A 115343-nucleotide genomic window follows, 5' to 3' on the forward strand; every position below is an offset into this window, starting at 1 on the left:
AGCCGTTGTCGACGACGATCGGCCGCCAGCCGGACGGGATGCGGGCCAGCACCCAGGGCAGGGCCTCGGCCTCGTCGAGGCAGGGAAGGACGACATCAACGGTCATGGGGATCACGCGTCTCACCGTAGGGATCACGCGACGGACGGGGGCCGCGGAACTCCTTACGAAACGCGGACGTCGACCGTCGTACGCCCGACTGGCCGTGGCCGCCCGGGCACCCGGATGCGACGCTGTGCGGCATGAACGAGCGCAGCGCCCCGGACCGCACCGCCCGGATCCTGGTGGTGGACGACGACCCGACGGTGGCCGAGGTGGTCACCGGCTACCTCCAGGGAGCGGGATTCGCCGTCGACTGGGCGGCCGACGGCCCCGAGGCGCTGCGGCGGTCCGAGGCCCGCCGCCCGGACCTGGTCGTCCTCGACCTCATGCTGCCCGGCCTGGACGGGCTCGAGGTCTGCCGAAGACTGCGGGCCGCCGGGCCGGTGCCGGTGATCATGCTCACCGCGCGCGGCGACGAGGAGGACCGGATCACCGGCCTGGAGGTCGGTGCCGACGACTACGTCACCAAGCCGTTCAGCCCCCGGGAACTCGTCCTGCGCGTCACGTCCGTCCTGCGCCGCACCCGGGCGAGGGACACGGCGCCGGACACGTCACCACGGCCGGTGCTGTGCGCCGGCGCTCTCACGGTCGACCCCACCACCCGCCGGGCCACCCGGCGAGGCGCCGAACTCGCGCTCACGCTGAGGGAGTTCGATCTGCTCACCTACTTCCTCGAACACCCGGCCACGGCACACACCCGGGAGGAGCTGATGCGCCGTGTGTGGGGGTGGGACTTCGGCGACCTGTCCACCGTCACCGTCCATGTGAGGCGCCTGCGCGCCAAGATCGAGGACGACCCGGCACGGCCACGGCACATCCGGACGGTGTGGGGCGTCGGCTACCGCTTCGAGGCCGAGGAGACCGCCGACTCCGAGGAGGGCGCGGCGTGAAGGACGTCCTGCTCATCGCGGTGTTCGCACTCGCGGGTGCCGCCTGCGCCGGAGTCGCCGGTGCCGTCGTCCTGCGCCTCGTGCGCCACCGCTCCGTCGCCCTCTCGCTGACCGTCGTCGCCGCCGTCACGGTCACCGCGATGCTCGCCGGCACGCTGGCCGTCGCACAGGCGATGTTCCTGTCCTCCCACGACCTGTGGGTGGTCACGGTCGTCGTCGCGATGGCCGCGCTCGTCTCCCTCGGCACGGCCCTCGTGCTGGGACGCTGGGTCGTGGCCCGCAGCCGGGCCCTGGCCCGAGCCGCACGGGACTTCGGCGAAGGCGGCGGCTTCTCCGCGCCCGACGGCGTCGCCACCGCCGAACTCGCCGCGCTCACCCGCGAACTGGCCGCCACCAGCGCCAGACTCGATGCCTCCCGCGAGCGCGAACGCGCGCTGGAGGCGTCGCGGCGGGAACTCGTCGCCTGGATCTCCCACGACCTGCGCACCCCGCTGGCGGGCCTGCGGGTGATGGCCGAGGCGCTGGAGGACGGCATGGCCACCGACCCCGCCCGCTATCACCGGCAGATCCGAACCGAGGTCGAACGCCTCACCACCATGGTCACCGACCTCTTCGAACTGTCCCGCATCCACGCCGGCACGCTGGGACTCAGCTTGAGCCGCGTCTGCGTGTACGACCTGGTCGGCGACGCACTCAGCGGCGCCGACCCGCTCGCCCGTGAGCACGGCGTGCGGCTGGTGGGGGAGCGGGTGGAGCCCGTCCCCGTGGAGGTGGACGGCAAGGAGATGACCCGGGTCCTGGCGAACCTCCTCGTCAACGCGATCCGTCACACGCCCGCCGACGGGACGGTGGCGGTCGCGGCCGAACTCAAGGAGGACGCCGTCGTCCTGTCGGTCACCGACGGCTGCGGCGGCATCCCCGACGAGAATCTGCCCCGGGTCTTCGACACCGGCTGGCGCGGCACCGAGGCACGCACCCCGCCCGCCGGCGCCGGGCTCGGCCTGGCCATCGTCCGCGGCATCGTCGAGGCCCACGCGGGCAGCGCCGAGGTGCGCAACGTCCCCGGCGGCTGCCGCTTCGAGGTGACCCTGCCGACGGCGTGAGGACGGTGCGCGGCAGGCCGGACGACGTGCGCCCGGGCACCTCGCGGCCGGCGGGCGGCGTCAGCCCCGGACCGCCGCGGAGGCCCGCTGCCCCGACCGGGCGAAGTCGGCCACCCCCTCCGCGAAACCGATCGCGGGACGCCAGCCCAGTTCCCGGCGCAGCCGGCCCGAGTCCGCCGTGACGTGCCGGACGTCGCCCAGCCGGAACTCCCCCGTCACCATCGGATCCGGCCCGCCGTACGCCCGTGCCAGAGCCGAAGCCATCTCGCCCACCGTGTGCGGCTCCCCGCTGCCGGTGTTGTACGTGGTGAGGGCGCCGGTCGGCAGGGTATGGGCCGCCTCCACCGCCAGCACGGCCGCCGCAGCGACGTCCCGCACGTGGACGAAGTCCCGTCGCTGCCCGCCGTCCTCGAAGACCCGGGGCGCCTCGCCGCGGCCGAGGGCCGAGCGGAAGAAGGACGCCACGCCGGCGTAAGGGGTGTCGCGGGGCATCCCCGGACCGTAGACGTTGTGGTAGCGCAGGCAGACCGCGGTCGCGTGCACGGCCCGCGCCCACGCCGCCGCCAGGTGCTCCTGGGCGAGCTTGGTCGCGGCGTACACGTTCCGGGGGTCGGCAGGCGCGTCCTCGGCCACCAGCCCGGGGTCGAGCGCGGCGCCGCAGGCCGGACAGCGGGGCTCGAAGCGGCCGGCCGCCAGGTCCTCGGCGCGGCGCGCTTCGGCGCGGACGGGTCCGTGCCGACGGCAGGTGTAGCGGCCCTCCCCGTACACGACCATGGACCCGGCGAGGACGAGCGCGCGTACCCCCTCCTCGGCCATCGTCGCGAGCAGCACGGCCGTGCCCAGGTCGTTGCAGCCCACGTACGCCGGGGCGTCGGAGAAGTCCTTGCCGAGGCCGACCATGGCGGCCTGGTGGCACACCGCGTCGACCCCGCGCAGGGCCGCGCGGACGCGCGCCGCGTCCCTGACGTCGGCGTGCAGGAACTCCACGGCCGGCGGCTCCGGAGCGGTGGGATGGGCGCTGGGCAGCAGGGCGTCCAGGACGACCGGCTCGTGGCCGGCCTCCCGCAGCGCCGTGACGATGTGCGAGCCGATGAAGCCGGCTCCTCCTGTGACGAGTACACGCATGTCCGGGACGCTACGGACCGGCGGCCCGCCGCGGAGGTGTCCACGCCGCGGACGTAAGGGTTTCGTCATCAGGCCGGACCTCCCGCCGCGGCCACCGCTCGTCTTGGATGGTCGGAGCGGACGCCGAGGACGAGGAGGTGCGCCGTGGGGCGCGTGCGGAGGACGTGGTGGCGGGGCGGGGCGGCGGTGCTGCTCCTGGCGGCGATCGCCGGGCTCGTGTGGTTCGAACCCTGGGCGCTGTGGGTGGACGAGACCGTGCGCGAGGCGCCGCCCTCGGCGGCCGCGCCCACGGCACGCCCGCGGGCGGACAGGCCCCCGCCCGCGCCGGCGGCCGAACCCGTCACCGTCGCCCGGGGCACCTTCGTCGGCCACGAGCACCCGACGACGGGCACGGCGCGGATCGTGCGCCTCGCGGACGGTACCGCCGTGCTCCGCGTCGAGGGACTCGACACGAGCAGCGGACCGGACGTACGGGTGTGGTTGAGCGACGCTCCGGTGCGGGAGGGGAAGGACGGCTGGCACGTCTTCGACGACGGCCGCCATGTGAGCCTCGGCAAGCTCAAGGGGAACAAGGGGGACCAGAACTACCCGCTGCCCGCGGGCGTCGACTGGGAGGAGTACGCGAGCGTCAGCATCTGGTGCGACCGTTTCGACGTGTCGTTCGGCGCCGCGAGCCTCGTACGGACCTGAGGCGCCCGGCGGCGCCCGGGAGCGGGGCGGTGCGGGGACGGCCGCGCCCTCAGCGACCGGCACGGGGGCTGGGGCGGCCCGATCCCGGGTTGAGGCGGACCAGGGCACCGTTGAGGGCCGTCGCGAAGAGGCACCAGGTCGCGTACGGGAGCAGGGCGCGGCCCGCCGGGCGATCCGCTCGCGAGACGCGCAGCAGCAGCTCCGCGTTGCTCAGATCGAGCAGCACGGTCCCGGCGAGTCCCGCCCGTGGGCTGCGGCGTCCGAAGAACAGGGCGTTCCAGCCGGCGTTCAGGACGAGGTTCAGGCCGAGGCTGCCGAGGAGCCGTGTGCGTTCGCCGCCTCGGGTCGTGGCGAGCGCGCGGCCCCCGGCCCAGGCGAGGGAGCCGTACAGCGGTGTCCAGACCGCTCCGAAGGCCCATGACGGCGGCTGCCAGGACGGCTTGCGCAGGGCGCGGTACCAGGTGCCGGCGGGGTCGACGAAGCGGCCGCCGGCGACGGCGGTGGCCGTCACCGCCGCGGCCGCGCCGACGTACCAGGGCCAGGCGGGAGGCCGGCGGTCGGCCGGTGCGGGGGACGAGGACATGCAGGAGCTGTACCCGTTCCGCCGAGGCTCAGCGCTCGCAGTCGTGGCAGGCGCCCCTCGGGAATCCCCTCCCGCCGCTCAGGCCGCACGCTCCGGCGGCACCGCGGCGAGCGGCGGTTCCGGGGCGGGGGCGGGCGGGGGATCCGGCACGAGGCGCAGACGGCGCGCGTGGCGGGGAGCGCGGGTGGTGGCCCTCATGTAGTCCTCGTACCGGTCGAGCGCGAAGACGAGCCCGAGGAGGAGGGGCGGCAGCAGCAGGGCGAAGGCGATCACCGGGACCTCCGTGGGGTGGACAGCCGGATGCCGTTCGGGTGCCCGGGATGTGCCGGGTCATCACCGCCCCTTGTGAGGATCGTGTGACATCGCCGCCTGCCCGTCCGCGCGATCGGAGAGACCATGGAGGGGTCGCATGCGGTGCGCGCGAGCGGGTACGCGCGGTGGCAGAGGCCGGTACGCCGGTCCCGCGGCCCACCCCGTGCCGTCTCCGCCGCAGGGCGGGACGGTCGCCCGGGCCGTCGGCGTACCGGCGGCACGTTCCCGCAGCAACCTTCGGGAGGAACAGCGCATGGACAGGTCACCGGGCCCGCCGCCCTTTCGTCAGGACGAGCCGGTGGGGGAGCTGGTCAAGCAGGCGTCCGACCAGTTCTCCAGACTGATGAGCGAGGAACTGGCTCTGGCCCGGGCGGAGATGACGGAGAAGGGCCGGCGGTTGGGGCGGGGCGGAGGACTGTTCGGCGGCGCCGGCCTGTCGGCCGCGCTGGCGGCGCAGGCGCTCGTGGCCACCGCGGTCATCGCCCTCGGCCTGGTGTGGCCCCTGTGGCTGTCCGCGCTGGTCGTCACGGTGGCGCTGTTCGCGCTCGCCGGGGTCCTCGCGGCCGTCGGAAGGAAGCAGGTCGGCCGGGCCGCCCCGGTCACCCCCGAACAGACTGTCGACAGCGTCAAGGCCGACATCACCACGATCAAGGAGAGTGCACACCGATGACCGACCAGACCGGCAACGGACGGCAGACTCCCACGGCCGAGGAGCTCCGCGCACAGGTCGAGGGGACCCGCGAGGAGCTCGGACGGACCGTCGAGGCCCTCGCCGCGAAGACGGACATCAAGGCCCAGGTCCAGCAGAGGACCACCGCCGTCAAGGAGAAGGCGGCGGAGGTGGGCCATCGCGCTCAGGACAAGGCCGCGCATGCCAAGGACAGGGCGGCCGAGGTCGGCCATCGCGCTCAGGACAAGGCGACGCACGCCAAGGACAGGGCGGCCGAGGTCGGCCATCGCGCTCAGGACAAGGCGACGCACGCCAAGGACAGGGCGGCCGAGGTCGGCCACCGCGCTCAGGACAAGGCGACGCACGCGCTGGAGACGGCTCGCGACAAGACGCCCGAGCCGCTGCGCGAGAAGACGACGGAGGCCGCCTCGGCGGTGAACCGGCACCGTGGCCTCGTGCTCGGCGGGGCCGCCGCACTCACCCTGGCGTTCGTCCTGTGGCGGGGGACGACGAAGCGCTGAAGGGAGGTCACGCCGTGAGTGACGTCGACATCTGGGGCTACCACCCGAGCACCGGCCACCGCCGGGGCACCGACCTCATCGGCTACCGGGTCGAGGCCGTCGACGGGAACATCGGCAAGATCGACCGGCACACCGAGGACGTCGGCTCCTCCTACCTGGTGGTCGACACCGGAGTGTGGATCTTCGGCCGGAAGGTCCTCCTCCCGGCCGGCACCGTCGAGCGGATCGACACCGCCGAACGGAAGGTCCACGTCGACCGGACCAAGGACCAGATCGAACACGCCCCGGCGTACGACGAGGACAAGTGGGCGGGCGATCCCGAGGACCTGGAACGGTTCGGCCTGTACTACGGCAAACCGCACATGTAGAAGGCGGGCGCGCATCGGCGGCCGACCGGATGTGCCGTACCCCGGTGGGGGCGGCGCATCCGGTCGGTCGCGTGCGTCCCGCCCTGCCGGCACGCGTCGTTCGCCCGGCCGGGGCGTGCCGCCGCTCCGTCGGTGTGTGCCGCCGCGGCCCCGGGGAGAGGGCATCCATGAACGACAGCGAAGACGGTCCCGACCGGGACCACACGCGGCCCCCTGGAGTGAGCGACACGACCGTGGAGGCGCTGGGCGCGTTGAGCAAGGCCCTGGAGACCACCGAGCGGGCGCGCGGCCACCTGTACTCCTTCCACCAGCTGACCGGCAGTGCCGACCTGGAACTGGACCGTGCGGTGGACCTGTTGCGCCGGGCCGGTCACGGACAGTGGGCCGCCGAGGTGCTCCGCGAGATCCTCGGCCGCAACGTCATCCCGGGCCACTGGACGTACCAGATCGTCGAGGCCTACGACCGCACCTACTACGAGCCGTTCCGGGATCTCGAACGCCGGGTCCGCGGCGAGCTGGCGGAGGGCCGCGACCACCTGTACGAGGCGGAGCTCAAGGAAGCGCGCCGCACGGACGGCCACCCCGACCACACCGCCCTGCCGGACTCCGGACCGCCGTCCGCGGGCTGACCCCGCCCACCCGCACGGATGCCCGGGGCCACGGGCGGCGCGTGCCGTCTCCGGCCGTGGGCGGCCTCCGCGTTCACGGGCGAGCTGCGGGCCGGTTGCCGATGGCCGACCATGGAGACAGGCGCCGGCCGGGTTCGGCGGCCGCCTGACCACGGGGGCACAGCGCGATGGCGCGCCGAGGACCGAGCCCGGAGGGAGTCTCATGGACCCACCCGCCGACTCCGGTCCGCAGGGGCCCAGGCCCCGGGAGCCGAGCCGCCCGCTGGACGCATCGGAGCGCGCGGAGTACGAGCACCTCCGCCGGCACGCCCACCTCCGGCACCGCCGGCTGCGGATCTCCGTCGCGTCCGTACTCCTCGCCCTGGCGGTGCTGCTGGCACCCGTCGGGGTGGTGGCGGCGTGGGCGAGCTCGCAGATCAACGACGTGGACCGCTACGAGCAGACCGTCGCGCCGCTGGCCCGTGATCCCGCCGTCCAGGACGTGCTCGTCGACCGTGTCACCGACGGCGTCGTCGCACGCGTCGACGTCCGCAAGGTCAGCGACGCCCTCGCCGACATCCTGGCCGACCGCGACGCGCCCCGCTTCCTCGTCGACGCGGCCAGATCCCTGGACGACCAGCTCAAGAGCGGTCTCACGACCGCCGTGCGCTACGTGGTGAAGAAGGTGGTCACCAGCGATGCCTTCGCCGAGGCCTGGGACAACGTCAACCGCGGTGCCCACACCGCCGCGATGAACGTCCTCACGGGGGAGGGCGGAGGCTCGATCGAGGTCAAGGGCGATGCCCTCACGCTGAACGTCGGCGTCGTGGTCGAGGAGATGCAGGAACAGCTCGTCGGCACGACGCTCGTCGACGCGGACTCGATCCCGGGAGCCGACACCTCGATCGTGCTGCTCCGGAGCGAACGGCTCGACGAGGTCAGGGACGCGGCCCGCTGGCTCGGCGTCCTCGGACCCTGGCTCCCGGCGGCCGTCGTCGTCATCGCCGGCCTCGGTGTCTGGGCGGCGCCTTCGCGCCGGACGGCGGTGATGTGCGCGGGCATCGGCATCGGCGTGATGATGTGCGGGCTGCTCGTCGGGCTCTCCCTGGTGCGGCAGGGCTACCTGGACGCGGTGGCCCCGGTGGCGCAGTCGCAGGAGGCCGCGGCGGCCGTCTACGACACGCTGGTGAGGTTCCTCCGGCAGGCGGCGCTGACGGTGCTCGTGATCTCCCTGATCGCCACATCGGCGGCCTATCTGTACGGGCCCGGCCGCGGTGCCGGCGCGGTCCGCGCGGCCACCGGCCGGGGCGTCGGCGCCGTCGGTCACGCCCTGGTCCGCAAGGGGTGGGACACCGGTGCCGTCGGCGACTGGCTGCGCACGCACCGCCCGCTGACCACGGGCACCGTGGTCGCGGCGGGGGCTCTCACCCTCCTCCTGTGGAGCTATCCCACGCCCGCGGTCGTGGCCCTCGTGCTCCTGTGCGCCGTGGTCGTCCTGTCGGTCCTCGGCGTTCTCGCGGCGTCCACGGACGGCGCGGGGCGCCGCTGACCGCGTGCCGGGAGAAATCTCCTTGTCCCCCCGATGATCACGGGTTAATGTCCCCGGGCACGAATCGGGGGATCACGGCAGGTGGGGGGATATGGCACACGACATCGACGCGCTTCCGAAGGGCGCCGGCGCATGGGGGCAGGCGGTGACGGCGGTGGTGATGATCGCCGTGCTGGCGGGGGGCCTGTGGGCGTACGGGGAGGTGGTGTCCCAGTCCGCCGGGAGCAAGCCGTACACGCCCTCGTGCGAGGACGACGGGAAGCCCGGAGCGACTCCGCCCGAGCCGGGCAAGACCCGGCAGCTCACGGGGCAGCGGCTGTGCGAGGCGCTCTTCCGCCCTGATCTCGCCGCCCTGCTGGGCACGCCGGGGGAGGAGCCGAGCTCGGTCACCGGCAGCGACGGGTCGCACCGGTTCGGTTCGGACGAGGAGGTCGCCACACCGTCGGCGGAGGTCGAGTTCCCGACCTACACCGTGACCCTGACGGCCTCCTACGACGGGGTGCCCATGGCCGACACCGCCGAGTACCTGAGAGGCGCCCAGGAGCAGAAGATCCTGGGCCGCCCGGCGGTGGTGTACTCGGACCGCACGATCAGCATCAGCTTCCGGCTCGACGGCAGCGACGCCCGGAGCGGCCCCGGCGTTCCGGCACGCACGCTGGCGGTGGCCCAGGACGCCCGGGACAGCGGCGGCTCCTACGACGTGACCCTGTGGCGCACCGACGGGGCGACCCCCGACGACGCGACGCTGCGCCGCGTCGCCGAGAAGGTCCTGCCGGCACTTCCGGGGTGGCAGACCGCACGGTGACGGGTGGGGGAGGGGCTCCAGGAGACGGCCACCGCAGGGCAGGACGGCCCGGTCCGGTGGCCGCACAACGAAAGTGACGCTCTGTCAGATGCGTGTGTGCGCCCGGCCCCGGCCGAGGCGCACTGCAACAAACTGTTTCGGACGTCTATCGCGAGGGCGCTGATCACTGCTACAAGAGTGACGCTTCAACAACTCCTGGTCCCCACATCCCCCCAAGGAGTAAATTGTCATGCACACGTCTAGATGGGCGTGGATCGCTCCTTCCTTGCTGGCCGTGATCGCCACCGTCGTCGGTCTGGCCCAGCCGGCCTCCGCCGCCACGACGGCCGGGGAGCGCTACGTCGCTCTCGGCGACTCCTACTCCTCGGGAGTGGGCGCCGGCAGCTACCTGTCCGACAGCGGCAGCTGCCAGCGCAGCAGCAAGGCCTATCCGTCCCTGTGGGCGGCGGCCAACGCCCCCGCCTCCTTCTCCTTCACCGCCTGCTCCGGAGCCACCACCGGCACCGTCAAGAACGGCCAGCTGTCCCCGCTCACCAGCTCCACGACCTTGGTCAGCGTCACGGCCGGCGGCAACGACATCGGCTTCGCCGACGTCATGCAGACCTGCGTGCTGCAGAGCGAGGCGACCTGCGTCAACGCGGTGAACAACGCCGTCGCGCAGGTGAACAACACCCTGCCCGCCAACCTCACCTCCCTGTACGGCGCCATCCGCAGCCGGGCCCCGCAGGCGCGCGTCGTCGTGCTGGGATACCCGCGCTTCTACCAGCTCAACGGCGGCTGCATCGCCGGGCTGAGCGAGACCGAGCGAGCGGCGATCAACCGGGGCGGCGACGCCCTCAACAGCATGCTCGCGAAGCAGGCCGCCAACGCCGGATTCAGCTACTCCAGCGTGGTCGACGAGTTCACCGGCCACGAGATCTGCTCGGGCAACGCCTGGCTGCACAGCGTCACCGTGCCCGTGTCCAACAGCTACCACCCCACGGCCACCGGCCACTCCGGCGGCTACCTCCCGGCCTTCCGCTCCGCGGCCTGAACCGCGCCCGAACCGTCCCCGGGGATCACTCATGTCGTGAATCAACGCGTGTAGACCCCGGGGTGCGGACCTACCGCACCGCATCCCCGTCACCCCGTCAGCCACACCGTCTCCCAGGAGGAACCACCTCGTGAAGTCCCCCCAGACCCCGGACGTCTCCCCCGCGCACCCCGGTCGCCCGGCCGGCAGCCGCGTCCGCGCCGTCCTCACCGCCCTGGCCCTCGTCCTCGGCGCGCTCTTCGCGCCCGGGGTCGGAGTCCTCGGCGGCGCCACGGAGGCCCACGCGGTCACCAAGATCAGCCACGCCACGGCGACGTCGATGTTCCGCAGCTCCGGAATCACCTGGTCCTCGTCCGGCGGCTGCTCGAACCGCAACAACGCGACCTGCACGTCCTTCGAGCAGCTCAACCTCGCCACCGCCCAGGGCGCCCAGACCCTCAAGAGCGCCAGCGGCTGCGCCCTGAACATCACCGGCGGCACCGAGACCGGCCACGCGTCGGGCACGTACTCGCACTGGAACGGCTACAAGCTCGACTTCGGCAAGGCCACCTGCGTCACCAACTACGTCAAGAACACGTTCACCTACATCGGGGTCCGCGGCGACGGCGCCCCGCAGTGGAAGTCGGGCGCCGGAAACGTCTACGCCGACGAGGGCAACCACTGGGACGTGACCTTCTACAACTGCGGCGGCTGCTGACCAGGCTCCCGCCCCGCGGCGGCGAGCGCCGTCCGCCCGAGATCCTTCCCGGGCGGACGGTCCCGTCGCAGCGATCGGCGCCGCCGCCCCGGAACGGCCGGGAGTGGGGCGGTGGCGCCCCGGGAGAACGGATCCCCTCAGGGAATGGTGACCTTCACCGGTTCCGTCCCCGCCGCGCTGTGGCTGCCCGCCCACGTCTCCAGGGCGGTACGGCAGGCGTGGTCCAGGTGGTGGAGGCCGGCGAGGTCCAGTTCGACCGGGCGGTCCTGCGGGAGCGCCTCCAGGCTGTCGAGTATCTTCGGCAGTCGCAGGAAGGTGGCGTTCCCCGACAGGTACACCCGGACCGGTCCCGCTCCCTTGTCCGTCACCTCCATCTTCAACTGCGAGGCGTCCCAGGCCGTCTTGACGACCGACAGGGCCAGGCCGATCAGGACGCCCTCGAACATGTTCACCAGCACGATCGACACGGCGGTGGCGACCAGGATCAACGCCTCGCCCCGGTGGCCGCGCCAGAGGTCGAGGGTCTGCCGGACGGGGATGAGCTTCCAGCCGGCGTGGATGAGGACACCGGCGAGGGCGGGCAGGGGGATCAGCTCCAGCGTGGCCGGGAGCAGCGCCGCGAACAGCAGCAGCCAGACCCCGTGGAGCACCCGGGACGCCCTGGTCCGGGCGCCCGCCTGGACGTTGGCGGAACTGCGCACGATGACAGCGGTCAGAGGCAGCGCACCCAGCAGCCCGGACACGGTGTTGCCCGCGCCCTGCGCCATCAACTCCTTGTCGTACCGGGTGCGGGGGCCGTCGTGGAGCCGGTCGACCGCGGCGGCGCTGAAGAGACTCTCCGCGGAGGCGATCAGGGTGAAGGCCAGCACCGTGCCGATCACGGACAGGGTCGCCAGGTCGCCGAAGGCGTCGAGCCCGGGGATCCGGACGGCTCCGAGGAGCCCCGTCACCTCGACGGTCGCCACCGGCAGGTCGAGCAGGAAGGTGGCCAGGGCGGCCAGCAGCACCGCGCCGAGCGCGCCCGGGACCATCCGCGCCTTGGGCGGCAACCGCCGCCACAGGACGATCACCAGGATGGTGCCGACGCCTATCGCCGTGGAGACCAGGGCGGCGGGGTCGGTCAGGGCGTGGGCGGCGGCGCCCGGCAGTCCGGAGAGCTTGCCCGGTCCGGAGACGGGAGCGGCCGCCCCGGCCGCCGCGTAGAGCTGGCCGGCGATGATCATCAGGCCGATGCCGGCGAGCATGCCCTCGACGACCGAGAGCGAGATCGCGCGGAACCAGCGCCCGAGCCGGAGCGCCCCCATCGCGATCTGGAGGAGCCCGGCGACGAGGACGATCACGCCGAGCGTGCTGAGACCGTGGTGACGGACGGCCTCGAACACGAGGACGGTCAGGCCGGCCGCCGGCCCGGACACCTGGAGGCTGCTGCCGGGGAGGAACCCGACGACGAGGCCGCCCACGATGCCGGTGACCAGGCCGAGTTCGGCCGGCACGCCGGACGCGACGGCGACCCCCAGGCAGAGCGGGAGGGCGACCAGGAACACGACGAGCGAGGCGGCGAGGTCCTGCCGAAGATGGGGGAACGCGGGCGGAGTGCTCGCGGGCGCGCTCACAGGGCCTCGAAGGTGTCGCTCGCCGTGCGGTGCTCGAGCACGGAGCCGGTGTGGACCTCGTAGTACCAGGCGTGCAGGCGCAGTTGCCCGCTGCGCAGCCTCCGTTCCACGCAGGGGTACGACCGCAGACGCAGTACCTGGGCGAGGACGTGGTGCTGCACGGCCGCCGCGACGGCGGGGTCGGCGGGGTCGGCGGAGTCCGGGGTGGCGGGGGCGTCGGCGGCGTGCGCGAGCCAGTCCCGCACGGCCGGCACGGACGAGAGGTCGTCGCCGCGGACGAGGGCCCCGACGGCGCCGCAGTGCGAGTGGCCGCAGACCACGACGTCCCGGACGCCGAGGACCTCCAGCGCGTACTCGATGGTGGCCGCCTCGCTGTTGGGACCTCCGGAACCGTACGGCGGCACGATGTTGCCGGCGGTGCGCAGTTCGAAGAGTTCGCCGGGGCGGGCTCCCGTGATCAGCGCCGGGACGACGCGCGAGTCGGAGCACGTGATGAACAGGACCTGGGGGGACTGGCCTTCGGCCAGCCTGGCGAACTCCTCGGGGCGCTGTCCGAAGGATCGGGCGTGGGCGATGAGGGGCTGCATGTCGTGACTCCTCCTGGCGCGCCACGTGGCGCGCCGGACGTACGAGAGGTGTGGGGGAGTGCCGGAGGTGGGTCCGCCGGGGCGGACCGGGAGTTCCGGGCAAGGGGGCGGTCGCGGGCGCCCGTCGAACTAAAGGGTCGTCAAGGGGTGGTCAACAGCCGGTCAAGCGCGACTTTACCTTGCTTTGCCTTGGGGAAAGCGAACGCGGAGTTTCAGTCGTGGCGAGTGACTGAAATGCGGCAGGGATATGACGCGATGCGCTCGCTCTGGAGTTCCCGGTGAAGGGAGGAGCGCCGATGCTCCGATGGCGGGGTCGTCGCCGGCATCGGGCGTGCTCGCCCCGTGCGGAGGCGTCGCCGCTGGTCGAGGCGTGGTGCCGGGGTGTGGACCAGGGGTCGGCGTCATCGTCGCGTGGCGTGCGGGAATGCAATCAAGTCGGCCGAAAATGTGCGGCGTTGCCCTGGACGCTTCTTTTCGGCGAATCCCGTACGTGAGAATCGCGCCGACGGAATGCGGCCCGCGGAATAGGTGGAAGGGTTATCGGACGTGACGGTCCGGCGATATCCGCACAGACGTTCTTTCGTGCTCCGGTGCGAGGGCTCCTTTGCGCCGTCGAGGCGGCGGGCGGGAGATCCGGTGACGACGGACGGGCCGGGCGCGTCGCGGCCGTGGCCGCACGTCCGCCCTGACCGCGGACCGCGGCACCCGGCGCTCAGGACAGCAGGTTCTGCTCGGCCCAGACGACCTTGCCGGTGACGGTGCGGCACGAACCCCACCTGCGGCACAGCATGTTGATGAGCTGAAGACCCCGGCCGCCCTCGTCACTGAGTTCCGCGTGCTGGATCTGGGGCAGGTCGGGTCCCGTGTCGGAGACCTCCACGATCAGGCGCTCGCCCCGCATCAGCCGCAGCTCGCCCGGACCGTTCCCGTAGCGCAGGGCGTTGCCCACGAGTTCGGAGACGACGAGTTCGCAGACGTCGGCGAGCTCCGCGAGCCCCCACGTCGCGAGCTGGCCGGTGACGAGACCGCGGGCGACGGAGGCGGCCCGTCCGTCCTTCGGCAGCTCCCACACCCGCAGGTCGCCGGACGGGGACGGGGCGCCCTCCGTGACGAGGAGCACCGCCTCGTCGAACCGGGCCGCGCCCGCCGGCGCGCGCTCCAGCAGACCGCCCGCCTCCAGCGCGCCGGGGGCGAGCCCGAGGGCCGCCGTCCGCAACCGCTCCAGCTGGGTGTCCAGGGCCTCGGTCCGGGACTTGATGAGCCCATCCGTGTACATGACCAGATGACTGCCGTCGGGGACCCGTAGCCGCAGCGGGTCGTACGGGATGACCCCGGCCCCCAGCGGCGCGCCGATCGGCACCTCCAGGAAGTCGGCCGAGCCCGGCCCGTCGACCAGCAGCGGCGGCAGATGTCCGGCGCTGGCCAGCGTGTAGGTGGAGTCGGCCGGATCGTAGACCGCGCAGAGGCACGTGGCGACCTGCTCGTCCTCCAGGTCACGGGTCGCCAGGTCCAGCCGCGCCAGGACCCGCTCCGGGGCCATGTCCAGGGTCATCAGGGTTCGCGCCACCGTCCGCAGGCGCCCCATGGTGGCCGCGGCGGGCAGGCCGTGCCCCATCACGTCGCCGACCACGAGGGCCGTGCGCCCGCCGGGCAGGGTCATCACGTCGTACCAGTCGCCGCCCACGCCGTGGTGGGCGGTGGCCGGTGCGTACTCGGCGTGCACCTTCAGGCCCGGCGTCAGCGGAGTCGCCCGCGGCAGCAGGCTGCGCTGCAGGGAGACGACGTGCTCGCGCTCGCGCCCGTACAGCCGGGCGTTGTCGATGAAGACCGCGGCCTTGGAGGCGAGCTGCTCCGCCAGCGCCAGGTCCGTCGAGGAGAACGGCGGCGTTCCGGCGGCGCGCACGAAGTCGGCGCTGCCGAGGAGCAGTCCGCGGGCGATCAGGGGCACGGCGAGGTAGCTGTGCACGCCGGCGGCGCGCATCTTCGCCGCCGCGCTCGCCGTCGGCGCGACCCGGGCGAAGTCGTGGTCCCTCATCCGGCTCAGCAGGACCGGCTTGCCCTGCCGCAGGCAGTACCGGTGCAGGAGCGTCTCGTGCTGCTTCTCGGCGTGGACGAACGTCTCTCCCACCGGCGTCGGCTCCAGCGAGGAGAGCTCCTCGATGGCGCACAGGGCCGTGGCCCGCAGCGCGGGAATGCCCGAACCGGTCCAGCGGGCGCCCTCGTCCCCGCGCAGGACGCTCTCCAGGATGTCGACCGCGGCCCCGTCGGCGAAACGGGGCACGGTGAACTCGGCCAGTTCCCGCGCGGTGCGCTCCAGATCCAGTGTGGTGCCGATCCGGGAGGTGGCGGAGTTCAGCCAGGCGAGCTGACCGCGGGTGGTGAACCGGTCCGGCGGCAGATGCCCCCTGCTGCGGCGGAAACGCGGGCTCGCTCTGCCCGAGCGGTCGGTCGACGCGCCGCTCCCCGCCGAGCCCCGGCCGGCCAGGCGCCGTTTGCGGCTGCCGCCGTTCACTGTTTCGGCCTCCCGCCACGTTCCGACGCCCCTTGGTGCACAGTGTGCCCCGGCAGGGGCCGCCCCGCTTGCCGAATGCGGCGACGGAAAGAAAATGGCCAAGCCCCGGGGCCGGGACGACCCCGGTACCCGCGCGCGCCGCCTTTTCCGCCGGCCGTCGCGCCCGCCGGCCGGGGCGTCGGCTCACTCCCCGCCGAGGCCGTCGCCGCCGCTGCCCGCCCCGCTCCCGCCCCCGGTCGCGCCGGCGGCCCTCCGCGTACGGGCGAGGGTGGCCGCGGCGTTGTCCAGCAGCATGTCCAGAGCGACCGGGTAGGCGCTGTCGTTCATGTGGGCGACCAGCAGCGGGGCCGTGGCCGCGATGTGCGGATGGGTCTCGGCGGGGAGCCGCGCGTACGTGGCCTGCCAGACGGCCTCGTCGGCGGCGCGCGCCGAGTGGGGGAGCGCCAGACCGGCCGCGTCGAGCGCGGCGAAGGCGAGCGTCTGGTCGATGAACGCGTGGTAGACCCGCACCACCTCGGGGTCGGGCAGCCCGGCGGAGCGCAGCACGCCGAGGATCGCCTCGTCGGCGGCGATCTCGTGCGCCCGGCCGCTGACCCGGCTGGCGGTGAGGACCGCCGCCTGCGGGTGGGCGAGGTACGCCGAGTAGATCCGTACCCCCAGCTCGCGCAGATCGGAACGCCAGTCGCCGGTACCCCGCCAGCCCCGCATGGCGCGACCGATCAGCGCGTCGGCGATCGCCAGGGTGAGGTCGTCGGCGCCCCGGAAGTAGCGGTACAGGCTGCTCGGGTCGGCGCCGAGGGCCGCGCCGAGCCGCCGCACCGTGAGGCCCTCGCGGCTGGGCTGCTGCAGCAGCCGCAGCGCTGTCTCGACGATGAGCTGCTCCGACAGGACCACGCCAAGCTTCGTTGGTTTTCTGCGCCTGCGTGCCGCCTCCGGCACCACTTTCTTCGGCATGGCAGCCCCTTTCTCTGCTCTTTCCCAGGTTATGCCAACAGCATTGACGCATGTGCGGCCCCAGGATTTCCATGGGCGGACCGAAGGCCTCGGCCTTGCCGTACGAGAAAGGCAGCCCTGTCATGCGAGTACTGCTTGTGGGAGCGGGTGGCGTGGGCACGGCGATCACGCGGATCGCGGCCCGTCGTTCCTTCTTCGACCACGTCGTCGTCGCCGACTACGACCTCTCCCGCGCCGAAGCCGCGGTGGCAGCGCTGGGCGACGCCGGCACCCGGTTCAGCGCCGCCCGCGTCGACGCCTCCGACCAGGCGGCGGTCGAGGCCCTGCTCGCCGGGGAGCGGTGCGACGTCCTGCTCAACGCCACCGACCCGCGCTTCGTGCTGCCCCTCTTCGAGGCCGCGCTGGCGGCAGGCGCGGACTACCTCGACATGGCGATGTCGCTGTCCTACCCGCACCCGCAGCGACCGTTCGAGGAGTGCGGGGTCAAGCTGGGCGACGCACAGTTCGAGCGCGCCACGGACTGGGAGAAGGCCGGCCGCCTCGCCCTGGTCGGCGTCGGCGTGGAGCCCGGCCTCTCCGACGTCTTCGCCCGCTACGCCGCCGAGGAGCTCTTCGACGAGATCGAGGAGATCGGCGTCCGCGACGGTGCGAACCTGACCGTCGACGGCTACGACTTCGCCCCGTCCTTCTCCATCTGGACGACCATCGAGGAGTGCCTGAACCCGCCCGTGATCTGGGAGAAGGACCGCGGCTGGTTCACCACGGCACCCTTCAGCGAGCCGGAGGTCTTCGACTTCCCGGAGGGCATCGGCCCGGTCGAGTGCGTCAACGTCGAGCACGAGGAGGTGCTGCTCATCCCGCGCTGGGTGGACGCCCGGCGGGTCACCTTCAAGTACGGCCTCGGCGACGAGTTCATCGAGACCCTCAAAACCCTGCACAAGCTCGGCCTGGACCGTACGGAGAAGGTGACCGTCCCCGGCGGTGCGGAGGTCTCCCCGCGCGACGTCGTGGCCGCCTGCCTGCCCGACCCGGCCACACTCGGCGACCGGATGCACGGCAAGACCTGCGCGGGCACCTGGGTGAAGGGTGTCAAGGACGGCAAGCCGCGCGAGGTGTACCTGTACCACGTCGTCGACAACCAGTGGTCGATGCGCGAGTACGGCTCCCAGGCCGTCGTCTGGCAGACCGCCATCAACCCGGTCGTCGCGCTGGAGCTGATGGCCGCCGGTACCTGGAAGGGCTCCGGGGTCCTCGGCGCCGAGGCCTTCGATCCCCGGCCGTTCCTGGACCTGCTGACCGAGTACGGCTCCCCCTGGGGCCTGCGCGAACAGTAGGGACCCCGCGCCGAGGCGGACCGTCGGCCCGGCCCGCCCGGCGGTGTCCTCAGCCGCGGATCATCGACATCAGCTGCCGGTGGGTGTCGGCGTCGGCGGCCACGACGAGTCCGCGGCCGGCCGGCCCGAGCGGGGCGCCGTCGACACCGGTGACCACGCAACCGGCGGCCCGGCACAGCGCGATCCCCGCGGCGAAGTGCACGCTCCCGGACAGGTCGCCGCCGTCGGTGACGTACGCGGCGCGCCTTCCGGCGGCGACCCACGCCAGCGCCAGCGTCGTGGACACGACCCGGGGCCGGAAGCTCTCCACGAAGTCGGCACGGGCCAGCAGTTCGACGGCCCGGAAGCCGGGCGCGCTCGGGAAGGGCGGGTCCAGGTTGACGTCCACGAGGCGGGTGGCGGCCGTCGGCGCCAGCGGGGTGTCGCGGTCGTCGCGGCGGACCCAGGCACTTCTGCCATCGGTGCCGAAGACCTCGCCGGCGAACGGGTCGGCGACCGCCGCCGCGCCCCCGCGCAGCGCCACGTTGACGGCCACGAGCATGTTGCCGACGGCGTAGTTGAGCGTGCCGCACAGCGGGTCCACCAGCCACTGGCGGGTGGACGCGGACGCGGCGGCGCCCCGCTGCCCACCCTCCTCGCCGAGGACGGCGTCGTCGGGCCGGGCGGCGCGGAGCACGTTCAGGATCGCCTCCTCCGCGTCCAGGTCCGCGGCGGTCGCGAAGTCCCCGGCCCCCTTGTCCACGCGCGTGAGCCGCTGTCCGTACAGGGCGCGCACGACGTCGGCGCCGGCGCGTGCGGCGGCCGTCGCGACGTCGGCGTCGTCCAGGCCCTGCCCTGATTCGATCATGGTGCGCAGCATAGCGGCGATCCTCCCTCGTGCCGCCGGGCAGGCGAACACGGCTGGTTCCGCAGGGCAGTCGGTCGGGCAGCGGGCCACCGGGACTTCCCGTTGCGCGCCCGTACCGAACCGGATGAAGCCCTCCAGGGCGTGCCCGCGAGGTGGTGGCCCGGATCCCGAGTCGCCGATGGACCGTCAATGTGGCCTGGGGCCCCCTTTCAGTCCGTGGCCGTGGGCTGCGACCATCCCGGCATGGACTCGCGAGTGGTCGGAATACCCGGCGTGGACGGCACCGAGCAGGTGGCTGTCGTGATCGATGTGATGCGGGCGTTCACCACCGCCGCGTGGGCTTTCCACCGCGGGGCGGAGAAGATCGTTCTCGCTGCCGACGCGGGCGAGGCGCTGGCGATCAAGGCGAGTCACCCGGGCTGGCTCGCGCTCAAGGACGGAGCACCGGTCAGGGGGTTCGACCTGGTCAACTCCCCCGGCCTGATACGGGAGGCCGACCTGGCCGGCCGCACCGTGATCCAGAAGACCACCGCGGGAACGGTCGGTGCCCTGGCGGTCGTCGAGGCGAAACTGGTGCTGTGTGCCAGTTTCGTCGTGGCCGGCGCGACGGCCCGGGCACTGGCGGATGCCGGCGCCGAATCGGTGACGTTCGTGGCCACCGGCGAGGACGGCCGTGCCGCCGAGGACCTCGCCTGCGCCGCGTACCTGGATCGGCTCCTGGCCGGGGACCACCTCGACGCCGGGCCCTATCTCGACCGTGCCCGCACCTCTCCGGCCGCGGACGACCTGCGCAGCGGTCGGCGACGAGGTGCTCACCCCACCGATGTGGAACTCTGTGTGGAGGTCGACCGGTTCGACTTCGCCATGAAGGTGGGGATCGACGACGGGATGGCCGTGCTGCGGCCGCTCCGGACAGGACCCAGCCGATGAGCAGTCCCCCTCACGCCAACGAGGGGCGGAGGGGGCGGCCGCCGCGCGATCCGTGCTCGAGCCGGAAGCGGAGGGCGCGGCGTCAGACGTGGAACACCGAGCCGACGAACTCCGTGAGCAGCCGCTCCTTCAGCGGCCCCGGCAGTGCGTCGAGCAGCACCAGGACGGGGGCCATCCGTTCGGGCAGCCCCGCGTCGCCGGCGAGACCCGCGAAGGCCAGCACGGTCGCGACCTCGTCGGGTCCGAGCGTCGCCGGATCGAGCCCGGCCGCGAGCTCGGCGAGCCCGGGATCCACGGTCACCGGCGGCAACGCCCGGGCCGAGACGAGCGCGTCGCCGAGGTCCTCGACCAACGACTCCACCTGGCCGACGGTCGCGGGCGTCAGCGTGAGGTGCAGGTTGGGCGGCAGCCCGTCGAACGAGAGCTGAGGCTGGAGGTACCAGCCGCGGGCGCGCATCTCGTCGGCGAGGTGGAGCAGCAGGCTCAGGTCCGGAGCGCCGTCGGCCGGGCCGTCGAGCACCGTGAACGCCACCAGCCCGGCCGCCGGTTCGCCCAGCACCCGTACCCCGTCGATCTTGCGCAGCCCGGCGAGCAGCCGGTCCGAGGCCTCCGCGACCCGGCCGGCCAGGGCCGTGTAGCCGTCCTCGCCGACGTGCTGGAGGACCGCCCACGCCTGGGCGAGCAGACCGCCGGACTTCGTCCCCTGCACCGTCGGGTTCACGACCGGATAGCCGGGCCATGCCGCGTGGGCGAAGTACTGGTGGCGGCGCAGCTCCGCGTCCCGGTACAGCACGACCGAGGCCCCCTTGTCGGCGTACCCGTACTTGTGCAGGTCGACGGAGAGCGAGGTGACCCCCGGCACCGAGAGGTCGAAGGGCGGCACCTCGCGTCCGGCGCGGCGCAGGTGGGGCAGGAGCCAGCCGCCGATGCAGGCGTCGACGTGGCAGAGCACACCGCGCCGGGCGGCGGCCCCGGCGATCTCGGCCACCGGGTCGATCACCCCGTGCGCGTACGACGGTGTCGAGGCCACCACGAGCGCGGTGCGGTCGGTGAGTGCCGCGGCCATGGCGTCGGCGTCGGCGCGGAAGCCGACCGGGTCGACCGGCACCACGACGGCCTCCAGCCCCAGGTAGTGGGCGGCCTTGTGGAAGGCGGCGTGGGCGGTGGACGGGAGGACGAGCTGCGGCGCCGTGATCCCGCGGACGGCGCGCGCGTGGTCCCGCGCCGCCTTCACGGCGAGCAGGATGCTCTCCGTCCCGCCGCTGGTGAACGTGCCCTGGGCCCCGGGCGCGCCCAGCAGCCGGGCGACCGCCCCCACCAGGTCGTTCTCCAGGCGGGCCACGCTGGGGAAGACGGTCGGGTCGAGGCCGTTGACCGTCGCGTAGGCCGTGTACGCGGCGGCGGCCAGCTCGTCGAGGCCGTCCAGGCCCGCGTCGTAGACGTACGCGAAGGTACGCCCGCCCCGGGTCGGGGCGTCCGCCTGCCGCAGCGCGCGCAGCTCGTCGAGCACGTCCGCGGCGGCGCGTCCGGCGGGCAGGGAACGGGTGGGACCGGAGACGGTGGGCTCAGTCGGCACGGTGGGTCACTTCCTGCTGGGGGTCGGACGGATCGGGCGCCGGGCCCGGGTGCGTGCACGAGGCGGGTGCCGTCTCGGGGCCGTCCACCCGGTAGTGGTGCAGCAGCCACAGGCTCGCCGCGGCGAGGACGGCCGGCAGCAGACTCATCCCGGCCGTGATGCCGGTCAGCGCGGCCTCGGGCTGGGCGACCCGGTGGCCGGCGTCGGAGGAGCGGAAACCCGTCACGGCCAGGACGAGCGCGAACACCCCCGCTCCGAGCGCGAAGGCCAGCGTCTCGGCGGCCGTCCACAGCCCGGTGAAGGTCGCGGCCCGGCGCTTCCCGGTGCGCGCGACGTCGGCGGCGAGGGTGTCGGCGAGCATGGTCAGCGGCAGCAGCTGGAGTCCGGCGTAGGCCACGCCGATGACCGCGACCGAGCCGTAGCCGAGGGCGGGTCCGGCTGCCGGCGTGAGCGCGAGGAGCAGCGCTCCGGCGAGGAACAGCAGCGACGCGCACCACTGGGCCCCCTTCACCCCCCACCGGCGGGACAGCCGGTTCCACAGCGGCATGACGAGGACGAGCGGGCCGATCAGACAGACGAACAGCGGGGTGACCGCGGTGGGGGAGCCGAGCGTGTACGTGGCGAAGTACTGCACTCCCGCGAGCATCACGCCGATGGCGAGCGCCTGGAGGGTCCACATGCCCGCCAGGAAGGCGAACGGACGGTGGGAACGGGCGGCGGCCAACTGCGCGCGGAGCGAGGGCTCGGCCTCGCTCCGCGCCACGGCCGGCGCCCACCGGGTGGTGTGCCAGGCGCCGAACATCCCCACGGCCAGCAGGACGGCGACGGCGACACCCATCGTCCGGTAGCTCGCCGGACTGCCGCCGCCGGCATGGGCGATTGCGGGGGCGAGCGCGCCGGACAGCAGGATCGCGACGCCGAGGAAACCCACCCGCCAGCCCAGGATCCGGCCCCGCTCGGCGGGATCCTCGGTCATCTCGGCGGGCATCGTCACGTACGGCACCTGGAAGACGGCGTACGCGGTGGCGGCCAGCAGGAAGAGCACCGCCACGTAGCCCGCGGCGGCGGCCCCCCGCAGCGGGGGTGCGGCGAAGAGCAGCGCGAAGAGAGGCGGGAGGGTGCAGGCGCCGACGAGGAGGAACGGCCGGCGAGGCCCGCCGCGCAGCCGGCTCCGGTCGGACACCGCTCCGACCAGCGGATTGATCAGAACGTCCCAGGCCTTCGGCAGGAAGACCGCGGCGCCTGCGACGGCGGCGGGGACGGCCAGGATGTTGGTGAGGTAGTAGAGCAGGATCAGGCCCGGCACGGTGGCGAAGGTCCCCGTGCAGAGGGAGCCGAGCCCGTATCCGATACGCACCCGGCGCGGCAGGTGCGGAAGCCCTTCGGCATCCGCACGGAGGTCTGCTGGCATGCCGCAGATCATGAACGAGTGTTCGAGCGGGCGGCAAGAGGTGTGTATGACAGTGGCATGAACGGTGTCCGGCCGGCGGCGAAGGTCCGGGCGGGCCGTCGGTCATGCGCGAGCCGTCGCGTTCGGCCCGAGGGACACACGGCGGTCACAGGCCCTGCGGAAGGTCCGGGCGGGTGCGGGTGCGAGGCTTCGCCGTCGCGACCAGCCGGTGTCCGCGCGGTCACCGTCCGCCCTCCCGGGCGGACCTCGGTCGTGCTCGACCTGTGGCCCGGCGGGAGGCTGCGTAGCCTGGAAGGAGGAGGTGGTCGCGATGCTGTCGGAGTCACCGATAGTCGCCATCATTCCGGTCAGTGACCTGGCCCGGGCAAAGCGCTTCTACACCGACACCCTCGGCCTCACCATGACCAAGGAGTCCGAGGAGGACACCCGGTTCGACTGTGGCGGTACGACGATAGGACTCTACGAGACACCCCACGGCGGCCAGGCCGCACACACGCTGGCGAGCTGGAAGGTCGGCGACCTCGACGCGGAGATGTCGACACTGCGGTCCAAGGGCGTGACCTTCGAGGAGTACGACCTGCCCGGCATCAAGACGGTCGACGGCGTCGTCGAGTCGGACACGATGCGAGGTGCCTGGTTCAAGGACAGCGAAGGCAACATCCTCTGCGTGACCGAGGAACTCGGAGGCTGACCAGGCCGATCCGGCCCGTACGCGTACGACATTCCGCCCCCGGCACTGCGCCCGACGACGGTGGTGGGCGGCCGAGGCTCCGTCGTCCCCGCGCGGCGCTCCGCCGCACGCCGGCACCCGTCACGCCCGGCGCAAGCACCCGCGGGATATGCAACGTGACGATCGGATGACGGTCGCGGCCGGCCGCATACCCGGCGTCGGCCGGAGCCGTTGTCCCCCGCATGAACCACCGCGACGAATCAGACGGCTTCACCCACCCCGCCGCCCTCCTCGACGCCTACTGGCTCGACCACGAGGAGGCGGGGCTGGGTTCGTGCGGCCCCTTGTGCTCCGTGCCGGACCGGTCGGGGCGCGGGACGAGGGCGGCGCGCTACACGATGGCCGGTCTCGCCACCCTGACCGTCATCCTCGCCCTCGCCCTCGTCCTCGGTGAGGTGCCCTGACGGGCCCTCCGCCGCGCGCGGGCGCGCGCGGTGGAACCGTTGACCTCACGAGTGTTCGTCACCGTCCCACGAGGCAGTCAGGACGGCCTCGTTCCGTGCTCACTGGCGGTGGAACAGGGGCGGCGTAACATCGTCACCGTGGACCTCGCCGAGGACAGACTCCTGTCCCGTGCCGCACATGAGCTGAGCCTGAAGGCCGACCAGCTCATCCACGACGTGGAGCGGCGCCTGCGCCACGAGGTCCCCGAACTGTGGGACGAGCCGGACCTCGCGCGGATGGCGGCGGAGAACACCACCGAACGGATCGGCGGCGTGCTGTTCGCCCTCGAACACGGCATCGAGCCCAGCCGGATCGCCCCGCCGGCCATCGACGTGGAGCGTGCGCGGCGGCTCGCCCAGCTCGGCAAGCCCGTCAGCGCGATGCTGCGCGCCTTCCGGCTCGCCCAGGGCCTCGTCCTGGACCGGATGCTCGAAGAGCTTTCCCTGCTCACGAACGACGCCGAGCTGATCGGGGCGGCGACCCGCCGACTCGTCGCCCTCGGCACCGAGTACGTGGACCACACCTCCGAGCGCAGCGTCGAGGCGTTCCAGGACGAGCGGGACCGCCGGCTGCGGTGGCGGCTGTCCGTGGTGAACGAAGCCGGGATGAGCGTGGGGACCACCCTCGACATCGGCCGGACGACGCAGGAGCTGGCCGACCTCGCCGTCGAGCGCTTCGCGGACGTCGCCACCGTCGACCTCCTCGACTCGGCCTTCACCGCGAGCGGGGATCCCGTGACCGGATCTTCGGTCGTCCGCCGTGTCGCCCAGCGGCCGGATCCGGAGCCGGAGCAATCCCACGGGGAGGAATCCGGAGAGGAGAACCTGCCGGAGGCCGCGATCGCGCCCCAGCAGCTCCACAGTTACCCGGAACAGTCGCCTCCCGCCCTCGCCCTGGCCACCGGCCGCCCGTCGCGCCACCACCGCGTCGTGCCTCCCGTCTCAGGGTCCCCACCGGCGCATCCGGACGACAACGGCTTCGACGGCGCGACCCGGATCCACTCGACGATGGTGGTGCCGCTGCGGGCCCGAGGCGCCACCCTCGGCGTCGCGCAGTTCTCGCGCAACCGCAACCCCGATCCCTACGACGACGAGGACCTGTTCCTCGCCCAGGAGATAGCCGCCAGGGCCGCCGTGGCCGTCGACAACGCGCGCCGTTACACACACGCCCGCGCCGCCGCGCTCGCCCTGCAGCGCAGCCTGCTCCCGCAGCACACACCGGCCCAGTCCGCCGTGGACGTGGCCTGCCGCTACCTGCCCGCCGGTTCCGACGTGGGCGTGGGAGGCGACTGGTACGACGTCATCCCGCTGTCCGGTGCCCGTGTCGCGCTGGTCGTGGGCGACGTGGTCGGGCACGGTGTCCCGGCCGCCGCCACCATGGGCCGCCTCCGGACCGCCGTACGCACCCTCGCCGACATCGACCTGCCGCCCGACGAACTCCTCACGCATCTCGACGACGTCGTCGAGCGCCTGTCGGTCGAGGCCTCCACCGACCCGGAGGCGCAGTCCTCGGGAGACATCGGGGCGACCTGTCTCTACGCGGTCTACGACCCCGTCACCGGCTGCTGCGCGATGGCACGGGCGGGGCACGTCCTGCCCGCCCTCGTGACCCCGGGCGGAGCCGTCGAGACGCTCGACCTGCCCGCCGGGCCACCGCTGGGCCTGGGCGGACTGCCCTTCGAGGCCGCCGAGTTCGACCTGCCGGAGGGCAGCCTGCTCGCCCTGTACACCGACGGCCTGATCGAAGCCCCCGGCCACGACGTGGACACGGGCCTCGCCCGGCTGCGGAGCGTACTCGCCCGGCACACACCCTCGTTGGACTCGACCTGCGACGCCGTGCTCGAAGCCCTGCTGCCGGTGGGGCGCCCGGAGGACGACGTGGCGCTGCTCCTCGCCCGCACCCGCACCCTCGGAGCACATCAGGTCGTCACCTGGGACCTGGAGGCGGACCCGGCATCCGTGGCCGGCGCCCGGGCACGCGTCACCGAACACCTGGGAGTCTGGGGACTCGAGGACCTGGTCTTCACCGCCGAACTGGTCGTCAGCGAGCTGGTCACCAACGCCATCCGCTACGGCCGGCCCCCCGTCCGGCTGCGCCTCATCCATGACCGCACGCTCATGTGCGAGGTCTCGGACGGCAGCAGCACCACACCTCACCTGCGGCGGGCCCGCTTCTTCGAGGAGGGTGGACGCGGGCTGCTCCTGGTGGCCCAGCTCGCCGAGCGCTGGGGCACGCGCCACCAGCGGGAGGGCAAGACGGTGTGGGCCGAGCTCACCGAGAAGTCGGCCGACGTCCCGCTCCCGGACTTCCCCGCGTTGTGACGGTCCGCCCGCCGGTCCGGGGCGGTCGGCGGGTGGGAGAACTGGTCCCCGAGCACTGTTAGGGTGACGTGCGCCCGTCAACCCGGGCCCTCTCACTCATCCACACTTCAACGGGGGTTGAACGTGAAGCTTCGCCATGTCCGCGCCGTCGCCGTCTTCGGCATCGCCCTGTTCGCGCTCACCGGAGCCCGCGGTTCCCACGGCGGCAGCTGCGGCGGCAGCTCGAACTCCGGCTCCGGCAGTTCGTCCAGCGGAAGCCACGGCAACGACACCAACGACAGCACCGGCGGCAGCACGGGCGGCGTCTCCGCCCCCGGCGGATCCAGCGCGAACAAGGCCGTGCGCGACGTCAGGATCGACGACTGCAAGCTGGACGCCTCGGGCAAGAACCTGGTCGCGCGGCTGACCGTCACCAACAACGGATCGCTCGACTACACCTACGGCGTCACCATGGAGTTCCGCGGCGCCGCCGGTTCGGGCACGGCGCGTGCCACCGCCAAGGTGACCGGCCTCTCGGTCAAGGCGGGTGCCTCCCAGCAGACGGAGGCCACCACGGCGTACCCGGGCAAGGCCGACGGCAGCGAGTACAAGGAGTGCGTCGTCGTCAGCGCGACGAAGAACGCGCTCTGACGGACCGGCTTCGTCCACCGCCTGCCGCCCCTCGCCGTGCGGACCGGCGCGTGCCCGCCTTCGGGGGCGCACGCGCCGGCCGGACGTCCCATGGGAGACTGGCCCGCGGAGCGACGACGGACGGGGTGGGCGATGGCCGGGCGGGTCACGGCGGTGTGCAGCGACGGGGCGTACTCCTTCAGCAAACCCACACGCGCGTCCGTCACCCTGCTCGCCGGCCTCGGGGTCGAGGGGGACGTCCACGCGGGCGAGACGATCCGCCACCAGTTCAGGATGACCTACGAGCCGGACCTGCCCAACCTGCGCCAGGTGCACCTGATGCACGAGGAGCTCTTCGACGAGCTCGCGCTCAAGGGATACGACGTCTCCGCGGGACAACTCGGGGAGAACATCACGACCCGCGACGTGGACCTGCTCGGACTCCCCACCGGCGCACTGCTCCGCCTCGGCGACCGGGCGGTGCTGGAGGTGACGGGCCTGCGCAACCCGTGCTCGAAGCTCAACGACTTCCGTCCGGGCCTCCTCGGCGAGGTCTTCGCGCTCGATCCCGTGTCGGGGGAGTTCACCTTCAAGTCGGGGATCATGGCCGTCGTCCGGCAGGGCGGGACGGTCCGCCCGCACGACCCCGTCGAGGTCGAACTCCCGCCGCTCCCGCACCGTCCCCTGGAACGCGTCTGACCGGCGTCGGGCCGAGGCGGTCGCCCGGCTCCTGATCCGGCTGACATCCCGTCGGGGACCGCCGTACGATGTTCAGTCTTGCAGCCGACCGACTGCGGAGACGACTGATGGCCAGAACCGCCCTCGGACCGGCCGAATCCGGACACCTCCTACCCACGCCGAGAGCGGCGTCCGGTATTCCCGTGCCCGCCTCCTCCCTTCCGCGACGGACTCGTGGACCGCGTTCCTGTGCCGCCTCCCTGTCGTGGCCCGGACTGGTGCGGGACCTGCGTGATCCACTGATCGACGATTTCTCGGATTCCTGCCGGGAGTGGGTCGCGGCAGATGCCGCATTATGCGGAATGAGTGCGCGGGACTTCGACATCCAACTGCGCCTGCACGCCCCTTCCGTGCGGGATCACCTGGATGCGGGACGACCACCCCCGCTCGTCTACGACGCGTTGCGCCCCCGGCTCGTCGCCCGCTGCAGCCGGATCACCGCCTACACCGAGGACGCCGACCTCCTCGCCCACAGCGCCCTGTTGCCCGGCGGAGGCGAGGCCCGACGCGACTTCACCGTACGACGTCCCGACGGATCCTCCGTCGGAGTGAACTTCGAGGTGGTCCCGCCGAGTACCGGCTTCCTCTACCAGTCGAAGCTGCATTACATGCTGAGCCCCCGGGCCGACACGATCGTGGAACTCGGCTGCTACCTGCAAGGGGCGACGCATCCGGTCACCTATCTGGCATTCTCCCTGTGCGACCGGCCCGGAACATTGCGCGCCCTGCAACTCCAGGGAATTCCCGCGGAGCGGGGCAACTTGCTCATCCTCACCCGTGCCCTAGGCTTGTCGGGTGCGGCGCGGAACCTCATGAGCTTCACCATCGGTAAAGCCGTGAGGTATGTGAGGACCATGGGGTGCAAATTCATCGTGACGGCATTCAATCCCCTACTGGGATTCACCGGATCCGCTTTGCATGCCACCAATTTCGTTCCCTTCGCGACCGCGCCGGTCGCCTATTCCTACGACCGGTTCGGCGGTTATGTGACGCGCCGCCGATCGACGTCGGACACGCGCACGGATCGCCGGGCGGCCGGCCATCGGAACCTTCTGGTGGTGCTCGGCACCGACAGCACATCGAGAAAAGAAACCCACAAAGTGACGACCCTGTACGACGTGGCGGAGCCGCCCCACGACGCGCCTGCCGGCCACCTCGAACCACTCGACCCGGACGAACTCCGCCGATACCGGCACCGGCTGGAGGCGGCATGGTCCCTCACCACCGCACACCCCAGCTACGCCCGGGAACCCCTGTCCTCCAAGGGGCAGTGCGGAGTCAGTTCCGTGTGGCTGGCCCGCCTGCTGCGGAAGCGTGAGATCGAGGCGACGTACTGCTACGGCCGGCTGAGCTTCGACGACCCCGGCATCTCCTCCGTCGACCACCACTGCTGGCTGGAGATCGGCTCACCGAACGACGCCGCCCGCCAGGTGATCGACCTGACCTGTGATCAGGCCGACGGCTTCGACGAGAAGGTGATCTACCGCCGGTACGACGAGCTCGCGCGCACCGGCGTCCGGTACGAGCCCGCCACACGCCTCACCGTCGACGACCTCCCCGGCGACCGGGTCTGGCCGCGCTACATGCGGCTCGAGGAGTCCATGCGCGCCCAGGAGGGCATGGAGAACCTGTACGACAACGTCTGAGTGCTCCACGATCGGACCCGGGGGGGACGTGAGCAGTCAAGAAGAGCGCCCGCAGGTTCTGCTGTTGTCATCGAACCTGCGGCGTCGCTACGCCGAGGACGTCCTGGCCGCCCTGGCGCTCCCGCCCGGCGCCGTCCTCCAGTTCCGATACGAGGCCCAGTACGTGGCCCCGTCGCTCCAGCAGAAGGTCGCCAACGGAACCATCCTCCAGCAGCGAGCCCTCATCGGCTTCATCGCCGACGCCGCCTCACCCACCGACGCCTTCCTGCTTCCCGTCCGCGTGGCCGAGATCGTCGCCGCGGAGTGTGTGGCCGAGGTCTTTCTCTTCCGGCTCCGCGTCACCGACCACGTCGACCTCGACGACTACTCGCTCTCCCGGACGGAGATCTGCGGGGAGAGCCGCAGGGTCATCGACAAGATCATGGAAGGCAACGGCGGTTCCTACTATCCCGCCGTCCTCAAGTTCCCGGCCTTCCCCATCCGTACGGGCGGGGACCAGGCACAACTCTGGATCAGCGTGGCCCGCCGCCTGGCGCTCCACCCCACCTTCGAGGACGCCTACTTCATGCGGGTCGACCAGCCCGTCCACCTCGCCGGCACCGGCTCCTTCGCCTTCGAACCGGAGGGCCGCCTCAGTCTGAGCGACCTGCAGCCCGCGCGGCTCCCCGTCAGCTTCTACGCCCAGCGCTACACCGAGGCGCCGAAGATTACCCTGGCTTGCGAGACGGACGGCCGCTTCCTGCGCGTCTCCTCGGACGCGTCCCACGACGTCGCCCTGCGCTACGACTCCACCGAGTTCTGGCTCCAGCCCGACGCGTCGTCGTTCGACGCCCTCACCCACGTCACCATCCGGCTCGGACCCGAGGAGGCGGGCCCGACACCCGTCGCGGCCGTCCGCTTCCCGGTCGTCATCAAACACTCCCGCGTACGGCTCATCTCGCGGGTCGTCATCAGCGCCCTGGGCGCGTTCCTGGTCGCCACCCCGGCCATCCTCGGCGGGGACTCGTCCCTGACGCTGCGCATCGTCCTGGCCGTGCTCGGTTCCGCGGCCCTGAGCGCGGCCACGATCGTCATGGGCCGCCCCCGCAGCTGAAGGGGCGCGGCGGCTGTCCCCCCGGACGAGGCCGGGGGACAGTCGCCGCTTCCCGCCGTCCTCGCGGACGAGCGGGGCACGTCAGATCGCGGCGCGCACCCGGCCGAAGTCGACGGCCTGGCCGGCCTCACGCAGGACCTGCTCGGCAGCCCGGCTCACTTCGGTCGGAATGTCGCCCAGCTCCTCGACGAGCCCTGCGTAGATCGGGGCGTCGCTGGGCGCTGTATGGGCGCGGTCCTGCAGGTTCACGGTGCTGGTCCTTCTCCGTCGGTGGCAACGGCTAGCGAGTGTAGGCGGCGCCCTTTCCGGGCCGACGCGCGGGACACCTTCCCCGACAGGCGGAAGGACGGCTCGGGAACGCCGGCAGGCGGATGGACGGCTCGGGAACGCCGGCAGGCGGATGGACGGCTTGGGAACGCCCGCGAGCGGGGAGAAACCCTGTGGACCACATGACGGGCAGTCAGCGCATGGTGGGCCGAACCCCACAGCGAGCACCAGTGAACGGACGACCGAGTGACGACCACGTACAGCGAATCCTCCACCGACCGCGTCCCGGGCCGGGCCTGGACGATCCGGCTCACCGGCCACGCGGACCGGACCGCGACCCTCACCTGCTCCACCGCCGGCTGCAGGATGCCGGCCCGTTCCCGCGACCTCGCGGCGCTCCGCGCGTTCGCCGCGCGGCACGCGGCCGCCCACGCGAAGGCCGCCACCGTCCGTCCCCACGCCTCCTGCCACTGCCGGGCCGAGCACTGCGAGACCCACACGGACGTCAAGGTGCGCTGCTCCGGCGGCGTGGTGCTGATCGTGCGGCATGATCCGAGCGTGGGGCAGGTCTGGAGCGTCGAGGAGGTCTGCGAAGCCTGCGCGCCGCTGGTTCCGCACGCCCTCGTCGTCGCCCGGTCCGTACGCCCCCGACCGGTCGCCGCCGCGCCGGCTCAGCCCACGGGCGCCCAGGTCCCCGGCCCCGCGCGGCCGACCGTCCCGGGCGGCTTCTCGTCGCCCGGTGCACCGGGCGAGAGCACGCCCGACACCGGCCCCCGACGACGCGCCCCGCGCACCCCGCACCGCCGCCCCGGCCGCGAGCGCTGACCACCGCTCGGGAGCACCGGTCCCGCGACGGGCGGGCCCGTCACGGTGCGCCCGGAGCCCGGTACGACAGGGCGGGCTCCGTACCGCCCTGGTCGAGCCGGAAGGGCGGGTACGCGTCGGTCATCAGAGCGGCGTAGGCGGCGACCCGCAGAACCCACCGGTTCAGGCCGATCACCAGCGCGAACAGATCGCGCGGGTACCGGTCGGTGAAGGCCACGGCGAAGGCCGCGATGAGGGTCAGGAGACTGATCAGGCCGCCGCTCCACCAGCCGGCACGCATGCTGCCGGTGAAGAAGGCGATCACGAGGTACTGGGGGATGGCGAGCAGCCACCACTTGACGAGGACCAGCGAGCGGGACAGCCGCTCCGGGTAGGCGATGTCCAGCCGCGCCGGATATCCGGGCTCCGGACCCAGGCTGAAGGGCGGATAGCGGTCGGTGCCGAGCGCGCCGTACGCGTAGTAGGACACCCTCCAGGACCAGCGGAGCACCCCGAGACTGAAGTCGAACAGCGACCGGGGATAGCGCTCGGTGAACAGGATGGCGAAGAAGGCGACCACGGTCACGAAGAAGAAGGCGATCCAGAGGAAGATCAGGATCAGCCAGTGGGGGAGGGCGAGGAGCCACTTGACCAGCCACAGCCAGCGCGACAGCGGGGAGTCGAGCGTGGCGGTCACCGTGACCGGAAGGCTCGGGACGGGCTCGTTCATGATCGTCACTCCCTCGGCCGACGGTCCGCGCCGTACCGGCCCACGATGCTTCCCCCGGCCGGCGCGCCCTCTTCCAGGATCACCCCGCACCTCCCACCGACGCAGATCGGGACCCCGCGCCCTCACCCCGCGGGGCGGGCCGCGCTTCCGCCGGGTACCCGGAACCTCGCGGACCGTGACGGTCCGCAACGGCCGAACGGCGACCTCGCGGCTCCCCGGCCGGCGGGAGCGCGCGCGGTCGGCACACCCCTGGGTGCATCCATCGGCGCGGGGGCCGGTGAAGACCAGGTACTCACCGACTCGCACGGAGCGCACATCGTGGAGGGGGCTCCGCACGAGTGAACCGCCTGGAAGGGACCCCTCGGCCATGAACACCCGAACCCCCGTCGTGATAGCCGCCTCCCTGGGCGCCTGCGCTCTGGCGCTCGGCGCGGCTGTTCCGGCGTCCGCCGACGACGACAAGGCCACGATCTCGGTGTTCCACGCCGTACCCGGCCTGACCGTCGACGTGTACGCCAACGGCGACGAACTCCTCCCCGACTTCAAGCCCGGCACGCTGACCGAACCGCAGTCGCTGCCGGCCGGCTCGTACGATCTGAAGGTCTTCAAGGCCGGAGCCGACCCGAAGGGCACACCTGCCCTCCAGAAGACCGTCGACGTGCCTGCGGGCGCGAACGCCACGGTCGTGGCCCACCTCTCGGCCGACGGCGAACCGCGGCTCGACGCCTTCGTCAACGACGTGTCGAAGGTCCCTGCCGACAAGGCCCGGCTCACCGTGCGCCACGTCGCCGCCGCCCCCGCCGTGGACGTACGGGCCGGCGGACAGCCGCTCTTCGAGGACCTGACGAACCCGAACCAGGACTCGGCCGTCGTCGACGCCGGCACGGTGCCGGCGGACGTCGTCCTCGCGGGCACGGACACGGTGGCCATCGGACCGGCCGACCTCGACCTGAAGGAGGGAACCAGCAACATCGTCTACGCCTGGGGCAGCGCCGCGGACAAGGACCTCGCACTCAAGGTGCAGACCCTCGACGGCGCCTACGCGTCACCGTCGGCCACGCAGTCCGGCCTGGTGCCGGGTGTCAACGACGCGAACGCCTGGGTCGCCTACGCGGCCGGGGCGGGCCTCCTCGCCGTGGCGGGGACACTCGCCGCCCGGCGCAGCTGAGCACCGTCGACCGAGGCACCCGACCCGAGGCCGGAATCCCACGGGATTCCGGCCTCGGGGGGTCGGGTGCCTCGGCACCGGCACGGGCGGCGCCGCTATCCCGGCCGGTAGGTGCCGGCGCTCCACTCGTGGCCCTCGGGGTCGAGGACCCTGGCGCGTCGCGCGCCCCACGGGGTCTCCTCGGGCTCGATCACCGGCGTGCCTCCGGCGGCGACCGCGCGGAAGAACCACTGGTCGACGGCCGCCGACGTCGGCAGGCACAGGTAGAGCCCACCGCCCGTGCTGCTGTCCCGCAGCGCCGGTCTGCCGTGGCCGACCTCGTCGCCGGTGATCATGAGGACCACCGACCCGAGGCGTACCTCGCCGTGGACCATCTCGCCCTCGGCCGAGTCCTGCCGGGCCACCAGCCGGAACCCGACCGCGGCGAGCCAGTCAAGGGCGGCCGCGACGTCCTCGTAGCCGAGATAGGCATGGAGGTCGGCTGCCGCGCCGTATTCCTCTTCCGGGCTGCTCATCGTCTCGTCCTCCGCCCTGGGGATGCATGTGAGAGACGGCGAGGAGATCGCGGGCCACGGACGAGCCGGGCCTAGGCGGCACGTACCCCGCCGGCCGGACACCCGTGATTCACCGGCCGGCGGCGCTTCGGATGCGACGGTGTCCGCCCGGCCGCCCCCGGCCGCCCCGCCTCCGGACGCGTCAGCAGGTCACGGAGCCCCTGCGCAGGGCGTGGCCGCTCGTGCTGCTGTCGTCGGACCAGTAGACCGGCTTGGTCCCCCCGACGCACTCACCGGCGCCCGCCAGGGAGAAGCCCTCGTTGTTGAGGTCGGGCATGCCGCTGGGGCGGTCGTACACGGCGGTGGTGACGAAGGCGCCGGAGGCGTCCACCTGCAGCGTCCGGTGCCGGCCGCCGCAGGTGTCGTCGCAGACGGCCCACAGGCGCGAGGCCTGCGGCTCCCACTGGAGTTCCATGACCCCCGCCGTACCGCCGGCGATCGTGGCCACGCGGGTCGCGGCGCCCGAGTCCTGCAGGACGTAGCCGTGGATCGCGCCCGTCCCCTCCACTCCGACGAAGAACACACCGCCGGTGTGGGCTCCGTAGTGCGCCGGGTCGTAGGCCGCGCCGGTCGAGGCGTCCTTGAAGCCGGCTCCGGTGAGGTGGCCGTCGGGGACCCAGGTGATGCCCTCGAGGCCGAGGTTGGATCCCACCGCCGGCAGGTCGGAGGTCAGGTTCCACTCCTTGGCCGCGGTCAGTGCCGAGCCCGCCGCGGTCGCGTCGTACCTGAGGACGGACAGGCGGCTGGTGCCGGACGCGTCGCCGTTGCGCTCGCTGGAGACGAAGACACCGGCCGCGGACCCGGCGCCGGTGAGCGTGACTCCCTCGCTGTCGGGCGCGCCGGAACCGCCGGGGAAGCGCAGCGCCTTGCCGGACGACCAGCCGTTCGAGGCGTCGGGAGTCCAGCCGCCCGAGCCGTTCGGCACGAGACGCCACAGCTTGCCGGAGTTCTGCGCGGCCCACATCGCGCCGCCCTCCTGGAAGAGGCCGCTGAGATCCTGGCCGAAGACGTTCGACGCGTCGGCGGTGGCCACCGTGCCACTACCCGGCCAGGCCACCGGAGTGGTGCCCCCGCCGCCGGTGCCGCAGGCGTTCGCGGCGCCGAGCGTCAGCGCCGCCGCCCCGAACGCGCCGGTGCCGTCGGGGCAGCGCGACCACGACGGGGCGGAGTGGGTGCTCCAGCTGAAGGTGTCGACCAGCGTGCTGCCGTCCGCCAGGTACAGCCGGGCCTTGTCGCCGGACCCCAGGCCGAAGGAACCGTGGACGTCGAAGGCACGGAACGCGCCGGGAGCGAGCGTGGTGCCGGAGGCGATCTTGTACTTCGAGCTGTTGTTGTCGTCCTTGAGGATCCAGCCCGAGAGATCGACGGTGGAGGTCCCCTTGTTGTAGAGCTCGATCGAGTCCTCGACGGACCCGGTCGTCACCACCTCGTTGACCCGGATGTCGTCGGCCGGCGCCGCGTGGGCCGGTACGGCGGTGAGGGCGCCGGCGGCCAGCGCCGGTCCCGCGACGAGGAGGAGGGCGATGCTGCGGCGCCGTCGGCGCGCGCGTGAGTCCGTCACGATGGTGTCCGTCCCGGGGTCGTTGTGCTACAGGGCGGCACGAGATTCGCCGTACGGGCCGAACGGCCGCCCTCCGGTGGGCGGGTGTGCCGTGAACGATGGCCCAACTGTGCGTGGACGGACCTGCGCCCCCACCTGCCGCTCGGCCGCCCGGGTGTGTCGTCCGGGCCGCCTCCGGCACCCGCGGTCCTGGGGGTGTGGACACTCCGCCGAGCGGGCGAGGTCCGGGACCCTCGGGTTTGGTCCCGGGAAAACCGGCAAGCCGAACCGTCGAGCGCTCGGCAAGCAGTAGCGGACAGACAGCCAGGAGTCACGATCCAGGAAGGCGGCCATGTCGATCCTGACCACAGTTCTCATCATCGCGGCGGTGCTCGTGGTGCTGCTGGCGGCCGGAGTCCTGCTCCGGGCCCGGATGGGCCCGAGCGGCGGCACGCGCTCCCTCAAGCGGCGCTTCGGCCCCGAGTACGACCGCACGCTCGCACGGCACGGCGGAGACGGCGAGGCCGCCGACCGGGACCTGCGCGAGCGGACCGAGCGGTACGGCCATCTCAAGCCGCTGCCGCTGGAGCCCGCCGTCCGCGAGCAGTACACCGCTCAGTGGACCACGCTCCAGGAACGCTTCGTCGACGCGCCGCGACAGGCCGTCGCCGACGCCGGAGCGCTCATCGGGCGCGTCGCGGCGACCCGGGGCTTCCCGGACGCCGACCGGCCCGAGGAGCAGCTCGACGCCCTGTCGGTGCACCACCCGCGCCAGGTGGAGGGACTGCGCACGGCCCGTAGCGGCGCGGACTCCGCATCCGCGTCGACCGAGGAACTGCGCGAGGCCCTGGTGCACGCCCGGGCCCTGTTCGACCACCTGACCACGGCCGAGTCGGCGACCGTCGCCACGGCCCGACCGCACGGGACGTCCGGGCACCGGCGTGGACACCTGCTCAAGCCGAAGGGAAGTGGTGCGTGATGGCACGCGAGAACCGTGACCAGTGGACGGAAGGCCGGAGCGAGGGCGGATCGGAGAGCGATCCCGTGATCCCCGCCGTACCCGCCCAGCGCGCCGGCCGTACGGCCCCGCCGGCTCCCTCCGCGCCGCCGCCCGCACCCCCGGTCACACCGCCGGCCTCCGGCACCCCGGCGTCTCCGCCGTCGAAGTCGCCCCGGTCCGCCGCACCGTCCGACGCCCCCGGCGCCACGGGCAGGAACGGGGGGAGCCGCAAGGAGACTCCCGCCGAGACCCCCGCCGCGCCGCGCGGACGGACCGCCACGGACCGGCCGGCACCCGACGGCCAGGCACCCGGTCCCGGCGGCGTGGCGCCCGGCGAAGGCCGTGGTGACCACCACGCGGCCGGCACCGGTCCCACCGCCGGCCCCGAGGGGAACGGTCCCGCGGGTGCCCTGCTGGGCGACCGGGACCGTGAGCGTCTCGGGCAGCGCCTGCACCACGCGCTCGCCGGCTTCGTCGACTCGCCGCGCGACGCGGTCGCCAAGGCGGCCGACGTCCTCGACGAGACGGAGGAGCAGCTCATCGCCTCCCTCAAGGACCGCCGCACCGCGTTGCGGGCGGGCTGGCAGCAGGGCGGCGACGCGCCCGACCGGGGCGCCGACACCGAACAGCTCCGGCTCACCCTGCGGACCTACCGCGAGGTGACGGAACGCCTGCTCGGCGCATGACTCCGGCGCGTCCGGCCCGCCGGACAGCCGGCGGAGACAGAGGCCCCCGTGGAAGACCACGGGGGCCTCGGCCGTGCACCGGGGCGACCCACCGGGCGTTCGACGGCCCCGCGCAGGGCCCGGGAACCGCCCGCCTCACACGGCGCCGCCCACGGCATGGCGTGCCAGGAGCGTGCCCTGTGCGTGTCCGGTGCGCCCCCGGGCGGCGGCCTGCTGCGGAAGGCGCGCGCCCGGCGCGGACGAGTGCTCCACGGCCGACGCGTAGGGCAGGCCGTCGAGCGGGGCGTCGGTACAGAAGCGGACCATGAGGTCGGCGAAGTCGGCGACGCGTTCGAGCGGGGCGAGGTGGTCCGCCGCCTGGATGGTCAGGAAGCGGCCGGTGGGCATGCGGGAGGCGACCGAGCGTCCCATGGCGGGAGTGGTGAGGGTGTCGTGCTCGCCCGTGGCGACGAGGACGGGGCACGTCGCGCCGCCCCGGGGCGCGTACCACGCGTGCCGCATCAGCCGGCTGATGTGTTCCGCGGACCTGTGCAGCTGCTGCGGGTCCTGGCGCGAGATCTGCTGGTACAGCAGGCGCGAGATGACGTGGTGGCGTCGGACCGTGGACGCGCCCGAGGGCGGCATGAAGACGTCGGTCAGTTCCCGGGCGAGGAGGTCGACCTGTCCGCGTTGCAGCATCGCGTCCCAGCGCGGCATGGCGGCGACGTGCTGTTCCGGCAGATGCGTCGCCACGCCCACCAGCATCATGCGCTCGACCAACTCCGGGGACTCCTCGGCGAACCGGAGCGCCACGCTGCCTCCGAAGCAGGCGCCCATCAGGTTCACGCGTGACAGCCCGAGTTCGGTCACCAGGTTCCGCACGGCCCGGGCGAGGAAGTCGGTGCCGTAGGAGGCCGGGAGGAAGTCGGCTGTGCCGTAACCGGGCAGGTCGACGGTGACGACCGAGCAGACCTCGGTCAGCCGCTGCTCGTGCCGCAGCCACGAGCAGCGGTCCTGCAGTAACCCGCCCAGAACCAGGAGGGTCTCGGCGCCGGGGCGCCGGCTCGGCGCGGTGCGGCACACGTACCGGAATCCCGCCAGGTCCAGAACGCGCTCCGTGGGCAGGGACTTCGACGTCCCGGCGGGTGTGGAGGCGGCTCCGCCCTGCGCGTTGCTGGGGTGTTCGGCCGTCATGACGGACCTCCGGACGAGTGGGGGCGGAAGGGCGGGAACAAGCCATACCCAAAAGGGATGTTCGTGATCTATAACGCGGGGAGGGAGTCGACGACACGGGCTCCCCGTCGACCGGCGCCGTGCGCCACCTCCGGTGAGGCCCTGCCCCTGCCCGGTGAGGCCCTGCCCCCGTCCCTCCCGCGATGCCCCCGCCCTCGCCCCCGCTCCCGAGCCCGTCAGTCCACCAGCACCCCCGGGTTGAGGATGCCCCGCGGGTCGAGCGCCGTCTTCGCCGCCCGCAGCGCGAGGGCGAACGGTTCGGGGCGCTGGCGGTCGTAGCCGGGGCGGTGGTCCCGGCCGACGGCGTGGTGGTGGGTGATGGTCGCCCGGTGCCGGTGCAGGACCTCGCTCGCGACCGCCTTCAGGTCGTCCCAGAAGGCGACCTCGTCACCGGGGCGGCCCGCGGCGAGAACGGTGAAGTAGGGAGCCGCGCCGTCCGGGTAGACGTGCGTCAGGCGGCAGTTGACCGTGGCCGGGTGCCCGGTGGCCTTGAGCGCGGCCTCGGAGACCTCGGTCCGCACCGCGTCGATCAGGCCCGGGATCGCGTCCCAGGTGGCGGCCGTCTCGAAGGTCTCCGCCACGGCGCCCATCCGGGCCAGCCCGTCGCGGAGGTAGGGCATGCGCAGGAAGGCCGAGCGCCAGGCGCCCACGGCCGTGTCGTCGCCTCCGTCCCCCTGGCCGGACGCGCCCTCGTGTCGGCCGCCGTGCGAGCGGGCCAGGTCGACGGCCCGCTCCAGTCGGCCGGTCACCGGTTCGTCCGCCGACTCGAACCCCAGGACCAGGACGGCGGAGCCGTCCTGCGCCGCCCCCGACAGAGCGGCCTCGCCCGCGTCCAGCAGGCGGCAGTTGGCGGGGGAGAGGTCGGACTGCGCGAGGGCGCGCACCGCCCGGAGCGCGTCGTGGAAGTCGGCGAATGCGACGGAGGCCGAGGCCTTGTGCCGGGGGCGCTCCTGCAGGCGCACCCATGCCTCGGTGATGACCCCGAGAGCCCCTTCGGAGCCCAGGAACAGGCGGTCGGGGGAGGGGCCCGCTCCCGATGCCGGCAGCCGCCACGAGGCGCTGGTGCCGACGGGTGTGACGACGCGCGTCGACTGCACGAAGTCGTCGATGTGGGTGCGACCGGTGGCGTAGTGGCCACCGGCCCGGGTGGCGAGCCAGCCGCCCAGGGTGGAGAACTCGAAGCTCTGGGGGAAATGCCGCAGGGTCAGGCCGTGGGGCCGCAGCTGGTTCTCCAGGCTCGGGCCGAGCGCGCCCGCCTGGATGCGGGCGGAGCGGCTCTCGGTGTCGACCTCCAGGACGCGCCCCATCGCGGTGAGGTCGAGCGAGAGCACCGCCCGGTGGGCGTCACCGCGGTACTCCACGCCGCCCGTGACCGAGGAGCCGCCGCCGTACGGGACGACGGCGATCTGCCGGTCGCCGGCCCAGTCCAGCAGGTCGGCGACGCCCGCCTCGTCCGTGGGCCGGGCGACGAGATCGGGGACGCGGCCGGGACGGCCGCGGAGGGCGCGTATCACGTCCCGGTACGCCTTCCCCATGGCGTGGGCGGCCCGGTCCCCGGGGTCCGCCGACACCAGCCCGGACAGGCTCTTCGGGGGTGCCACGGCGGGGTCGGCGATGCCGAGGTCGCGGACCTCGGGCACGGGGAGCGGACGGCTCAGGGTGCCGGGCAGCAGGGCGCCCATCGCGACGCACTCCGCGTCGTCGGGATGTGCGTCCGTCCAGCCCCACCCCCACCAGGAGCGGGTGCGGGAACCGGATGGCTGCGGGGTGGTGCCGGACATGGGCGCTCCAGGGATCGCAGTAATTTACCTGTGGGTAAATTACCTACTGATAATATCCGTCCATGGCAACCCCACCTTCGAAAGCCGGCACCAAGGGAGTCCCGCGGGAGCGCCGCCGGCAGCAGATGCTGGAGGCCGCCACGGAGGAGTTCGGCAGCCGCGGCTACGCGGCCGCCTCCCTCCCCGCGATCGCCGCCCGGGTGGGGGTCACGAAGACGCTGCTGCACCAGTACTGCGGCACCAAGGAGGACCTGTACGTCGCCTGCCTGGAACCCGTGGGGGACCGGCTCCTGGAGGCCATCCGTACGGCCATGGGGCCCGGCGGGACCACGGCGCACACGCCGCTGCGCGTCCTCCACGGCATCTTCACCGCCCTGGAAGGGCGGCGGGAGGCATGGTTCGTGCTGTACGACACCACGCTGCCGCCCGGCGGCGAGGCCGCCCGCCGGGCAGCGGTCTACTGGTCGGCCATCGACGACCTCGCCGCCGGGGGCACCGCCGAACTGCTCCGTGCGGCCGGATCCCGCGACCCGCTGGACGCCGACGCGCTCAGGTACGTCTGGCAGGACCTGGTGGCCACGCTCGTCCGCTGGTGGGTCAAGCATCCGGAGCAGACGCCCGAGGCCATGACACAGCGCTGCGCCCGCCTCTTCGCGGCGGCCGCGACTCTCGCCCCCGAAGGCCACTCGGGCTGACGCCGCTGCCGGCTCACCTCCCACCGCTCGGCGCGGCGAGGGACGGGGCAGGGGCGCGCCGTCCCGGCGAGCCCGCTCTTCCCGTCCCCTCGCCGGACCTGCCCGGCTAGGGCGTGTTGCGAAAGTAGCGCCGTCCGCCCGAAGGGCGGGCCTCGCGGCGTCTGGTGCGTGCGATCGCAAGGCGGAGGGTCGCCCTCGTACTGGGCGTACTCGGGCGATCCCGACAACGCGGCGAGCGCGCGTGCCAGGCGTCGCGAGGCAGGCGGGACTTTCGCAACACGCCCTAGAACTTCTCGGGCCCCCCGGTCTTCTCGGCCTTGAGCTTGCGCCAGACGGCTGCCAGCGCTTCGAGGTCCTTCTCGTCGAGGAGCTCGGTGAAGACGGGCCCGAGTGCCTCGCGCCGTGTGGCGTCGGCCTCGGCGAAGACGCGACGCCCCTCCTCCGTCAGGGAGACCTCCACGGACCGGGCGTCCCGTGCCGAGGGCGTACGGGTCACCAGGCCGCGCGTCTGCAGGGCGTCGACGACCCGGGAGACCTGGCTGCGGCTGAGCAGGGTGCTGTTGCCCAGGATGGACGCGGGGACCGGATCGGGGCTGGAGGCCAGCCACAGCATGACCTCGAACCACGACACGGGAAGGTTGTGGGCCTTCACGAGGGCACGGTCGACGCGGTCGGTCATCACGGTCCCGGCCCAGACCAGCCCGTAGAACGCGTAGTCGGCCGTGGGCATCTCGGCTTCGGTGAGCTTCTTCGCCATGTCGGCAGTCTAGAGGTTGCGTGCACACGCACATAAACGTATGGTGTGTGTACACGCACATAAATCACGTTCCGTGAAAGGCACCCCTCATGTCGACCCTCCCCGCCACCCCCGCCGCCGAGCCCCGCACCGTCCTGATCACCGGTACCTCCTCCGGTATCGGCCTCGCCGCCGCGATCGCCGCGGCGCAGGCGGGCTGGCGGACGATCGCCACCCTGCGTGACACCAACCGGGCCGACGCCCTGCGCAAGGCCGCCGCCGAGGCGGGCGTCGCACTCGACATCCGGCAGCTCGACGTCGTCGACCCGGACTCCGTCGCCGCCGCCGTGGACGGCGTGATCGCGGACTACGGGCGCCTGGACGCGGTCGTGAACAACGCCGGTGCCGGGCACGTCGGCACACTCGAGCTCGAGTCGGTCGACGACGTCCGCGAGGTCATGGAGGTCAACTTCTTCGGCGTCGTGAACGTCTCGAAGGCCGCGCTGCCGCACCTGCGGGCCACCGGAGGCCGTCTCGTCACCGTCACCAGCGTCGGTGGTGTCATCGGCCAGCCCTTCAACGAGGCGTACTGCGCCGCGAAGTTCGCCGTCGAGGGGTACATGGAGAGCCTGGCCCCCGTCGCGGGAGCCGTCGGGGTCCGCGTGTCCGTCGTCGAGCCGGGCGCCGTGGCGACGGAGTTCGTCAACAACATCGGGCTCGACGTGGAGGCCCGCCTCGCGGCGGCCGGCCCGTACGCGGACGCCATGCGCCACTACATCGACCGCACGGTGGGCAGCTTCCTCGACGGCGCCCAGACCCCGGCCGGCGCGGCCGAGGCGGTCATGGAGGCGCTCGCCGCCGAGACTCCGGCCTTCCGCATCCAGACCTCGCCGTGGGCTCGCGAGTTCACCGGCGTCAAGCTGGCGGACCAGGACGGCTCGGCGGTCGTCGGCATGACCGGCACCTGGGTCGCCTGACCGCGGGACGGTTCCCGGGGACGGACCGCCCCGCCGTACCAAGCGTGACCGCACGGCGCCCGTCCTCCGGGCCCGGTGTCCCGACCTGTGCCCCGCCGTGAACCGGTCCATCATGGTCACAGGCCGACGGCGTGGCATCCGGATCCGCCGGACCCGCGCCCGGCGGTACCCCCGAGTCGGGAGGCGACGTGCGGGCATGGACGAATCACGCAGAGCCTGGTTCATGATCAGTGGCGTCATCGCCGTGATCCTCGCGGACCTCGTCGCCATCATCCTGATGAACACCCTCGGCCGATGAGCCGCGTCCCGCGCCGTACCGCCGGTGCCGCGGTCACCTCCTTCGCCGCACGGCCGACGCCGTCGTCGCCGGGCCGCTGACCGGGCGCCGCCGCCGCGATCCGCCCGTACCTCCTTCGGGCGCACCCGAAGGAGTTCCCCCGCGGGGGAGGAGTCGCCGCGTCCCGGCGAGGGATGCGGGACGGGCAGGGGCGTGCACGCCGTTCCTTTCGGCCCCGACCGGCCCGGCCCGGCCGCCGTGCCCCGGTCCGTCCACCGCTCCGCCGGCCGCCCCGCCCGGGCTCCGGCATGCAGGCGGAGCGGTCCGGGGAGATCATCCGTCCATGGCAGGTACATCCACGTCATCCTCCGGACCGACCGGCGCCTCGACATCGGAGGCGCCCCGACAGCGACTCGCCCTGGCCGCGATGCTCTTCGCGGTGTCGATGACGTTCATCGACCAGACCATCGTCTCGATCGCCGCCCCGAGCATCACCCAGGAGCTCGGCCTCTCCGCCTCCGGGATGCAGTGGGTCGTCAACGCCTATCTGCTCTCCCTCGCGGCGTTCTTCGCGCTCGGCGGACGGCTCTCCGACCTCTTCGGACACCGTCGGATCATGCTGATCGGCACCCTGCTCTTCGTCGTCTCGTCGGTGCTGTGCGGTTGCGTGCCGGAGGGCGGCCTCGCCCAGACCTGGCTGATCGTCTTCCGCGCCACCCAGGGCCTGGGCGCGGCCCTGATGTTCCCGGCGGCGCTGGCCGTCGTCATCGCCGTCTTCCCGGTCGAACGAAGGGGCCGGGCCCTCGCGCTCTTCTTCGGGCTGTCCGGCGCGCTGACCGCGATCGGTCCCCTCCTGGGCGGCTGGCTGACCACCTGGACCTGGCGGGCGATCTTCTGGGTCAACGTGCCGGTCGCCGTCGTCGCGATCGTCCTCACCGTCCTGGCCCGGATCCCCGAGAGCCGTCGCCCCGAGCGACTGGACGTCGTCGGCGCCGTGCTCGTCGCGGTCGGCATGGGCCTGAGCGTGCTGGGCTTCCAGCAGGCGTCCGCCTGGGGCTGGAGCAGCGTCGCGACCTGGGCGTGCATCGTCGGCGGCCTGGCGATCCTGCTGCTCTTCCTCGGCTACGAGCGGCGCACCTCCCAGCCGCTGATCGACTTCGACGTCTTCCGCGACCGGGCCTTCACGATCGACAACCTCGTGCTGTTCTTCGCGATGCTCGCCTTCGTGCCGGTGTTCTTCTTCGCCTCGGTGTACGCGCAGGTGTCGCTGAGCGCCTCGCCGAACCAGGCCGCGCTGTTCCTGCTGTACTTCTTCATCGGCTTCGGCATCGCCTCCCAGTGGGGCGGCAAGATCCTGGACAAGCGCGGCGCGCGCCCCGCCATGAAGATCGGATGCGCGCTCGGCGCGGTCGGCTTCTACCTCTGGGCGCAGAAGATGACCGACCTGTCCATGCACGACCAGTGGCCCTACGTGGCCCTCTCCGGCGCCGGCATCGGATTCCTCCTCGCCCCGGCCTCCACCGACGCCGTCAACCGCTCCATCGGCGCCTCGTACGGCGAGGTCACCGGCATCACGCAGACCGTCCGCAACTACGCCGCCGCCGTCGGCATGGCCGTCTTCGGCACCGTGCTGACCCATGTCTCCACCGACCGGATCTCCTCGACGCTCCAGGACCGCGGACTGCCCGCGGACGAGGCCGACTCGGCCGCCCGCCAGGTCGCCGAGGCGGTCACCGGGCATCCGGACGGGCAGGGTCCGTCCGGCGACGGGCCGGTGGCCAAGGCCCTGCAGAGCGCCGGCGACGCGATCCGGATGGACTTCGCCGAGGCCAACCAGTGGGTCTTCTACGGCATGGCGATCGCCCTGGCCGTCGCCTTCGTGTGCTCCCTGGCGCACCCCGGGACGCGGGTCACCGAGCAACCGCCCGAGAGCTGACCGGCCGGCCGGCGGTCCCGCGCGTCCCTGCTCGGGGCCGCCCCAGGTCCTGGACGAGTCCGGCGTAGCAGTCCTCCACCGGGCCGGGACACCGCGCCTCCGGGCGCTCACGAGCGTGACGTCCCGGGTGCCCGGCGCTCCCCGTGCCCGCTGCTCGACGACCGCGAAGCGACCGTCGGCCCGCAGATCCCGGAGCGTCGGCCGGGGTCGCGCCGTCGCGTCCCGCCGCCGGCGGGAGACGCGAGGTGCTCCGGCGTGCACGCTGCCGTGCCTCGTCTCCCGAAGCCCCCGGCGCCAGGCCCGGTTCGGGGTCGATCGGGGGAGTGGGGCAGGGCTTCGCGCCGAGGCCGGGACCGGGCGGCCGGTCACCCTCGCGCAGGTCGGCCGTCCCGTCGGTGGCGGAGGAAAGACCGGCCGGTGTCCTCCTGGTGACGGTTCGTCAGTGAGTCCGTGCGGGAGGGGAGCGCTCGCGCGAGGTCCCTACGGACAGTCAACCCCCTGACATATCCAGCTCACAGCGGGTCTCCGGCGACACGTGGAGCACAGCCGCCGCGTTCGCCCGGCGGTGAAGAGGGGCTGTCCGCCCTCTTGCCGTGCCGAGCGGGTTCGCGAATGATGCACGGGCGTATCGGCCGACGTCGGCCCCGATCCGAGTGCCACCCCCCGAACCCCCCATGTCCAGGAGGCCCGCATTGCGGATGAACCGTCACATCCAGCGACCCTTAGTGGTCGTCGGCGCCGCCCTCGCGCTGGTCGTCGCCGTACCCCAGGCGGCCTTCGCGGCGCCACCGCCGGCCCTGCCCTCCCAGGCCGAGGCGATCGAGCTCACCTTCCAACCGGCCTACGACTACGACACCGACGGCTGCTACCCGACCCCCGCCATCGGGTCGAGCGGGGCGCTGAACAGCGGACTCAACCCCACCGGCGCCCTGAACGGCAATTGCCGCGACGCCTCGGACCTCGACAACACCAACGGCTACTCCCGCTGGAAGTGCAACAACGGCTGGTGCGCCGTCATCTACGCGCTGTACTTCGAGAAGGACCAGGCCATCCCCGGCATCAGCCTCGGCGGCCACCGCCACGACTGGGAGCACGTGGTGGTGTGGATCCAGGGCGGTGAGGCCAAGTACGTGGCGACCTCCGCCCACGGCGACTTCGACATCCACACGCGCGACCAGATCCGCTGGGACGGCACCCACCCCAAGATCGTCTACCACAAGGACGGCATCGGGACCCACTGCTTCCGCGCGGCAAACAACAACGACGAACCGCCCGAGAACCACCGCCGCGTCTGGCAGTTCCCCGCTCTGGTCGGCTGGTCGGGCTATCCGCCGACGCTCCGGGACAAGCTCACCCAGGCCGACTTCGGCAGCGGGCACTTCGGTCTGAGGGACGACTCCTTCGCCTCCCACCTGACGAAGGCCAAGCCGGCAGGCATCCCCTTCGACCCGAACGCCTAGGTGGCGTCTTGTCCGGGCGATCGTCGAGGCCCGAGAGGATCGCCCGGACAGGACCTGAGCCGTCGTCACGACCGGTGCTCCGGCAGCCGCTCCTCACCGTCCGCGGTGCGCAGGGACAGCGGCGGCAGTCTGCCGAGGACGACGAGGCGGTGGCGTACGGCCATCACCGCGAGGGAGCAGGCCAGGATCGCCGCCCCGCCCAGCCGCAGGATCGCGTCGTAGACGTCCTCGGCGGGCCGCTCCGGCGTCGCCGCCGAGATCGCGGCCGCCGCCCCCGCCAGCGCGATCGCCCCCAGGGTCACCAGGAACGTCAGCAGCACCCCCGACGCCTCTCCCGCCCTGGCGGGCGGGACGACCTGCTGGGTCGCCACACCGGAGAAGGTCCAGCCGAGCCCCAGCCCGAAGCCGCACCAGGCGAACACCGGTATGTACAGCCACCAGGCGGTGACGTACGTGAGCGCGTACATCCCGGTCCCCGCCACGGCTCCCGCCAGCGCCATCACCGCGGTGGGCCGCATGTGGCGGGCGAGCCGCGCCCCGAGCGGACCGCTGAGCGCCACGAGCAGGGCGGGCGCCAGGAAGACCGTGCCCGCCGCCAACGGGGACAGACCCCGCACCCCCTGCAGGTAGAGCGTGGCGACGAAGACGGTGACGCCGTAGCCCATGTTCGCGATCGACCCCATGCCCGTCACCAGGACGTACGGGATGTTGCGGAACAGCCGCAGGTCGATCAACGGGTGCGGCGTCGTCCGTTCCCGGACCACGAACGCCCCGCCCGCCACCACGGCCACGCCGAAGAGCGCGAGGGTGCGCGGGTGATCCCAGCCCCACGCGTCGCCCCGCTCGACGGCCAGCGTGAGGGTGGCCAGACCGACGACGACCAGGAGGCAGCCGACGAGGTCCAGCTCGCGCGGCGCCGAGTCGTCCCGCGAGTCCGGCACGTACGCCCAGGCGACGAGCAGCGAGACCAGGGCCAGCGGCACCATCGCCCAGAAGATCCACCGCCAGCCGGGCCCCTCGGTGAACCCGCCGCCCACGAAGGGCCCCAGCGCCGTGCCGATGTTGGCGATCCCGAACGCGGCGCCCAGCGCCTTGGCGCGGGTCTCGTCGGGGAACGCGTTGGTGATCACGGAGACCGAGACCGGGAAGACGAATCCCGCCCCGACCCCCTGCACGATCCGGGCCGCCACGAGCAGCCCCAGTCCGGGTGCCAGCGCGCATCCCAGGGAACCCGCCGCGAACAGGGCGATGCCCACCAGCAGTGCGCCCCGCCGCCCGAAGACGTCGCCGATCCGGCCGCCCACGACGAAGCAGCAGCCGATGGCGAGCATGTACGCGGAGAGGGTCCACTGAGCCACGGAGACCGTGACGCCGAGCTCGTCCGAGATACCGGGGAGGGCGAGGTTCAGGGCGAAGAAGTCGAGCTGGATGCAGAACAGGGACACCGACACGGCGACGAAGGCCCCCGTCCGCGCGGCCGGCGAAGCCACAGCGTGCATGGGCCGGTCCTCTCAGCCGACGCCGCCCGAACGCCGCCGACGGTCGTCGGCGGGATCCCTCCTCATTGTGGAACGGCGGTGGCCGGGCCGCAGCCGGGCCGCGAGGGGGTCGAACCCGCGCCGGCGGGGAAGAACGGCCGGTCCGCGCGATCGAGGGGGGCGGCCGGGTCGGTCCAGGGGGGCGGACGGGATCGGGGCGGACGGGTTCGGGGGCGGACGGATCGCGGCGGGCGGCCCGTCAGCACGCCCGTTCGTACTCGACCTGCTCCAGAGGGTTCCCGTCGCCGAAGTCGAAGGTGCGGGTGGCGCCGCTCTCGGCGAAGCCGGACTTGGCGTAGAAGCGGCGGGACTGCGGGGTGTCCCGCAGCGTCCACAGGTGCACCCGCGTGAAGCCGTCGTCCCGCAGATGACGCAGCGTCTCGGTCATCAACGAGGCGGCGATGCCGCTGCCCCAGCCGTCGGGATGGTTGTAGAAGCTGTGGATCTCGGCGAGGCCCGGCCGTGTCGCCGACGGCGCGAAGACGGCGACGGCCAGCGGGATCCCGTCGTCCTCGGCCAGGAGGATCGTCTCCGTCGCCCGGGCGATCCGTGCGTGCCAGCGCGTGCGCCGGCTTCTGACACCCTGCACGGCGAACTCGGTGGCGAAGAAGGGGGCGTAGGCGGCCTCCCAGGCCGCGGCGTGGATCTCGCCGAGGACGTCTCCGTCGTTCGGCCCGGCGCGACGAACTGTGACCATCCGCTGATCGTATCCGCAGTGCCGTCGCGGACCACCGGCGACGCGACGGCCGGGGAACCGAATCCTGCCGCGACCGCGACGTCCGGCACCGGCGGACGCCCGGCCCGGCGCGTCGAGCCCTCGGCGGGGGAGGACGTCACCCCTGCCGACGGGCGCGCCGGGCTCGACGTCAGGCGCGACGACGCGAGCGGCCACCGGTGAACGCCCGGTAGATCAGCAGCAGGATGATCGATCCGACGACCGCCGCGATCCAGGTCGACAGGTCGAAGAAGCCGTCGATGGAGTCGATGCCGAACATCTGCTTGCCGAGCCAGCCGCCCAGCAGCCCGCCCGCGATGCCGATCAGCGTCGTCACGATCAGCCCGCCCGGATCACGACCCGGCGTCAGCGCCTTGGCGATGAGCCCGGCCAGCAGACCGATGACGATCCAGGAGATGACACCCATGATGCGCTCCTCTTCCTCGTGGACTTCCTGTGAATCCGTCGATTGCCTCCTTCACCGCATGCGCGCGATCGCCGGACTCAAACGTCGGCCGCGACGGGGCTCGGCACGCGGCCCCGGCGGCAGCGGCGCCCGGGGGCGTCCGCCGGCGGCCCGGTACGCCGCCGCCCGAGCGCCGCGGGCGTACGCTGAGGAGAACGGTTACCGGACCCCTGAAAAGCCCTGCCGAGGGTGCCATGACCGATCCCGCCGGCTTCATGCACATCTCCCGGCGGCCCGCGCCCGCCAGGCCCACCGAAGAGCGCCTCGGGGACTGGCACGAGGTGCACGCGGGCCGGCCGCTGCTGCCGCTGGTCTCGTCCCAGGCCCGGCGCTGCATGGACTGCGGCGTGCCCTTCTGTCACGGTGGCTGCCCCCTCGGCAACCTCATCCCGGAGTGGAACGTGTACGCCGCCCACGGCGAGTGGGCCACGGCCTCCGAACGGCTCCACGCCACCAACAACTTCCCCGAGTTCACCGGCCGCCTGTGCCCCGCACCCTGCGAGGACGCCTGCGTCCTCGCGCTCACCGGCGATCCCGTGACGATCAAGAACGTCGAGCAGGCGATCGCCGACGAGGCATGGGACCGCGGCCACGTCCGCCCGCTGCCCCCCTCCCGGCTCTCCGGCCGGTCCGTCGCCGTCGTCGGCTCCGGCCCGGCCGGCCTCGCGGCGGCCCAGCAGCTCACCCGCGCCGGCCACGCGGTCACGGTCTACGAACGTGCCGACCGCCCCGGAGGACTGCTCCGCTACGGCATCCCCGACTTCAAGATGGAGAAGGCCCGGCTCGACGCCCGGATCGCGCAGATGGAGGCGGAGGGCACCCGGTTCATGCCGGGTGTCGACGTCGGCCACGATCTCGACGCGGCACGGATGCGGGACGTGCACGACGCCGTGATCGTCGCGACCGGTGCGACGGAACCCCGTGAACTCCCGTGCCCGGGGCGCGAACTGGCCGGAGTCCATCACGCCATCGAGTACCTGACGGCCGCCAACCGCGCCGCCGCCGGCTCGGGCCGGCCACCCACGGACCTCTCCGCCCGGGGCGAGGACGTCGTGATCGTCGGAGGCGGTGACACGGCCTCCGACTGCCTCGGCACCGCCCTGCGGCAGGACGCCGCCTCCGTCGTCCAGATCGACATCAATCCCATGCCCGGCCCCGACCGTACGGCGGACGAGCCCTGGCCGCTCGTCCACCCGAGGATCCACCGGTCCTCCCACGCCCACGAGGAGGCACGCGACCGCGACGGCGCGGACCCCCGGGCGTTCGCCTCGGTCACCATGCGCTTCGACGGCGACGCCGCCGGCCACGTCCGCGCCGTCGTCCTGAGCGAGGTGGAACCCGGAACCAGGCGCCCTCGCCCGGGCACGGAGCGCGCGCTCCCGGCCCACCTGGTGCTGCTCGCCCTCGGCTTCCGCGGTCCGTGCGACGACCTGCGCCTGACCGCCCCGCTCGGGCTCACCCTCGACGACCGCGGCACCTTCGCGCGCACCCCCTTCTTCGCGGCGGCGTCCCCACCGGCGGGCGCGCCTCCGCCCGGGGTGGGCCCGCCGGTCGCGGGCACGGAAGGGGTGTTCGTGGCGGGTGACGCCGGGCGCGGTCAGTCCCTGGTCGTCTGGGCCATCGCGGAAGGCCGCGCCGCCGCGGCCGCCGTGGACGGCTATCTGCGCGGCACCACCGAACTGCCCGCACCGATCCTGGCGACGGACCGTCCGCTGTCCGCGTGAACGACGGGCCGGAGCGGACGCCGCGGCCCACCGTCGGCCCCGCCACGCCGCGGGCGGCACGGCCGGGTCGCCCCGGCCCCGCGGGGTGGGCCGGGCGAGCCCCTCCGTCCTGTGCCTCGTGCCATCATCGGCGACGAGTGGGGGAACACCCGCACTCCGATGGGGAGTCGAAGGGGGAGGACATGCGCGTGCGAGGAACGAGGGCCGCGGTGGCGAGAGCGGTCGCGGGGAGCATGGTGGTGGCCGCGCTGGCAACCGGCTGCGCCGGGGAGAAGAGCGGGACGGACGACGCAGCCCCCTCGGCCGCGGCCTCGACGAGCACGTCCGCGCAGCCGAGGAAGCCCCCCACCGGCACGCCCGCCGAGAAGCCGGCCGACGGGGCCCCGGCGCCGACCGCGGCCGCGCTGGCGGAGATCGTGCTCGCCCAGGGTGATCTGGCCGAGTTCCGGATCGGCGACATGCCCGCGCAGCGGGCGCCCGCCGGCTCGAAGGCGACGCCGTCCGCGTGCCAGGCGCTCGAGAACGTACGGATCGGCATCAACGACCCGAAGCCCTCGGCCCTCGTGCGGCGCTACGCGACGGGGACGGTCGGCGACCACCAGGGCACCGGCACGGGTGTCGAACTGAGCGCGTACACCGCCGACGGCGCGAAGAGGATCGTCGCCGATGTCCGCGAGGCCGTGGCGGCCTGCGCGGGCGGCTACGACGGCGGCGCGCTGCACTTCACGAAGGTCACCGCGCTGAGGCCGTTCGCGGTGGGCGAGGAGACCGTGGCGTACCGCCTGGAGGGCAGGGGCACCCAGCCCACCGCCTACACCCTGGTTCGCGAGGGATCGGTGCTGATCACGTTCACCTCCGCCACGACGAGCGGCGCCGCGCCCGACGTGCCCCAACCTCTGGTCGTGCAGCAGTTCATGAAGCTGCAGGCCGCGAACAGTCGCCGGTAGACGCGGCGTTGCGCCGGCGGAAATCCGGGTGCCGGACCCCGGCGGCCGGCGGAAATCCGGCCGCCGGCGATGGTCCCGGCGCCGCGCGACAGGCCGGAAACGCTCCCGCCGTCGGCTGAACCACCGGGCGGGGCCGGCGCCCCGAACGCGGCGCTCTCACAGGGCCGTTCACCCCGTCGTGCCGTCCGCGGCCACGCCCGGCCCGGACACCGGGGCCTGGATGCTGTAGACGTCGCCCACACGCAGGAAGTCCGGTGTGCTGTAGGGGCCGTAGGTGCCGATGACGCGGACGGCCACCCGCGAGTCCGGCTGCCAGAAGGTCCGGAAGTACGGCACGTTCGCGGCGGCCTCCGGGATCTCCACCAGAGGGACGCCGCGCCGGTCCAGCAGCCTCCGCAACGTGTCGTACCGGAGGCGTGGCGCGAAGCGCCCGTAACGGTCGCGGAGCGTCGCGTTGACGAGGGAACGGCGCCCCCGCGCGAGCCGGTGCACCTGCAGGGTGAAGTGATGGCCGGCCCAGGGATCGGTCGGGCGGCCACGCTCCCAGAAGAACTCGACCAGACCGTGGTCACGCCACATGTGGTGCCGGCCGGAGACGTTCTCGGCGTAGTCCGTCCCCAGGATCTCCGTGAGCTGCTCGGGCGAGTCCGTGGGGCGGGCGCCGAGCACCGTCCCGGTGGTGACGACGTCCAGGTAGAACGCGAGGGAGTACGGCGTCACCGGCCCACCCCCGCCGTCGCCGGTCCCCAGCGGGGCACGGCGACCACGCCGACGACCGGACCCACGCCGGCTGCCGCGCCCCTCACCGGGACGCTCCCGCGGGCGGCGCGAGCAGCCAGTGCGGCTCGGTGCTCCAGCCGACGAGCCGTCGCGCCGTGCCGTCGAGCGCCGTACCGTCCGGGCCGAAGGAACCGCCGTCCGCGACGAAGCGCAGGCCGGCCAGCGCGGGCGCCAGCCGCTCGGCGACCCGCGGCGAACGGCGCGACGCCTCCTCGGCCAGCAGGTCCGGTACGACCGCTCGTGTCAACGGCTCGGACAGCGACAGGTGGAAGATCATCTGCCGCCAGGCGTACGCGGCGTCCTTCACCGTGGCCAGTGCCCGCGCAGGGCCGTCCAGACGGGCCGCCAGTCGGCACACGAGGTCGAAGCCGCGCAGCGCGAGCACCGCCCACCCGTCCTCGTTCCCCACCCCACCGTGTGCCCCGGGTTCGTCCCGTGCCCCCGCGCGCACGGACCCGGTGCCCGGCGTGACGCCGACACGGCCCACGAGCGTGGCCAGGTTGTGGGTCGTGAGGATCTGCGCCTGCTCGATGACCTTGCCGTTGCCCGCCACCGACCAGGAACCGGGATTCCCCGCCCGTCGCGCGCAGAGCGCGTCGAACTCGGGCGACGTCCGGCTCGGACGCGAACGCAGCATGTTCCGGCTCGCCTCCAGCACGGCCAGGTTCCGCACCGCCGCGTAGTCGATGCCGTAGTACCGCTCGTACAGCGTGCCGCCGAGCAGTTCGGCCGCCACTCGCGCGGCGGCCAGGAACTTGGGGCTGAAGCCGCCCGTGAAGATGTCGGCGGCGAGCTCCTCCACCAGCGGCGCTCCGAGATCCGCCTGCCGGGCGAGTACGGACAGCTCGCGCACCAGGACGTTGGGCAGGAGCGTTCCCGGGAACGCGCGCACGGCGGTCTCACCGAGCTCCCGCAGCAGCTCCCGGGCGGCCCGCCCGCCGTCGGGGCCGTCGTTCCGGTGGCCGTCCACGGCCTTGACCCAGGGCAGCTCCTCCACGCGGACCTGATGCTCCAGGTTCAGCAGCAGCAGGGACCTGCGCCGGCGGAAGGCACGGTAGTTGGCCGCCATCAACGCCGGGAGCGTGTCGCCCGCGTACGTCCGCGCCGTCGTGGCCGCCACCAGCTGGGGAAGCAGATCGGCCAGCACCTCGGCCGACGGCACCAGCCCGCGCTCCACGAGCGTGCCGAGGGGCGCGTCGAGCGTCCCTTCGACGATGTGCCGGACCGGCGCGGCGAGTCGGGCACCCGCCGGCAGGTCCCACTCCCGTGCCTCGCGCGCGCTCACGTCGGCGACCAGCGGTGCGACGTCCGAGGCGCCGCCCTCCTGAGGGAGGCCGGCGAGCCTGTGGCGCGCCAGCCGCGCGAACGCGTGGTGGGAAGGGAGCGCCCCCTGCGCCGCCTGCTCGCGGCGCAGGGCGGCGTGCCGAGCCGAACCGGGCTCGCCACGGCGGCGCACCATCGCCGCGACGGCGGTGCGCAGCAGGCCCAGCCGGCGCGCCTCGAGCGGACGCCGCGCCACGCTCTCCTCCAGTGCGCCGATCAGAATGCCCAGATTCCCCTTCGGGTCCCGGTGTTTGCGGCAGCGGGTGTGCGCGTCGGCGAGCCTGCGGTACTCGGCCAGCAGTTCCGCGCCCGCGTGGTACCAGCGCTCGTCGGGGTGCCGTTCGAGGACACGCCCCGAGGCGTCGGTGGTCGCCAGCCAGTGCGCCAGCATCCGGTCGGCGAACGGATTCCACACCGTCAGCGCCTCCCGCTGTGTCTCCACCGCGTCGTGGGGCCGCCGCCGGCCCAGGCTCTCGCGTGCATCGGCCACGGTCCGCCGGCTCACGTTCCCCGCGCCGCCGAGACGCACCTGCGAGGGGCGGGGGAGGAAGCGCAGCTCCCGCGCGTGCGGCGCCAGTTCCCGGGCGAGCGCGACGGCGCCGTCCACCTCGCCCGCCCGGGCGAGCCAGGCCACCGTGAGCAGCGCGGCCTCCTCCGGCACGGTCACCTCGTACCGTCCGCTGTCCAGCAGATCGGCGAGCTCCCGCAGACCGGGCTCGGTCAGGTGGTGGGCGAACAGCGCCTCGCGTGTGACCGGCAGCCCGAACCGCCGTGCGGTGTCCTGCTCATGGGGCAGGAGGGGGCCGGCCGCGCCCGCGGAGCCGGTGGCGAATCCGCCGCGTACGACCTCGGGCGTCACCCACGCGGGCAGCCCCGGGACCGGCGTCCTCGACCCGATCGTCAGACGTCCCTCGCGGACACCCTCCAGCACGGCCTGCCACCGGCGGCCCCGTTCGGCCGCTCGGCGACGCGTCCCGGCGTCGTCGTGCGCGAGCGCGGTCGTCAGGGCCTTGGCCCACTGGTCCACGGCGTAGGAAGGAGCCACGATCGCGGCCCGGTTCCCCGTACTCGGTTGCTGCTGCTCAGCGTTGTCGTCCATGGCCGACGTGGCGGGTTCCGCCCCCGCGCCCTCCGGGTCCCGAGCCCGGTGCTCTGCTGCTGAGCTACACGTCGATGATCGGCGACCCTACGATCCGCGGCGTGGTCCGCTCAACCGGATATCGGGAGGATGCCGGGACCGACCTGCCGCAGCCTTGACCGGGGCCGGCTGCGGCCCGGTGCCGCGGCCGGTTCGGTACGGCCGGCCGTACCGCGGCGCGGGGCCCGCTGAAGCCGTCCGGCCGGCGGCCCCTGAGGGACCGCCGGCCGTCGGTGCGCGTGCGCGGGCGTGGTCCGGATCCGCCGCGTCCGGCGGATCCGGAGGGCACGCTCTAGAAGATGCTCACGCCGTAGGCGCTGAGGGCCTCCGTCACGGGCTGGAAGAACGTGGTGCCGCCGCTGCTGCAGTTGCCGCTTCCGCCGGAGGTGAGACCCAGCGCGGTGCTGCCGGAGAACATCGCGCCGCCGCTGTCGCCGGGCTCGGCGCAGACGTTGGTCTGGATGAGGCCGTAGACGACGTCGCCGCCGCCGTAGTTGACGGTCGCGTTGAGGCCGGTGACCGTGCCGCTGCGCAGGCCGGTGGTGCTGCCGCTGCGCTGGACGGACTGGCCCACGGAGGCGTTGCCCGCGGCGGTGATGTCGCGGTAGCTGCCGTTGTAGAGGTAGACACGGCCGTCCGCCGCCGAGGCGTTGGAGTGGCGGATGATGCCGTAGTCGTTGGTCGGGAAGCTGGAGCCGGCCCGGGTGCCCAGCACGGTGGTGTTCGCCGAGTTGGTGTACCAGGTGCTGCCGATGTTGGTGCAGTGGCCGGCTGTGAGCGCGTAGTAGGTGGAGCCGCTGCGGACGTTGAAGCCGAGGGAGCAGCGGCCGCCGCCGGCGTAGATGGCCTGACCGCCCGCGATGAGCTTGTTGAACGTGCCGGAGGTGCGCTTGATCTCCAGCGAACCGGCGCGGTCGCCGGCGGCCTTCTTGATCGTGGCGATCTCGGCGGCGGACACGGTGGAGTCGGCGGTGAGGACGATCTTGCCGGTCGCCTGGTCGGTGTACCACGCGGTGCCGGGGACGTCGGCGCCGAGCACCGCGTCCGAGGCGACGGCGAGCTGGGAGGCGGTGGCGCGGCCTGCCGGGGCGGTGGCCGCGGACGAAGCGGGGACGGCAAGCGCTGAGGCGGCCAGGAGCGCGGAGGCCACGGCGATCAGCCGGGCGCCCTTCGCGGTTCCGCCGAGGGGGGACAGACGCTTGAGGTTCACTACATCCTCCGGTGGGGGAGTGGGACCCGTTGGGTGGACGGGCCCGCGCAACGATGAGACGGGTCCTGGTCGACGGGTGAGCCGCCATGAACCTGTCAAATCTCGACGAGGGAATCCTCGAATCCGGACGGCGTCCGCGGCAAGGACGCCTTTCGGCCGATCTACGCGCGTTCAGGTGCTCGGCGGTGGTGCGGTGAGCGCTGATGGTCCGCACGGATGGGGTGGCGGAGGCTGGTGAGGTGTGGCGTGCAAACGCTTACGGAAGTTTGCTGACGGGGTTTCAGGGGGGTGGATTCCAGGGTGCGCGAGGAGAGGGGTGCGGGCCGGGAACCGGAGTGAGTCGTACCGTTTCGCCAGCTCAACTGGCGGTGTGGGCGCGCTCCCACGTCGGATGGCGCCCCTCGAATAGCGGCGTGGTGGGAGCTCGCAGGGAGAGGTAGCGGGCGCACAGATCCGGGTGCCCCGCCGGTGTCCCGGAGGTCCGCCGGCGTCGGCCCCGCGTCGGACCACACGCACCCCCGCGGGCCGGTGGTCCGGTCGCGGGCGCCCCTCGATGCCGCAATCGTTCCCCTTCGCCCCGCGCGACCCGGTGTCCGGATTCCGTCGCCTGCCGTGCCGGGACGCCTCGGAGTCCGGCCCGGGCCGCCGTCACGGGGTTCCTGGCGGCGCGTCGCCGGAGCGTGTGCTCGGCTCCGTCAGACCGACCAGCCGGTCGCCGCGATGGTGAAGGAGTGCCCCGCCGGGTCGCTGAAGAGGCGCGCCTCGCGCGGCCCCTCCTCGGCGTCCGAGTCCAGGGGTCGGGCGCCCAGTGACACGGCCTCGCGCTCGGCCTCGTCGATGTCCTCGGGACCGACCAGGATGCGAAGGTGCGCCTGCTGGGAGTCCTCGGGGCGAGGCCAGCTCGGCGGGGCGTGGCCGTGGTCCCGGTGGATCGCGAGACGGACACCCGATCCCCCGATGACCTCGATCAGATCGGGGTCCTCGCCGACCTGGATCTCGCCCCCGAGCAGTTCCGCGTAGAAGTGCGCAAGCGCCTGCGGCTCCGCGCAGTCCAGTACGAGCATGCTTGTCTTCGTGACGGTCATGTCCCGCGCCTACCCCGGGCGGACGGACGTATCCCAGGGCGGGAAGGGGCCGGCGGACGGGGCCGAGCCGCCGCCATCCGGAGTCCCCGACGGCGGGGTGTCCCGCGTCTGGGAGGCCTCCTGTCGGTCTTGCCGGGCTCGCGGGTCCTGAGACTCCGTCTCCCGCGTCGTCGTCAGTCCGTCTCCGAGGGTCCGGCCGCGGCGAGCGGTCCGCTGTTGGCCCGATCCTTGTACATCATGACCATCCAGCCACTACTGGAGAGTGTTCCACCGGGGCGAATCTGAGGGCGCGCCAGAAACACGGCGCAGCCCGCACACGGCGACCGACGAAACGAGCCCGCCCCGATGGACCACACCACCACAGCCCCGACCATGCGCGCCGTCACCCAGGACGTCGCCGGACCGCCGGAGGTCCTCCGCCTCGTCGAGACACCGCGCCCCGTGCCCGGCCGGGGCGAGATCCTCGTCCGGGTGCGGGCGGCGGGTGTGAACCCGGCCGACTGGAAGACCCGGCAGCGCGGCGTCTTCCCCGACGGCACGCCGGCCCCCTTCACTCTCGGCTTCGACGTCGCGGGAGTGGTCGCGGAGGTCGGCGACGGGGTGACCCTGTTCCAGGTGGGCGACGCCGTGTTCGGCATGCCGCGCTTCCCGCACGTCGCCGGGGCCTACGCCGAGTACGTCGCCGCCCCCGCCCGCCACTTCGCCCCGAGCCCCCGAGGGCTGACCCCCGTCGAGGCCGGCGCGCTGCCCCTGGCCGCGCTGACGGCCTGGCAGGCCCTCGTCGACACCGCGGACGTACGCCCCGGCACGCGCGTCCTGATCCACGCCGCCGCCGGGGGAGTGGGGCATCTGGCCGTCCAGATCGCCAAGGCCCGCGGCGCGTACGTCATCGGCACCGCCGGCGCCATGAAACACGACCTGTTGCGGGACCTCGGCGTCGACGAACCGATCGACCACCGCACCCAGGACTTCGCCGCGACCGTCCGTGATGTCGACGTGGTCCTGGACTCCCTCGGCGGCGCCCACTGGTCACGTTCCCTCCGTACGATCCGGCCCGGCGGCACCCTCGTCACGATCATCCCGCCGGACGCCACCTTCCCCACCGCCGAGGCGGAGGCGCGCGGCGTCCGGGCCGTCTTCATGCTCGTCGAACCCGACCAGGCCGGCCTCCGGGAGATCGCCTCCCTGGTCGAGAGCGGACGGCTGCGCGTGCTGGTCGACGAGGTGTTCCCGCTCGCCGAGGCCGGCCGCGCCCACGCACGGGGCGAGACCGGCCGTACCACCGGCAAGCTCGTTCTCTCCGTCGCTCCCTGACGGTGCGTCGGCGACGAGCGCGGCCGCGACCGGCGGGGTCCCGCCCGTCAGGGGGGCCGGTAGAGCCCGCGGCCTCCCCGGGGGCGTGACGGCGGAACGCGGTCAGTCCGGTCGCCGTTCCTCGTAGGTGATGCCGTGGCGAGCGGCGATGCGGTTGAGCCGGGCCGGGTCGAGCCGCCCTGCCGACGTGAGCGCCGGCCGGGCCTCGACGAGGTCCTCCACGAAGCACTCCCAGCCGCCCGGCGACGAGATCTGCAGGACGCGGGGCGGCCGTCCGGAGCCGGGGCGCAGGGCGTGCGGGACCCCGTGGGGGAGCAGCACGAACTGCCCGGCCGTCAGGGCGTGGGTGCGGTCCTCGATGTCGACCAGGAGCTCGCCCTCCAGCACGTAGACGCTCTCGTCCGCGATGTGGTGGACGTGGCGCGGGATCTCCTGGGCGAGGACCACTTCGAGCAGGGAGAAGCGGCCCTCGGTGTCGTGCGTCCGGGCCTTGACCGAGAACGCGGGCGGGAGCGGGATGCGTCCGGGCCGGGCGGCCCCGGACTCGAGCAGGACGAATCGATCGTGCGTCATGGTGTTCCTCTCCGGGTTCGGGCGGTGTCAGCGGGCGTGGTGGACCCCGCGCCGCCAGACGGCGGTCGGCGCGGCGAGGACGGAGACGTCGCGCGTCGGGTCGCCCGCCACCAGCAGCAGATCCGCGCGGAGTCCGGGGGCGATCCGGCCCCGGTCGGTCAGGCCGAAGCGCTCGGCGGGGACGGCGGTCGCGGCGGCCAGCGCCTCGCGCGCGTCCAGCCCCGCCGCGCACAGCAGCTCCAACTCGCGGTGCAGTCCGGCGCCGTGGGAGGGCGCGAACGGGGTGGCGTCGGTCCCCGTGAGCAGCGGCACTCCGGCCCGGTGCAGGGCCCGCAGCGCCCCCACGGCGTGGGCGAGACGACCGGGCGGCGCACAGGCGCCGGCTCCCGCCCCCCGCGCGCCGATCGCCTCGAAGTACGCGAGGGTGCTCACGACGAACACGCCCTGCTCACGGACACGTTCGGCCAGCCGTCGTCCCGCCGGATCCCCCGGCGCGAGGTCGGCCCAGACGTGCGCGAGCCCGTCGACGCCTGCGTCCAGGGCCGCCTCCACCTCGGCGGCGGTGATCGCGTGGGCGACCACCTTCAGCCCCGCGTCGTGCGCCGCCGCGGTGACGGCCCCGGCGATCTCCCGCGAGAGCACGGGAAGTTCGGTCCCGTGCACCGTCCCGTCGTCGATGACGATCTTGAGGAAGTCGGCGCCCTCGGCGATCCGGGCCTTGACGAACCCCTCGGCCTGCTCCGGCCGGGTGACGAAGTCGAGCTCCGTCACATCGCCCGGGTCCAGCACGCTTCCGGTCAGCAGGGCCAGCAGCTGCGTGGGGTGGCCGCCGGGCGCGGTGGCCACGGTGCCGGCGCTGCGCAGGTCGGCCACGTCGTCGCTCTCCTGCGCCAGCGACCGGTGCCGGGCCAACGGCCGGGGCAGGCAGAACATGTCGAGCTCGGTGGTCACCCCGTACCGCAGTGCCTCGGCCAGGCTGCCGTCGAACACATGGGTATGCGCGTCGATCAGGCCGGGCGTCAGCGTGCCGCCCCGCCCGTCGACCTCGACGTCCCAGCCGCCCGCCTCCTCCGTACCGCCGCCGACGGCCGCGATGACGCCGTCCTCCAGCACCACCTCGGTGACACCGAGTCGGTCCCGGCCGTCGAACACGTGGACATGATGAATCCGTGTACGCATCTGAAAGGCTCCCGTACATGCCGCTCCTGCCGGGGAGGCCGTTCCTCCCCCGGACGCCACCACAGAGGTCGCGGCCGCGCCGGGTGTGACATCGCGGGCCGGGACCGTGCGCTGTCTCACACCCGCACCCGTCCATGTCACACCCGGGTGCTCACGGCACTCTTCGGTGACGGCAGACGAGGAGGAAGACATGACACCCGACCCACCGTCCGAGCGGATCCCCGAGCCACGGTCCGGGCGGATCCCCGCCCGACCGGCCGACCGGATCCCGGACTCGGTGACCGACGCGTTCCTCGGTCACCGCGAACTGCTGTTCTCCGTGACGTACAACATGCTCGGCACCGTCGCCGACACCGAGGACGTGCTCCAGGAGGTGTGGCTGGCCTGGGCCGCCCGCCACGCCAGGCCCGACGCCGCGCCGGTGGACAACCCCCGGGCCTACCTCGTCCGCGCGGCCGTGAACCAGGCGCTGGCCCGGCGGGCCGCCATGAGCCGCCGCCAGGAGACGTACGTCGGTTCCTGGCTGCCCGAGCCCCGGGTGACCGAGGAGGCGCCCGACGGCGCCGAGCGGGCCGAGCAACTCTCGATGGCCGTCCTCGTCGTGCTGGAGTCCCTCTCGCCCCTGGAACGCGCCGTGTTCGTGCTCCACGACGTGTTCGGCTTCGCGCACCCCGAGATCGCCGGCATCCTGGACCGGTCCCCGGCGGCCGTGCGTCAGCTCGCCACGCGGGCCCGCCGCCACGTGCGGGACCGCCGCCCCCGCCACCGGCCCCGGCCCGACGTCCACGCGGAGGTCACCGAGAAGTTCGCCGAGGCCGCGCTGGGCGGTGACCTACGGGCCCTCATGGAGGTGCTGGCACCGGACGTGACGCTCTGGACGGACGGCGGCGGCAAGGGGCCCGCGGTCAGCCTCCACCCCGTACGCGGCCGGGACCGGGTCGCCGCGGTGTTCGCGGCCGTGGCCCGGGCCATGCCGCCGCAGGGGTTCGACATCCGCTACCGGCGCGTGGCCGCCGACCCCGGCGCGCTCGTGTTCTCCGGCGACAGCCCCCTCGCCGTCGTCGTCGTGGACCTCGTCCCCGGCGGTGACACGATCGCCTCCGTCTTCTCGGTCACCAACCCCGACAAGCTCGTCCACCTCAGGTCTGTCCCGTGATCCGTCGTGCGCCCACCGGGGGTGCGGGACGGCCCGGAGGGCGTGCGAGGCAGCCGCACGCAGGCTCCGGTCCGCTGGGGGCCGGAGCCACGCCGCCGCCTGAGCGGCCAGGACTCAGGCCGGGATCCACGCCAGCGCGAACAGGGCCACCCCGAGCAGCGCGGGCAGCGCGAGGCGGGTGTGGCGGCCCACGCCGAACACCGCCCCGAATGCGGTGAAGACCAGGGTCAGCATGCCTGCCAGACCGGCCAGCAGCCGCAACGCGTCCCGCAGCGGCAGGTCCTGGGCGATCTGCGTGCTCGTGACGATGAAGGCGATGACCGCGGCCAGCAGACCGAGACTGCCCAGGGTCTCCGACCGGAGCCGGGTGATCTCGGCCTGCTCGTGCGCCCGGGTCTCCCGCGTGACCTGTTCCACCTGTGCCTGCATCGACGCCTCCAGACGCTCCGCGGTCTCCCGCAGGCCGCTGCGGATGGCCTCGGTCTCCCGTCGCAGCACGATGTCGGCCCGGATGCGGTGGTACTCGACGACGCGTACGGCGTACCCCGAACGGGCGGAGTCCTCCAGATCCATGGCTCGCTGGATCTGGGTGAGTGCCGTGTCGAAGTCACCTGTGAGCGCCGCGAGTTGTGCCCGCACGGCGCGGTAGCGTGGCTGCTCCGGACTGATCTCGACCGCCCGGTCCACCTGCGCCAGAGCGGTCCGCACGTCCTCGTCGGCGACGTCGGCGCCGCTCCATCCGTACTCGGCGAGCACCCTGGCGTGGTGCGCGACGAGAGCGAGGTTGCCCGGGTAGGAGTCCAGCGCCGACGCGGCGTGGCGCAGCGCCGCCGCCAGGTTCGGCCCCATCGGGTCCAGCAGCGCCAGGTCGGACTCGAGCAACGCGCGCATGGGCACGGAACCGAAACGTGCGGCATGGCGGAGGTACACGGTGCGGAAGCGGCTGCCGTCCAGGGCCCGCCGGTGGCGCGCGAGCAGGACGTAGAACGCGTTGAAGGCGCGCAGCGGGTCGGAGTCGTCCCCTATCACCCGCTCCAACGCCTCCAGATCGGCGTCGGCGAGCGAGGTGCACACGGTCATGGCGGCGCTGTGGTGCTCGGCCGACTCCAGGGGCGGCAGGGCACCCAGGGCGGTGGTGATCTCCCCCGGTGACATGGTGATCACCATAGCGGCGGCGCGGGGACCGCGAACAGCGCCCGGGCGGTTCGCGCCGGGCGCTCGCCGGTCCCGGTGGGCCCCTGGTGAGAACGCCCGCCGCCGTCAGACGTGCGCGAGCAGGTCCTCCAGCGGCCGGGGTACCCGTCCGAGGTCCACGTGCGCGATCAGGGCGTGCGCGTACTGGGCCTTGCGTCCGCTGTGGGTGCCCATGAACCGGCGCAACTGGTGTTCCACGGGCCGCGTCCGCTGCGCGGGCTGGGTCCGGAACGTACGGAAGGGCCGCGTCTCGCCCTGCTCCTCGATCACCTGCTGCACACGGTCGGCACCGAGGGCGCGGATCAGCTCGTCCTCCAGGTCGGCGACGCACACGTGGAACCCGAGTGCCGCCAGCCGGTCGCGCGTCAGTCCGGAGCCGAGCCCCACCCGCTCCAGGTGGCGCCGGAAGTGCGCCTCCTCGCCGATGTCGTAGAGGCCGGCCAGCGGGACGTCCAGGCCGGGGGGACCGCACACGTCCAGGAAGTGCCCGATGTTCGTCGCGCCTCCGAGCGGCACGACCACGACGCCCTCCGCGGTCAGATCGCGGCCCGCGCGCGTCGCCAGCGCCTCCAGCGCGGCCCGGTCGCTGCTTCCCTCGACGAGCACGATCGAGCGCACCCCGTCGGCCGTCTCGCGCGCCGCCCGGGCGGCCGCGTCCGCTTCCTGCCCGCCGGCCGCCCATGCGACCAGGGCCTGCCGGAAGTGCTGCGTCTCGTCCAAGATCTTCCCTCCCGCGGCCATCCTGGCAGGCCGGAAGCCGCTGCGCAGGTGGGTTTTCGCGGGCAGGACCCCGGCCGTCGACGGTCCGCCCGGGGCTGTCCGGAGACGCGTCCTCCGGCAGGACGGGGCGCGGCGGAACGGCGGAACGGCGGAGGCACGGACACCCGAAGGCGGGGGAGTCCGGCGCCCGCCGGGGGAATGCGGCGCCCGCCCGCGGGCAGGCGGACGTCATGGCTGACGACGCGATATCCGAGCGGAAGACCGACGAACGGGCGACGAGGCGCCGGGAGACGCCCGAGGAGGGGGCGGACCGGCGGTGGTCGGAGCTCGTCCAGGAGATCCGGGTCGCGCAGACCGGCGTGCAGATCCTGCTGGGGTTCCTGCTCACCGTGGTGTTCACGCCGCACTTCCAGTCGCTGGGGCAGACCGACCGGACGATCTACCTCGTGACCGTCGTCCTCGGCTCGCTCGCCACGGGCGCACTCATCGGCCCCGTGGCCTTCCACCGCATCGTCTCGGGACGGCGCATCAAGCCGCAGACGGTCGTCTGGGCGTCCCGCCTCACCTTCACCGGGCTGGTCCTGCTCCTCGCGACACTGGTGTCCGCGCTGTTCCTCATCCTGAGGGTCGCCACTCACGACGGGTACGTGCCCTGGCTCGTGTCCGGAGTCCTGGCCTGGTACCTCGCGTGCTGGTTCGGCCTGCCGCTGTGGGCACGCAGCCGCTACACCCGCGTCGACGAGGACTGAACACCGCACCGGGTGCCGCGCCACGGGCCTCCTCGGCGGCGGCGCGGTCCTGCCGCGCCGCCGCGGACGGTGCCCGGGAACGGGCCACCGCCCCTGCCGGGCGCCCCTCACATGTCGCGGGCGGCGTCCACGTTCCCGGCGCGAGGGAAGATCTCGTCGGCGCCCGTCACCTGCAGGAGCCGCAGGAGCTGGTCGGGCACGGGTCCGCTGAGGACGAGCGGCACCATCTGATGCAGCCGGATCAGGCAGTTCAGGCCACTGGAGTCGGCGAACGTCAGCCCGCTCACGTCGAGGATCAGACGCCGTACGCCCGACTCGAAGGCCGCTTCCTCGCCTGCCTGTTGGAGGCCGGGAGCGGACTCCACGTCCAACTCGCCCGCGCAGTGGATCACACGGACGGGACCGGTCTCGGGCTCGGTGCTCACCTGAAGCCGCATGCGTCGTGCTCCTCGTGTCGTGGTTCGGCGTGAAGAGCGAACCTCTGGTCAAGGCTTCCCCCACCAAGCCCCTGCCTCACCCCCACGGCGGGAACACATCACGGTCGTCGCACGACGAGCCCTTCCCGCCCCGTACATCACGCGCGTCGGGCGGGACCGGTCTCGAACGGAGCGCCGGGAAGGAACGTTGCCGCGGCCGGCGACACCCTCGTACGGGCGGCATCGACGGCGGGCCGGGCGTGTCAGGGCGGCGGCCGCGCGCTCGGTGCGGATAGTGGCAGGCGGTGGGCGCTGAAACGGTCGACGCCCGCAGCCCTCACCCGAGCCGTGTGGAGAGCAGGCCAGACATGAAGAGAGCACTCGTCGCCGCCGTCGGAGCCGCGATGGTCATCGGCCCCGTGGCCGCCCCCGGTTGGGCCGCCGAACGCCACGACCCGACCCGCGGCCACGTGACGGCGAACGCCTCGTACCCGGTCGGCGAGGTCGTCTCCGACGCGCCGCTCAACGTCCGCCAGAAGCCGACGATCTACTCGGACGTCGTCAAGACGCTCCGTCCGCACGAGCGCATCCTGCTCAACTGCGAGAAGCGGGGCGGCTGGGTCGACGGCAACCCCGTCTGGTACCGCATCCAGGGCTTCAACGGCTGGGTCTCCGCCCGCTTCGTCCACAACCACCAGCCGGTCCGCCCCTGTTGACCGAGCCGGAAGGCCCGACGGCAGCGTGCCGAGCCGTCTGACACCGGTACGAGCGCAGACGCGGAACGGGACACGGGGAGCGGTGGCCGATCACCACCGCGTCGCGTGACCCCGCCCGGACCTGTTGAACGCCCCCCGGACCGGCGCGAAGGCCCTTGCCCGGTCCGGGCGTTGCCACGGACCGGGCCACGACCCGCCGACCACCGCCGTCGGCGGGTCGCTGCCCGCCCGGCTCGGTCCCGTGCCGCGGACTCACCGCCCCCTTCGTCACCGGTTTCCGCACGCACGGCCGGTGACCGGCAGGACACACGGCCTGATCTCCTCTGTTTGCTGTGCGTGATCGCGGCTAGACGGTCAACGCGACCGCGGTGGAGGTGCGCGGCAGAGCGTGAGGGAGGGGACCCGTATGACGACAGCGGAACAGGACCGGCGAGTCGCGGGGCGCGGTACCGTGCCGATCGGGCGCGACGTGGTGCTGGCGGTCGGACTCGTCGGGACGTGTGTCGGCGGCCTGGCACTCTTCCTCAAGACGGTCGAGGCGGCCGGAAGCCGTACGGCGGTGCTGCCGCTCCTCATCGTCGCGACGCTGGTCGTCGCGATGGTGATCATCAAGTGGAGCGTCTCGCCCGTCCGCAGGAGGCTGTCCGCTCCTCCGGCGGAGTCGTGGGACGCCGCGGAGGCGTACGTGACGACGGTTCGGGTGTGCCCGACGTCGGGCCCGAAGCCCTGGACCACGCGGCGGTCGACGCCGACGGCTTCGAGCACACGATCGCCGCGCTCTGCGTCCGCGACGGCTGCTCCGCCGTGGAAGTGGTGGGCGGCGCGGGCGATCTGGGCGCCGACGTCATAGCGACGACCGCGGACGGACGCCGCGTCGTCGTCCAGTGCAAGCACTACGCCGAGCACAACCGGGTCGGCTCGCAGGACCTGCAGCGGTTCGGCGGTACCTGCTTCACCGTCCACGAGGCCGATGTGGCCGTCGTCGTGACCACCAGCTCCTTCACCGCGCCCGCCATGGAATACGCGGCCGCCTGCGGCATCGTCTGCGTCGACGGCGACGCGCTGAACGCCTGGACGGACCTGACGATCCTCCCGCCCTGGGACACCCCCGACCCGGACGCGCCCCCGGCGGTCGCCGCCGCCGACCCGGCCTGATCCGGTCCGGGCGTCCGGCCGCGCGGCCACCCGTGGGATCAGGCGGACAGGGTCCGGTAAAGGGCGTCGAGGCCGTCGCGGTAGATCCCGGCGAACAGCTCCTCCGCCTCGGCGTCGCTCACCCCGTCGGGCGTGAAGCGTCCGGACCACTGCACCTCCACGCGGTCGTCCCGGCCCTCGACCGTGTGGACGCGGAGGGTGGAGAGATAGCCGGTGACGGGGAAGGGCGCCTCCAGGATGGCGTACGTGTAGAAGCGCTCGGCCTCGTTGTAGGCCATGAGGCGTTCGACGATCACGTCACCGTCGGGGTTGGTCAGGCGGCGGACCCGGCCGCCTTCGAGCGCGGTGCTCTCGGGGATGTAGGGGAGCCAGTCGGGCAGGGCGTCGAAACCGCCGATGAGGTCCCATACCCGCTGGGGCGAGGCGGGCAGGACGCGGCTGACGGACGTGGAGGCCATGATCGTTTCTCCTGAGGTGGGTGCTGCGCGGGGATGTCGGGTCAGGCGCCGTGCGGGAGCGGGGCGGCCTGGCCGACCAGGCCGGCGGCGCGCAGCTCGGTCCAGAACGCGGCGGGGATGCTCTCGTTCAGGGCGGCGGTGTCCTCGGCGATGCGGCCGGGCCGCGTGGCGCCGGGGATGACCGTGGCGGAGGCCGGGTGCGCGAGGGAGAACTGCAGGGCCGCGGCCTTGATGCTCACGCCGTGCTTCGCGGCGAGGGCCTTCAGCTTCCCGACGCGCTCGATGATCCCCGCCGGTGCCTGCTGGTACTCGAAGTGGGTGCCGCCGGCGAGGATGCCGGAGCTGTACGGACCGCCGACGACCATGTCCACGCCCTGCTCCTGCGCCAGGGGGAGCAGGCGCTCCAGGGCGTGCTCGTGGTCGAGGAGGGTGTAGCGGCCGGCGAGGAGGAAGCCGTCGGGCCGCGGCTCGTCGAGGGCGAGGGTCAGCTCGATGGGCTCGGTGCGGTTGACGCCGAGGCCCCAGGCCTTGATGACGCCCTCGTCGCGGAGTCGCGACAGGACGCGGAAGGCGCCGGTGCGGGCCTCCTCGAACTTCTGCAGCCACAGGTCGCCGTGGAAGTCCTGGGCGATGTCGTGGACCCAGACGATGTCCAGGCGGTCGGTGCCGAGGCGCTTCAGGCTGTCCTCGATCGAGCGCTCGGTGGCCTCGGCGGTCCACTCGTGGACGATCTTGTTCGGGTTGCCGTGCTCGAACAGGCCGCCCTTCTCGCCCAGGTCGCGGGCGGCGGTCTCGTGTTCGTCGAGGATGACCCGGCCGACCTTGGTCGACAGCACGTACGCGTCGCGCGGCTTGCCGGCCAGCACCTCGCCCAGGCGGGTCTCGGCCAGGCCGGCGCCGTAGAAGGGGGCGGTGTCGTAGAAGCGGATGCCGTGGTCCCAGGCGGCCTCGACGGTCGCGCGGGCCTCGTCGTCGGGGATCGCGCGGAACATGTTGCCGAGCGGGGCGGTACCGAAGCCGAGACGGCCGGGAAGGATGTTCTTGAGGGACATGCGTGTGCCTTTGCGAGATGAGGGTTCGAGGGGTCGATCCCCTCGGCGTGCCGGCGCCGCATGTGAATGCATGCGCGCCTTACATGCGTAGACAATACTTGCATACGCGGGCTAATTCAAGGAGGGGCACCCCGAACCCTCGCGACGCCACGCGGCCCGGACCCACGCGGGCAGCCGGTCGATGCCGCACTCCCGGCGCGGGGGATGGGAGAGTGGCGGCATGTGCGGCCGATACGCCTCCACGCGTGCACCCCAGGATCTGGCCGGTCTCTTCGCGGCCCGCTGGAATCCGGAGGAGACCATCCCGCCGAGCTGGAACGTCGCCCCCACCGATCCGGTGTGGGCCGTCTGGGAACGGCCGGACCCCGACACCGGCGAGCTGGAGCGCAGGCTGCGCCCGGTGCGGTGGGGGCTGGTGCCGTCGTGGGCGAAGGACCCGGGAGTCGGTTCGCGCATGATCAACGCGCGCGTCGAGACGGTCCACGAGAAGCCGGCCTACCGAAAGGCCTTCGCCGCGCGCCGGTGCCTGCTGCCCGCCGACGGCTTCTACGAGTGGGAGTCCGTCGCGGCGACCGCGGACGCGAAGGCGTACAAGCAGCCGTACTTCATCCGGCCCGAGGACGCGTCTCCGATGGCGATGGCGGGTCTCTACGAGTTCTGGCGCGACCCGGCCGTCGCCGCGAAGGACGATCCGGACGCCTGGCTGACCACCTGCACGATCATCACCACCGAGGCCACCGACGCGGCCGGCCGGGTCCACCCCCGGATGCCCCTCGCCCTCGACCCCGCCGACTACGAAGCCTGGCTCGACCCGGCCCACCAGGACGTGCACGCCCTGCGCGCGCTGCTGCACACCCCCGGCGGCGGCCGCCTGGAGGTGCGTCCGGTGTCGACCGCGGTCAACAGCGTCCGCAACAACGGGCCCCGGCTGCTCGACGCCCCCGCCTGACCACGGCCGGAGCGCGGGCGTCTCCCCTCACCGGGAGGGCCGCGCACCGGGCGGATCAATGCGGCTCCTCCGGGGCCCGTGGTGCGCGGCGCAGGGCCAGGGGCGGTTCCGGTGCGGTCGAGGAGATCTCGGGTTCCAGACCCTCCGCGGGCGTCGTCCGCCGGCGCCCGGCGTCGAGACGCCAGGCCTCGAAGACCAGGGTCGTCGCCGTGACGACGGTGATGCCGAGCAGCCATCCCCCGACGACGTCGCTCACCCAGTGCACGCCGAGCGCGACCCGGGTGTACGCGACTCCCACGACCGCCGTGCCGGCGAGCGCCCAGGGCAGCGGGCGCCAGGCGCGGGGCACCAGGGGAAGCAGGACCAGCAGGAGGACGGCGCAGGAGGTCGTCGCCGTCATCGCGTGACCGGAGGGGAAGGAGAATCCGGGAGCGTGGGACACCGGATCCGGCAGGTGCGGGCGGGCCCGTTCGACAACGTGCTTCGTCAGCAGGCCGGTCAGACCGCCGGCCACCGCCGTGACGGAGGCCCAGGCGGCCAGCCGCCACGCGCGGCGGGTCAGCAGCCACACCACCACGACGGCGACCAGAAGCCGCATCGCGACCGGATCCCACACGTAGCCCGTCAGGAACTCCAGGAAGCGCACCCAGCCCGGGTGTTCGAGGGCGGTCTGGTGCAGCCGCTCCGCCGTCGTCCGGTCGAGCCGGTACAGCGGCGGCCACTGGGACTCGACGAGGACCAGCGCGAGCGCGAACGGGGCGGCCGCCACGGCGGTGACGATCGCCGCCAGGACGAGCCGCGTCCCGAAGGCCGCGTCGGCACCGCCGTGCCGGGTGAGGAGGGCCCGGACGGCGGGCCGTCGGGCTCGCGTGGTGCGCTGTGCCATGGGGACGTTCGACTCCTTACGTGTCGCGTGGGGGCGCCGCGGCCGGCTCGTGGGGGATGCGGTCAGACTCCGGGGTCCCGGCCCACGGGTTCCTTCAGGCCCGCCCGTGCGGCCTCCAGCTGTGCGGCGAACGCGAGGCCCAGGAAGAGGGCCAGCGAGGTCAGATAGGACCACAGCAGCAGGGAGATGATCGCGCTGAGGGGCCCGTAGACGGTGGTGAAGGAGCCGCTCGCGCCGACGTACAGGCTCAGGGCCCAGGTCGCCGTGATCCACAGGACCAGATGGACGACGGCGCCGAACGCCAGCCAGGTGTAGCCCGGTTGCGCGCGGCGCGGCGAGAGGCGGAAGATCGCGCTGGTCGCCAGGACGGCCAGCAGGATCCCGACCGGCCAGCGCAGGATCTCCCAGGCCCGGACGGTGCCGGGCCCGAGATGGTGAACCTGCGCGAACGCGTGCGTGAGATCGCTGCCGAGGACGGTGACGACGAAGCTGAGCCCCAGCGGGAACCCGGCGAGCGCGGCCATCACCAGCCCCCGGGTGTACTTGCGCAGGAACGGCCGGTCGCGCTCGTTCCCGTAGATGCGATTGGCGCCGCGCTCCACCTGGCACAGGCTGGTCGTGACGTTGACCAGGGAGAACAGCAGCCCCAGCCAGAGGGCCGCCTGGCCGCCGTCGTCGGCGTGGCGACGGGTCTCGCGCAGGGCGTCGTCGACCAGCTCCCGGCTGGGCCCGCTGGTGATCCGGCGTATCGTCAGCTCGGCGACGCGGCCGATGTCCTCGGTGTGCAGCACGCTCGACAGCCCGATGGCGGCGATGGCCAGCGGCACGATGGACAGCACGGTCTGCAGGGCCAGCGCGCGGGAGTGGCTGAAGCCGTCGGCGTAACGGAACCGCACGAAGGAATCCCGGGCCAGCCGCCAGCCCCCGTAGCGGCGCAGCGCGGCCCACGCCTCGTCGCCGGACAGTTCCTCGCCCCGGACGTCACGTCTCTGCGGTACACGCGTGGCGGTGCCCATCATGATCCTGACTGCGTGTGCCTCGGCGCGAGCGGCGCGAGGACGTCCGGTGGGACGGGACGGTTCGGGGCCCCGGCGGCCCGGGGCGCACCGTCGCTCCTCCGCGTACGGCGCGGGGTGGGGGCGGCGGGTCGTACCGCGGCGGGCCCCGGGGCGCGCGGCAGCCGCACGCGCAGCGCGCCCGGCTCCGTCTCCACGGTGAGCCGGCGGCCGTCGGTGACGGTGTCTCCGTCGACCTCACGGGGCTGCGCCCCGGCGAAGCGGATGTCGATGTGCCGGCCGCGGTAGTACGTCAGAGCGCCACCGGCGACGGACCGTCCGCCGGTCCCCGCCGGATCGGCCGCCTGCCCCGGCACCAGTCGCGGCCCCGTGGAGCGCCGGCGCAGGACCCGGGACACCAGATGCCCGGTCACGGCGAGCCACCCGGCCGCGCCGTCCGGGTCGAACAGCACGACGTCCAGCCGCCCGCTGTCGGCGCGCGCCCCCGGCAGCAGCTCGACTCCTCCCTGCAACGCGCCGACGTTGCCGACGACGACCATGCGGGCCCGGTGGCGGCGGCGCCGTCCGCCGTCCACCCGGAGGGACACCCGGGTGCGGGGATCCCTGAGGTGCCGGGCCGCCGCGAGGAGGTAGGCGGCCCAGCCCAGCCGTGCCTTGAGCCGCGGCGACGCGTCGCGGACCATGGCGGCGTCGAAACCCGCCCCCGTCATGACGGTGAACCGTGCGGGCCTGAGGCCGTCGCCCCGTACGCGCCCCACGTCGATGCCGAAGCAGTCCCCGCCCAGGGCCTCGTGCAGGGCGGTCACCGGGTCCAGAGGGAGGCCCAGGTTGCGCGCGAGGAGGTTCCCCGTGCCGCAGGGCACGACCGCCAGCGTGATGTCCGTCCCGGCGACCACGTCGGCGCAGGCGCGTACGGTCCCGTCCCCACCGCAGGCGACGACCAGGTCGACGCGCCCGGGGCCCGGGCCGGCCCGGCTCGGCGCGGGCGAGCCACAGGCCGCGGCGAGTTCGCTGCACGGCTGCTCGGCCGTGGTCGATGTCCAGCGCTGATCCGCATGGCCGTGCGCCGCCAGGACCGCGCGCACGCGGGCGGCGAGCCGGTCGTCGCAGGCATGCGGATGACGGACGACGACGACCCGCCCGGCCGTCCGGACGCCGGGGGCCGCACCGGAGGAGGACGGCCGGCGGCCGCGGTCGTCGGCGGCGCCCGGAGCGCGTCCGGCGAGGAACACCGATCCGACGACCAGCAGGGTCAGCGCACCGTTGACCAGACCGCCCACCACGTCGGTGGGGTGGTGCATGCCCCGGTACAGCCGTGACAGCCCCACCAACGGCGGGACGAGCAGGAGCGCCGCCACGGTGACGTACCGCCGAGGACCCCGCAGCCGGGTCAGCGCCAGCACGGCCAGCCCCCCGAACAGGGCGACCGAGGCCCCGACATGGCCGGACGGGAAACTCGACGTCGGCGGCGCCGCGTCGAGATGCGGCACGGCGGGACGGGGCCGCTGCACGCACACGGTCACGACGAGGAACACCGCCGACTGCACGGCGACCGACGCGCCGAGGAACACGGCCTCCGCCCACCGCGGTGGTCCCGGCAGGACCAGCAGTGCGGCGACGCAGACCAGGGTCACCGCGACGACCGCCTGGGTACCGGCCACCACCGACAGCCAGCCCGAGACGGCGTCGGCCGGAGGGGCGCGGTGGGCGGCGAACGCATGGCTGACCCGGCCCTCCAGGGGACCGAGCAGGTCGGCCACCGGAGCCCTGGTCACCAGCAGACCCAGCCCCACCATCAGGCTCACCTGCGCCGGCACCAGCACCAGAAGCCGGGAACGTCTCGCGGCCGCGTCCCTCTGCGTCGTCATGACAGTCCTCATTGCCCGTCACGGCCGGATGATGTCCGCGCCGGGGAGCGAGGCCGCCCGCGCCGTCCCTCCGGCGGCGGTCCCGCGTCCCGCCCCCGTCGCCGTTCACCGGACCGCCGCGTCCACCGGCCCCCCGGACCGGTGGAGGCGACGCCCGGCTCAGGACCAGGAGGCCGCCACCAGAGACCTCTCCGCGGCCGCCAGGTGGACCGAGGCGGCGAGCCACGCCCGCGCGTAGCCGTCGGCGGAGGCGTCCGTGAGACGGCCGAAGACGTCGCGCGGCCTGCGGTCCGCCTCGGCCGTCAGGGCCTCCGTCAGATCCGCCGCCCCGCCGAACCCCGCCCGGCGCAGCGGTGCGACGAGACCGGACGCGTCCGCCCCGCGCCCGGCCTCGGCCACGGCACGCCGGCCACCGGCGACCCCCGTCTCCAGCAGGCGCCGTACCCGCCACAGCGGCGCCTCCGCCAGCGGGTCCGGTCCGGCCGTCACCGGACCCGACACGTCCGGGGCCGCCCCGCGCGGGAAGTGACTGCCCTGGAGGCGGTCGTAACCCAGGTCCGCCCGGCCCAGCCACTCCTCCGGCAGCCGCGGGGTGTACGGCGCCCCCGGCACCGGACCGACCGCCAGCGGCCGGAGCGTCGCCGCCCGGTCGAGGTCGGGCCGGCCGAGCACCCGGAGGGCGAGCCCGGGGTACTCGGCGATCCGCCGCAGGTTGGCGGCGTGCGGCAGGTCCGGATGCGGGTGGGCCGGGCGCAACCGCAGCAGCGGACCGTCGCCCGCGACGCGGACCAGCAGATACTCCCCGGCCGCGCCGACCACCTCCACGTCGCAGCCCAGCAACGGCGCTTCCGACTGCTCGCCCGGTCCCTGCGGGCCGCCGTCGAGCGCGGCGGCCATCGCCTCGCGCACGGGCCGGGAGAACAACGCCGCGGCGGGCTCCTCCGACCAGTCCACCCCGCGCAGCGGGGTGGCGCGCACGCCGCGGCCCGCGCCGAGACGTCCGTCCGCGGAGACGGTCGCCCCGACGATCCGCAGCCCCCCGCGCGCCAGCCCGGCATGGTCGAGGACCCCGCCGCCGAGCGCCACCGACGCGGAACCCGCCCCCCTGGCCCGGCCCGGACCGCCGGGGCGCACGTCGGACACCGAGTAGCGGCACCCGTCGGCACCCACCAGGTGCGTGGCCACGCCGCCGTAGCCCGTGGCGGACAGCACCGGCTCCCGGCACAGGCCGAACACCCGCAGGCTGCCGCCCTCCTCGTAGGCGCGGCGCGCGCTGCCGGCCACGCCGGTACCCGCCGGCCCGGAAGCGAGCCGGACGGCGCCGGCCAGCAACTCGCGGAAGGAGGACGTGAGATCGCCGAGTCGCTGGCCCTGGCCGCGCTCCCGCGCGGCCCGCAGACCCCGTACGACGCGCAGCGCGGCGGCCTCGGCACGGGGCAGCCCCGCCAGCCGCGCGGTGTGGGCCGCGCGCAGCAACTCGGCCTGGACCACCGCACCACCGGCCGTGACGCCGGCGGACAGCGCCTCGGCGGCCGCCTCCCAGAGCACCGTCGCCGCCCGGACCTGCGCCGGAGTGAGCACGCTCGCCGCAGCCTCGGCCTCGACGGCCGGGGCGACGGAGGGGCCGGGTCCGACGCCCGGGGGCGACGCGGCGTCCGCGGGCGTCCGCTCCGCGGCGGAGCCGGCGGAGGCCTCCGCTCCGCCCACCGGCGGTTCCGCGGCCACGGGCAGGGTGTCCGCGTCCGCGATCGGGGCCGCGCCCAGGACGGCGGCGCGGTGCAGGCAGCGCGGGGCCAGCAGGCAGGTGCAGACCGCCTGTTCGGGGGCCGCGACGGCGCCCGACGGGCCGGGGTTCAGGGTGACCACCGCGTCCTCGCCGAAGCGCACGTCGACCGAGCCGCCGGTGGACGGGACGGCGTGTTCGGCGCAGCCGGCGATCGCGGCGTCGAGCTTCTTGCGCAGCCGGGCGCTGAGCTGCTCGACGGCGTCGGCGAGCACCTCGGGGGCGACGGGCGGCAGGACTTCCAGGCTCAACGGGCTTCTCCACGGAGGCGGTCGCCCACCCAGCGGGCGAGAGCGAGCGGACTGAGGGCGGCCACCGGCATTCCGGCGGCGACGAGCCGGCGCGCCACCGGCACCGAGTAGCGGGGCGCACCGGAGTCGTCGAGGGCCGCGCAGCCCAGCAGATGGGCGCCCGACGAGGCCAGCGCCCGCACTTCCGCGAGCAGTCCGGCGAGCGGTGCGCCCTCCTCGAAGTCGCTGACCACGACGACGAGGGTGCGGCTCGGCACGGTGATCAGCGAGCGGGCGTGCGCGAGCCCCGCGGCGATGTGGGTGCCACCGCCGACCCGGACCTCCAGCAGCAGCGACAGCGGGTCCTGCACGCGGTCGGTCAGGTCCACCACCTGGGTGGAGAAGGCCAGGAAGTGTGTCGACAGGGTCGGCACACCGCCCAGCACGGCGGCGGTCAGCGCCGACCAGATCACCGAGGCCTCCATCGAGCCGGAGACGTCGACGACCAGGATCAGGCGCCAGTCCGACTCCTTGCCGGCCCGGGTGGCGAACACCGGCCGTTCCGGCACCACCACGACGCGGCCGTCGTCCGTGCGGCGCGTGTGGGCCAGGTTGGCGCGCAGGGTACGGGCGAGGTCGAGGCGGCCACCGGGCCGGCGGGTCGGGCGGGGCGTCGTCAGGCCCGAGAGCGTCGGGCGCAGGCGGGTGGCCAGTTCCCGGGCGAGCTCGTCGACGAGCCGCTTCACGAGCGGCCGAAGCCGGGCGAGTTGTGCCTCGGGCATGCCGCCGGCCAGCGACAGCACCGAACTCAGCAGCTCCACCGAGGGGCGCACCGCCGCCGGGTCCAGCTGTGTGAGGACGTCGGAGCGCCCCGCGTCGGCCGCCTCGGCGAGGACCTCCTCGCGGACGTCCGCCCCGAAGAGTGCCTCCAGCTCCTGGGACCACTCCCGTGCGGTGGGGAACGAGGGATCCTGCCCTGCGCCCGCGCCGGCACCACCGTCCAGGTCGTCGGCGCCCTCGCCGCGGCCCCTGCCGTACAGCTCGTCCAGGGCACGGGCGTAGCGGCGCGCGTCGGCGCTCAGCCGCTCCCTGTGACGGCCGAGGAGGAGGCGCCACCGGTCGGCGGAGCCGAGTCGCCGGTCCGCCGGCCCGGCGGGGGACGGGTCCGCGGGGCCGGCGGCCGGAGTGACGGGACCGGACACGGGTCGCGGCCCGTCGGACACGTCGGGTGCGGCCAGAGCCAGGGCCTTCAGCGCGGCGAGACCGGCCGCGTCGGCGGCGGCCCACAGCGCGAGCAGCTCCGGCGGGGCGTCGAGGGAGAGGTCCAGCCGGTCTCCGAGGCGCTCGGCCACCGTGGTGAGCAGGCGGTCGCGGGCGGCCGGGGCGAGGGCGTCGAACCCGCCCCGCAGCGCCGGGAGTCGATCGAGGAACTCCTGGTCGCCCAGGGAGTCGACCCGGTCGAGCAGCGGTGTCAGGGCTTCCGGTGAGGCCTGGAGCAGCGGCCCGGCGGCCGTGAGCAGTCCCGCGAGCCGCTTAGTCAGGGCCCGCCGCGCGTCGGGAGCGGTCGCCCCGTCGACCCAGCCGGCCGCCCGTTCACCCAGTCCGGCGGCCGGGTCCAGATCGAGCATCACGCGTACGGCCAGGGCCGCGCCCTGCATCAACGGAGTTGCCGCGGCGGCGAGTTCGGCGAGCGCCCGGTCCAGCCGGAGTCCCAGGTGCCGCGCGGCCGTCCGGTCCGCGAGCGCGACCAGCGCGCCCGCGTCCGCGGGGGTGTCGCTTCCGGCGAGACCGGGCAGCGACCGTACGGCCGCCTCCAGCAACTCGTCCGTCAACGTGCCGGCGGTGGTCCGGGCCTCCTCCGTGGTGCCGGGGTAGTGGCCGCGGCGCAGGCCCTCCAGGAGATCCAGGGCTTCGAGGAGTTCCGGCAGGTCGGCGGTCTCGGGCAGGAGAACCGACGCCTCCCGCAGCCGTGCGTCGACCAGTTCGGGCAGGTCGCAGCGCGCGGCGGCGGTCAGCCCGGTCAGGATCTGGGCGGCGGTGGGTCCGCCCTCGGCGGCCTCGCGGCGCGCGGTCTCGCCCAATGTCCCGGCGGCGGCCTGCTCGGCGGTCACCCCACGGACCCCGGCGAGATCGAGACGCGCGGGCACGGACGGCGTCCATGTCAGACGCCACTTGGTACCGAGCGCGGTGCCGTCGCCGGTGGCGGCCACGGCGACGGGCTCGCCGTACGACGCCCCGATGACCAGCAGCCGCTGCAGCAGAACCTCGCGGCGGCCGTCGAGCGCGGAACGGAGCGGGTCGAGCCGGACCTCCCGGGGCTCGGGCTCCTCCGGGCGGGGCAGCCGCAGCCGGGCCAGCTCGTCCTCGACCGACGGGCCCAGACCCGAACGGGGCGCGTGCGGGCTGATCCGGCCGCGCGCGGTGCCGACGAACACGGCTTCCAGGGCACGGGCCAGTGCCCGGCCCCGGCCGAGGGGCTCGCCCTGCCCGAGGACGGTGGTGACGGCCTCGAGCAGCTCCCCTCGCCCGGGCGCGGGCAGCCCGCGCAGGGCGGCCAGGTCGCACGCCAGGCGCAGGGTCTCGGCGGCCTCGCCCGTGCCGGCGGTGTGCCCCGCGCGGCGCAGCTCCCGGCACAGGCCGGTCACCGCGGCGGACGCCGCCACACGGATCCGGTCGGGCTCTCCGCCCGAGGCGAGCACGGCCTGCTGCCACAGGGGGTCGCGGATGCCGGCGGGGTAGCCGGACCGGGAGTCGAGCAGGTCGAAGGAGTACGGCACGAAGGAGGTCACCGCTCCACCGGCGGTCGCTCCACCGGCGGTCGCCGGCGCGCGATCGCCGCCGGTCGAGGCGCGGTGCGCGGTGTGGTCGGCCACACTCGTCCCGGCCGCGTCGGGACCGGCCTGAGCCGGGACCGCCGCCGGACTCGCACCGGCCGGACCCCCCTGCGCCGGCAGCTGATCCCGCGTACCCGGGGCCGCGCACGGGTCCGCGCCCTTGTCCGTGAGCAACGCCGGCGCGTGGAAGGCGCCGATCACGGCGGCGACGCGACGCCCTCCCGCCGAGGCCGCCGCGATCACCTGTCGCATCCGGGCCTCGCGTGCCAGGTCGGTGGCGGGCACGGCACCGTCGGCGCGCAGCGCCCAGCCCACGCCCAGGGCCGCCCGGCGCACCGCCTCGGCGGAACACCCCGGAGCGAGCACCTCCACGGCGCGGTCCCACATGTCCTCACCCTCCCGGCCCGTTCCGGCGGCGGCGAGCGCCCCGGCGAAGGAGGCGCGCCCCCGCGTCTCCCCGGCGTCCGGACCGGTGGGAAGGACACCCGTGGGCGCGTCGAAGGGCTCGGCGGAGAGCGCGCCGCCGGCGGAACCGGCGCCCCCGGCCACGGAGTCGGCGTCCGGGTCCGTCCCGTGTCCGGCCTCGCCGTCACCCGTGCCGCCGTCGACACCCGCGCGGTCGTCCACCTCCTCGCCCTGCTCCCGGGCCGTGCCGGCCGGCGACCACCCGGGGTCGGACAGCGGCAGGTCGCAGCACACGACCTCCACCCCGTGCTCCCGCGCCCAACGCACCGCCACGAGCTCCGGTGAGAAGTCCGCGAAGGGGTAGAACGCCAGCCGGCCCGCCTCGCCGGCCCCGGCCAGCGCGACCGGGGCCACCGTCTCCGGGTCCGCCAGATGCTCCAGCCACGGCTGGAAGTCGGCCGGCAGCTCCACGCAGACCACCTCGGCACCCGCGTCCTCCAGCAGACGGGGCACCACCGCCGCCAGCGCCGGACTGTGGTGGCGCACTCCCAGCAGGTACGGCTCCCGGGACGCGGCCAGCGCGTCCACGGCCTGCCGCGGGTCGACGTCCGTCAACGCAGGCTCCCGCGCAGGTCCCAGAGGCGGCGCCACATCGCCGAGCCGCTCTCGGCCCGGCGGCGCACCGGGCCGTCCCAGTAGCCCAGCAGCCGTGCGTGGTCGGCCGGATCGTCCTTGCGGACGACGCCCAGCAGATGGCCCGGCAGCAGGTCCAGCACGTCGCCGCCCGGCAGGTACGCGGCCGCGACCCCCAGCGACGCCGCCACCTGCACCGCCTCGGCGGTGGACATGACCGTCCCCGGCCGCTCCACGTCCCAGCCCTCGGTGGAGCGCCCCGAGCGCAGGTCCCGGAAGACGGTGACGAGCGCGTCCAGGACGGCGTCGTCGACCCCGAAGGCCGCGCCCGCGCGCTGCACCGCGGCGACGGCCTGACGGCGGATCAGGACGGCTTCGGCGTCGGCGTCCGCGATCGGGTCCACCGTCTCGAAGTTGAACCGGCGCTTGAGCGCGGCGGACATCTCGGAGACACCGCGGTCCCGCAGGTTGGCGGTGGCGATCACGGTGAAGCCGGGTTCCGCGGTGACCACCGCGTCCTCGGAGGCCGTCAGCTCGGGCACCGTGATCCGGCGGTCGGAGAGGATGGACACCAGGGCGTCCTGCACCTCGGGCAGGCAGCGGGTGATCTCCTCGACCCGCACGACCCGGCCGGTCCGCATCGCGGCGAGCACGGGGGAGTCCACCAGGGCCTCCGACGTGGGGCCCTGGGCGAGCAGCAGCGCGTAGTTCCAGCCGTAGCGGAACGCGTCCTCCGTGGTACCCGCCGTGCCCTGCACGGTCAGCGCGCTGGTGCCGCTGACGGCGGCCGCGAGCAGCTCCGACAGCATCGACTTGGCGGTGCCGGGCTCACCGGTCAGCAGCAGCCCGCGCTCTCCGGCGAGGGTCACCACACAGCGCTCCACCAGCGCGCGTTCGCCGACGAACTTCGGCGTGATCTCCAGCTTCGAGGGGAGGCCCGCGCGGCGCTCGGGCTGGGCCAGTTCCTCGCCGCCGCTGCCGCACACGAAGGTGACGACCGCGCGCGGGGTCAGGGCCCAGCCGGGCGGACGGGGGCCCGGGTCCTGGGCGGCCAGGAAGGCGAGCTCGGCGGCGTGACGTTCCTCGGCCGCCTGGACCTTCCGGGCGGGGGCGGGCTGTTCGGTGACGGTCATGCGGGAATCCTTCTGCGTGGTACGGGTACACGGATACGGGGTGGCCGGTGCGGCGCGCCTTGGGCAGGGGTGCGCCGCACCGGACGGCGGACGGCGGCGACCGTCAGCGGCGGCGCCTGGTGCGCCGGACCTTCAGCTCCTCGAAGCGGGGGACGTCGCCGTCGAGGATCCGCTGCCACGCCCGCGCGAACAGCTCGGCGGCCGGCTCGGTCGGCACCAGCGGGCCCAGGACGGGGCGGCTGCCCGACACCGGCCCGTACATCGACAGCTTCCACTGCTCGACCGGCAGCACCGGGGCCGTCTGCTCGGCCCACGCCCCGGGAAGGAACAGCGAGCGCCCCGCCCGGGCCCGGACGGCCGACACCACCAGCTCGGTGTCCGCCAGTTCGGCCCGGGCCGCCTTGACGCGCGCCGGCTTCCACCCCGTCCACCGCGCGGTGTTGCGGTCCGTCGGATCGGGCATGGCCAGCAGCATCAGGTACAGCGTGGCCGCGTCCGCTCCCAGCCCACGGGCCTCGGCGACCTCGGCGACCAGCGCGGGCACCGAGCGCGACGGATCCTGCGGCCACCACTGGCCCTCCGCGTCCGGCGCACCGGCCGCGGGCGCGCCCGGATCGGCCAGCAGCCGCGCGAACGCCGGGTCGTGGGCCCGGCGCAGCGCCGCCTCGGCCTGGGTCGGCTGCTGGTCCTGGCCGCGCAGCGCCGCCAGATACGGATCGGATCCGGTGGAGTCGAGCAGCGCGGCCCGCAGCGCGGGCTCGGGCTGGCCGTCGTGCGTGGCCATGAGCACCGCGCCGTACCGCTCGTGGTCCGGCGCCGTCTCGGTCGGGGTGCCGGCCACCTTCCGGAAGTCCGCGAGGCTCGTGAAGCCGCCCCCGGACAGCAGCAGCCCGGGTGCCGCCAGGCGCTGCCGGACGGCGGTGAGCGCACCGGGCAGCGCCGCGCGCACGGGATCGCCGGCGGGCAGCCGGTGGGCCAGCCAGGCCGTCAGACCCATCGCCCCCGCCAGCACCGACGTGGTGAACGGGGCCTCGGTGTCGACCACCGGCGCCGGCCGGTCGCCCTTGATGTGCCACTCCACGTCGACACTCAGCTCCGGGGCCGACGCCGGGTCCAGCAGAGCCGGCAGCGCCTGATGGACGGCCCAGCCGCTGCGCGCGGCCCGGGCGGCCTCCCCGGCCAGCCAGTCGGGCACCCGCCGGCGGCGCCCCACGCGCGCGTTCCACACCGCCGCCGCCGACGCCACGTCCGGCCCCTCGCTCCACAGCAGCGCCGGATCGTCGGGCACCAGAGCCGCCACCACGGCCTGGCGCACCTCGACGGAGAGCGCGCGCAGCTCGTCCCGGGCGTGTCCGGCCTCGGACACCTTCAGCCCCAGCGTCTTGCGCAGCTCCGTGGGCAGGAAGTTGCTCTGCCAGCTGTCCACCTCGGGCATGCCCGCGAGGACGAGCCGGGACAGCGCCCCGGAAGCGCCGGTGAGCCGGCCGAACTCCTCGGCGGCCTCCGCGACGAACGGAGCCGCGCCGCGGGCGGTCGCCTCCCGCAGGAACCCGGCCAGCCAGTCGGCGCCGCGCCTGCGGTCGCCCACCGGCGACTCGCCGCGGACCGTGTAGGGACCGGGGACCTCGAACCGACCCCGCGGGTCGTACAGCAGCGCCCCGAACTCGCGGCCGTCGTCGACGTTCGTGCTGTCCTCGGCGAACCCCAGCACCGCTCCACCGCCCAGCGGCAGCACACAGCGGTGCCAGGAGTTGCGCTCCGTGCCGTCGGCGGCGTGCAGGTGCGGCGTGCCGAGGTGGACCCGGACCCGGCGCCAGTGGCCGGCCGAACCCGCTGCCGAGCCCAGACCCAGCGCGTCGACCTTGCCGAGCAGACCGAGCAGCGCGGCCCGTTGCTCGTCCCCGCTGCCGGGGGCGACCGCCCGGTAGGCGATCGTGCCCGGCTCGTCCAGCAGGGAGGTGAAGGGCAGCGCGGAGTACGGCAGCGAAGGCAGGTCGTAGTGCAGCCGTCCCGGTCGCGCCGTGGCGGACGTGTCGGCGACCGCCCCCGTCAGCGCCTCCAGGAAACGGTGCGTCACATCCGAGTCGGCGCCCCATCGGTAGTACCCGGAACCCACGAGGCCGTTCAGCGCCTCGCCGACCACCCGGTCGGACGGCCCCTCGGCGCGCACCTCCGCGGTCTGCGCCGCCGGGTCGAGGCGGGCCGCCACGGCATCCAGGGACTTCTGCTGCCGCACGGCGAAGCGCAGCACCTTCACCACCCCCGCGATCAGCTCGGGGGAGGAGATCCCCGGCAGCGCGGTGCCCACCAGTTCCGGAACGTCGGCCGCCCGCTCCGCCGCGGCCGCCGCCTTCAGCAGGGTGCCCGCCAGCTCCGCGTCGGCGGCGCGCAGTACGGCCGACCCCTGCGGATCCCGGGCACGCAGCGTGTACAGGTGGGACAGCGGAGGCAGAGCGGGGCCGGCCGTGCCGTACAGCTCGTTCCGGTCGCCGTCCGTCGTCGCCGTGACCACGCCGTCCGGATCGGTCAGCGACAGCGACCGCCACTGGTGGGTCACGGCACGCGGCCGGTCGTCGCCCGGGAAGGTCAGCGCCGTGATCGGCATGTCCGCGCCCTCGGACAGGGTGACGACGCGGCCGGTCGTGTCCTCGGCGTGCCAGCCGTTGCCGGGCAGCCGTACGACGCGCCAGCCCAGCAGACCGGACGCGCTCGTGCCGAGCGCCGAGCCGTCCACCGAGGGTGCGGGCCGCACCCACGAGGAACGCGCGGCGAGCTTCGCCCCGGTGCCGTGGGGGCGCAGCGCGTCGGCGAGGAAGCCGGGCTGGGAGCGCCGGCCGTAGGCGCCCTCGGCCGGGTCGTACTCGGCCCAGCCGCCGTCGCCGTGGTTCTCGCCCGCCTCCCACACCCAGTACGAGGTGCCGTCCGACAGCACCGCCCGCTCGGCGGGCAGCTTCGTGTCGCCGCCGTGCAGGACGCCGCCTCCGGTGGCGCGGCCACCGGTCGGCAGCGGCAGGCTCAGGTGCTCAGAGCGCAGGGACCAGTAGTTCCCGCTGTGGGACAGGGGGAACACCGCGTCCGGCGCGGTGTGCCAGTACCCCTGCGTCTCCTGGCCGTAGGTCCCCCAGAAGACCAGCAGCGCGCCGTCCACGTAGTGGAAGCCGTACCGGTAGGAGTGGCCCGTGGGCACGCGCAGATCGTGCGTGAGCACGGTGGAGTCGGCGTCGATGACCCGCACCTGCGCGGTACTGGCCACGATCAGGTACGGCCATGCCTCGACGACGGTCAGACCGTCGAGGTTGTTGCGCCCCGGAGCGAGCTCCGCGAGCGCCTCCTCCCACGCGGGCCAGCCGAGTTCCTCGAACAGACCGCCGCGCAGGGTGCGCGCCAGCGTCTCGCCGAGGTCGGCACCGGCCGCGGCCGCCACCTCCTGCGGCGCGAGCGCGAGGGCTTCGGCGGGCAGCCACGTCAGCCGGGCGATCGCGTTCGGCAGCGCGGGCAGACCGGCCGCGACCGACGCGCGGGCGACGCCCCGCATCCACTCGGTGAGCATCGGGCGGCCGCCGGCCGTGCCGGCCAGCTTCCGCATCACATCGGCGCCGGAGGAGCCGTTGTTGTAGCTGTCGGCACCGCGCCGGAAGGCGGGACGGAAGCGTTCGTCGGCGGCGAGCGCTGCCAGGTCGCGTCGCTGCTCCCCGTTCGCCCAGTCCGACAGGTTCAGAGCCAGGTGCCGCCGGCCGCGCGAGTCCTCGTCCGGGTCGGCGACCGGGACGTCCAGGGAGAGCAGCAGATCCAGCAGGTTCGCGTCCTCGACGCCGATCCGCAGGCCCTGACCGTCCGGCCGGGCCGCCAGGTCGGCACGCAGCCGTCCGGCCGCCCGGCCCACCAGCTCCAGCAGGGCCGGCGGCGTGGGGCGGCTGCCCCAACCCCGGTGCCGGGCCGTGTGGTACCGCTCCAGCCAGCCCGCGGCGCCGTCGGCGCACCGCGCCTCGGCCGGCACCTCCGCGTCGGTCAGGCCGGCGTCCGCGCCGGACTCCGCGAGAATCCCCAGCCACTGGACGCTCTGCTCCCCGTCGTCCCCCGGCGGCATGATCGACAGCAACGTGCCCCGTACGGCCGGGACGCGGCGTGCCAGGTCGACCAGCGCGGTGCGGTGCGCCTTCCACCATCCCGCGGCCGCCCGCAGCGTGGCGGGCAGCGGCAGCAGCTCGGCGACGTACTCCTGCTCCGCCTCGTTGCCGGACAGACCCGCGGCCCGGGCCAGCCGCCGCAGCTCCACGGCGACCTGGGCGGACGGGGCGAGACCGCCGGCGGTCCGGCGCACGCACAGCCGCCGGAACCGCTCGTACGCCTCCGCGGGGGCGAGCCGGGTGGCGAGCTCCTTGCCGTAACCCGTCAGCACCTTCACGGGCAGCGCCCCGGCCAGCGCGAACTCCAGGAAGACGGCGTCGAGCCGGTCCTCGTCGACCGGCAGGCCGTGCTGGGCCTCGCTGGTGCGGGCCCGGCCGAACAACTGGCCCGCGTACGTGGCGTTCTCGGCGGCGAGGAAGACCCGCGCGGCCTGCTCGTAGAAGACGGGGAGGAAGTGCGGGACGGCCGAGGCGAGCCGCCCGGCCAGTTCGTGGCAGGCGTCCAGGGCGGCCTTGGGCTTGGTCTTGGCCTGCCGCGCCAGCCGGTCCAGCTCAGGCACGACGGCCAGCGCGTGGTGGCCGTCCTCGGGGTGGTGCACCAGCACCCACTCCGGGAAGCCGAGTTCCTGCCGCTGGCCGAGGCCGACGACGGTCGCCTCGCCCTCGCGCTCCAGTCCCAGGAAGCCCGCGGCGAGGTCCTCGGCGGGGCCGAGCTCGGCCGCGGCCAGCCGGACGACGACCCGCTCCTCCCCGAGCACCGGGTGCCGGTAGGTGCGCGCGGTCAGTGCCACCGCGGAGGCGCCCGCGCCCTCGGCGTCGGCCGGGAGCACCGCCCCGGCCTTGAGAAGCTCCGTGTTGTCGGAAGCGGTCGTGCTGGTCACGCGTCCCCACCCTCTTCGATCGTGCGGCCGGCGTACAGCGCCGCGGCCATGCGCATCCCCTCGGACCAGGCCACCGGCCCGACCTCGCCCAGCCGCACCGCGCGGCCGTCCTCGTCGTGCCAGCCGAGCCCGCCGGTCTCCGACTCCCCGTCCCAGTACGGCTCGCCGATCCACACGGACGCCTCCGTGCTCCGGCCCCCGTCGCGGACCTTGCACGTGGCGTAGCCGCCGGACACCCGGTAGCCGAGCCCCGTGGCACGCGCCGCGAGACCGAAGCGGGAGGCGAACTTCCCGCCCGCGTAGTCCCGCACCTCCGTCGCGGTCCCGGGCTGCCCGGTGCCCGCCGGCCTGGCCCAGGTGGCCCGGTGGATCTGCTCCACCCGCTGGGTGATGCCGAGTTCGGCCGCGAAGTCCCGCACGTCGTCCAGGTCCGGAAGGAGGACGGGGTGCGGCAGGGTCACGGTGCGCGGGGACAGCCGTACGGTCTCGCCGTCGAGGTCGACCACCTTCAGCTCGCCCGCCGCGGTGGCGTCCCGCAGGAAGCCGACCTCGTCGGGATCGTCGCCCACCACGGCCATGTCCCGCAGCGCCGACCGCCATGCTTCGTCCGGCCACACCCGGGCGATCAGCTCGGTCGGCACCGGGAGCGAGGACACCATCCAGGCGTCCACCTGGGCCACGCACGTCGCCGCGTGCCGGTCCAGCCACTCGGCGAGCCGCCGCAGCCTGTCGACCTCGGGATGGTCGCGCAACGCCTTCGGCAGCGTCTTCAACTGCCGTCCCCCGGAGCGCCGTGCGACCACACGCCCGTCCTCGAGGGTGATCTCGTACCCCTCATCCGCTGTCAGCCACGCCATGAGCCGTGCCCCTCCGCCTGTCCCGTCGGAATCCGCGCAGCTCGAACCAGGGGAACGATGCCCCTGAGCTGCGGTATGCGAGGAGACTAACCAGAGCCACTGACAACGCGTGATCGGGCTGCGGAGGGCGCCGGACGGAGGGTCAGGCCGCGGGGACCGCCCGCTGGATGGCGGTGATGACGCGGTCGAGCGCGTCCTTGCTGTGCGGGTCCGTCAGATTGGCCCAGAGCTTGAACATGAAGCGTTGCAGGACGGGCCGCTGGAGGCTCCGCGTGGCGACCAGCCTCATGACCCGGGGGTGGTTGAGGGCGTGGACGACCAGGCGGCCCACGGTGAAGTAGCGCCCGTACGCCGCGCGGACGGCATCGGGGTAGGCGAGCAGGGCCTCCTCGCGCGCAGGCGCGGTGGGCTGCGCGAGCGCCCGCGTGACGGTGTCGGCGGTCAGCCGGCCGGACTCCATCGCGTAGTCGATGCCCTCGCCGCTCAGCGGGTTGATCATGCCGCCCGCGTCGCCGGTGAGGAGCAGACCGCGGGTGTACTGGGGGCGCCGGTTGAGACCGGCGGGCAGCGGCGCTCCGCGCAGCGGGGTGGTGGCGTGGGCGTCGTCGAACCGCCAGTCGGCGGGGAGACGCGCCGTCCACTCCCGGAACAGCTGCCGGTGGTCCAGGTCGGGCTTGCGCCCGATGTGGAAACTGCCCAGACCGACGTTGAAGGTGCCGTTGCCGACGGGGAAGACCCACCCGTAGCCGAAGGGCATGTAGGTCCTGCCCCGGCTGTCGCGGGTCTCCAGGTCGAGCCAGGCCTCCAGATGGTCCTGGTCGGGGCGCGGGGTCGTGTAGTAGCGGCGTACCGCCACCCCCATCGGCCGGTCCGTGCGCTGCTGGAGGCCGAGTGCGACGGCCAGCCGGCTGGACGCCCCGTCGGCGGCGACCACCAGCGGCGCCCGGTACGTGTGAGGGGCGCCGTCCCGCCAGGCGACCACGCCGCCGACGCGGCCGGTGTCCGGGTCGAGGACCGGCTGGGTGACCTTGGTCCCCTCCAGGAGGCGAGCCCCCGACTCCACGGCCTTGCGGGCCAGCAGGTGGTCGAGGTCCATGCGGCTGCGCACCAGCCCGAAGTCGGGGAACGACGCCACGCTGGGCCAGGGCATCTCCACCGTGGTCCCGGAGCCGTAGGCCCGCAGCCCCTTCGTCCTGACCCAGCCCTCCCCGCCGATGTCCACGCCCATGTCGACGAGTTCCTTCACGGCGCGCGGGGTGAGGCCGTCCCCGCAGATCTTGTCCCGGGGGAAGGTGGCCTTCTCCAGCAGCAGGACGTCGTGCCCCGCCAGCGCCAGGTGGTGGGCGGCGCTGCAGCCGGCGGGTCCCGCGCCGACAACGATCACGTCCGCCGAGTCGCGGTGGGGAGACGGGTCCATGGGCTTCTTCCTCTGCTGGGGCCGGCATGAGGTGCGGGGAACGGCTCCCCATCTGTACCCAGGTCCGACGGCTTTGATCACCGCCGGGGGAGGGTTCTGCCCCGGCAGCGGTCCCCGGCCGTCCGGACCTGCTCGGGAAGGCCGTGTCACGGAACCCTCGTTCGGCCGGACGGGGGATGGACGGGATGCCGGCGGCGGATCACGGGGGGTGTTTTCCCGACGCGGCCCTGGGCGGTGCCGGAGGGAGTCAGTCCGCTCCGTCCGCCTCCTGGAACATGGAGCCGCCCGGTGACGCCGGGGGCCCGTCGCCCCTACCCTGAGGAATGCCTCCGCGCGCCCAGCTGTCCACACGCCGGCACCACTTCTCCTTCGACGGTCGTGAAGTGACGGTCGTGTCAAGGTCTTTCGGGCGCCGCCGTCCCCCGGTCCGCAGCCTGTGCACCGAGGTGAGGCTGTGGGTCCAGGAGCGGGACCACGACGGAAACCCGTACCACCGGTTCCACCTGACCTGTCCGTCCGGGGACTTCACGTGCAGGATCAGCCGCGACCTGGCGATCGAGGGCCGGGTGTTCGCCCGCTATGTCGCGGAGGCCAGGTGCGAGCGGCTGCGTTGGATATTCCGCCGCACGATCGGGCTGGGGCCGCATCGACTGGAGGATCTGGAGCGCACGATCCGCGAGTTCGGCGAGTTCGGAAGCTACGCGAGCGGGCTGGCCCTCGACCTCCGCCACCGGCTGGGCGCCCTGCGCCGCGAAGGAGTCGAGGGGACACCTCTCTGGGAGATCAGGGGGCTGACCCGGGAGACGGTGCGGCCCGTCGACCTGTCGACGAACACCGGGGTCGTGCTCGGCGCGCAGGTCCAGACCCACTTCAACGAGCAGTTCGCGCGGTTCGTGGACCTTCTGCGCGGCGACTACGAGCCGTTGGAGGACCCGGAGTGGCAGACGGTCGTCGACCAGTACGGGGCGGGCGGGTAGAGCAGCACCACGACGCGGGGGTCTCCGCCCCGCCCGCCTCCCGTCCCCCCCGGAAGCGTGCCCTTCTCGTGAAGACGCCGTGAACGCGGCCGTGTTGTCGTGTGCGCGTCCGAAGGACAGCCTTGTGTGCGACTGCGACGCCTGGGAATAGTTCGGCGGGTCATCCTCCGTACCCGGACGCCCCACATCGTCCTGGCACGGCCCCCCACAGGAGGTCACTTTGAAGCACCGTCGCATATCCAGGCGAAGGATCGGCGTCGCGGGCGGAGCGGTCGCCGCGCTGGTCATCGCCGGAGTCACGTTCCAGAGTGCGAACGCAAGCGACAGCACCGAGCAGTTCTCCGTGAAGGCGCTGAGCGCGCCGGCCGCCGGGACGCTCGCCCGCTCCCTGAAGGCCGATCTCGGCACGGCCGAGGCGGGCTCCTACTACGACGCCGACGCCAAGGCGCTGGTGGTGAACGTGGTGTCGGAGGATGCCGCGCAGGCCGTGCGCGAGGCGGGCGGCAAGGCCCGCGTCGTCGAGCACAGCCTCGCCGAGCTGACCGGCGCGCGGAAGACCCTGACCGACAAGGCCTCCATCCCGGGCACCTCCTGGGCCACGGACCCGGTCAGCAACAAGGTGATCGTCACGGCCGACCGCACGGTCGCCGGCGCGAAACTCGCCGAGCTGCAGAAGGTCGTCGAGGGCCTCGGCGCCAAGGCGGAGCTCAAGCGCAGCGCGGGGCAGTTCAAGCCCTTCGCCGCGGGCGGCGACGCGATCCACTCCGGCGGCGGCCGCTGCTCGCTCGGCTTCAACGTGGTGAAGGACGGCGCACCGCACTTCATCACCGCCGGCCACTGCGGTCAGGCCGGCAGCGAGTGGTCCGACTCGGCGGGCGGCGCGGCCATCGGCTCGATGGTCGACTCCCAGTTCCCGGGCAACGACTTCGCGCTGGTGAAGTACGACGGGGACACCCCGCACCCGAGCGAGGTGAACCTCTACGACGGCACCGCCCAGCCCATCACCAAGGCGGGCGACGCCACGGTCGGCATGCAGGTCAAGCGCAGCGGCTCGACCACCCAGGTCCACGACGGCGAGGTCACCGCACTCGACGCGACCGTGAACTACGGCAACGGCGACGTCGTCGAAGGTCTCATCCAGACCACGGTCTGCGCCGAGCCGGGCGACAGCGGCGGCTCGCTCTTCGCGGGAGACGCGGCGATCGGCCTCACCTCCGGCGGCAGCGGCGACTGCTCCTCGGGTGGCGAGACGTTCTTCCAGCCCGTCACCGAGGCGCTCTCGGTGTTCGGCGCCCAGATCGGCTGACAGCAGCACGGCGTACGGCGGGACCGTCCCTGCAGGGGCGGTCCCGCCGTCGTGCGTCGGTGCAGGTCACGGTACGGACCGTCGTTCACGTGCGCCCGCGCGTCCCGGGAGGGGTTCGCCGCGGCTCACGCGCTCACCGGCGGGCCGCTCCCTCCCGCCCTGGCCTCGCCGCGGCCCGGTCTACGCGGCGGAGGACCGGGCCGAGGGCGGTTCAGCCGAAGTCGGGAATGGGGTGCTCCGGTGAGAGCGCCGCGGCGATCCGCTGGGTGATCGTCTGGGCGACGTGGCCGCCGGGCGCCTTCGGCCCGTTCGTGGTCGAGACCGCGATGGCCAGGCGCTCGGACGGAAGGTACGCCTGGGCGGCCGCGTAGCCGAAGAAGAGCGGGTGCTGCGCGATCCAGTCGCCGAGGACGAGCAGGCCCATGCCGTAGTGGGTCGCCTCGGTGTTCGGGAGGCACACGGTCGACGGGCACGTGCGCGTCGGCCGGCCCAGGCCCACCGTTCCCGGGTTCAACAGCTCCCGGTAGGCGGACGGGGAGAGCAGCTCTCCGGAGCCGATGGCGGCGGCCGAACGAGCGAGGTCGCAGATGTCGGTCGTCTGCACCGCGCCCGGAGCCGTGGTCCACGAGGGGTTCCAGAAGGTGGACTCCTCGTACGTCCCACGGTCGGAGGCGAAGGCGTGCAGCACGGGAGCCGGGATGTCGGGCGTGAAGCTGTTCCGGGTCTCGCGCAGCCCCAGCGGACCGAGGACCTTGCGCTGGAGCAGCACGTCCAGACGGGTTCCGGTGATCTTCTCCAGGGCCGCGCCGAGGAGGACGAAGTTGGCGTGCGAGTAGCTCCAGTTGGTGCCCGGGTCGTACCAACGGGGCTTACTGGTCGAGATGTCCACCAGTTCCTTCGGCGTCCACTGGCGGAACGGGTTCGCCACGACCGCCTTCCCGAACTCGGGATCGGGGACGTAGTCGACGAGTCCGGTGGTGGAGGCGCCGAGCATCCGGAGGGTGATCTGCTCGCCCTGGGGAAGGTCGGGCAGCCAGCGCGCCACGGGGTCGTCGAGGTCGATCCGGCCCTCGTCGACCAGCCGCAGGAGCGCGGTCCCCATGTAGCTGATCGCGATGTTGCCGTTCCGGAAGTGCATGGCGGGGTCGGCGGGGACGCCCGTCATCGACTCGCCGAGCGCGGTGGTGACCACCTCGCGGCCGCCGACGGTGACCCGCACGATGACGGACTCGAGGTCCATCTCCGCCTTGGCCCGCTGGGCGATGCGCAGCACCTCACGGGCGGGGCCGGTCTCGGGGATCCGGGAGCCGGCGCAGTGCCGACGGTGGTCCCCCTCGCTCGCCGCGGTTCCGGCTGTCGCCACCGGCAGGACGAGAGCGATGACGGCGCCGATCGAGGCGAGGCGGGGAAACGATGACAGACGGACGGGTCTCATGGCCGGAGTATCGAGCGCGACGGTGCCGTCCGCCTCCCCCGTACCCGTCGACCCGCGCGAAGATCACCCATCGGGCCCGTGCCGGCCGGGTCAGCGGACCCGGAGCGTCGCCATCATGCCCATGGCCGAGTGGTCGAGCATGTGGCAGTGGTACAGGTAGTCGCCGCGGTAGCCGTCGAACGTGGCGTGGAGCCGCACCGTCTCGCCGGGCGCGACCCGCACCGTGTCCTTCAGACCCGCCTCACCCGGCGCCGCGGGCCGTCCGCCGCGTTCGAGGACCCGGAACTGCACCAGGTGCATGTGGAAGTTGTGCGGGGTGCGGGTGTTGGAGTTGGTGACGTTCCAGATCTCGGAGGTCCCGAAGGCCACGGTGGTGTCGATGCGCGCAGGGTCGTACGTCTGCCCGTTGAGGAAGGCGCGGGGATCGGGGCGACCGTCCTCGTCCATGCCGAGGACGATGTCACGGGTGACGGTGGCGGGGGGCAGGTCCGCGGCGGCCGGCAGGGCACGCAGCACCGCGGGGACGTCGCTGGGGTCCTCGGCCGTGCGGACGACGTCGAACCGGAGGACCTGGCCGACCCGGTCGGCGGGCCCCGGTCCGGAGTTGGTGAGCACCAGGCGGGTGCCGACGGGGTACCGGGAGAAGTCGACGACCACGTCCGCCCGCTCGCCGGGCGTCAGGGTGAGGACCGGCACGGTGACGGGGCGCTCCAGGAGGCCGCCGTCCGAGGCTATCTGGGTCAGTGGGGTGCCGTCGGCGAGCCCGAGGGAGAAGAAGCGCAGGTTGGAGCCGTTGAGAAGCCGGAACCGGTACCTGCGGGCCGCCACCTCGAAGTAGGGGGTGACGCGGCCGTTGGCGAGGATGGCGGTGCGGTTCCGGTCGCTCATGGCGTACACGAGCTGGCCGTGTTCGTCGAAGCGGGCGTCGCGGATGGTGACGGGGACGTCGTACTCGCCCGTGGGCAGGGGGAGGCTCTGCTCGATGTCGTCGGTGAGCAGGTAGCTGCCGGAGAGTCCGCGGTAGACGTGCTCGGACTCCATGTGGTGCGTGTGGTCGTGGAACCAGAGCGAGGCGTGGGGCTGACCGTTGGGGTACACGTACGTCCGGGAGGTGCCGGGGCCGAAGGTGTCCATGGGGTTGCCGTCGCTCTCGGGCGGGACGCTCGCGCCGTGCAGGTGCACGGTGACCGGCATGTCGAGGCGGTTGTGGTGCACGACGGCGACCGGGCGCCCGGAGCGGGCGTGGATGACGGGACCGGGGAAGTGGCCGTCGTAGGTGAGGACGTCGGTGGCGGTTCCGGGAAAGATCTCGGCGGTCGCCCTGCGGATGGTCAGCTCGTAGAGGTCCTGCCCGCCCGCGGTCGAGGTCGGGCTCAGTACGGCCGGTACCGGCATGGCCGTGGTGAAAGGCGCCGCGTGACGGGCCTCGCCGGTGCCGGGCGACGGCCGCGCGCCCGCCGCGTGCGCGCCGCCCGCCGGTGCGGCGAGCGGGGCGAGGAGCGGAAGTCCGGCTGTGGCGAGGGCCCCACCCAGCACGCTGCGACGGGTGACCATCGGCTTCCTCCCGGGGTGTCGGTGGGTCGGTGGTGTCCGGGCCAGGCCGGCCGGCAGTCACGTCCGACCGGCGAGACCCGGGTTGATCCAGGTCTAGCCGAGCGCGGGAGGAACGGCACACGGGCGGGCGGCGGCACGCACCACCGGTCCGGCGCACAGGGGAGAGCCCCGCCCCCTGGACCGGGGGCCGGGGGGTGGGAGCCCGACCGGGCCACGGCACGGGCCGGCCGGGCCGGGAACCGAGGGCCCGGGTCCCGCCGGAGCGACCCGACCGCACACCCGTAGCCCGCTCCCGGCGAGCCGCGCGAGTCGACCGTTGCGGTGAACTCGCACTCCCGTCCCGCCGCACACCCGCCCGGTGGCGCGGGTACCGCCGCACGGGTCACCGGGCGGTGTCCTCGTACACCCGTCGGGACGTCACGACACCAGGCCGGCCCCCTCCAGCTCGGTCAGCCGCACGGTGCACAGACCTCCGCGCTCGGCCTTCACCTCCGTCACCTTCAGCTGCGTACCCGGCGCGAGGATGTACTCCTCCTCACCCGTGAACGCGGAGAACCGCCGGATGCCCACCGCCCGCGCGGGCGTCACCTCGAACAGCGTCCGCCGGCCACGCCCGCCGAGGAACGCGCGGGCCACACCCAGCTCGGACGTGCACGACGAGACGCCCCACCACGTCACCGTCCGCCCCAGCGGGTACTGGGACCGCAGATCCAGCGCCACACCACGCCACAGCGGCCGCGTCTGCGCCGGCAGCGCCTCCATCGCCGAGAACAGCAACCGCAGGTACGGCAGGTACGGCACCACACGCTCGCGGTCCGACGAGCGCAGCACGGCGTTGATCTCGCGGTAGAAGCCCGACTCGCACGTGTACAGGTAGAGGGCCGAGATCGCGTCGGCCGACAAGGCGCCCACCACCGCCCCGGACGGGGCGCCAGCGGCTGCCGCCTCCGCGGCCTTCGTCTCGCCGAAACGGCTCGACCGATCGATGTGCCGGTCCAGGTGCGCGAGTACCCGCGACACCGGCTCGACGGCCTTCCGGAAGTCCATCAGCGGCGTGTCGAACACCCCGGTGACGGGCGGCAGGACGAGGCCCTCGTCCTTGACGCTGGTGAGCCGCTCCAGATACAGCTGGTGCAACTCCATCGTGGACGCGATGAACGCCCCCATCCGCTGCGCGACACCACCGTCCGCCGGCCCGCCGCCTCCGCCCGTCCCCTGGTCCCAGCCCTTCCGCGGCAGCCAGTCGACCGGCTCGGCCCCCACCGCCGCCAGGGCGTCGTTCACCTGGGCGAAGTGGTCGCCCTCGCAGAACAGGTCCCCCTGCGCCGCCGGATTGGCGTGGTCCAGGTGGCGGACCTGCACCCCCGGGTACTTCTTCTCCAGCCGCTGGACGACCCTCTTCAGGCTCCGGGCGTGCGCGCCCCACCAGGCGAACACCACCCCCCGGTCGTCCTCATCCGCCGCGTCCTGCTTCGCCCGGAGGATCTCCTCGACGATCTGCTCGGCCACGGGGCGCCAGAACGACGTGTGCCGATCGGTCGCCATCGCCCCGTCCGCGCTCGCCGTGAGGGACGCGTTCAGCAGCAGCACGCCCTGGGTGAGCATCGCCTGGAACCACTCGGGCGGCTGCACCGTGTCCTCCTTCTTCAGGAGGGCACGGACGTCGGCGATCGGGGTCTTCTTGACGATGCCGTACTTCCACATCGCGGCCGCCTTGATGAGGCAGCGGATGCTGACGACCCGGCCGAACTGACTGTCCTTCCAGTCGTTGAAGGTGTTGTCGAACATCGCGATGCCGGTCGCGCTCTCCGCCCGCGGATAGGGGTTCTGTCCGAAGACGACCACCTTCCACTTCTCCGGCGGATGCGGCTTCAACGCCTGGAACGTCAGCTCGCGCACCGGAACGACCTCCGGGCTGCGCTTCGGGCCGATGAAGTCGGCGGCTCCCGGCTGCGCCTCGATCACCGGTCCGAGCAGGGGCAGCCACGGCTCGCCGCCGCCGGTGAACAGGTCGGCCAGTCCCAGCGGGTCCCCGGCCGGGGACCCGGCAGCGTCCGCGGCCGTCACGTCGACATCACTCACGAGGGTGGAACTCCCGGTACTCGAACCGGACGCCTCCAGGGGCGCCCCGGCGTGCTGGACGGTTGCGACAGGGTCGTCGCCGGTGTCCGCGCCCTGGGCGGCACCGGTCTGCGAGGTCTTCGGGTCAGTGACGAAAGGAAGGCCGCCGCGGCACGTTGATCCGGACCCGCCGCGCGGACCCCGCTCCCTCGATGTCGTCGAGCTGCCCCAGTACGGCGGCCCGCAGCTCGTCGTAGTCCGCGAACCCGTGGTCGTGGAAGAGGGTGTAACCCGTCCACATCAGGTTGGCGCACACCTTCGCGGGCACCTGCCCGGTCTGCGCGCCCATCCCGACGAGGGCCACCGACCGGATGCTGCCCGGCTTCGCCCGGTTCTGCAGATGCACCGCCTGGAAGGCGGCCGCGCAGGCCAGCGCCACGTTCATCGTCGCGCTGACGTTCTGCGACGAATGGCGCATGGTCGGCGTCGAGATCAGGTACCGGGGTACGTCCGCACCGGACGGGACGCACACCGCGCTGCCCACCGGCAGCCGTCCGCCGAACCGGTCGCGGATCGCCCGCTGCACCCGCACCTGGATGCCCGCACCGAGGTACCGCTTGACGACGGCGTCGACCCCGCCGTCCATCCGGCCCCGCTCGTTGGTGGGGGAGACCCAGGCGTCGGCGTCCACATCGAGAAGGGAACCCCGCCTGATCTCGACCTCCGGCGTGTCCGCGAACGCGGACCGCCAGGCCGTCACCACCTCGTCGTTGACGTCGACCAGGACCACGCTCAACGCATGCCTGACACCCACGAATTCACCCCTCTCACCCCGTGATCTCGAACAATCCCGAAGCTATCGCGCGCCACTGACAGCGCCGTTCGACAGGGTTGTTCGAGCGGGGAAGGGGAGCGGGAGTCGTCGACGATCCGTCAGGAACCCGCCGCCAGCGTGGCGGCACCCGGCCCGGAGAGGTCGTCCAGCGCCACCCGGCGCCCCGACACGGCGAGCAGCAGGGAGAGGGCGGGGCCGGTCGCCTCCGGTCCGGTTCCGATCGCCAGGTCCGTGTCCGTCGCCCTCAGGCGGACACGGTTCAGCAGCTCCCTGGCGCCACCGAACGACGCGGGCGTGCGGGTCTGGAGAAGGAGGGCCCTGACGACGACCTGCGTCGGGTAGGGGCGGGTCAGGCCCAGGGGCCGGCGGATGTCCTCGCCGTGGACGACCTCCTCGACGAGGCGGCTGTCGAGAGGGGCCGGCGGGGTCGACGTCCGTGTCGCCACCTGACGGAGACGGCGCAGCGTCTCCCGCGGGTCGGCGCCCCGTGCGCGCGCCACGCCGACGGCGTTCTGCCGGTCGAAGTCGAATCGCGCCCGGGCGAGTCCGACCACGAACCCGATGCGTGTCGTGAGGGCCGTGTCGACCAGATGGGCCACGACGTCGTGCACGGTCCACCCCTCGCAGAGCGAGGGTTCCCGCCACCGGACGTCGTCGAGCCGGTCCAGGTCCTCGATCAGTGCCGCCCGCTCGGCGTGCACCATCGGCCAGACGTCCTGTGTCACGGCTTCTCCTTCGTCGGGACTGGTGTTCCACCGGTGAGGACTCCGGGCGCCGCGCGGACTCATCGGTCGGCACGAGAGGAGGGCGCACGCGTCCGCGGCGCCCGGCCACCGACGCGCGCCTCGGGGCGCGCGTCGGCCCGACCCGGGAGTCCCCGGGCCCGCCGCGCCTCCGAGCAGGCGCGGCGGGTCCTCACCGGCGCGTCACGAGGACGACGTCGGCTTCTCCGGGGCCAGGGAGTTGCCCGCGGGGATGCGGCCGCAGTCGGACCGGGCCGTCCTGCCCGCGAACCGGTCGTTCAGCCAGCCGAGCGCGAGGGGAGCCCAGACGACCGGCACGCCCGTGTGACTGAGCAGCTCGAACTGGTGGTACGTGATGGCCGGGTTGCCGGTGGCGCAGTACTGCCGGGCGAGTGCCCGTACGTCCCCGGCGACCATGACCCCGTCGCCCGTCCCGATGCCCGGGGGATCGGCGAAGGTCCCCTCCAGGACGCCCGCGTCGCCCTGGGCGATGTAGCCCGGAACGGTCGGTGTGGGGGCCGAACCGAGGTTGATCCTGTTCATCGCCTCCACGAACGCGGGAATCGAATTCGGGTCGGCGTACTCCGGCTTCGCCATCTTCTTCCAGGTGAGCCCCGGGTAGCGGCCCAGGGCGTCGACGATCGAACCGTGCTCCAGCTTCTCGTAGACCTCCAGGCCGTAGCCGCTGAGGTACTGCCTGAGGTCGATGTCGTAGGAGCGGGACACCCCGATGACCGCCATGGGGATGACACCCGACCACGACAGCGCGCCGTCCACGTACTTCAGGTTGTGCGCCGGGTCCACGAGCAGACCGCCCTGGGCGAAGCCCACCAGGCGGCGGTTGACGTCCGGGGCGTAGCCCGGCGCGAGCGCGGCCGCCCAGTTCGTGGCGATGGCGCCACCGGAGTAGCCGACGAGACCGAACGCGGTGGCGGAGCCGAGCCCGGTCTCCGCGGACCTGGTCGCGGCGCGGATCGAGTCCAGCGTGTTCGTCCCGTACTCGGGCCCGGCGGCGAAGTCGGCGCGCTGCCCCTCGGTGTCGGGGATGACGAGGTCGTAGCCCTGGGTCAGCAGCGGCACCAGGACCAGGGCCTCGACGTTCGGGATGAGGCCCCCCAGGGTGACGTCGCCGGCGATCGCCCGGGACGGCCCGTCCTCCGGGTCGAGCGAGTCGTAGAACGACTGGTAGGACACCGCCTTGGTGCCGTCGCCGGAAGGGCTGCGCACCACGGTGGTCACGTTGGCGGCCGGCCGGCCCTGCGCGTCCGTGGTGCGGTACAGCAGCTGGACCGCCCGCACCGGTGTGGGAATGCCGAGCAGGTGGTACTGCAGCGCCCGCGACGCGAGGACGGTGCCCGGCGCGAACGAGGACAGGGGCGTGCTGCCCGTGTAGGAGTAGAACGGGTCGGCCGCGGCCGAGGACGCCGTGGCGGGCGCGGCTTCGGCGGCGGTCACCGGCGCGGCGAAGGCCGCGGGGGCGGCGGTCATGGCCGCCGCGGCTCCGGCCGCGGCGAGGGAGATCAGTCGAACGGCAGCCTTGTGCATGGCCCCTCGATTCATGGAGTGGGGGTGACGGGGTCTTGTGCGCGCCGCACCGGTACGGCCGGCCGGAGGCGGTGGGGAACGCCTCGCGGCGAGGACGGGGGGATCCCGGACCGGGCGTCGCAGGCACGGCCACGCACGCGGGCGTCCGGCCGGGGGGATCGCGCGCGTCCGGCCGGGAGGTGATCGCCCGCGTCATGGCCGGGGCATGGCGGTTCTCCTGTCCGGGTCACGGTGCGCGGGTGCGGCGGGGGACGGGTACGGCGTGCGCCACCCGTGTCTGGTGGTCCACGGATCTGCCGTGTTACCAACTGGTAGCGAGCCGGAAACCATGATGGGCGGCGGTGCGGGACCGCGCCCCCGGCCCACGTGACAGAGATTCGTGAGGTGGATTGTGACCACGCACAACGACCTGGAGCGCGACCCGGCACCGCAGTTCGGCGGCATCCCGGTGCACCGGCGACTCCTGGCCGCCCGGCCGGGCCTGGAGTCCGCCGTCGTCGCCCGGCTCGTCGAGCAGCTGCCCGTCTACGGGACGCTGCCTTCGGAACAGCTGCGGGGCGAGATCGTCCGGCAGGTGGCGAACGGCATCCGGAGCTGCGCCGAGGTCCTGCGCACCGGCGAGCTGCCCGGGGAGTCCGAGCAGGCCGCGATCCGCGAGTCGGCGGCCCGGCGCGCGGACGAAGGGGTGCCCCTGGAGTCCGTCGTCGGCGCCTACCACCTCGGTGCTGAGGAGTGCGCCGCCCAGGTGCTGGCGGCGGCCGAGCCCGGCGACCTGCGCGACGTCCTGCTGGCCCAGCAACGGCTGCTCGCCTATCTGCGCCTGGTGAGCTGCGCGGTCGCCGCCGGATACGTCCAGGAACGGCAGGCGGCTCTCGGCGACCGGCAGGTGGCCCTCCAGTCGCTGCTGTCCAGGCTGCTGGAGGGCGGCAGCCCGTACGCCGAAGCCGCCCGTGCCGGCATCCACCTGCCCCCCTGCTACCTGGTCCTGAGCATCGGTCTGGGACCGCACCCGGACGAACTGCTGCCCGATGTGAACACCGGCGTCGCCGTGCGTCGCAAGCTCCGGCGCCTGCGCAACGAACTGCAGCGCCAGACCACCGGCGTACCGCTCTCCGCGCTGTCCGGGGACGGCGGGCTGGTACTCGTCCCGTACGAGAGGCCGGCCGCCGAATGGGGCGCCGTGGACCGGGAACGGCTCTCCCGGCTGATCGAGGAGCTCGGCCGGATGTGCGGAGCCGAGCTGATCGCGGGCGCGGCCGCCGCGGCACCGGAGGACGTCTCCCAGGCCGTCCGGCTGGCCGGCGAGGTCCGCGAGATCGCGGAGGCCTCCGGCCGCGGCCCCGGCCTCCACCTGCTCGACGACGTCCTGCTCGAGTACCAGCTGAGCCGTCCGAGCCCGGCCCGGGCCGGGCTCTCCGCACTCCTCGACCCGCTCGACGCGCGCCCGGAGCTGTCGGACACGCTGCGGACCTTCGTCGCGTGCGGGCTCGACCGACGTCGCACCGCCGCCCGGCTCCAGGTGCATCCGAACACGGTCGACTACCGCCTGCGCAAGGCGATGGAGCTCACCGGCCTCGACGCGGTCCGGGGTGCTGATCTGCTGGTTCTGCAGGCCGCGTTCGCCGCGCGGGACGCCGTGCGGCAGTCGCCCCGGAGCCCGGGCGAGGGCAGGACGGTGTCGCGCGAGGCGACCGGCCCCGGTCCCGGCGGCCCGGAGGCGGCGCGCCCGACGGCGCCCTGAGCCGGCGCCGGGCCGCAGAGGCCCGAACGGCGTCAGCTCCGGCCGGTCGGCCGTTCCTCGGACGAGGGCTCCAGGATCTCGTCGAGGACGTCGGCGACGACACGGTGGATCACCCCGTCGAGCGTCGCCGCGAAGGACTCCGACGAGTCGTCCGAGGGCGCGTAGGTGGTGATCGACTCCTGCTCCCGCCGCCGCGCCCAGTCACGGGCCCGCCGGATCCGATCCAACAACTGGGCAGCGTCCATGTCCGTCATGGCCTCATGATCGGGGGACCCGGGCCGGTCCGCCTTCCGGCGCTCTGCCGCCCGGCCCACCGGCCAGGTCCCGGCCCGCCGGCCGGCGGCGGACCGGGACGTACGGCGGTGCCGGCTCAGCCGAGGTCGAACCGATCGAGGTTCATCACCTTGTCCCACGCCCCGACGAAGTCGCGCACGAACTTCTCGCCCGCGTCCTCGGCCGCGTAGACCTCACTGAGCGCCCGCAGCTGGGAGTGCGAGCCGAAGACGAGGTCGGCGGCGGTCGCGGTCCACTTGAGGCCACCCGTGGAGCGGTCGCGGCCCTCGTAGACGTTCTCGCTGGACGGCGACGCCTTCCACTCCGTGTCCATGTCGAGCAGGTTCACGAAGAAGTCGGTGGTCAGCGCCTCCGGCCGGTCGGTGAAGACGCCGTGCGCCGATCCTCCGAAGTTGGCGTTCAGGGCACGCATGCCTCCGGTGAGGACCGTCATCTCCGGAGCGGTCAGGGTCAGCAGAGCGGCCCGGTCGAGCAGGAGCGTCTCCGGCGAGAGCTTCTCGCCGGGCCTCAGGTAGTTGCGGAATCCGTCCGCCCGGGGCTCGAGCACGGCGAACGCGTCCACGTCCGTCTGCTCCTGTGAGGCGTCGGTGCGCCCCGGCGCGAACGGCACCGTGACCGGATGCCCGGCGTTCCTCGCGGCCTGCTCGACGGCCGCGCACCCACCCAGGACGATCAGGTCCGCGAGGGAGATCCTGGTCCCACCGGACTGCGAGCCGTTGAAGTCCTGCTGGACCTGTTCGAGCGTCCGCAGCGTCTCGGCCACGCCGGACCGGTCGTTGATCTCCCAGTCCTTCTGCGGCGCCAGGCGGATCCGGCCTCCGTTGGCCCCGCCGCGCTTGTCGGTGCCGCGGAAGCTCGCCGCCGACGCCCAGGCGGCGGTGACCAGCTGGGGGACGGAGAGTCCCGAGGACAGGATCCGCTCCTTGAGAGCGGCGACGTCGGCGTCCCCGACCAGCTCGTGATCGACGGCGGGGACGGGGTCCTGCCACAGCTGCGGCTCGGGGATCCACGGGCCCAGATAGCGGGAGAGCGGTCCCATGTCGCGGTGGAGCAGCTTGTACCAGGCCCTGGCGAAGGCGTCGGCGAGCTGGTCGGGATTCTCGTGGAAGCGCTTCGCGATCGGACCGTAGACCGGATCCAGCTTCAGCGAGAGGTCCGTCGTCAGCATCATCGGTGCGTGCCGCTTCGACGGGTCGTGCGCGTCGGGGACGGTGCCCTGCGCGGCGGGGTCCTTCGGCTTCCACTGCCGGGCTCCGGCCGGACTGGTCGTCAGCTCCCAGTCGTACCGGAACAGGTTGTCCAGGTAGCCGTTGTCCCACCTGGTCGGATCGGTGGTCCAGGCACCCTCGAGCCCGCTGGTCAGCGCGTCGACGCCCGCCCCGGTGCCGTGCGTGTTCCGCCAGCCGAGCCCCTGCTGCTCGATGGGGCACGCCTCCGGCTCCGGACCGATGTACGAGGGGTCGACCGCGCCGTGGCACTTGCCGAAGGTGTGACCGCCGATGATGAGCGCGACCGTCTCCTCGTCGTTCATCGCCATGCGGGCGAACGTCTCGCGAATGTCCCGGGCGGCCGCGAGAGGATCGGGATTTCCGTTGGGGCCTTCGGGATTGACGTAGATGAGGCCCATCTGAACGGCGCCGAAAGGACCGGTGAGTTCACGGTCGCCGCTGTACCGCTCGTCTCCGAGCCAGGTGTCCTCGGGGCCCCAGAAGATCTCCTCGGGTTCCCAGATGTCCGGCCGTCCGAATCCGAATCCGAACGTCTTGAATCCCATGGATTCCATCGCGCAGTTGCCGGCGAAGACCAGAAGATCGGCCCAGGAGATCTTCCGACCGTATTTCCGCTTCACGGGCCAGAGAAGACGGCGCGCCTTGTCGAGGCTCGCGTTGTCCGGCCAGCTGTTGAGGGGCGCGAATCGCTGGGCGCCGGAGCCGCCGCCACCGCGGCCGTCCGCGATCCGGTACGTCCCCGCGGCATGCCAGCTCATGCGGATGAAGAGCGGTCCGTAGTGACCGTAGTCGGCGGGCCACCACTCCTGTGAGGTCGTCATCACATCGATGACGTCGCGCTTCAGCGCGTCGACGTCGAGCGCCGCGAACTCCGCCGCGTAGTCGAAGCCCTCGTCCATGGGCGTGGACTGGGGCGAGTGCTGATGGAGAACCTGTAGGTCGATCTGCTGCGGCCACCAGTCCCGGTTCGTCCGGGGGCGATCCGCGGCGGGGGTCGGGGCGGGGATTACCGGGTTCTCGCTGTCGCTGCCGGACACTTCCAACCTTCTTCCTTTACTCGTGTACCCGAGGTCGTGAATGCCGACCCGTGCCCGCGACGCGTCACGTCGGTGATCGAGCGTGTTTCGGCGTCCGTATGGTCGCGCACCACGGCCATACGGACGCCGAGAACACGCAGGGCCGCGCCGGGTTACCCGTGGTGGATTCCGGAGGCCGGGGCGGAGTGACGGGAAGTACGGGTGGTCGGGAGCCTTTCGGCGCACCGGTCGTCGACTCGGGGATCTCCACGACGACGAAGCCCTGGCCGGTCGGAAATCCGGCCGCGGTTCCGCCGGCCGCGACACGCGGTTCTGTTCGAACCGGCCATCCGAACTCAACCGAGTTGTGAGGTTTACGTGCCCGTTCTCGGGGCGGGTTGCGACCGGCGGGGTGGGTGCGAGACGGTTGCCGTCTCTGTTTTCCATCGCAGGAAGGTGGTGAGGTGCGCATCGAGCGTGCCTCCGTCTGTGTCAGCTCCCCGCCGTCCCACCGCCCGTCCCCACGACGCCGATCTGCATCTCGGCGCGACGTGGATCGAGGCGCCCTGTCCCGTGCTGGTCGTCGACCGGCACGGCGGCCTCGTACGGCTCAACGAGGCCGCCCGACAGCTCCTGCCCGATGCCGCGACCGGCGACTGGCTGCACGAACGGGTGCCGGCGTGGCTGTCCGAGGCCCACGAGCGGATCGGTGACGGGCTGCCCGGCGCCTCGCCCGGCCCGCTGGCCGGGCGGATGGGAGAACGGCTCCTCGAGGCGCACCCGACACTCGGCGACGGCGGCGACGTCGTGTGGTGGCTGGTCGACCAGACCGACCGGCGGCTCGCCGAGACCGCCCTGAGCGATGCCCAGGCGCGATCGGGGATCCTCGCCGAGGTCTCCAACTCCCTGCTGTCCACGCTGAACGTGCAGCGCTGCATGGAGGTCATCACCTCCATGGCCGCGGAACACCTCGCCGAGGCGGCCGTCCTCGTCGCCCCGCCCCAGGGACGGCGGCACCCGCTGACCTTCGCCCACCAGGGCGCGCCCGTCACGCAGTCCGTACGGCAGGTCGACATCGCCGCGGTGCCCGGACTGGCCGAGGCGCTCCAGGGCTTCCCGCCCGTGCCGGCGCGCTGGATGGACCCCGCCGACCTGCCCGACTGGGTGACCCCCGAGGGGTTCGCCTCACCGGTCGGTTCCGTCATCGTCACGCCACTCCCCGGCCACGGAGTACCCGCCGGCGCGCTGATCCTGCTGCGCTCCGACACCAAGCGGGCCTTCACCGACGGCGAGGAGGTCTTCGCCCGCCTGTTCGCGGCCCGCGCCGGAGCCGCCCTGTCCGCGGCGCGCCTCTACACCGAACAGACCGCCATCACCTCCACCCTGATGCGCGAACTGCTGCCGCCGAAGCTCCGGCACGTCCACGGCGTCGAGTACGCCGGCGGGTACCGGGCGGCCAAGGACCACGAGCGGGTCGGCGGGGACTTCTACGACGTCCATCCCGGCGCCGACGCCTCCCAGGAGACGCTGGTCGTCCTGGGAGACGTCGCGGGCAAGGGCCTGGAGGCGGCGGTCCTCACCGGCAAGATCCGCAACACGCTGCACGCCCTGCTGCCCCTGGCCGACGACCACGAGCGGGTCCTGAGCCTGCTCAACGGCGCGTTGCTCTCCTCGCACCACACCCGGTTCGCCACGCTCGTCATGGCCTCCGTGCGCCGCCGCGCCGGCCGGGCCCATCTGCGCCTGACCAGCGCCGGACACCTGCCGCCGCTCGTCGTCCGCACCGACGGAACGGTGGAGGAGGTCACCACGCGCGGCACCCTCGTCGGCGCTCTGCCCGCCGTCGAGGCGCGCACGGTGGAGACCGTGCTCGCGCCGGGAGACACGTGCCTGCTCTACACCGACGGCATCGTCGAGGCCCGGGGCGGCCCGCTCGGGGACGAGTTCCTGGGCGAGCACCGGCTACGGCGGGCCCTGGCCGAATGCGCGGGCATGCCCGTGGAGGCGGTCGTGGAACGGCTGCAGATGGTGGCCGCCCAGTGGCTCGGCGACGGCCGCCACGACGACATGGCCCTCGTGGCCATCAGCGCCCCGAAGGCACCCGTGCTGACCGTCGTCGACGGGTACGGCCGGGACCGCAGGAGGAACCGGTGACACATCCGACCGCCGTCGCCACGGCCACGGTCGCGGAACTGCTCTGGCGGGCGGTGGCCGCCGGCGACGAACACGCTGCCTCCGCGATGGTCCACGAGGCGCTCGACACCGGCGTACGGGAGGAGACGCTGCTCCTGGAGGTGCTCGCACCCGTCCAGGAGCGAGTCGGCGTCGAATGGGCGGCCGACCGGATCACGGTGGCACAGGAGCACGCCGCCACCGCCATCAACGAGCGGATCATCGCCTCCCTCGCCCACCGCCGCGAGAGAGCCCCCACCCAGGCGTCGCGGGGCCGGGTCACGGTCGGGTGCGTCGACGGCGAGTGGCACGCCTTCCCCGCACGGCTCGTCGCGGAAGTCCTCGCCCTGCACGGCTGGCGGGTCGACTTCCTGGGCGCCCAGACCCCGACCCCGCACCTCGTCGCCCACCTGCACCGGACCAACCCGGACGCCGTGCTGCTGTCCGGATCGATCCCGACCCACCTGCCGGCCGCGCACGGCGCCGTCACCGCCTGCCAGGCCGTGGGCGTCCCCGTCCTGACCGGCGGCCGCGCCTTCGGCCCCGACGGCCGGTACGCCCGGATGCTGCGCGCCGACCGGTGGGCGGCCGACGCGCAGGGCGCGCTGGCGGTCCTCGCCGAGGGCATGCCCCGGCCGGACGCCTCGGCCAGCCGGCACGCGGTGGACGACCTGCCGCACCTGGCCGACCAGGAGTACACGATGGTCGTCCGGACCCGGCACCGCCTGGTCGGACAGACCCTGGCCGACATGGAGGAGCGGTTCCCCGCCCTGCGCGCGTACAGCGACATCCAACGCGAGCGCACCGCGGAGGACATCGCACACATCGTCAACTTCCTGGCCACCGCCCTGTACGTCGACGACGCCGACCTGTTCTCCACGTTCCTCACCTGGACCGCCGACGTCCTCCACGCCCGCCGGGTCCCCACCCGGTCCCTCGACCTCGCCCTGGACGTCCTCGCCGGCCAGTTGCGCGACTTCCCCCGCGCGCAGCACGCGATCCGGCAGGGCCGGGACGTCCTGGAGCAGCGTCCCGACCACCCCGTCCGCGGATCCCGCTCATGACCGGACACCCACCCGCGGAGTTCGCCCTCCGCGTCGTGCGCGAACCCCCCTCGCTGTACGTGCGGGTGAGCGGCGAACTCGACCACGACACCGGCGACGACCTCGTCGCCGCGGTCACCGGGATCCTGGCGGACGACGCGGAACCCGTCGACGACGTACGCCTCGACTTCGGCGCCCTGACCCACATCGACGCGTCGGGCCTGGCGGCACTGCTGCTGGTCCACCGCCTCGCCGCCGCCCGCGGCGCCGTCCTGTACCTGGACAACCGCCCGGACGTGCTGGAACGCCTGCTCCACGTCACCAACGTCCTGGACCACCTCACCGGCCCGGCGGAGACCGCGCCCGGACCGGCCGAGGCCCGGGAGGACGGCGAGGTCACCGGGACGGGCAGCTCCGGCTGACCCCCGGCGGGCCGCCCGACGCATGCACCGGCCGCGCCGCCCGACACCGGGCACGGTCGCAGCGGTCAGACCGGCCGCAGGTCGCTCTCCGGCCCGCTCAGGGACCGACGATGAGGAAGACGATCTCGACGCGTCCGGTCTTGGCACGGCCCAGGGGCGGGTGCACGCGGTAGAGCAGCGTGATGGTGACGCCCGTGTCCGTGGTCGGTCTGGTCGTGAGGCGGCGCAGCTCGATGGCCTGGACGGGCTCGGCACTCGACGCGGGGCTCCGCGGGTCCTCGGCGAGAGCGGCGAGGGCGTCGTGCACGGCGCGGCGACCGTCGGGGGAGAGATGCGCGAACTCCGGGTAGAGGCGCCGCGGCACCTGGACCGTCCAGGTCACGCAGCACCCTTGTCGAGTTCGGCCCACAGGTCGTCCGCGTTCATGAGATCGTCCTGGGCGCCGAGGGACGCCTCCACGGCCTGCCGCACCTCGGGACGCGTCCGCAGCGCGACCAGATGGCGCGCCTGCGTGATGACCACCGCCTGATCCCTCCCGAACCGGGCGGCGTCCAGCCTGGCGTTGAACGCGACGAGCTCGGCCGGATCGATGACGGCCAGGGCGGCACGCAGCTCGGCGAGGGTCTGCGGGCCCTCGTCCGACTCGATCCGGTACGGGCTCGCGTAGCCGGGCGTCGGCGACTCGTGCGGAAGCGTGCTCATGTGCGGCCCTCCTCGACTCGTACGACTCCACGGTACGGCTTCCGGGCCCGCCGGGGGAGGGCCGGGACGAGGGGTACTCGCGTGCTCGCTGCCGAGGCCGCGGACGGGCCGTGGCCCGTCGGACGCGCAGGTCGCCGGGAGGACGTTCGGACGGTGGCGGGCGACGGGCGGGACCCGTGCGCAGCCGGTCGGACGGCCCACGGGGACGCCGTGCGAAGAAGTCACGGAGCGGATGTCACAGAAATCGCGCGGGCGGCGTCTTGTGGGCGAAGCGTTCGAAGCGAAGGAGACGACATCATGGCTGGGAACATCGAAGTGGTCGTGATCGGCGGCGGCTACGCGGGCGTCATGGCGGCCAACCGACTGACACAGCGCGCCGGCGTGGCCGTCACGCTGGTCAATCCGCGTCCGCGATTCGTCGAGCGGGTGCGGCTGCACCAGTTGGCGGGCGGGACCCACGACGCGGTCGTCGACTACCGCGACGTCCTCGCCGAAGGCGTCGCCCTCCTCGTCGACACCGTGACCCGGATCGACGCGCCCGGACGCAACCTCACCCTGGCGACGGGCGGCACCGTCGGATACGACTACCTGGTCTACGCGGTGGGCAGCGGCAGCGCCGACCCGCGCGTGCCGGGAGCGGCCGAGTTCGCCTACCCGATCGCGTGCCTGGAGGACGCGCAGCGGCTGCGCCGGACCCTCGACACCACGCCCGAACCGGCATCCGTGACGGTCGTCGGAGCCGGCCCGACGGGCATCGAGACCGCCGCCGAACTGGCCGAGGCGGGCCGCTCCGTCACCCTGGTGTGCGGTGAGGTGCTCGGCCCGTACCTGCACTCCCGGGGGCGGCGTTCGGTGGCCGGGCGGCTGGCTCGGCTCGGCGTGACCGTCCTCGAAGGCCCCGACGCCCGGGTGACGGCGGTGACGCGCGACGCCGTGCGACTCGGCGACGGCGTCGAGCTGCCGAGCGCGGTGACCGTGTGGACCGCCGGCTTCGGCGTACCGGACCTGGCCGCGGCCAGCGGGCTCAGCACGGACGATCTGGGCCGTCTGCTCACGGACGAGACACTGACGAGCGTGGACGACGTCCGCATCGTCGCCGCCGGTGACTCGGCGGCGCCGTCCGGCCTGCCGCTGCGCATGAGCTGCCAGGCCGCCATGCCGCTGGGCGCGCGGGCCGCGGACACGGTGCTCAGCCGGATCGACGGTGACCGGCCCGCCGACCTCAACCAGGTGTTCGCCGGACAGTGCATCAGCCTGGGCCGCCGCGCGGGCATCTTCCAGTTCGCCCGCCGCCACGACGTCGCGGTCTGGTTCCACATCGACGGCCGTCCCGGCGCGAAGGTCAAGGAGCTCGTCTGCAAGAGCACCGTCAAGCACCTCGCCGACGAGGCGCACAAGCCCGGCTCGTACCGCCTGCACAACGTCTCCGGGGGGGCCGGACGCCAGGAGGCTCTGCGGGCGACGGGGGCCGAGGCACCGGCGGCCGCCCGTCAGCCGGCGTGAACGCCACCGGCCGGTCCGCCGGTCCGGACGGTGCTCCGGGCGCGGCGCCCCGCCCGGACGCCGCGCCGGCCGGTGCGGGACATGCCGTCGTCAGCCCTCGGCGCGCAGCCGCTCCGCCTCCTCGGTGAGCCAGGCCGGGCGCACCATCTCGACGTTGTCGCCGATGCCCGCGGCGGCTCGGGCCAGCGCCTCCGCCGCTTCGCGGGGCCGGTCGTCCGCGCGGGCCCGGGCGGCTTCGGCCAGCGCCCGCGCGGCGGCGGCCTCGCCTGCCCCGGCGAGCTGGAACGACACCGCGGCCCGGTCGGCCGCCTCGGCCGCGTCCGAGTGGCTGCCCGCGGCCCAGTGGGCCCAGGCGAGGCTGTGGAGGCAGACGCCCTCCGCTCGCGGGTTCTCCATCCGGGACGCCTCGTCGAGGGCCTCTGCCAGCGTGGCCTGTGCCTCGCGCGCGCGGCCCGAGGCGATCATCGCGATGCCCTGGGCGTTCAGCGCGTAGGTGATGGCCTCCATGCTGTCGGCCCTGCGATAGGCGCGCGCGGCTTCCCCACCCGCGGTGATCACTTCGTCCCAGCGCTCCAACACCAGAAGCGCGATGGAGCGCGCGTTCCACGCGCGGGCCTCGGTCAGGGGGTTGCCGGACGTCCGCGCGAGCCCCGCCAGCCGCTCCGCGCCGGCGAGTGCCTCGGCGCCGTCGCCCACGTAGCTGTGCGCGAGGCTGAGACTGAGGATGGCGTGCTCCTCGCCCTCCGCGTCGCCGTTGTCCCGCGCCAGCGTCGCGGCCCGTGCCAGCGGGCTCAGGGAACCGGACAGCCTTCCCAACTGGCGGTGCGCGTCCCCGAGCCCGAACATGACGTTCTGCAACGCGTTTCGGTCCCCCAGCTGTTCGGCGAGCTCCGCCGCCTCCGTGAACAGCGTGACCGCGTCCTGCATGGGGCCGCCGCTGAGCCGGGCATGCCCGAAGCTGATCAGATGGGCCAGATGTGCGCGGTCGTCGGTCAATTGTCCCTCCAGGGTCAGATGCATGGAGAGGGCGGCCAGCACCGAACCGTGCCACACCATCCACTCGCTGATGGAGCTCAGTACGGGAGCCGCGGCGTCCGGCTCCCCGGCACGCACGCGGTGCGCGAACTCCCTTCGCTGCGGCTCCACATCGTCCAGGTGCCGCCACCGCGCCCGCGGCGCCGCCCGGTGTGCGTACCAGTCGGCGGCGCGCCGCTCCACCGCCTTCACACCCCGCGGTCCGTCCGATCGCATGGCGGCGTACGCCAGGTCGGCGTCCATCGGGTGCAGGGCGTAGGTACGGGTGGCCCGGTTCACCGACACCATGCGGATCCGCAGGAGTTCGGCCAGCGCCCCGAGGACGTCGAGGTCCGGGTCCACCCCGGCCGTGATCCACTCGATCGCCTCGCGGGGCACCGGTGTGCGCAGCGCCGCCAGGACCCCGAGGACGAGGCGGCCGTCGGCCCCGAGCCGTGCGTACCGGTCCTGGGCGAGCCCGGCGACCACGTCGCCGCGCAGGGCGAAGTCCTCGAGGACGTCCTGGAGCGTCGGCAGCGCCACCATGTCGTCGGCGACGGCACCCACGAGGAGTTCGAGGGCGCGCGGCACTCCGTGGACGTGGACCGAGGCGTCCAGCAGCTGTGCGTCCGAGAGCCGGGCGATGCCGAGGCTGCCGTCCTGGTCGAGTTCGCGCAGCAGCGCGACGGACTCGGCCGGCGGGAGGCCGTCGGAGAGCTCGACCTCGGCGGCGAAGCGTCGCAGTTCGGGCGCGAGCCGGACGGGAATCTGGGAGGTGGCCAGGAGACGAGGCGTCTCGCGGGCACGGAAGAGGCAGTCGAGAAAGACGTAGAGCTCGTCCTCCTCGTCGAGTCGGCCGTCGTCGTGGAGCCGGTCCTCCAGGTTGTCCATGAGGATGACGACGAGCCGGTCCTCCATCGCGTCGAACAGCTCACCGAGCTTGTCGCGGACATCGCGGTCCGTCGCCCAGACCCGCAGCAGGCGGCTCTCGGTCTCGGGACCGAGGACCCGCGCGCAGTCGAGGAAGACGCGCTCCAGGGAGATGCCCGACGTGCGCGTGCTCAGGTTGACCAGGCCCACCGGGGCGGGGGCGGGCGCGTTGCCGGGCCACTCGCCGTGCGCCAGCATGTCCATCACCTTGGCGGCCACGGCGCTCTTGCCCATGCCGCGCCGTCCGGTGATCGTCACCATGCGGACCGCAGGGTCACGCAGGTGGCGGCCGATCGCCTCACGCGCCTCGGTACGGTCCTTGAACAGCTCAAGCCCGTGGGCGACGGGCAGTCCGATGACCCGGGAGCCGACGGGAGCCGACGGACCGGGCCCCGGGAGCGGCGTCACGTCGGGCAGCGCGTCCGGGCCCGTGACGGGCAGCAGTTCCGCCAGCGCGGCCCGGCCTCCCGCATCGATCCCGCGCAGGGCGTGGTCGATGCGGACGGCCGTGAGCCGGCCGAGTCCCTCGCCGCGGTGGTGCTCGGCGACGACACCGACGATGCGCGGCCCGACCCAGACGGCGGCTCCGGACATCCCGGACCAGGGCGAGACGGCCGGGTCGGGGTCCGCCGCCGCCACGGGGACGCTGATCTCCAGCGTGCCCGTGCGCAGGTTGGACAGTGCGGCCACGGTGCCGTCGGCCTGGTGCAGTTCACGGAACTGCCTGCCGTCGGGTCCTCTCCGCCGCTTCCACAGGGGGAAGCCGGCGGCGTGCACCTCGACGATCGCGTGCCGCTCGTCCCCGACGCGGCCGAACTCCGCGGGGGATACGGGGACGACGTCCGGACCGGGCTCGATGACCAGCACGGCGAGGTCGCATCCCGCGTCGGACCAGGCCACGGCCGCGTCCGCGCTCCACTGGCCCGGCCGGTCGGCGTCGAAGCGGACCCGCACCGCCGTCGCGTCGGCCACCACGTGGTGGGCGGTGAGGACCGCGGCGCCGGTCACCCGGTAACCCGAGCCGCGGCGTCCCCGGCCGTTCGGGGCGGTGACGATGACCTCCGCGATCCGGTGGGGGTCGATTCCGCCGGCCGGAGGCGTGGGGTCAGATCTCACCGAGCATCTCGTCATCGGAGATCAGCGGCGTCCGGTCCGGCGCGTCCGCCGTCACCGGCTGCAGCGTCAGGGTGAGTCGTTGAGTGGCAGTCGCGGCACGTCTGGCCGCGGCGCTCGCGTCGAACACCCAGAACCGCACCTTCACCCCCGGCTCGCGCGAGCGCTCCACGCCGACGGTGAGTTCGAGCTCCACCTTCTCGGCCTTGAAGCGCAGGTCCGCGCCCTCCCCATCCGCCATCGCCCGGCTCAGTTCGCGGCGCAACTGCGCGATCATGTCGGCCAACTCGACTGCGTCGTCCACGTACGGGTCCCCCACCTGCGTGTCTTGGCGGTCCTGCCTCGGCAACTGCCTTGTCCAGCAATTCATATCATCGCCCGTCAGGTCCGCCGGAGTGCCGACCGCCCGACAGAGATGATGTGGACGTCGGGCGTGGAGCGATCCAGCGGTGCCGGGCACCCCACCCTTCCTGCCGGCGGCTGTTTCCGGCGGGCCGTGCCCGCGGACACCCGGTGTCGCGGCAGCGCCCGCGTTCCCCCGGGCGCCGGCCACGGGAGCGGTCGTGGAGATGCTCCTCGCGCCGGGGAGGGCGCGGAGCGGGAGACGGCTCGCGCTGCTCCTCCCCGGGTATGCCGACACCGCGACACCTCGACGGTTGCGGTGCTGCGGGAGCGGACACCGCCGTACGCCGCCCGAGTCCCGACGTGCCGCCCGGAACTGCGTCCCGCACCCTGTACACAGGGAAGGAGCGCGCGCCCATGCCGACCGCGGGACCGACATCGATGACACCGGCCGTCACACCGCTGCCCGTGAGCGGCGCGTCCCGTGCCTGATGGGCAGCGAGGGGCCCGCGGAGCGCCGCGCGGACAAGGACCGCGGGGCGCGGACGGGACTGTCGGAGCGTGGTGGTGCCTTGCGGCCGTCGTGGTGGCGGGTGAGGTACCAGAAGGCCAAGGTCACCGCCCTGCGGCTGCGGGATACGGCCGAGGCCCGGTTTCCGGCCGTCACCCATCTGAGTGAACGAATGCTGGCGGTCAACATCCTGGACGCCGCCACCCGGTTGGCCGCCCAGTGCTTCCTGACCGCGATCCCGTTGCTCTTCGTCTTCGCCTCCGTCGCGCCCGAGGGGGTGCAGAACCAGCTGATCACCTCCGTCCGGACCGTCTTCGGCCTCACGGGTGCCACGAACGCCCAGCTGGAGAAGCTGTACCAGTCCCACTCCGAGTCCCTCCAGGACGTCACCGGCGTCGTGGGCGGCCTGCTGGTCCTCGTGTCGGCCACGGCGGTGAGCCGGGCGATGCAGCGGCTCTGCCGACGCGCCTGGCAGGTCCCCAAGGGCGGGATGAAGGTCGCGCCCTGGCGTTGGCTGGTGTGGATCGTGGTCTGGCTCGTCGTCCTGGTCGTCCAGGCTCCCCTGCACGACGGTTTCGGTCTCGGACTGTGGCTGGGCGTCCCCGTCACCTTGGTGAGCCAGACGGCGCTGTGGTGGTGGAGTCAGCACCTGCTGCTGGGCGGCCACGTCCGCTGGCTGCCGCTGCTGCCGGGTGCCGTGCTGACGGCCGCCGCGGTGACCGCCCTGTCCCTCGGTGCGCAGTTCTACATGCCGACCGCACTCAACCGGACGCTGGCCGAGTACGGGGGACTGGGGCCGGTCTTCACGATCCTGTCCTGGCTGATCGTGCTCTGCGCGGCGGTCGCCCTCGCCATCACGGTGGGCGCGGTCGTGGCGCAGGAGACGCATCTCGCCGAGCCGTTGGGGAGCCTCACCCTCGCGCCCGGCAGCGAGGAAGCCGGGGACGGCGTGGAAGCCGGGGACGGCAAGGCAGGCGAGGACGGCGACGGCAGGCACGCCGCTGAGGGCGAGCACCCCGCCGACCGCAGCGACGACAGCGACGGCAACGACGGGAATCACGGCAACGGCGGCAGCATCGACGGCAATGACGGGAATCACGGCGGTCGACGATGACCAGCGACCTCCGCCCTTCCACCCGCCGCCGCTCGCCCCAACGGAGGCTCAGATTTCGCGCCGCCCGTGGTTCCGTGGCTGGCTGGGTTCGGAGGGTGCGTCCCCGAGCGCGTCCCCGAGCGCGTCCAGTGGACCGGACACCCTCGGACACGCACCGCGATCACGGAGGTGGCCTTCGATGCGCCAGCGCAGGAGCGGCGTGCCGCAGCGCCCGGACGCCGATGTGCGGTGGGCGGCCTGGCACACCCGGGTGGCAGGGGAGGAGGTCGCCCGCCCATGACACTCGACCTGATCCTGATCGGCCTGGCGATCACCCTGGAGCCCTTCCCGATCATGGGCTTCATCCTGCTGCTCACCGCGCACCGGGGCATCATCAAGGGGCTCGCCTTCATCCTCGGCTGGCTCGCCTGCCTGGTGCTGGTGATCGCCGGAGTCCTGCTGTTCACCGACGGGTCCCCGCCCTCCCTGAACAGCTCTCCCTCGACGGCCTCGCTCGCGGTCAAGCTCGCCATCGGCCTCGGGCTGATCGCCTACGGGGTCCACAAACAGCGCAAGGGCCCCCGCCCTCGCGAGGAACCCGCCTGGCTGGGGAAACTGCGCCACATCTCGGTCTGGTCGGCCGCCGGCATGGCGGTGCTCCTCCAACCGTGGGGCCTTGTCGCGGCGGGCGCCGCGACCGTCATGGGCGCGAACCTCTCCCACACGATCACCTGGCTGGTCCTGGTGCTGTACTGCGTCCTGGCCACCGCCAGCCTCCTCGCGATGGAGCTGTACGCGACGTTCAGGCCCGCCCGCGCCGATGCCCGGCTCCAGTCACTGCTCACCTGGATCACCGGCCACCAGGACCAGGCCGTCGTCATCCTGTCCCTCGGGATCGGGTTCTGGCTGGCGGGCAAGAGCATCTACCAACTCGCCTGACACCCCGGTCCCGCCGCGCCCGGACGTCGGGGACTCGCGTACGGCGCGTCAGGGCAGGATGCCCCGCTCCGGGGTCATCAGGACGGCGGTGTCCCCGGGTTCCGGCCGCGGAGGGCTGCCCTCCAGGGCCGGGACGAGCCTCCCGTCCGGACGGACGAGGAACAGCAGTTCGCTCCCGGACGGCCGGACGTCGTCCGCGGGCCGTACGACGACGGCCGCTCCGCGCGCGTGCCTCCGGTCGAGTGCCTGCCAGGTCAGCTCCGCGCCGAACAGCACGTCGCCGCCGACGAACGGAGCCACGACGCCGTGGCTCTCCGGGGGCGCGGCGAGGCGGTGCACCGGCCCCGTCACACTGCCGCGCACCACCTCCGCGGCCAGCGCGTTGAAGTCGTCCTCCGCCGTCAGGAAGTACACCGCCGTGATGCCCTCCAGGGCGGCGCCCTCGGTGGCCGCGGCCATCAGCTCGCCGGGCGCGAGGTCGATCCCGGCCCGGACGATGCGCTCCCGCTGCTCCTCCTCGCCCGCCCACATCAGCACCTCCAGACCCGCCGATCCCAGGGCAGCGCCCAGCTCGACGACCCACGCGTCGCCGCCCACCAGCAGCGGACGGGAGCGGGAGGCGCGGACGACGCGCAGCAGCCGGGCCACCGGCGCGGCGGTCAGCCCGCACAGCGTCACGGTCGCGACGATGACCACGAACGTCGCCGGCAGGATCTTGGACGCGCCGTCGATCTTCTCCGCCACCAGGCCCGCCGAGAAGGTCGAGGCGGTGGCGGCGGCGACGATGCCGCGCGGGGCCATCCATCCGATGAAGCCGCGCTCGCCCCGTGTCAGGTCGGTCCCGAGGGCCGACACGGCCGCCACGAGCGGTCGCGCCACCAGCACCAGGGCCGCGGCGAGGCCGAGCGCGGGCAGGATCACGTGCCGCAGGGACTCCGGGGTGACGGTCGCCGAGATGGAGACGAAGAGCAGCCCGAGGATCAGGCTGACCAGCGTCTCGAAGAACGGCCGCCGCACCGCGCTGTCCATCCCGGGCAGATTGGCCATCGCCACCCCCATGACCACGGCGGCGATGAGGCCCGTGTCGTCCCGCAGCACGTCGCAGAACGCGGCCACACCGACCACGAGGGCCAGCTGCGCGGTGGTGCCGAGGATCTCGCCGGGCCGCAGCAACCGGAACAGCGCCCACAGCAGCGCCGTACCCACGACCGCGCCGGCCGCTCCGACGCCGACACTGGCGAGGAACCCCGTCACCACCTCACCCACGCCGTGGTCCGTGCCGGCCACGACGACATGGAAGACCAGCGCGCCCAGGATGCCGCCGACCGGGTCGATCAGGGAGCCCTCCCAGGCCAGGACGTGCTGAAGCCGGTCCTTCGGCCGTACGAGGGCGAGCAGCGGCCCGACGACCGTCGGACCGGAGACCACGAGGATGGCGCCGATCATCAGGGCGGCACCCTGGGACATGCCGAGCAACGGAGCGGCCACCAGAGTGGCGACCACCCAGCTGACCAGGGTTCCGATCCAGATCAGCCGCACGACCACCCGGCGGTCGTGCCCCTTGAGCCGCGCGATGTCCAGCCCCAGGCCGGCGTCGTAGAGGATCACCGCGACGGCCAGGGAGACCAGCGGGGAGAAAGCCGGTCCCAGCAGCCGCTCGGGGTCGAGGTCCTCGACGAACGCGCCCGCGGTGAAGCCGACCGGCAGCAGGACGAGGAGGGCGGGAAGGCGCAGGAGGCCGGCCAGAAGCTGCGATCCGACGGCGAGGAGCAGGGTGAGACCGACGCCGATCAGTACCTGGTTCGTCGTCAACGGGAGACCTTCGGCGCGGAGGAGGGGCGGAGGAGGGGCGGAGGAGGGGCGGGGGAGAACGGGCCGTCGCGTCCGTGGACCGCACGGCGCCGGAGCCCTTCCACGCGTAGCCGCGGCGACCACGGCGAGGCTCCCCGCGGGAGCACGGACACCGGGTGACGT

99 protein-coding genes and 1 tRNA gene (1 of these 100 only partly in view) are annotated in these 115343 nt (G+C 73.6%); 45 read left to right on the forward strand and 55 right to left on the reverse strand.

The features are described from left to right. A protein-coding gene (locus ACGFZF_RS05000) for a glycosyltransferase family 2 protein (RefSeq protein WP_393551781.1) crosses the window boundary here: on the reverse strand, positions 1–106 show its start. Its footprint begins 569 nt before the window's first position; 106 of the gene's 675 nt are visible here — the first part of the coding sequence; the start codon lies at positions 104–106; its stop codon lies off the left edge, out of view. Between the two features lie 134 nt (positions 107–240). Here ACGFZF_RS05000 and ACGFZF_RS05005 point away from each other — a divergent pair, with 134 nt between their 5' ends. Beyond that, on the forward strand, positions 241–990 hold the full coding sequence (locus ACGFZF_RS05005; RefSeq protein WP_393551116.1) for a response regulator transcription factor: 750 nt from the start codon (positions 241–243) through the stop codon (positions 988–990). Next, complete coding sequence (locus ACGFZF_RS05010; RefSeq protein WP_393551117.1) at positions 987–2093, forward strand: sensor histidine kinase; 1107 nt, start codon at positions 987–989, stop codon at positions 2091–2093. Before ACGFZF_RS05005 ends, ACGFZF_RS05010 begins: the two co-directional genes overlap by 4 nt. 60 nt (positions 2094–2153) lie before the next feature. On the opposite strand, the gene ACGFZF_RS05015 is transcribed toward ACGFZF_RS05010, so the two are convergent. Then, entirely contained in the window at positions 2154–3218 is a 1065-nt protein-coding gene (locus tag ACGFZF_RS05015) for an NAD-dependent epimerase/dehydratase family protein (RefSeq protein WP_393551118.1), read from the reverse strand. Positions 3219–3362: 144 nt separating this feature from the next. On the opposite strand from ACGFZF_RS05015, the gene ACGFZF_RS05020 reads away from it, so the two are divergent. Beyond that, positions 3363–3908: a DM13 domain-containing protein gene (locus tag ACGFZF_RS05020; protein ID WP_393551119.1), complete on the forward strand. Its 546-nt coding sequence runs from the start codon at positions 3363–3365 to the stop codon at positions 3906–3908. A gap of 49 nt (positions 3909–3957) precedes the next feature. Here ACGFZF_RS05020 and ACGFZF_RS05025 read toward each other — a convergent pair whose 3' ends face one another. Both ACGFZF_RS05025 and ACGFZF_RS05030 read right to left on the reverse strand, forming a co-directional pair. After that, positions 3958–4491: a TspO/MBR family protein gene (locus ACGFZF_RS05025; RefSeq protein ID WP_393551120.1), complete on the reverse strand. Its 534-nt coding sequence runs from the start codon at positions 4489–4491 to the stop codon at positions 3958–3960. A gap of 78 nt (positions 4492–4569) precedes the next feature. Beyond that, positions 4570–4764: a hypothetical protein gene (locus tag ACGFZF_RS05030; protein ID WP_393551121.1), complete on the reverse strand. Its 195-nt coding sequence runs from the start codon at positions 4762–4764 to the stop codon at positions 4570–4572. Positions 4765–5056: 292 nt separating this feature from the next. On the opposite strand from ACGFZF_RS05030, the gene ACGFZF_RS05035 reads away from it, so the two are divergent. The 8 genes from ACGFZF_RS05035 (at position 5057) to ACGFZF_RS05070 (ending at position 11054) form a co-directional block, all read left to right on the forward strand. Then, positions 5057–5473 (forward strand): phage holin family protein, encoded by a 417-nt coding sequence (locus ACGFZF_RS05035; protein WP_393551122.1) that lies wholly within the window; start codon positions 5057–5059, stop codon positions 5471–5473. Beyond that, a complete protein-coding gene (locus ACGFZF_RS05040; protein WP_393551123.1) occupies positions 5470–5994 on the forward strand; it encodes a DUF3618 domain-containing protein in 525 nt (174 codons plus the stop codon). Before ACGFZF_RS05035 ends, ACGFZF_RS05040 begins: the two co-directional genes overlap by 4 nt. A gap of 14 nt (positions 5995–6008) precedes the next feature. Further along, positions 6009–6362, forward strand: coding sequence for a PRC-barrel domain-containing protein (locus ACGFZF_RS05045; RefSeq protein ID WP_393551124.1), 354 nt, complete (start codon positions 6009–6011; stop codon positions 6360–6362). Between the two features lie 167 nt (positions 6363–6529). After that, positions 6530–6991 (forward strand): hypothetical protein, encoded by a 462-nt coding sequence (locus tag ACGFZF_RS05050; RefSeq protein ID WP_393551125.1) that lies wholly within the window; start codon positions 6530–6532, stop codon positions 6989–6991. A gap of 202 nt (positions 6992–7193) precedes the next feature. Continuing rightward, positions 7194–8519, forward strand: a complete 1326-nt coding sequence (locus ACGFZF_RS05055; protein ID WP_393551126.1) for a hypothetical protein — start codon at positions 7194–7196, stop codon at positions 8517–8519. A gap of 91 nt (positions 8520–8610) precedes the next feature. After that, complete coding sequence (locus tag ACGFZF_RS05060) at positions 8611–9324, forward strand: DUF6215 domain-containing protein (RefSeq protein WP_393551127.1); 714 nt, start codon at positions 8611–8613, stop codon at positions 9322–9324. Between the two features lie 229 nt (positions 9325–9553). Then, positions 9554–10357, forward strand: coding sequence for an SGNH/GDSL hydrolase family protein (locus tag ACGFZF_RS05065; protein WP_393551128.1), 804 nt, complete (start codon positions 9554–9556; stop codon positions 10355–10357). A 214-nt stretch (positions 10358–10571) separates the two neighbouring features. Further along, positions 10572–11054 (forward strand): hypothetical protein, encoded by a 483-nt coding sequence (locus ACGFZF_RS05070; RefSeq protein WP_393551783.1) that lies wholly within the window; start codon positions 10572–10574, stop codon positions 11052–11054. 137 nt (positions 11055–11191) lie between these two features. Here ACGFZF_RS05070 and ACGFZF_RS05075 read toward each other — a convergent pair whose 3' ends face one another. The 4 genes from ACGFZF_RS05075 to ACGFZF_RS05090 all read right to left on the reverse strand — a co-directional run bounded on the left by ACGFZF_RS05075 (position 11192) and on the right by ACGFZF_RS05090 (position 16720). Next, positions 11192–12667 carry a SulP family inorganic anion transporter gene (locus ACGFZF_RS05075; RefSeq protein ID WP_393551129.1) on the reverse strand — a complete coding sequence of 492 codons (1476 nt, stop codon included), beginning with the start codon at positions 12665–12667 and terminating at the stop codon, positions 11192–11194. Continuing rightward, the gene (locus ACGFZF_RS05080; protein WP_393551130.1) at positions 12664–13254 is read right to left on the reverse strand and encodes a carbonic anhydrase; all 591 of its coding nucleotides are present in this window, start codon (positions 13252–13254) and stop codon (positions 12664–12666) included. The genes ACGFZF_RS05075 and ACGFZF_RS05080 overlap by 4 nt, the downstream gene beginning before the upstream one ends. Positions 13255–13966: 712 nt before the next feature. Then, positions 13967–15766, reverse strand: coding sequence for a SpoIIE family protein phosphatase (locus tag ACGFZF_RS05085; protein WP_393551131.1), 1800 nt, complete (start codon positions 15764–15766; stop codon positions 13967–13969). Positions 15767–15949: 183 nt separating this feature from the next. Further along, positions 15950–16720 (reverse strand): TetR/AcrR family transcriptional regulator, encoded by a 771-nt coding sequence (locus ACGFZF_RS05090; protein ID WP_393551132.1) that lies wholly within the window; start codon positions 16718–16720, stop codon positions 15950–15952. Positions 16721–16842: 122 nt separating this feature from the next. Between ACGFZF_RS05090 and ACGFZF_RS05095 the strand changes: the two genes are divergently transcribed. Further along, positions 16843–18054 (forward strand): saccharopine dehydrogenase family protein, encoded by a 1212-nt coding sequence (locus ACGFZF_RS05095; protein WP_393551133.1) that lies wholly within the window; start codon positions 16843–16845, stop codon positions 18052–18054. A 49-nt stretch (positions 18055–18103) separates the two neighbouring features. Here the strand turns inward: ACGFZF_RS05095 and ACGFZF_RS05100 are convergent, their stop codons facing one another. After that, positions 18104–18901, reverse strand: coding sequence for an inositol monophosphatase family protein (locus ACGFZF_RS05100; RefSeq protein WP_393551134.1), 798 nt, complete (start codon positions 18899–18901; stop codon positions 18104–18106). Between the two features lie 243 nt (positions 18902–19144). On the opposite strand from ACGFZF_RS05100, the gene ACGFZF_RS05105 reads away from it, so the two are divergent. Then, positions 19145–19831, forward strand: coding sequence for a 2-phosphosulfolactate phosphatase (locus tag ACGFZF_RS05105; protein WP_393551135.1), 687 nt, complete (start codon positions 19145–19147; stop codon positions 19829–19831). Between the two features lie 82 nt (positions 19832–19913). On the opposite strand, the gene ACGFZF_RS05110 is transcribed toward ACGFZF_RS05105, so the two are convergent. After that, positions 19914–21407 carry a pyridoxal phosphate-dependent decarboxylase family protein gene (locus ACGFZF_RS05110; protein WP_393551136.1) on the reverse strand — a complete coding sequence of 498 codons (1494 nt, stop codon included), beginning with the start codon at positions 21405–21407 and terminating at the stop codon, positions 19914–19916. After that, the gene (locus ACGFZF_RS05115) at positions 21397–22818 is read right to left on the reverse strand and encodes an MFS transporter (protein WP_393551137.1); all 1422 of its coding nucleotides are present in this window, start codon (positions 22816–22818) and stop codon (positions 21397–21399) included. Before ACGFZF_RS05115 ends, ACGFZF_RS05110 begins: the two co-directional genes overlap by 11 nt. Positions 22819–23128: 310 nt before the next feature. Here ACGFZF_RS05115 and ACGFZF_RS05120 point away from each other — a divergent pair, with 310 nt between their 5' ends. The 7 genes from ACGFZF_RS05120 (at position 23129) to ACGFZF_RS05150 (ending at position 30399) form a co-directional block, all read left to right on the forward strand. Then, the gene (locus ACGFZF_RS05120; protein ID WP_393551138.1) at positions 23129–23509 is read left to right on the forward strand and encodes a VOC family protein; all 381 of its coding nucleotides are present in this window, start codon (positions 23129–23131) and stop codon (positions 23507–23509) included. Between the two features lie 221 nt (positions 23510–23730). Beyond that, positions 23731–23952 (forward strand): hypothetical protein, encoded by a 222-nt coding sequence (locus ACGFZF_RS05125; protein ID WP_393551139.1) that lies wholly within the window; start codon positions 23731–23733, stop codon positions 23950–23952. Positions 23953–24090: 138 nt separating this feature from the next. Continuing rightward, a complete protein-coding gene (locus tag ACGFZF_RS05130) occupies positions 24091–26313 on the forward strand; it encodes a SpoIIE family protein phosphatase (RefSeq protein ID WP_393551140.1) in 2223 nt (740 codons plus the stop codon). 123 nt (positions 26314–26436) lie between these two features. Next, positions 26437–26943 carry a hypothetical protein gene (locus tag ACGFZF_RS05135; protein ID WP_393551141.1) on the forward strand — a complete coding sequence of 169 codons (507 nt, stop codon included), beginning with the start codon at positions 26437–26439 and terminating at the stop codon, positions 26941–26943. 132 nt (positions 26944–27075) lie between these two features. Then, on the forward strand, positions 27076–27621 hold the full coding sequence (locus tag ACGFZF_RS05140) for an MOSC domain-containing protein (RefSeq protein WP_393551785.1): 546 nt from the start codon (positions 27076–27078) through the stop codon (positions 27619–27621). Positions 27622–27878: 257 nt separating this feature from the next. Continuing rightward, the gene (locus ACGFZF_RS05145) at positions 27879–29306 is read left to right on the forward strand and encodes a transglutaminase domain-containing protein (RefSeq protein ID WP_393551142.1); all 1428 of its coding nucleotides are present in this window, start codon (positions 27879–27881) and stop codon (positions 29304–29306) included. Positions 29307–29334: 28 nt separating this feature from the next. Continuing rightward, complete coding sequence (locus ACGFZF_RS05150; RefSeq protein WP_393551143.1) at positions 29335–30399, forward strand: hypothetical protein; 1065 nt, start codon at positions 29335–29337, stop codon at positions 30397–30399. Positions 30400–30480: 81 nt separating this feature from the next. Here the strand turns inward: ACGFZF_RS05150 and ACGFZF_RS05155 are convergent, their stop codons facing one another. After that, positions 30481–30648 carry a hypothetical protein gene (locus tag ACGFZF_RS05155; protein ID WP_393551144.1) on the reverse strand — a complete coding sequence of 56 codons (168 nt, stop codon included), beginning with the start codon at positions 30646–30648 and terminating at the stop codon, positions 30481–30483. A gap of 264 nt (positions 30649–30912) precedes the next feature. On the opposite strand from ACGFZF_RS05155, the gene ACGFZF_RS05160 reads away from it, so the two are divergent. Next, positions 30913–31491, forward strand: a complete 579-nt coding sequence (locus ACGFZF_RS05160; protein ID WP_393551145.1) for a hypothetical protein — start codon at positions 30913–30915, stop codon at positions 31489–31491. A gap of 40 nt (positions 31492–31531) precedes the next feature. Here the strand turns inward: ACGFZF_RS05160 and ACGFZF_RS05165 are convergent, their stop codons facing one another. After that, positions 31532–32200 (reverse strand): DUF4389 domain-containing protein, encoded by a 669-nt coding sequence (locus tag ACGFZF_RS05165; protein WP_393551146.1) that lies wholly within the window; start codon positions 32198–32200, stop codon positions 31532–31534. 367 nt (positions 32201–32567) lie between these two features. On the opposite strand from ACGFZF_RS05165, the gene ACGFZF_RS05170 reads away from it, so the two are divergent. Next, positions 32568–33368: a DUF4397 domain-containing protein gene (locus ACGFZF_RS05170; RefSeq protein ID WP_393551147.1), complete on the forward strand. Its 801-nt coding sequence runs from the start codon at positions 32568–32570 to the stop codon at positions 33366–33368. A gap of 95 nt (positions 33369–33463) precedes the next feature. Here ACGFZF_RS05170 and ACGFZF_RS05175 read toward each other — a convergent pair whose 3' ends face one another. Together ACGFZF_RS05175 and ACGFZF_RS05180 are read right to left on the reverse strand one after the other, a co-directional pair. Continuing rightward, positions 33464–33883 (reverse strand): VOC family protein, encoded by a 420-nt coding sequence (locus ACGFZF_RS05175; protein ID WP_393551148.1) that lies wholly within the window; start codon positions 33881–33883, stop codon positions 33464–33466. Between the two features lie 181 nt (positions 33884–34064). Beyond that, positions 34065–35483 (reverse strand): lamin tail domain-containing protein, encoded by a 1419-nt coding sequence (locus ACGFZF_RS05180; RefSeq protein ID WP_393551149.1) that lies wholly within the window; start codon positions 35481–35483, stop codon positions 34065–34067. A 331-nt stretch (positions 35484–35814) separates the two neighbouring features. Here ACGFZF_RS05180 and ACGFZF_RS05185 point away from each other — a divergent pair, with 331 nt between their 5' ends. Both ACGFZF_RS05185 and ACGFZF_RS05190 read left to right on the forward strand, forming a co-directional pair. Continuing rightward, positions 35815–36441, forward strand: coding sequence for a hypothetical protein (locus ACGFZF_RS05185; RefSeq protein ID WP_393551150.1), 627 nt, complete (start codon positions 35815–35817; stop codon positions 36439–36441). Next, a complete protein-coding gene (locus tag ACGFZF_RS05190; protein ID WP_393551151.1) occupies positions 36441–37148 on the forward strand; it encodes a hypothetical protein in 708 nt (235 codons plus the stop codon). Before ACGFZF_RS05185 ends, ACGFZF_RS05190 begins: the two co-directional genes overlap by 1 nt. Before the next feature lie 135 nt (positions 37149–37283). Here the strand turns inward: ACGFZF_RS05190 and ACGFZF_RS05195 are convergent, their stop codons facing one another. Both ACGFZF_RS05195 and ACGFZF_RS05200 read right to left on the reverse strand, forming a co-directional pair. Further along, positions 37284–38321, reverse strand: a complete 1038-nt coding sequence (locus ACGFZF_RS05195; protein WP_393551152.1) for an alpha/beta fold hydrolase — start codon at positions 38319–38321, stop codon at positions 37284–37286. 215 nt (positions 38322–38536) lie between these two features. Continuing rightward, positions 38537–40141, reverse strand: a complete 1605-nt coding sequence (locus ACGFZF_RS05200; RefSeq protein ID WP_393551153.1) for an FAD-binding oxidoreductase — start codon at positions 40139–40141, stop codon at positions 38537–38539. Positions 40142–40203: 62 nt separating this feature from the next. On the opposite strand from ACGFZF_RS05200, the gene ACGFZF_RS05205 reads away from it, so the two are divergent. Further along, positions 40204–40836 carry a TetR/AcrR family transcriptional regulator gene (locus ACGFZF_RS05205; RefSeq protein ID WP_393551154.1) on the forward strand — a complete coding sequence of 211 codons (633 nt, stop codon included), beginning with the start codon at positions 40204–40206 and terminating at the stop codon, positions 40834–40836. Positions 40837–41119: 283 nt separating this feature from the next. On the opposite strand, the gene ACGFZF_RS05210 is transcribed toward ACGFZF_RS05205, so the two are convergent. Next, positions 41120–41593 carry a MarR family winged helix-turn-helix transcriptional regulator gene (locus ACGFZF_RS05210; RefSeq protein WP_393551155.1) on the reverse strand — a complete coding sequence of 158 codons (474 nt, stop codon included), beginning with the start codon at positions 41591–41593 and terminating at the stop codon, positions 41120–41122. Positions 41594–41682: 89 nt separating this feature from the next. Between ACGFZF_RS05210 and ACGFZF_RS05215 the strand changes: the two genes are divergently transcribed. From ACGFZF_RS05215 to ACGFZF_RS05225, 3 genes are all read left to right on the forward strand, one after another. After that, positions 41683–42549: an SDR family oxidoreductase gene (locus tag ACGFZF_RS05215; protein ID WP_393551156.1), complete on the forward strand. Its 867-nt coding sequence runs from the start codon at positions 41683–41685 to the stop codon at positions 42547–42549. 620 nt (positions 42550–43169) lie between these two features. Further along, on the forward strand, positions 43170–44762 hold the full coding sequence (locus ACGFZF_RS05220; RefSeq protein ID WP_393551157.1) for an MFS transporter: 1593 nt from the start codon (positions 43170–43172) through the stop codon (positions 44760–44762). 698 nt (positions 44763–45460) lie between these two features. Next, positions 45461–46222 (forward strand): NPP1 family protein, encoded by a 762-nt coding sequence (locus tag ACGFZF_RS05225; protein ID WP_393551158.1) that lies wholly within the window; start codon positions 45461–45463, stop codon positions 46220–46222. 65 nt (positions 46223–46287) lie between these two features. Here ACGFZF_RS05225 and ACGFZF_RS05230 read toward each other — a convergent pair whose 3' ends face one another. The 3 genes from ACGFZF_RS05230 to ACGFZF_RS05240 all read right to left on the reverse strand — a co-directional run bounded on the left by ACGFZF_RS05230 (position 46288) and on the right by ACGFZF_RS05240 (position 48902). Beyond that, complete coding sequence (locus ACGFZF_RS05230) at positions 46288–47721, reverse strand: MFS transporter (RefSeq protein ID WP_393551159.1); 1434 nt, start codon at positions 47719–47721, stop codon at positions 46288–46290. Between the two features lie 238 nt (positions 47722–47959). Then, positions 47960–48457 (reverse strand): GNAT family N-acetyltransferase, encoded by a 498-nt coding sequence (locus ACGFZF_RS05235; RefSeq protein WP_393551160.1) that lies wholly within the window; start codon positions 48455–48457, stop codon positions 47960–47962. A gap of 169 nt (positions 48458–48626) precedes the next feature. Further along, positions 48627–48902 (reverse strand): GlsB/YeaQ/YmgE family stress response membrane protein, encoded by a 276-nt coding sequence (locus ACGFZF_RS05240; RefSeq protein WP_393551161.1) that lies wholly within the window; start codon positions 48900–48902, stop codon positions 48627–48629. Between the two features lie 233 nt (positions 48903–49135). On the opposite strand from ACGFZF_RS05240, the gene ACGFZF_RS05245 reads away from it, so the two are divergent. Beyond that, on the forward strand, positions 49136–50665 hold the full coding sequence (locus ACGFZF_RS05245; RefSeq protein WP_393551162.1) for a glutamate synthase subunit beta: 1530 nt from the start codon (positions 49136–49138) through the stop codon (positions 50663–50665). A 188-nt stretch (positions 50666–50853) separates the two neighbouring features. Next, complete coding sequence (locus ACGFZF_RS05250; RefSeq protein ID WP_393551163.1) at positions 50854–51612, forward strand: hypothetical protein; 759 nt, start codon at positions 50854–50856, stop codon at positions 51610–51612. 168 nt (positions 51613–51780) lie between these two features. Here the strand turns inward: ACGFZF_RS05250 and ACGFZF_RS05255 are convergent, their stop codons facing one another. The 5 genes from ACGFZF_RS05255 to ACGFZF_RS05275 form a co-directional block, all read right to left on the reverse strand. Beyond that, the gene (locus ACGFZF_RS05255) at positions 51781–52332 is read right to left on the reverse strand and encodes a hypothetical protein (RefSeq protein ID WP_393551164.1); all 552 of its coding nucleotides are present in this window, start codon (positions 52330–52332) and stop codon (positions 51781–51783) included. A gap of 82 nt (positions 52333–52414) precedes the next feature. Then, positions 52415–54814, reverse strand: coding sequence for a hypothetical protein (locus tag ACGFZF_RS05260; protein ID WP_393551165.1), 2400 nt, complete (start codon positions 54812–54814; stop codon positions 52415–52417). Then, positions 54814–54888: transfer RNA gene (locus ACGFZF_RS05265), tRNA-Pro, on the reverse strand. The genes ACGFZF_RS05260 and ACGFZF_RS05265 overlap by 1 nt, the downstream gene beginning before the upstream one ends. A 257-nt stretch (positions 54889–55145) precedes the next feature. Next, entirely contained in the window at positions 55146–56063 is a 918-nt protein-coding gene (locus ACGFZF_RS05270; RefSeq protein WP_393551166.1) for a S1 family peptidase, read from the reverse strand. A 695-nt stretch (positions 56064–56758) separates the two neighbouring features. Then, entirely contained in the window at positions 56759–57148 is a 390-nt protein-coding gene (locus tag ACGFZF_RS05275) for a VOC family protein (RefSeq protein ID WP_393551167.1), read from the reverse strand. Positions 57149–57493: 345 nt separating this feature from the next. Between ACGFZF_RS05275 and ACGFZF_RS05280 the strand changes: the two genes are divergently transcribed. Beyond that, positions 57494–58462, forward strand: coding sequence for an NADP-dependent oxidoreductase (locus ACGFZF_RS05280; RefSeq protein WP_393551168.1), 969 nt, complete (start codon positions 57494–57496; stop codon positions 58460–58462). Between the two features lie 102 nt (positions 58463–58564). On the opposite strand, the gene ACGFZF_RS05285 is transcribed toward ACGFZF_RS05280, so the two are convergent. Together ACGFZF_RS05285 and ACGFZF_RS05290 are read right to left on the reverse strand one after the other, a co-directional pair. Next, positions 58565–59035, reverse strand: a complete 471-nt coding sequence (locus tag ACGFZF_RS05285) for a cupin domain-containing protein (RefSeq protein ID WP_393551169.1) — start codon at positions 59033–59035, stop codon at positions 58565–58567. A 27-nt stretch (positions 59036–59062) separates the two neighbouring features. Further along, positions 59063–60214, reverse strand: coding sequence for an amidohydrolase family protein (locus ACGFZF_RS05290; RefSeq protein WP_393551170.1), 1152 nt, complete (start codon positions 60212–60214; stop codon positions 59063–59065). Between the two features lie 190 nt (positions 60215–60404). Here ACGFZF_RS05290 and ACGFZF_RS05295 point away from each other — a divergent pair, with 190 nt between their 5' ends. Next, the gene (locus ACGFZF_RS05295) at positions 60405–61370 is read left to right on the forward strand and encodes a sigma-70 family RNA polymerase sigma factor (RefSeq protein ID WP_393551171.1); all 966 of its coding nucleotides are present in this window, start codon (positions 60405–60407) and stop codon (positions 61368–61370) included. Positions 61371–61484: 114 nt separating this feature from the next. Here the strand turns inward: ACGFZF_RS05295 and ACGFZF_RS05300 are convergent, their stop codons facing one another. Further along, complete coding sequence (locus ACGFZF_RS05300; protein WP_393551172.1) at positions 61485–62525, reverse strand: hypothetical protein; 1041 nt, start codon at positions 62523–62525, stop codon at positions 61485–61487. A gap of 105 nt (positions 62526–62630) precedes the next feature. Further along, on the reverse strand, positions 62631–63284 hold the full coding sequence (locus tag ACGFZF_RS05305; RefSeq protein WP_393551173.1) for a TOPRIM nucleotidyl transferase/hydrolase domain-containing protein: 654 nt from the start codon (positions 63282–63284) through the stop codon (positions 62631–62633). 230 nt (positions 63285–63514) lie between these two features. Between ACGFZF_RS05305 and ACGFZF_RS05310 the strand changes: the two genes are divergently transcribed. Next, on the forward strand, positions 63515–64033 hold the full coding sequence (locus ACGFZF_RS05310) for a DUF6328 family protein (RefSeq protein WP_393551174.1): 519 nt from the start codon (positions 63515–63517) through the stop codon (positions 64031–64033). Between the two features lie 107 nt (positions 64034–64140). Here the strand turns inward: ACGFZF_RS05310 and ACGFZF_RS05315 are convergent, their stop codons facing one another. Then, the gene (locus ACGFZF_RS05315) at positions 64141–64470 is read right to left on the reverse strand and encodes an STAS domain-containing protein (protein ID WP_393551175.1); all 330 of its coding nucleotides are present in this window, start codon (positions 64468–64470) and stop codon (positions 64141–64143) included. A 347-nt stretch (positions 64471–64817) separates the two neighbouring features. Here ACGFZF_RS05315 and ACGFZF_RS05320 point away from each other — a divergent pair, with 347 nt between their 5' ends. Beyond that, positions 64818–65165, forward strand: a complete 348-nt coding sequence (locus ACGFZF_RS05320; protein WP_393551176.1) for an SH3 domain-containing protein — start codon at positions 64818–64820, stop codon at positions 65163–65165. Positions 65166–65867: 702 nt separating this feature from the next. Next, entirely contained in the window at positions 65868–66320 is a 453-nt protein-coding gene (locus ACGFZF_RS05325) for a restriction endonuclease (RefSeq protein WP_393551177.1), read from the forward strand. A 38-nt stretch (positions 66321–66358) separates the two neighbouring features. Here the strand turns inward: ACGFZF_RS05325 and ACGFZF_RS05330 are convergent, their stop codons facing one another. Both ACGFZF_RS05330 and ACGFZF_RS05335 read right to left on the reverse strand, forming a co-directional pair. After that, positions 66359–66778 (reverse strand): SRPBCC family protein, encoded by a 420-nt coding sequence (locus ACGFZF_RS05330; RefSeq protein ID WP_393551178.1) that lies wholly within the window; start codon positions 66776–66778, stop codon positions 66359–66361. 41 nt (positions 66779–66819) lie between these two features. After that, the gene (locus ACGFZF_RS05335; RefSeq protein WP_393551179.1) at positions 66820–67830 is read right to left on the reverse strand and encodes an aldo/keto reductase; all 1011 of its coding nucleotides are present in this window, start codon (positions 67828–67830) and stop codon (positions 66820–66822) included. Between the two features lie 220 nt (positions 67831–68050). On the opposite strand from ACGFZF_RS05335, the gene ACGFZF_RS05340 reads away from it, so the two are divergent. Continuing rightward, on the forward strand, positions 68051–68779 hold the full coding sequence (locus ACGFZF_RS05340; protein ID WP_393551180.1) for an SOS response-associated peptidase: 729 nt from the start codon (positions 68051–68053) through the stop codon (positions 68777–68779). Positions 68780–68834: 55 nt separating this feature from the next. Here ACGFZF_RS05340 and ACGFZF_RS05345 read toward each other — a convergent pair whose 3' ends face one another. The 9 genes from ACGFZF_RS05345 to ACGFZF_RS05385 all read right to left on the reverse strand — a co-directional run bounded on the left by ACGFZF_RS05345 (position 68835) and on the right by ACGFZF_RS05385 (position 86849). Next, positions 68835–69665: a phosphatase PAP2 family protein gene (locus tag ACGFZF_RS05345; protein ID WP_393551181.1), complete on the reverse strand. Its 831-nt coding sequence runs from the start codon at positions 69663–69665 to the stop codon at positions 68835–68837. Positions 69666–69727: 62 nt separating this feature from the next. Beyond that, positions 69728–70681 (reverse strand): YihY/virulence factor BrkB family protein, encoded by a 954-nt coding sequence (locus tag ACGFZF_RS05350; RefSeq protein ID WP_393551786.1) that lies wholly within the window; start codon positions 70679–70681, stop codon positions 69728–69730. Next, positions 70681–72549, reverse strand: a complete 1869-nt coding sequence (locus ACGFZF_RS05355; protein WP_393551182.1) for a diacylglycerol kinase family protein — start codon at positions 72547–72549, stop codon at positions 70681–70683. The genes ACGFZF_RS05350 and ACGFZF_RS05355 overlap by 1 nt, the downstream gene beginning before the upstream one ends. Before the next feature lie 159 nt (positions 72550–72708). Then, complete coding sequence (locus tag ACGFZF_RS05360) at positions 72709–74583, reverse strand: hypothetical protein (protein ID WP_393551183.1); 1875 nt, start codon at positions 74581–74583, stop codon at positions 72709–72711. Continuing rightward, positions 74580–78416: a DUF5682 family protein gene (locus ACGFZF_RS05365; RefSeq protein ID WP_393551184.1), complete on the reverse strand. Its 3837-nt coding sequence runs from the start codon at positions 78414–78416 to the stop codon at positions 74580–74582. The genes ACGFZF_RS05360 and ACGFZF_RS05365 overlap by 4 nt, the downstream gene beginning before the upstream one ends. Beyond that, the gene (locus ACGFZF_RS05370; protein WP_393551185.1) at positions 78413–79567 is read right to left on the reverse strand and encodes an AAA family ATPase; all 1155 of its coding nucleotides are present in this window, start codon (positions 79565–79567) and stop codon (positions 78413–78415) included. The genes ACGFZF_RS05365 and ACGFZF_RS05370 overlap by 4 nt, the downstream gene beginning before the upstream one ends. 103 nt (positions 79568–79670) lie before the next feature. Then, entirely contained in the window at positions 79671–84575 is a 4905-nt protein-coding gene (locus ACGFZF_RS05375) for a DNA-binding protein (RefSeq protein ID WP_393551186.1), read from the reverse strand. Continuing rightward, positions 84572–85432: a DUF4132 domain-containing protein gene (locus tag ACGFZF_RS05380; protein ID WP_393551187.1), complete on the reverse strand. Its 861-nt coding sequence runs from the start codon at positions 85430–85432 to the stop codon at positions 84572–84574. Before ACGFZF_RS05380 ends, ACGFZF_RS05375 begins: the two co-directional genes overlap by 4 nt. A gap of 142 nt (positions 85433–85574) precedes the next feature. Next, the gene (locus ACGFZF_RS05385; protein WP_393551188.1) at positions 85575–86849 is read right to left on the reverse strand and encodes a geranylgeranyl reductase family protein; all 1275 of its coding nucleotides are present in this window, start codon (positions 86847–86849) and stop codon (positions 85575–85577) included. Positions 86850–87241: 392 nt separating this feature from the next. Between ACGFZF_RS05385 and ACGFZF_RS05390 the strand changes: the two genes are divergently transcribed. Both ACGFZF_RS05390 and ACGFZF_RS05395 read left to right on the forward strand, forming a co-directional pair. After that, entirely contained in the window at positions 87242–87826 is a 585-nt protein-coding gene (locus tag ACGFZF_RS05390) for a hypothetical protein (RefSeq protein WP_393551189.1), read from the forward strand. A 220-nt stretch (positions 87827–88046) separates the two neighbouring features. Next, positions 88047–89132, forward strand: a complete 1086-nt coding sequence (locus ACGFZF_RS05395; protein ID WP_393551190.1) for a S1 family peptidase — start codon at positions 88047–88049, stop codon at positions 89130–89132. 211 nt (positions 89133–89343) lie between these two features. On the opposite strand, the gene ACGFZF_RS05400 is transcribed toward ACGFZF_RS05395, so the two are convergent. From ACGFZF_RS05400 to ACGFZF_RS05425, 6 genes are all read right to left on the reverse strand, one after another. Continuing rightward, the gene (locus ACGFZF_RS05400) at positions 89344–90567 is read right to left on the reverse strand and encodes a serine hydrolase domain-containing protein (RefSeq protein WP_393551191.1); all 1224 of its coding nucleotides are present in this window, start codon (positions 90565–90567) and stop codon (positions 89344–89346) included. Positions 90568–90657: 90 nt separating this feature from the next. Further along, on the reverse strand, positions 90658–92121 hold the full coding sequence (locus ACGFZF_RS05405; RefSeq protein WP_393551192.1) for a multicopper oxidase family protein: 1464 nt from the start codon (positions 92119–92121) through the stop codon (positions 90658–90660). A gap of 417 nt (positions 92122–92538) precedes the next feature. Next, entirely contained in the window at positions 92539–94203 is a 1665-nt protein-coding gene (locus ACGFZF_RS05410) for an ADP-ribosyltransferase domain-containing protein (RefSeq protein ID WP_393551193.1), read from the reverse strand. Positions 94204–94327: 124 nt separating this feature from the next. Then, positions 94328–94996: a macro domain-containing protein gene (locus tag ACGFZF_RS05415; protein WP_393551194.1), complete on the reverse strand. Its 669-nt coding sequence runs from the start codon at positions 94994–94996 to the stop codon at positions 94328–94330. Positions 94997–95115: 119 nt separating this feature from the next. Continuing rightward, positions 95116–95721 (reverse strand): maleylpyruvate isomerase family mycothiol-dependent enzyme, encoded by a 606-nt coding sequence (locus ACGFZF_RS05420; RefSeq protein WP_393551788.1) that lies wholly within the window; start codon positions 95719–95721, stop codon positions 95116–95118. A gap of 222 nt (positions 95722–95943) precedes the next feature. Then, positions 95944–97305: a lipase family protein gene (locus tag ACGFZF_RS05425; protein WP_393551195.1), complete on the reverse strand. Its 1362-nt coding sequence runs from the start codon at positions 97303–97305 to the stop codon at positions 95944–95946. Between the two features lie 391 nt (positions 97306–97696). On the opposite strand from ACGFZF_RS05425, the gene ACGFZF_RS05430 reads away from it, so the two are divergent. After that, positions 97697–99046: a PucR family transcriptional regulator gene (locus ACGFZF_RS05430; RefSeq protein ID WP_393551196.1), complete on the forward strand. Its 1350-nt coding sequence runs from the start codon at positions 97697–97699 to the stop codon at positions 99044–99046. A gap of 32 nt (positions 99047–99078) precedes the next feature. Here ACGFZF_RS05430 and ACGFZF_RS05435 read toward each other — a convergent pair whose 3' ends face one another. After that, positions 99079–99300, reverse strand: coding sequence for a hypothetical protein (locus ACGFZF_RS05435; protein ID WP_393551197.1), 222 nt, complete (start codon positions 99298–99300; stop codon positions 99079–99081). Positions 99301–99416: 116 nt separating this feature from the next. Continuing rightward, positions 99417–101606 carry a catalase/peroxidase HPI gene (gene katG, locus ACGFZF_RS05440; protein WP_393551198.1) on the reverse strand — a complete coding sequence of 730 codons (2190 nt, stop codon included), beginning with the start codon at positions 101604–101606 and terminating at the stop codon, positions 99417–99419. Positions 101607–102074: 468 nt separating this feature from the next. Here katG and ACGFZF_RS05445 point away from each other — a divergent pair, with 468 nt between their 5' ends. From ACGFZF_RS05445 to ACGFZF_RS05455, 3 genes are read left to right on the forward strand one after another with little or no spacing between them, the layout of a single operon-like run. Continuing rightward, positions 102075–103739: a PP2C family protein-serine/threonine phosphatase gene (locus ACGFZF_RS05445; RefSeq protein WP_393551199.1), complete on the forward strand. Its 1665-nt coding sequence runs from the start codon at positions 102075–102077 to the stop codon at positions 103737–103739. Beyond that, positions 103736–104821 (forward strand): B12-binding domain-containing protein, encoded by a 1086-nt coding sequence (locus tag ACGFZF_RS05450; protein ID WP_393551200.1) that lies wholly within the window; start codon positions 103736–103738, stop codon positions 104819–104821. The genes ACGFZF_RS05445 and ACGFZF_RS05450 overlap by 4 nt, the downstream gene beginning before the upstream one ends. Then, positions 104818–105222, forward strand: a complete 405-nt coding sequence (locus tag ACGFZF_RS05455) for an STAS domain-containing protein (protein ID WP_393551201.1) — start codon at positions 104818–104820, stop codon at positions 105220–105222. Before ACGFZF_RS05450 ends, ACGFZF_RS05455 begins: the two co-directional genes overlap by 4 nt. 97 nt (positions 105223–105319) lie before the next feature. Here the strand turns inward: ACGFZF_RS05455 and ACGFZF_RS05460 are convergent, their stop codons facing one another. Together ACGFZF_RS05460 and ACGFZF_RS05465 are read right to left on the reverse strand one after the other, a co-directional pair. Then, the gene (locus ACGFZF_RS05460; protein WP_393551202.1) at positions 105320–105604 is read right to left on the reverse strand and encodes a hypothetical protein; all 285 of its coding nucleotides are present in this window, start codon (positions 105602–105604) and stop codon (positions 105320–105322) included. Then, complete coding sequence (locus ACGFZF_RS05465; protein WP_393551203.1) at positions 105601–105924, reverse strand: hypothetical protein; 324 nt, start codon at positions 105922–105924, stop codon at positions 105601–105603. Before ACGFZF_RS05465 ends, ACGFZF_RS05460 begins: the two co-directional genes overlap by 4 nt. Positions 105925–106221: 297 nt before the next feature. Here ACGFZF_RS05465 and ACGFZF_RS05470 point away from each other — a divergent pair, with 297 nt between their 5' ends. Further along, positions 106222–107427: an NAD(P)/FAD-dependent oxidoreductase gene (locus ACGFZF_RS05470; protein WP_393551204.1), complete on the forward strand. Its 1206-nt coding sequence runs from the start codon at positions 106222–106224 to the stop codon at positions 107425–107427. Between the two features lie 90 nt (positions 107428–107517). Here ACGFZF_RS05470 and ACGFZF_RS05475 read toward each other — a convergent pair whose 3' ends face one another. Then, positions 107518–110487 carry a trypsin-like peptidase domain-containing protein gene (locus ACGFZF_RS05475; RefSeq protein ID WP_393551205.1) on the reverse strand — a complete coding sequence of 990 codons (2970 nt, stop codon included), beginning with the start codon at positions 110485–110487 and terminating at the stop codon, positions 107518–107520. Then, positions 110477–110788, reverse strand: coding sequence for a trypco2 family protein (locus tag ACGFZF_RS05480; RefSeq protein WP_393551206.1), 312 nt, complete (start codon positions 110786–110788; stop codon positions 110477–110479). The genes ACGFZF_RS05475 and ACGFZF_RS05480 overlap by 11 nt, the downstream gene beginning before the upstream one ends. Before the next feature lie 631 nt (positions 110789–111419). Here ACGFZF_RS05480 and ACGFZF_RS05485 point away from each other — a divergent pair. Then, a complete protein-coding gene (locus tag ACGFZF_RS05485; RefSeq protein ID WP_393551207.1) occupies positions 111420–112451 on the forward strand; it encodes a YhjD/YihY/BrkB family envelope integrity protein in 1032 nt (343 codons plus the stop codon). 276 nt (positions 112452–112727) lie between these two features. Then, entirely contained in the window at positions 112728–113369 is a 642-nt protein-coding gene (locus ACGFZF_RS05490) for a GAP family protein (protein ID WP_393551208.1), read from the forward strand. A 48-nt stretch (positions 113370–113417) separates the two neighbouring features. Here the strand turns inward: ACGFZF_RS05490 and ACGFZF_RS05495 are convergent, their stop codons facing one another. After that, positions 113418–115181, reverse strand: coding sequence for a cation:proton antiporter (locus tag ACGFZF_RS05495; protein WP_393551209.1), 1764 nt, complete (start codon positions 115179–115181; stop codon positions 113418–113420). Positions 115182–115343 lie beyond the last annotated feature (162 nt).

Origin of the sequence: Streptomyces sp. NPDC048338, assembly GCF_043201055.1 — a bacterium.
Classification (GTDB): domain Bacteria; phylum Actinomycetota; class Actinomycetes; order Streptomycetales; family Streptomycetaceae; genus Streptomyces.

Bases quoted from the DNA above. Each gene is read 5' to 3' on its own strand.
- ACGFZF_RS05350 (WP_393551786.1), bottom strand. From the start codon at position 70,681: ATGGGCACCGCCACGCGTGTACCGCAGAGACGTGACGTCCGGGGCGAG.
- ACGFZF_RS05005 (WP_393551116.1), top strand. From the start codon at position 241: ATGAACGAGCGCAGCGCCCCGGACCGCACCGCCCGGATCCTGGTGGTG.
- ACGFZF_RS05080 (WP_393551130.1), bottom strand. From the start codon at position 13,254: ATGCAGCCCCTCATCGCCCACGCCCGATCCTTCGGACAGCGCCCCGAG.
- ACGFZF_RS05245 (WP_393551162.1), top strand. From the start codon at position 49,136: ATGACCGATCCCGCCGGCTTCATGCACATCTCCCGGCGGCCCGCGCCC.
- ACGFZF_RS05060 (WP_393551127.1), top strand. From the start codon at position 8,611: ATGGCACACGACATCGACGCGCTTCCGAAGGGCGCCGGCGCATGGGGG.
- ACGFZF_RS05220 (WP_393551157.1), top strand. From the start codon at position 43,170: ATGGCAGGTACATCCACGTCATCCTCCGGACCGACCGGCGCCTCGACA.
- ACGFZF_RS05050 (WP_393551125.1), top strand. From the start codon at position 6,530: ATGAACGACAGCGAAGACGGTCCCGACCGGGACCACACGCGGCCCCCT.
- ACGFZF_RS05235 (WP_393551160.1), bottom strand. From the start codon at position 48,457: ATGGTCACAGTTCGTCGCGCCGGGCCGAACGACGGAGACGTCCTCGGC.
- ACGFZF_RS05190 (WP_393551151.1), top strand. From the start codon at position 36,441: ATGGCACGCGAGAACCGTGACCAGTGGACGGAAGGCCGGAGCGAGGGC.
- ACGFZF_RS05210 (WP_393551155.1), bottom strand. From the start codon at position 41,593: ATGGCGAAGAAGCTCACCGAAGCCGAGATGCCCACGGCCGACTACGCG.
- ACGFZF_RS05215 (WP_393551156.1), top strand. From the start codon at position 41,683: ATGTCGACCCTCCCCGCCACCCCCGCCGCCGAGCCCCGCACCGTCCTG.
- ACGFZF_RS05320 (WP_393551176.1), top strand. From the start codon at position 64,818: ATGAAGAGAGCACTCGTCGCCGCCGTCGGAGCCGCGATGGTCATCGGC.
- ACGFZF_RS05275 (WP_393551167.1), bottom strand. From the start codon at position 57,148: ATGACCGTCACGAAGACAAGCATGCTCGTACTGGACTGCGCGGAGCCG.
- ACGFZF_RS05195 (WP_393551152.1), bottom strand. From the start codon at position 38,321: ATGACGGCCGAACACCCCAGCAACGCGCAGGGCGGAGCCGCCTCCACA.
- ACGFZF_RS05290 (WP_393551170.1), bottom strand. From the start codon at position 60,214: ATGCGTACACGGATTCATCATGTCCACGTGTTCGACGGCCGGGACCGA.
- ACGFZF_RS05455 (WP_393551201.1), top strand. From the start codon at position 104,818: ATGACCGGACACCCACCCGCGGAGTTCGCCCTCCGCGTCGTGCGCGAA.
- ACGFZF_RS05175 (WP_393551148.1), bottom strand. From the start codon at position 33,883: ATGAGCAGCCCGGAAGAGGAATACGGCGCGGCAGCCGACCTCCATGCC.
- ACGFZF_RS05335 (WP_393551179.1), bottom strand. From the start codon at position 67,830: ATGTCCCTCAAGAACATCCTTCCCGGCCGTCTCGGCTTCGGTACCGCC.
- ACGFZF_RS05025 (WP_393551120.1), bottom strand. From the start codon at position 4,491: ATGTCCTCGTCCCCCGCACCGGCCGACCGCCGGCCTCCCGCCTGGCCC.
- ACGFZF_RS05260 (WP_393551165.1), bottom strand. From the start codon at position 54,814: ATGGACGACAACGCTGAGCAGCAGCAACCGAGTACGGGGAACCGGGCC.
- ACGFZF_RS05380 (WP_393551187.1), bottom strand. From the start codon at position 85,432: ATGGCGTGGCTGACAGCGGATGAGGGGTACGAGATCACCCTCGAGGAC.
- ACGFZF_RS05240 (WP_393551161.1), bottom strand. From the start codon at position 48,902: ATGGGTGTCATCTCCTGGATCGTCATCGGTCTGCTGGCCGGGCTCATC.
- ACGFZF_RS05425 (WP_393551195.1), bottom strand. From the start codon at position 97,305: ATGCACAAGGCTGCCGTTCGACTGATCTCCCTCGCCGCGGCCGGAGCC.
- ACGFZF_RS05115 (WP_393551137.1), bottom strand. From the start codon at position 22,818: ATGCCAGCAGACCTCCGTGCGGATGCCGAAGGGCTTCCGCACCTGCCG.
- ACGFZF_RS05225 (WP_393551158.1), top strand. From the start codon at position 45,461: ATGAACCGTCACATCCAGCGACCCTTAGTGGTCGTCGGCGCCGCCCTC.
- ACGFZF_RS05280 (WP_393551168.1), top strand. From the start codon at position 57,494: ATGGACCACACCACCACAGCCCCGACCATGCGCGCCGTCACCCAGGAC.
- ACGFZF_RS05310 (WP_393551174.1), top strand. From the start codon at position 63,515: ATGGCTGACGACGCGATATCCGAGCGGAAGACCGACGAACGGGCGACG.
- ACGFZF_RS05490 (WP_393551208.1), top strand. From the start codon at position 112,728: ATGACACTCGACCTGATCCTGATCGGCCTGGCGATCACCCTGGAGCCC.
- ACGFZF_RS05420 (WP_393551788.1), bottom strand. From the start codon at position 95,721: ATGGTGCACGCCGAGCGGGCGGCACTGATCGAGGACCTGGACCGGCTC.
- ACGFZF_RS05400 (WP_393551191.1), bottom strand. From the start codon at position 90,567: ATGAGACCCGTCCGTCTGTCATCGTTTCCCCGCCTCGCCTCGATCGGC.
- ACGFZF_RS05090 (WP_393551132.1), bottom strand. From the start codon at position 16,720: ATGCCGAAGAAAGTGGTGCCGGAGGCGGCACGCAGGCGCAGAAAACCA.
- ACGFZF_RS05435 (WP_393551197.1), bottom strand. From the start codon at position 99,300: ATGACGGACATGGACGCTGCCCAGTTGTTGGATCGGATCCGGCGGGCC.
- ACGFZF_RS05035 (WP_393551122.1), top strand. From the start codon at position 5,057: ATGGACAGGTCACCGGGCCCGCCGCCCTTTCGTCAGGACGAGCCGGTG.
- ACGFZF_RS05015 (WP_393551118.1), bottom strand. From the start codon at position 3,218: ATGCGTGTACTCGTCACAGGAGGAGCCGGCTTCATCGGCTCGCACATC.
- ACGFZF_RS05185 (WP_393551150.1), top strand. From the start codon at position 35,815: ATGTCGATCCTGACCACAGTTCTCATCATCGCGGCGGTGCTCGTGGTG.
- ACGFZF_RS05295 (WP_393551171.1), top strand. From the start codon at position 60,405: ATGACACCCGACCCACCGTCCGAGCGGATCCCCGAGCCACGGTCCGGG.
- ACGFZF_RS05300 (WP_393551172.1), bottom strand. From the start codon at position 62,525: ATGTCACCGGGGGAGATCACCACCGCCCTGGGTGCCCTGCCGCCCCTG.
- ACGFZF_RS05065 (WP_393551128.1), top strand. From the start codon at position 9,554: ATGCACACGTCTAGATGGGCGTGGATCGCTCCTTCCTTGCTGGCCGTG.
- ACGFZF_RS05200 (WP_393551153.1), bottom strand. From the start codon at position 40,141: ATGTCCGGCACCACCCCGCAGCCATCCGGTTCCCGCACCCGCTCCTGG.
- ACGFZF_RS05345 (WP_393551181.1), bottom strand. From the start codon at position 69,665: ATGGCACAGCGCACCACGCGAGCCCGACGGCCCGCCGTCCGGGCCCTC.
- ACGFZF_RS05100 (WP_393551134.1), bottom strand. From the start codon at position 18,901: ATGATCGAATCAGGGCAGGGCCTGGACGACGCCGACGTCGCGACGGCC.
- ACGFZF_RS05125 (WP_393551139.1), top strand. From the start codon at position 23,731: ATGAACCACCGCGACGAATCAGACGGCTTCACCCACCCCGCCGCCCTC.
- ACGFZF_RS05405 (WP_393551192.1), bottom strand. From the start codon at position 92,121: ATGGTCACCCGTCGCAGCGTGCTGGGTGGGGCCCTCGCCACAGCCGGA.
- ACGFZF_RS05230 (WP_393551159.1), bottom strand. From the start codon at position 47,721: ATGCACGCTGTGGCTTCGCCGGCCGCGCGGACGGGGGCCTTCGTCGCC.
- ACGFZF_RS05140 (WP_393551785.1), top strand. From the start codon at position 27,076: ATGGCCGGGCGGGTCACGGCGGTGTGCAGCGACGGGGCGTACTCCTTC.
- ACGFZF_RS05355 (WP_393551182.1), bottom strand. From the start codon at position 72,549: ATGACGACGCAGAGGGACGCGGCCGCGAGACGTTCCCGGCTTCTGGTG.
- ACGFZF_RS05095 (WP_393551133.1), top strand. From the start codon at position 16,843: ATGCGAGTACTGCTTGTGGGAGCGGGTGGCGTGGGCACGGCGATCACG.
- ACGFZF_RS05170 (WP_393551147.1), top strand. From the start codon at position 32,568: ATGAACACCCGAACCCCCGTCGTGATAGCCGCCTCCCTGGGCGCCTGC.
- ACGFZF_RS05465 (WP_393551203.1), bottom strand. From the start codon at position 105,924: ATGAGCACGCTTCCGCACGAGTCGCCGACGCCCGGCTACGCGAGCCCG.
- ACGFZF_RS05470 (WP_393551204.1), top strand. From the start codon at position 106,222: ATGGCTGGGAACATCGAAGTGGTCGTGATCGGCGGCGGCTACGCGGGC.
- ACGFZF_RS05165 (WP_393551146.1), bottom strand. From the start codon at position 32,200: ATGAACGAGCCCGTCCCGAGCCTTCCGGTCACGGTGACCGCCACGCTC.
- ACGFZF_RS05055 (WP_393551126.1), top strand. From the start codon at position 7,194: ATGGACCCACCCGCCGACTCCGGTCCGCAGGGGCCCAGGCCCCGGGAG.
- ACGFZF_RS05330 (WP_393551178.1), bottom strand. From the start codon at position 66,778: ATGGCCTCCACGTCCGTCAGCCGCGTCCTGCCCGCCTCGCCCCAGCGG.
- ACGFZF_RS05285 (WP_393551169.1), bottom strand. From the start codon at position 59,035: ATGACGCACGATCGATTCGTCCTGCTCGAGTCCGGGGCCGCCCGGCCC.
- ACGFZF_RS05340 (WP_393551180.1), top strand. From the start codon at position 68,051: ATGTGCGGCCGATACGCCTCCACGCGTGCACCCCAGGATCTGGCCGGT.
- ACGFZF_RS05205 (WP_393551154.1), top strand. From the start codon at position 40,204: ATGGCAACCCCACCTTCGAAAGCCGGCACCAAGGGAGTCCCGCGGGAG.
- ACGFZF_RS05040 (WP_393551123.1), top strand. From the start codon at position 5,470: ATGACCGACCAGACCGGCAACGGACGGCAGACTCCCACGGCCGAGGAG.
- ACGFZF_RS05370 (WP_393551185.1), bottom strand. From the start codon at position 79,567: ATGACCGTCACCGAACAGCCCGCCCCCGCCCGGAAGGTCCAGGCGGCC.
- ACGFZF_RS05120 (WP_393551138.1), top strand. From the start codon at position 23,129: ATGCTGTCGGAGTCACCGATAGTCGCCATCATTCCGGTCAGTGACCTG.
- ACGFZF_RS05315 (WP_393551175.1), bottom strand. From the start codon at position 64,470: ATGCGGCTTCAGGTGAGCACCGAGCCCGAGACCGGTCCCGTCCGTGTG.
- ACGFZF_RS05385 (WP_393551188.1), bottom strand. From the start codon at position 86,849: ATGGACCCGTCTCCCCACCGCGACTCGGCGGACGTGATCGTTGTCGGC.
- ACGFZF_RS05105 (WP_393551135.1), top strand. From the start codon at position 19,145: ATGGACTCGCGAGTGGTCGGAATACCCGGCGTGGACGGCACCGAGCAG.